Raw genomic sequence first — 115,343 nt, forward strand, 5'->3', positions numbered from 1 at the left:
GCGGCGTGCACAAGATGTGCGCCTGACGCGGTACTCATTGTGGGAGTGGGCTTGCCCACGAAGAGGCCCTTGAGCCCTGCACCGCCCGCCCGGACGCCTTCGCTGGCAAGCCAGCTCCCACAAGGATCGCGGCGTGCACAAGATGTGCGCCTGACGCGGTACTCATTGTGGGAGTGGGCTTGCCCACGAAGAGGCCCTTGAGCCCGGCACCGTCTGCGCGGACGCCTTCGCTGGCAAGCCAGCTCCCACAAGGATCGCGGCGTGCACAAGATGTGCGCCTGACGCGATGGTCATTGTGGGAGTGGGCTTGCCCACGAAGAGGCCCTTGAGCCCGGCACCGTCTGCGCGGACGCCTTCGCTGGCAAGCCAGCTCCCACAAGGATTGCGGCGTGCACAAGATGTGCGCCTGACGCGGTACTCATTGTGGGAGTGGGCTTGCCCACGAAGGGGCCCTTGAGCCCTGCACCGCCTGCACGCACGCCTTCGCTGGCAAGCCAGCTCCCACAAGGATTGCCCCGTGCACAAGATATGAGCCTGACGCGGTACTCATTGTGGGAGTGGGCTTGCCCACGAAGGGGCCCTTGAGCCCGGCACCGCCCGCCCGGACGCCTTCGCTGGCAAGCCAGCTCCCACAAGGATTGCGGCGTGCACAAGATGTGCGCCTGACGCGGTACTCATTGTGGGAGTGGGCTTGCCCACGAAGGGGCCCTTGAGCCCGGCACCGCCTGCCCGGACGCCTTCGCTGGCAAGCCAGCTCCACATGGCCTGCACAAGCGGCCACATTGACCGAGTCAGAACCTAGTGGTCGATTACGTCACCGCGCATCGGTGCCAGCCGCGCAATCAGGCGGTTTTGCACAGGCACCGGAATGCCTTGATCATCCATCGCCGCGATCAGGTCTTCCACCAGGGCATTGAAATCGCTGCGACTGACATTCTGGCCCTTGTGGCTCTCGGCCATGGTATCCCCGGTGTACACACAAGGCCCGCCCGCCTCGACGCAGAACTGTTCCACCAGCTTGTCGCGCAGACGCTGGATATCGATCTTGCGGAAGCGCTCGGCGATTCTTCGATCCCGGGCAATGTGGATCAGCGTGCCTTCGACGATGCGGGTAATCCCGGCGCGCTCGCCGAGGTCGCGATAGAGGCTGTCATCCTTGGGCGGCTGCTGGGCACAACCGGCCAGCAGGACAATCATCGCCAGCAGTTTCAAGGCACGCATCAGAAACTCCCCTGCACGGACAGGTAAGGGCCGTTCTGGTTGTCCAGGGTGGCGATTTCACCCAGCCGGGCATAGGCCAGCACCAATGACACATGCTTGCTGGGAAAGTAGCCGACAAACAGGTCGGCCCAGTCGCTTTCCCCCGCGAACGACAGGTTGTCCGGTTTCTGCCGGTATTCCACGCCCATGGCCCAGCGCGGATTGAACAGCACCGCCACCGAACCTTCCTTGAGCACGCTGCGGGTGTCGCGACGGTCGCCGCCAAAGCCCATCAACCCCAGTTCGTTGGCCCGGCTGTAGCGCACACCGCCGTTGACCAGCACGTTGTAGCCAAAGGCCGCGCCCATGAACAGGCGGCTGGCGGTCAGGTAGCCTTCGACATCCTGGTCGCGCTTGGCGCCCACCAGTTCGGGAATGTCGAAGTTGGTCTGGTGCTTGTACTCCAGGCCCAGGGATACCTGGGGCAACTGGTCGTAGATCAGGTCACCGAACAGGCGCACCTTGAGGCCGATGATGTCCTGTCCCAGATGATCCTCGGGCAGGTCGAGCTTGTGCACCAGCGACCCCAGGTCGAAACGCTGGCGGGCGAAGGATACTTCCACGCGGTTGTCATAGGATGCCGCGACCCCGGCCACATCCAGCCGATAGTCCGGGACATTGACCGTGGTGGCGAACGCCGTGGCGCTCCATTCGTTCTGCTCGCCGTAGCCGGTCAGGACCGCCCACGGCGTGATGCCACCGCCCGCCGCGCCTTCCAGGCTGCTGGCGCCGCCGGTGGCGATCAGACGGCCGTTATCGGCCAGGGCGGCGCCCGAGCCGAGACAGGCAAGACTCAACAGGCACAATGCAGGAAAACGACGTTTCATATCACTCAATGAACCATGACGGACGGTGAACTCAAAGGTAGGGCAACCCAGGCCTCGAAGGCCGTCGCGGTCAGCGGACGGCTGATCAGGTAACCCTGGGCGGTGTCGCACTGCCAACGCTCCAGCAGGCGCAGGCTGTGGGCGTACTCGACGCCTTCGGCGACCACCTTCAGCCCGAGGTTGTGGCTCATCTCGATGGTCGAGCGGACGATCACCGCGTCCTCGCTGGTTTCATCCAGGTTGCGCACGAAGGACTGGTCGATCTTCAGCTCCTGCACCGGCAGGCGTTTCAAGTGCGCCAGCGACGAGTAACCGGTGCCGAAGTCATCCACCGACAGGCTGATGCCGCACTCGCGCAAGCGGTGCAGGACCTTGAGCGCCTGCTCCGGCTCGCGCATCACCGCGCTTTCGGTGATCTCGAAGATCAGTTGTTCGGCCGGCAGGCGGTAGATCTTGAGCAGCGCCGATACACGGTCGGCCAGGTCGCCGCTGAGCAGGTCGTCCGCGGAAATATTCAACGACAGCTGCAAGCGCAGGCCACGCAGGTTCCACTCGGCGAGTTGGCGCATGCCCTCTTCGATCACCCAGCGGGTCAGCACCTGGATGCTGCCGGTGCGTTCGGCCAGCACGATGAATTCCGCCGGCGAGACCATGCCGAACTGCGGATGCTGCCAGCGCAACAAGGCTTCGGCCTGGCGCACGCGGCCCTGGCGAATATCCAGCTTGGGCTGGTAGTGCAGCAGCAGTTCGCCGTTGGCCGCGGCATGGCGCAGGTCGCGGATCAGGGTGATCTGGCGGCGGTGGGCCAGGTCGCGCCCGTGTTGGTAGATCTGCAGGCGTCCGGGCATCTGCTCGGCGTCTTTCATGGCGATGGCGGCGCGCCCGAGCAGTTCTTCCGGAGCCTGGCCGTCGGCAGGAAACGCGGCGATGCCCATCCGGCAATCCAGGGCCATATCGTGACCAGCTACCCGCTGGGGCTTGAGCAGCAGTTGCTGGATCTGGTCGGCGGTGGCCACCGCGCCGTCGCTGCCGATATTCTGCAGCAGCAACAGGAACTCACCGGCGATCAGGTGGGCAACGGTATCGCCGGGGCGCAAGGCCGCTTGCAGGCGCTGGCTGACGTTCTGCAGCATCAGGTCGACGGCACCGGGTCCGCCGCTATCGTCGACCGAGCGCAGGTTGTCGATCTCCAGGTAGACCAAGGCCACGGGACGACCGGCAGCTATCGCACTGCCCAGGCGTTCCATCGCCAGCGCCCGGTTGGGCAGGCCGGTCAGGCGGTCATGCAGGGCGTTGTGCGCCAACTCCTGCTCGCGCTCGGCAATCTCGCTCTGCATGGAATTGAAGGCCGTCGCCAGCAGGCCCAGTTCGTCACTGCGTTGCAACGCCAGCGGCGTCTGGTAGTCGCCCTGGCCGATCCGCTCGGCTGCCTGCGCCAGCGAGCGCACCGGCTGCGACACACTGCGGGCGAGCAACAGCGCCCCGGCCAGCGAGGCCAGCAGCGAGATCAACGCGATCAGGAGGATTTTCTGATCCAGCGGGGCGAAGGCCTGCATGGCCGCATCCAGCGGACTTTGCAGCAGCGCGATGACCTGGCTGTCGCTGCTCGCGGTACTGCTGGCGAGCATCAGCGACTGGCTCAGGAAGCTCTGGTTGAGATGCTCGGTCATCTGCAACTGGCGCCCCTGGGAGGCCTCGAGCATCAACCGGACAATGCTCGACGCCAGGGAGCCCGGCTGGGTGCTGACCAGTTCCCCGGGCTGCTGGTGATCGACGGTGAGGAACGACACTTCGAGGTTGGTCAGCGAGCGCAGTTCCGAGGCGAAGGCGTTGTCCATGGAGAAGCCCATCACCACCCGGGCGATCGGCAACGGCGCCAGCACGGGGGCTTCCACCAGCAGGTGCGGCTTGCCCTGCAACGGCACGATCAAGGTCGCCTGCTTGTTGCGGCGCGCCTCGCGCAGGGCCTGCTCATAACGGAACGGCGTGCCGTCGGGCTGGTCCGCCAGGGTACTGGCGAGGACCTTGCCGTCCATGCTCAGCAGGATCATGTCGCTGGCGTTGATGCGCTTGCCGTGGTTGATCAGCACCGAGCGGATGGTCGCCGAATCGCCGCTGGACACCGCGTCGCGAAAGCCGAAGTCGGCCGCCAGCAGTTGCACGCCGTCGCCCAGGCGCCGGCTCTGCACATCCAGCAGGCGTTCGAAGACCCGCGCGCCCACGTCCAGTTGCTCGCGTGCCTGGCTGCGCACCGCGTCGTTGGTGGCCACCTTGACGCTGAAGTACAGCGCGCCGACGACCACCAGCAACAGCAGGATCAGGACACAGGCGACCCGTGCCTGGAAACTACTGCGCAGTTTCACTGAGAGCTTTATTGAAGGCATCGCCAAAGGCACTCGGAGCTGGCGCCGACGGAGCATCTGGCGACAGTGGTTGGATCGTCAGGCTCAAGCGCTGCTTCAGGCCCGTGGCCGGCACTTCGATTTCGCCTCCCGGTTGCGGCTGCATATCCGTCACCTGAGGGTGCCAGAGCGTCACGCGGTAATGGCCGGCCGGCAGCTTGTCGAAGGCGATCCGGCCCTTCTCATCGCTGACCGCGAACCAGGGCTCATCGGTGACATAGACATAACCAAGCATCCAGTCATGGATGTTGCAACCCAGCACGACGATCCCCGGTTTGTCGAACAGCACCGGGTCCGACGGCGTGCCTTCATAGAGGCGCAGCTCGAAGCGCTTGGGCTGCGAGAACGAATAGACCTGGTGGCGGATGTTGTCGCTGTTGGGAAACCTGATCTGGGTGCCGGTGTGCACCGCCAGGACATGGGGCGCGAACTGCTTGTCGCGCTGGTCCATGTCGGCCTTGAGGGGATAGGTGGCGGCGGTGGCGTTGCCCTGCAAGGTCACCACGGCGCCCACCAGGGGCTTGCCCTGCTGATCGACCATCTCGGCCTGGAAGCCGGCGGCCTGGCTCAGGCCGCTCGACAGCAAACCGGCAACACATAGAAACAATCCAAGCAACGAGGTCGGGCGGGCCATGCAGCAACTACTCATGAGTTCGTAGGGTTAAGGATGGCCTGCCTTGGCAAAGGGTTCTGCGGTGCAGATTACCGGGCGCCGCGCAGAAGATCACGTAACAAATGCGGCCTTTAGCCACTATTTGAACCGACCCGACGAACGACCGTTACCCGGGAAAAAGTTCTACATTAAAAACAGACATGTACAAGTCTCTCCCTCGACTATCGGCCGGATTGAACAAAGCTATAGCCCCAGGCCATTGAAACCACCGTGGGCTCGCCCCATCTAACTTGCATACTCAACTGTGCAGGTGCCCCATGAGCAACCAGCAAGAATTCCCCGATCATCCGACCCAACAGGCCGACGCCGAGCGCCCCGAAGGCAGCTCCGACACCCATGCGAGCGTCGGTACCGGCCTGGCCCTGCCGGGACAGAACCTGCCGGACAAGGTCTATATCATCCCGATCCACAACCGTCCGTTCTTCCCGGCGCAGGTCCTGCCGGTCATCGTCAACGAAGAACCCTGGGCCGAAACCCTGGAACTGGTGAGCAAGTCCGAGCATCACTCCCTGGCCCTGTTCTTCGTCGATACGCCGACCGAAGACACCCGCCATTTCGACACCAAGAGCCTGCCGGAGTACGGCACCCTGGTGAAGGTTCACCATGCCAGCCGCGATGGCGGCAAATTGCAGTTCGTCGCCCAGGGCCTGACCCGCGTGCGTATCCGCACCTGGCTCAAGCACCACCGCCCGCCGTACCTGGTGGAAGTCGAATACCCGCACCAGCCGAGCGAGCCGACCGACGAGGTCAAGGCCTACGGCATGGCGCTGATCAATGCGATCAAGGAACTGCTGCCGCTCAATCCGCTGTACAGCGAAGAACTGAAGAACTACCTCAACCGCTTCAGCCCCAACGACCCGTCGCCGCTGACCGACTTCGCCGCCGCCCTGACTTCCGCTACCGGTAACGAGTTGCAGGAAGTGCTCGATTGCGTGCCGATGCTCAAGCGCATGGAAAAAGTCCTGCCGATGCTGCGCAAGGAAGTCGAGGTCGCGCGCCTGCAGAAGGAAATCTCCGCCGAGGTGAACCGCAAGATCGGCGAGCACCAGCGTGAGTTCTTCCTCAAGGAACAGCTCAAGGTCATCCAGCAGGAGCTGGGCCTGACCAAGGACGACCGCAGCGCCGATATCGAACAGTTCGAGCAGCGCTTGCAGGGCAAGGTCCTGCCGTCCCAGGCGCAGAAGCGCATCACCGAGGAAATGGCCAAGCTATCGATCCTCGAGACCGGCTCGCCGGAATACGCCGTCACCCGCAACTACCTGGAATGGGCGACGTCCGTGCCCTGGGGCGTGTACGGCGAAGACAAGCTCGACCTCAAGCATGCGCGCAAGATCCTCGATCAGCACCATGCCGGCCTGGATGACATCAAGTCGCGGATTCTCGAATTCCTCGCGGTCGGCGCCTACAAGGGCGAGATCAGCGGTTCCATCGTGTTGCTGGTGGGGCCGCCGGGCGTGGGCAAGACCAGCGTCGGCAAATCCATCGCCGAATCCCTCGGCCGACCGTTCTACCGTTTCAGCGTCGGCGGCATGCGCGACGAGGCCGAGATCAAGGGCCATCGCCGCACCTATATCGGTGCCCAGCCGGGCAAGCTGGTGCAGGCGCTGAAGGACGTCGAAGTGATGAACCCGGTGATCATGCTCGACGAGATCGACAAGATGGGCCAGAGCTTCCAGGGCGACCCGGCCTCGGCGCTGCTGGAAACCCTCGATCCGGAACAGAACGTCGACTTCCTCGACCATTACCTGGACCTGCGCCTGGACCTGTCGAAAGTGCTGTTCGTCTGCACCGCCAACACCCTGGACTCGATTCCCGGCCCGTTGCTGGACCGCATGGAAGTGATTCGCCTGTCGGGCTATATCACCGAGGAAAAACTGGCGATCGCCAAGCGCCACCTGTGGCCCAAGCAGCTGGAGAAGGCCGGCGTGGCGAAAAGCAGCCTGTCCATCAGCGACAGCGCCCTGCGCGCGGTGATCGACGGTTATGCCCGCGAAGCCGGCGTGCGCCAGCTGGAAAAACAGCTGGGCAAGCTGGTGCGCAAGTCGGTGGTCAAGCTGCTGGATGCGCCGGACAGCACGATCAAGATCGGCAACAAGGACCTCGAAGCGTCCCTCGGCATGCCGGTGTTCCGCAACGAGCAGGTGCTGAGCGGCACCGGTGTGATCACCGGCCTGGCCTGGACCAGCATGGGCGGCGCGACCCTGCCGATCGAAGCGACGCGGATCCATACCCTCAATCGCGGCTTCAAGCTGACCGGGCAGTTGGGCGAGGTGATGAAGGAGTCGGCGGAGATCGCCTACAGCTACGTCAGTTCCAACCTCAAGCAGTTCGGGGGTGATCCGCGGTTCTTCGACGAGGCCTTTGTCCACCTGCACGTGCCGGAAGGCGCCACGCCGAAGGATGGCCCGAGTGCCGGGGTGACCATGGCCAGCGCCCTGCTCTCCCTGGCCCGCAACCAGCCGCCGAAGAAAGGCGTGGCCATGACCGGCGAACTGACCCTGACCGGGCACGTACTGCCGATTGGCGGCGTGCGCGAGAAAGTGATCGCGGCGCGGCGGCAGAAGATTCACGAACTGATCCTGCCGGAACCGAACCGGGGCAACTTCGAGGAATTGCCGGACTACCTGAAGGAAGGCATCACCGTGCACTTCGCCAAGCGTTTCGCCGATGTGGCGAAGGTATTGTTCTGAGGGCGGCAAAGCGGACGCAGAGCGTCCAGTGAGGCATTCCCACGCAGAGCGTGGGAACGATCAGGTATCGGTGCGAAACTTGGAGCCGATGATCGCTCCCATGCTCCGCGTGGGCACGCAGCCCGTGACGCTCCGCGTCACAAACCGGGAGCGGACGCAGAGCGTCCAGTGAGACATTCCCACGCAGAGCGTGGGAACGATCAGGTATCGGTGCGAAACTTGGAGCCGATGATCGCTCCCACGCTCCGCGTGGGCGCGCAGCCCGTGACGCTCCGCGTCACAAACCGGGAGCGGACGCAGAGCGTCCAGTGAGACGTTCCCACGCAGAGCGTGGGAACGATCAGATGCCCGAGGCAATGGCAGCGGGCGAATCTTGGGTTATGCTCCGTCATCGCTGTAATGATTGGAGACACTATGACCCCGATTCGCCTGATGCTTGCGTCAAGCCTTGTGCTACTGACCGCCTGCGCGCAGCAACCCCGCCAGAACGTCACGGTGGAAAACCAGCGTGAATGCCCGATGCAGCTCAAGACCGGGCAGAACATGATCCTCAGCCTGCCGAGCAATCCCACCACCGGTTATCGCTGGGCCATCCAGGACTCCGCCGGTGGCGTGCTGAAAAGCCTGGGACCGGAGGTCTATCGCAATCCGCAGAACAGTGATGTGATCGGCGCCGCCGGGCAATCGACCTGGCGCTTCCAGGCCTTCGCCGCCGGCACCGGGCGTCTGCGCCTGACCTATCAGCAGCCCTGGGAACCGGAAGTCCCGCCCGTGCAAAGCTTCGACTGCCCGATCGTGGTGAACTGACATGCCCTGGCTGATTCTCGCCCTGATGGGCGCGGGAACCTTTCTCTACGGCCTGAGCACCCACGCAACCCTGCTGTGCCTGTTGGTCAAACCCCTTCCGGTACTGGCACTGCTGGGCTGGCTGCATGATGCCCAGCCAACCGATTACCGGCGCTGGATCAGCCTGGGACTGATTTTTTCCCTGGTGGGGGATGTGCTGCTGGCGTGGCCCGGCGATCTCTTCATTTTCGGCCTCGGCGCTTTCCTGTGCGCTCACCTGAGCTACCTGAAAGCCTATTTCAGCGATTGCCGCCGCCCGGCGCTTGTCGCCCTGGTGCTGGCCCTGATAGCCGGTGCAAGCTTGTTGAGCATCCTGATCGCCCATGGCCTGGGCCCATTGCTGGTGCCGGTGGTGATCTATGCCCTGGTGATCAGTGCCATGCTGTGGCGGGCCCTGGCCCGCTTGGGCAGCGAGGTGCCCAGACGCTCGGCGCTGCTGGCGGCGGCGGGCGCAGTATCGTTTGTGTTTTCCGATACGCTGATCGGGATCAACCGGTTCGTGGTGGCATTCGAAGCCGCGCCCTACTTGCTGATCATCACTTACTGGCTGGGCCAGTGGGGAATCACGGCCTCGGCTTTCTCAGTCACGTCCCGACGTGCGACAGTACATTTGCCATGAACGCCGAAACTAGCCGCGTCTTAAAGTAGCCGCGTCTTATAGTCGATACCGCGAGCCCTATATCGAGAAAACGTCTAGGAACCTGTCATTTCTGACAGTAGATCGCCCTTGTCCACGGCTCATATGCTTGAGCTCATCCTGCAGACGATTGGGTATGCAGGCGACAGAGGGACTGGATCATGAACACCTACAAGGCAACCACTGGCACCTTCACCGCGACGGTTAACGGTGTTGCAAACTTCAACGCAGACCTGCTCTATCTGACACTGCACCACACCATCGAGATAAGCGGCATACAGGAAAGCGAGAACAGCCCCGTACGAACCATTCTGATCGGCTTGCTGCCTGACGTCCAAAACGGCACCTATACCTTTAATGTCGACCCTGAACTCACGCGGCTGGGCGCCATCGCCTCGGCATCGGGCTGGTATGTCACCGATAGCGGCACGGTGACCGTCAATTTTGATCGTGATGCCGATCACTACAGGGGCCAGGTCGAGATTCTGGCATACGAACTGGTGAGCGGCGACGAACTCCGGGTCAAGGGTGATTTCGACCTTCACGGTATCACCCTGGTACGCAGGCATCGGCACTAGTCAGGCAGGGCATCGACCACTTGTGGTTTGACGTGGAAGTGGTCGATTCAAGGTGACGACGTCCACGGCAGCGCTTTATCCGACAAACCGCGCATCCCGGCGCCAACTTGGCTAAAATGCCGACCCTTTTTCCCGATCGTCGCCGGAACCGCCGTGAGCAAAGAACCCGACCGCCTTTTCGCCCAGCCCCTGGCCCAGGTGCCGGACTTCGCCTTCAACGAAGACGTGGTACGGGTGTTCCCGGACATGATCAAGCGTTCGGTGCCCGGCTACCCGACCATTGTCGAAAACCTCGGCGTGCTCGCCGCGCAGTTCGCCCAGCCGGGCAGCGTGCTCTATGACCTGGGCAGTTCCCTCGGCGCGGTGACCCAGGCCCTGCGCCGGCACGTGCGCACCGACGGCTGCCGGGTGATCGCCGTGGACAACTCCAGCGCCATGGTCGAACGCTGCCGCGAGTACCTCAACGGCCAGGATTCGATGTTCCAGGAGCTGCTGCCGGTGGACGTGGTCGAAGGCGATATCCTCGCCCTGGACTTCAAGCCCGCCTCGGTGGTGGCGCTGAATTTCACCCTGCAATTCATCGCCCCCGAGCAACGTCTTGCCCTGCTCGGCCGGATCCGCCAGGCCCTGCTGCCCGGCGGTGCGCTGATCCTGTCGGAAAAACTGCGCTTCAATGATGCTCAGGAGCATGCGCTGCTCACCGACCTGCATATCGCCTTCAAGCGCGCCAACGGCTACAGCGAACTGGAAATCGCCCAGAAACGCAGTGCCATCGAAAACGTCATGAAGCCCGACAGCCTCGAAGAACACCGCGAACGCCTGCTGGCGGCGGGTTTCTCGAAAGTCGTGCCGTGGTTCCAGTGTCTTAACTTTGCCTCGTTGATTGCCCTGCCATGATTGATCTGTCGCCCCTCGCCCGCCGCCTGGCGCATACCCCGCTGGCCGACTGGGCCAACGGCCTGCAGGCCCGACTCGATACCCGGATGGAGAAAGGCCATGGCGACCTGGAGCGCTGGCAGAGTGCGCTCGACGCCTTGCCGAAGATCCAGCCGAGCCACGTCGACCTGCTCAACGGGCTGACCCTCGACAGCGACTGCGACGACGCCACGCGCGTGCAGATGCGCACCGCCCTGATGGGCCTGAGTCCATGGCGCAAGGGCCCGTTCGACCTGTTCGGCGTGCATGTCGACACCGAATGGCGTTCGGACTGGAAATGGTCGCGGGTCGCCCCGCACCTGGACCTCAAGGGCAAGCGCATCCTCGATGTCGGCTGCGGCAACGGCTACTACATGTGGCGCATGCTCGGCGCCGGTGCCGACACGGTGATCGGGGTCGACCCGAACTGGCTGTTCTTCTGTCAGTTCCAGGCGGTCCAGCGCTACCTGTCGCAGCCCGCGGCGTGGCACCTGCCATTCCCCTTCGAGGACTTGCCGGCCAACCTGGAAGGTTTCGACACGGTGTTTTCCATGGGCGTGTTCTACCATCGGCGCTCGCCCATCGAACACCTGCTGGCGCTCAAGGACTGCCTGGTCAAGGGCGGCGAACTGGTGCTGGAAACCCTGGTGGTGGAAGGCGATGCGAACCAGGTACTGGTGCCGGAGGATCGTTATGCACAGATGCGCAATGTCTGGTTCCTGCCCTCGGTGCCGGCGCTGGAGCGCTGGTTGCGGCGTGCCGGATTCAGCGATGTGCGTTGCGTGGATGTGAGCGTGACCACGGTGCAGGAGCAGCGCGGTACCGAGTGGATGAAGTACCAGTCACTGAGCGACTTCCTCGACCCCGAGGATCACGGCAAGACCATCGAAGGGCTGCCGGCGCCGATGCGCGCGGTGATCGTCGCTCGTAAATAGACGAAACTGCACAGCGTCTGGCAAACCCGGCTCCAGCAAGGAACCTTGCATGGTCAGGGTTTGCCGCGGCGGGCCTTGAAGAACTCGCTGAGGATCGCCCCGCACTCCTGCGCCAATACCCCGCCTTCGAACAGCACCCGGTGATTGAGAAAATCCTGGGTGAAGAACTGCCCCTGGCTCTGCACGATTCCCGCCTTGGGCTCCAGCGCGCCATAGACCACCCGGGCGATGCGCGAATGCACGATCAGCCCGGCGCACATGCTGCACGGCTCCAGGGTCACGTAGAGGGTGCTGCCCGGCAGCCGGTAGTTGCTCGCCGCCTGGGCCGCCGCCCGGATGGCGACCATCTCGGCATGGGCGCTGGGATCGCTGCCACTGATCGGGCAGTTGAAGCCGCGCCCGATGATCTCGCCGTCCTGGACCAGCACCGCGCCCACCGGCACCTCGCCCAGCGCCGCGCCCTCGGCCGCCAGCAGCAGGGCCTCGCGCATGAAATCCTGGTCACGGCTGCGATCGATGATCGCGGCGGGGCGAATCTGGCGCATCACGCCACCTCGATGGCGGCCATCAGGCCGGTTTCCATGTGGTCGATCACATGGCAATGGAACATCCACACCCCCGGATTATCCGCCACCAGGGCCACCCGCGCGCGCTCGTTCTTGCCCAGCAGGTAGGTATCGGTGAAGTACGGGGTGATCGTCTTGCGATTAGAGGCAATGACCTTGAAGCTCATGCCGTGCAAGTGGATCGGATGCTGATACTGGGTCATGTTCTTCAATTCGAAAATGTAGCTCTTGCCCTTCTCCAGCTTGGCGATGGGCCGGTCGGCGCAGGTCTTGTCCGTGATGTCCCAGGCCTTGCCGTTGATCTGCCAGAGGCTTGGCGGGCGGCCATTATCGACATTCACCGAGACCGAGCCAACCCATTCGAAATTGAAGTTGAGCTTCTCGGCATTCGCCAGGTCCGGTTCGGCGATCGGGTTGGCCGGCAGCGCCGCCGGCCACTCGGTCGGGGCGTCGGCGTTGGCCACCGAACGGAAGGTGCCGAGCCGCACCGGGCCATTGCGCAGGGACAGTTCCTCGCCCGCCGCCGGGGCCTTGATCGCCAGGCAGATGCGCATGCCCGGCCCAAGCCAGTATTCCTTGCCCAGGGGGCGTGGGGCCACGGGGTTGCCGTCCAGGGCATAGATCTGCGCTTCGGCGCCCGGGATATTGATGCGGTAGGTCAGGGTGTTATCGAGGTTGAGCAGGCGCACGCGGGTGATCTGCCCGGCCGGCAGGTCGACCACGGCCTGCGGCGTGCCATTGATGGTCGCCAGTCGTCCGGCCGTGCCGCCCCGCGCCGCTTCCCGGGGGATGCTGAAGGGCACGAACGCGCCTTCTTCATCGACATGCCAGCTTTTCAGGCTGAGGGTGCGCTCGTAGCGAAAACCGGTGGGCTCGCGCTCCTCGACGATCAACGGACCGACCAGCCCGCGACCCAGTTCCTCGCTGCTGTTGACGTGGGGGTGGTACCAGTAGCTGCCGGCATCCGGCACGCGGAACTTGTAGTCGAAATACTCGCCCGGCAATACCGGCAGTTGCGACACGTAGGGCACCCCGTCCATTTCCAGCGGCAGGCGGATGCCGTGCCAGTGAATGGTGGTGGCGACCGGCAGGTGGTTGATGAACCGCACCCGCAGCCACTCGCCCTGACGGACCCGCAGCTCGGTGCCCGGTGCCGAGGGACCGAAGGCCCAGGCCGGGGTCTGGTGCCCGGCCACCAGCTCGACATCCAGCGGCGCGGCGATCAATTCGTAGTCATGACCGGCCTCGGCGTCGGCCCTCTTCCCCAGCCAGTACCGCGATGCACCGCCGGCGCCCACACCTACCACTGCCAGACCGACCAGGCCACCGAGTATTTGCCGACGGGAAAAAGACATGAACCCAACCACCTCACCGAATCAACCGCGGGCCCGGAGCCCACAAAAGGCGAATACGATACACCCGCAGTTGAGAAACAGTAAGGGCGGGGTGGCGATGGGCCGCAGCCGTGTTGGGTCAGTGAGGCCCTGTTCGCTGGCAAGCCAGCCCCCACAGGTATCCAGTCATCAACAAACCTGGAGTACCACGCGAACCTTGTGGGAGCCGGCTTGCCGGCGAAGACGTCAGTCCAGCCCCACCAGTAAATGCACCACGCCACCGGGCAATGTCATCACTCCAGGCACGCCGGCCGCCCGCAGGGCCTGTTGATCGAGGCGGGTCGCATCCTGCAACTCGACCCGCAACCGTGTCAGCGCCACCCGCTGCCGGGACTTGAGATTGGCTGCTCCACCCAGGGCCGCCAGGATCGGCGCGGCCAGTTCCTCCAGCGGAGCCGCCGCACTGGCGAGCGTCGACCGGTCTTCCACCAGATCCGGGGTCAGGGCCTTCCAGAACGCCCGCTTCAATGTATCGAACATGCTCAGTTCTCCAGGACCGGCGCGGCCGCCGTTGCTTGTTGATGAAGGCGCAGCAGCTCGCGGACCTGTTCCGCGCTTTCCTGGCCGAGAATCCGTTGTGCCAGGACCTGGCACTCATCCAGGTTGACCTCGCGTATCGCCGCCTTGATCGACGGGATCAACGGCACGCTGACCGACAACTCATCCACCCCCAGCCCCAGCAGGGCCGGCACCGCCAGCGCCTCGGAGGCCAGCGCGCCGCAAACCCCGACCCACTTGCCATGGGCATGGGCGGCTTTGACGGTGGTGGCGATCAGGCGCAGCACCGCCGGATGCAGGCTGTCGGCCTGGCTCGCCAGCTGCGGATGATCACGGTCCATCGCCAGGGTGTACTGCGTCAGGTCGTTGGTGCCGACGGAGAAGAAATCCACTTCCGGGGCAAACAGGTCTGCCATCAGGGCCGCCGAGGGCACCTCGATCATGATCCCCAGTTTCGGCAGTTCGCCCAGCCCCAACGCACGCGCTTCCTCGACCAGGAACTGCCGGGCCTGACGCAATTCGGACAACTGGGTGATCATCGGCAGCATGATGTGCAGCCGGGTCTGCCCGGCGCAGGCGAGGATCGCCCGCAATTGCTGGCGCAGCAGTTCAGGACGCTGCAGACACAGGCGAATGCCGCGCATGCCGAGGAACGGGTTGGCCTCGCTGTCCATCGGCACATAGGCCAGCGGTTTGTCACCGCCGACATCGAGGGTGCGCACCACCAGGTTGCGTTCCGGCCCCAGCGCCCGGGCGATCGCCGAATAGGTCGCGCCCTGTTCCTCGATACTCGGCGCACTGCTGCGATCGAGATAGAGAAACTCCGAGCGCAGCAAACCGACGCCTTCACCGCCCAGGGTCAGCGACTGCTCCACTTCTTCCAGGGAAGCGACGTTGGCCGTCACCTCGACATGATGGCCATCGCGGGTACGCGCGGCCTGGTGCGATTGCTCGGTTTCGCGCTGGCGACGCTGGCGCTGTTGCTGGCGCTTGACCAGCAACTGCTGGACGTCCGCCTCCTCGGGCTTGAGGTGCAGTTGCCCAAGGTCGGCATCCAGCAGCACCTGGGTACCGCTGGCAATGTTCAGCACCTGCGCCGGCAACCCGCACAACGCCGGCAGGCCAAAGGCCCGGGCGAGGATCGCGACATGGCTGGTGGCCCCACCGCCGACCGTGGCGAAACCCAGCACCTTGCGGGTATCGAGCCCGGCGGTCTGCGAGGGCGTCAGCTGGTCGGCGATCAGGATCGCATCGTCCGGCAACTCCGCCGCCTGTTCCTGGACACCCAGGATCAAGCGAAGCACACGCTGGCCGACATCCATCAGGTCCAGGGCCCGCTCGGCGAGCAGTTCGCTGCCGAGGCGCTTGAACAGGGCCGCGGTCTCTTCGGTGGCCGCACGCCAGGCGAAGGCCGCGCTCTTGCCCTGGACCACCAGCAACTGGGCCTGTTCCAGCAGGCTCGGGTCTTCCAGCAACTCCTGATGGGCCCGGAAAATCTGCGCCTGGGCGCTGCCGACCGCATTGTCCTGCAAGGTCTGCAGAGCCAGGGTCGCCTCCGTCAAGGCGCGTTCGAGGGTGGCCCGCTCGTGAGCCTCGCCGGCACCGGCTTCCTGGATATTCAGGACCTGCTCGGAGACCTGCACCACCTTGCCGAAGGCCGAGCCCGGTGAAGCGCAGACGCCCCGCAGCAGGGTCGCGGACGACGCCTCGGGAGCCTCGAAGGTTTCCCCGGTGGTTTCGGCCGCGGTGGTTTCGCCACAGCCTTCGGTGATCAGCGCAGTCAGTGCATCGAGGGCAGCCTGGGCATCCTCACCGACGGCACTGACCTGCAGTACATCGCCCTGGACAGTCTGCAAGGCCATGATCGCCACCAGCGACTTGGCATTGGCGCTGTCCTGGCGTTTGTGCAGATGGATGCTGGCGGCAAAACCTTTCGCCGCCTGGGCCAGTACCGCCGCCGGCCGGGCATGCAGGCCGTTGGCATTGGGCAGGCTCAGGGGGCGGGAGAACAACGCCTCGCCCTCTTCTTCCACGGCCTCGACGCTGCTCGTCTGCGCCGGGCTCAAGCTCAGCAGCGGCTGGCCACTTTCGACCAGGCCGTCGTCGGGCACCAGCAGGGTAAAGGGCTCGCCGCTGACCACCAGCACCAGGGTCAGCAGGCTGCGGGCATGCAGCGCCAGATAGTCCGCATCAAACTCGATCAGTACCTGCCCGGCTTGCACCTGCTCGCCTTCACGAACCTGCGCGGTGAAGCCCTTGCCCGCCAGGTTCACGGTATCCAGGCCGATATGCATCAGCACCTGCACGCCACGCTCATCGGTGATGCTGATGGCATGCCCGCTGTCCTGGACATTGCTGATCACCCCGGCCAGCGGTGCACAGAGCACGCTGGAGGTCGGATCGATGCACAGGCCATCACCGATCAGGCGACTGGAAAACACCGGATCGGGGACCCGGTCCAGCGGCATCAGCAGCCCTGACAGCGGCGCCAGCAGTTCCAGGGAAGGGGTTGCGGTCATGACATCACCTTTTATCGTTGTTCTTTGAAACGCCGGCAGAGCAACTGCCCCGCCAGCATGGACTTATTTCCACCAGTACTCGACCTGCACGCCGAAGTTGGCGCCATTGAGCGCGTTGCCGAAAGCGCCGGTATCCGACAGCGCGGAGCCCGCCGCCAACTCGTTGGCCGCCCGCTGCGCCGCCTTGTTCCAGCTGGCGTAGGTGTAGTACAGACGGACCTCGGGACGCGCCCAGAAATCCGGGCCCTTGGGCGACCAGGTCGGCGCGAAGGTAAACTTGCTGAGCTTGCGGGTACCGCCCGGTGCCTCGACCTGATCGTGGCCCAGTTCGGTGACCAGCTTGAATTGTTCGGTGATGGCGTAGGAAGGACGCACGCCGAGGGACATCCAGGTCTGATCCTGGCCATCGGGACGAATATCCTTCTGATAGACCGCCTCGACCTGCCCGCCAAAACGCGGCGTCACCTGCCAGTCGAAGAACTCCACGGCACGGTAGCTCTTGTTGCTGGTATCCAGGCGCGTATCGCCGGTGTAGCCCAGGCCGGTGCCCGGCCCCTCGCCGTATTGCAGGGCGAACTTGTTCTTGCCGCCGAGGAAGTTCTTCTGCACATGCTGCGCGGTGATCGCCCAGCCCTGGTGGGTATCGCGACGCTGGGGCGCATCGATGTAGCTGAAGCCGAATTCCAGCTCGCCATCGGTATTGGTCTTGAAGCCGGCGACGTTGAAGTCATGGCGATTGATATAGTTCTTCTGGTACAGGTTGTCCTTGCGTGAAAAGGCATAGCTGTACTTCAGGTCGCCGATCAGCACATCCTCGATACCACCGCCGGTGGCGCTCTGGTTCCAGTAGTAGAAGTCGGAGATGTGGATATCGTTTCGCTTGTAGTAACGACGCCCCGCCCACAGGGAGCCGCCATTGAGCGAGGGCATGTTCGACCATTGCGCATACATCTGCGGCATGCGCGCCGAACCGTGGTCATCGCCCTGGAAACGCAGGTCGCGATCGTACTTGTTATAGAGCGATGCCATGGCATCGACACTGAATACCGAGCCATCGTCGAGGGTCAGCAGGTCCTGGCGCAGCTCCAGCTCCGCGTATTGCTCACACTCGTTGCCGAGGCGGTACTTGTTATCTATCCCCGGTAACTTGAAACAGCTTTGCGAACTGCTGTTGACCGAGCTCCCCAACCCGCTGCGCAAGTACCCGGCGAACTCCAGGGCCTGGGCCGAGAACGGCAGGCCCAGGCAGACGCAGGACACCACAAGGTTTCGATTTATTATTGTTTTCATGAACCACCCCATTATTTTTATTGTGATCAATGCTCGATTGTCGGGCGCAGCCTCCCCGCGCACGATGTGATGCGAACTGCGTTGTACGAACGATATTTCCTATTTTTCTGACAGATGCAGCGCAAAAGACTCATAGGGCCGCAGGAACAATTCGCGACCGCGCGCGGGACAATCCTGATAGTTGCTGATCACCAGGCGCTGCTCCTGCCCCTGGCTGAAGACCCCTTCCGGCAGTTGAACCTCACAGCTGTCGGCATAGAAGTTGTTGACGATCAGCAGGCGCTCGCCCTGCCCTTCGCGCACATAGGCCCAGACCCGCGGGTGCTCGGGCAGCAACTGGCGATAGACCCCTTCGACCATCAGCGCTTCGGTACGGCGCAAGGCCACCAGGCTGCGGTAGTGGTGCAGGACCGAATCCGGGTCGTCGAGTTGTTGTTCGACGTTGATCTGCGCCGCATTCGCAGGCACGCCGATCCATGGCTGCACCGAACTGAAACCGGCGTTCGGGCCGGCGCTCCACTGCATCGGCGTACGGCCGTTGTCGCGGGACTTCTGCATGATCGCCGCCATGCTCTGCGCTTCGGACTCGCCGGCTTCACGCTTGATGCGGTAGATATTCAGGGTCTCGACATCGCGGTACTGATCGATGTGGTCGAACCCGGGATCGGTCATGCCCAGTTCTTCACCCTGGTAGATGTAGGGCGTGCCCTGGAGAAAGTGCAGCGCGGTGGCGAGCATCTTCGCCGAGACCGTGCGGTACTCGCCGTCATCGCCAAAGCGCGAGACCACCCGCGGCTGATCGTGGTTACACCAGAACAGGGCATTCCAGCCGCCTCCGGCCTGCATGCCGACCTGCCAGTCGGACAGGATGCGCTTGAGCTGGAGGAAATCGAAGTCGGCGTGCACCCACTTTTCCATGTTCGGGTAATCGACCTTCAGGTGATGGAAGTTGAAGGTCATCGACAACTCGTCCGACTCCGGACGCGAATAACGGATGCAATGCTCCAGGCTGGTGGAGGACATTTCGCCGACATTGATCAGGTCATGGCCGGCAAACACTTCCCGGTGCATTTCCTGCAGGTATTCATGGACGTTCGGGCCATCGGTGTAGAAACGCCGACCGTCCGTGGCGTCCTCGGGAAAGTCCGCCGGCTTGGAGATCAGGTTGATCACGTCGAGGCGGAAACCGCCGACGCCCTTGTCGCGCCAGAAGCGCATCATCTTGAAGACTTCCTGGCGCACCTTGGGGTTGTCCCAGTTGAGGTCGGCCTGGGTGTGGTCGAACAGATGCAGGAAATACTGGCCGGTTTGCGCCTCGTACTCCCAGGCATTGCCGCCGAACTTGGACTGCCAGTTGTTCGGCTGGTCGCGCCAGATGTAGAAATCGCGGTACGGGTTGTCCAGGCTGCTGCGGGCCTGCTGGAACCAGGCGTGCTCGATGGATGTGTGGTTGACCACGATATCGAGCATCAGCTTGATGCCGCGCTTGCCGGCCTCGGCGATCAGCAACTCGCAATCGGCCATGGTCCCGTAGCTCGGGTCGATGGCGTAGTAGTCGCTGATGTCGTAGCCGTTGTCACGCTGTGGCGAACGCAGGAACGGGGTGATCCACAGGCAGTCGACGCCCAGCCACTTCAGGTAGTCGAGCTTGTCGACCACCCCCAGCAGATCGCCGGTGGCCTGGCCTGCATGGCTATGAAAGCTCTTCGGGTAGATCTGGTAGATCACCGAACGTTGCCAGTCTTGCATGGGGAATTCCCTTATCTTCAGAGCGTGTAATCAGTAGGGTTCGGAGCGGGCCGGCACGATCAGGCGACGCGATAGCCAGGGCGGACGATCTTCATGCTCAACCCGCAGGTGAGGACGAAGGGCACGACAATCGCGACCACCATGCCGACGACGAACATCGGGATGAACTGCGGAATGATCGAGATGAAACCCGGCAGGCCGCCGACGCCGATGGCCGAGGCCAGCACCTTGTTCAGCGAAAGGAACACGCTGGCGAGCGCCGAACCGATCAGCGCGGCGTAGAACGGGAACTTGTAGCGCAGGTTGACGCCGAACATCGCCGGTTCCGTGATGCCGAAGTAGGCGGAGATCGCCGAGGTCGAGGCCATGCTGCGGTCGCGGGCATTGCGGCTCATGTAGAACACCGCGAGGGCGGCGCTGCCCTGGGCCAGGTTGGACATGACGATCATCGGCCAGATGAAGGTGCCGCCGTGGCCCGAGATCAGTTGCAGGTCCACCGCGAGGAACATGTGGTGCATGCCGGTGATCACCAGCGGCGCATAGAGCAGGCCGAAGATCGCGCCGCCGAGTGCCGGGGCCACATCGAACAGCCAGACCACGCCTTCGGTGATCAGGATGCCCAGGTGACGGGTGACCGGGCCGATGATCGCCAGGGCCAGGACACCGGTGACGACGATGGTGGTGATCGGTACCACGAGCAGTTGAATGGCATTCGGCACCCGCGCCCGCAGCCATTTCTCGATCACGCTCATGACATAGGCGGCCATCAGGATCGGCAGGATCTGCCCCTGGTAACCGACTTTCTCGATGCGGAACCAACCGAAGATATCGAAGTACGGCAGGCTCTGGCCGTCCAGGCCGGCGACCGCCTTGCCGTAGTTCCAGGCGTTGAGCAGGTCCGGGTGGACCAGCATCAGGCCGAGGACGATACCGAGGATCTCGCTACCGCCAAAGCGCTTGGCCGCCGACCAGCCGACCAGGGCCGGCAGGAACACGAAGGAGGTGTTGGCCATCAGGTTGATCAGGCTCCACAGGCCGTCCAGCGACGGGTAGGCCTCGAGCAGCGTCTTGCCGTCGATGAACATGCCCTTGGCGCCCATGAGGTTGTTCACCCCCATCAGCAGGCCGGCAATGATCAGCGCCGGCAGGATCGGCATGAACACATCGGAGAACACCCGCACCAGGCGTTGCATGACGTTGGTCTTGTCCGCGCCCTTCTGCTTGACGTCGGCGATGGTCGATACCGCCAGGCCCGTGAGCTCGCGCAAGGCGGCATAGACCTTTTCCACTTCGCCCGGACCGATGACGACCTGGAACAGGCCACCGGTAAAGAACGAACCCTTGACCAGGTCGATGCCGGACAAGGTGGCCTTGTCGACTTTACTCGGGTCCTTGAGCGCCAGCCGCAGGCGGGTGACACAGTGAGCGGCCTGCTCGAGGTTTTCAGCACCACCGAGGCTCTGCAGCAGCTCGCGGGCGATATTCGGATAGTCGTGGCTCATGCTTTTTCTTCCGCTGTTTCTTGTTATTGGAAATGGTTGGCAGCACACAGAAACAAAAAATACTCGTCTGTACGAGTTAAAGCAACAACTCGTCTGTACGAGTTGAGCGTTTCTTGGTAAATGATCCGACAAATGGACAAACCCTCGACCTGCCCTTAAGGTTCCATGCCTTGGGACACCACGCCCGCTACGCTATTAGTCGGCGACTTCCGATCCAGAGCGAACACCATGAGCAAATACAACCAGATCTACAGCGATCTGCTTGCCAGCATCACCACCGAGCAGTTGGAGAAAGGCGCCCGGCTGCCTTCGGAAACCGAACTGATGGACAGCTACCAGGCCAGTCGCGGTACGGTGCGCAAGGCCATCGAGCAATTGCAGGAACGCGGGTTTGCCCAGAAGATCCATGGCAAGGGCACCTTCGTGCTGTCACGCAGCCCGATCGAATTCCAGCTCGGCGGCATCGTCAGCTTCCAGGAAGCCCATTCGAGCATGGGCAGCAATATCGGCACCGAAGTGGTGGAGTTCAGCGAAATCCCGCTGGCCGGCGCCCTCCAGGAGCGCCTGCAGGCCGAGCCCGGCAGCCTGGTGATCCGCATCAAGCGGGTGCGACGCATTGATGGCAAGCGGATCATCCTCGACATCAACCATTTCGTCGCCGACCTGATTCCCGGCCTGACCCGGGACATTGCCGAGCACTCGATCTACGCCTATATCGAGCAGACCCTGCAACTGAGCATCAGTTTCGCCCAGCGCACCATCGAAGCAGCGCGCTGCAGCAAGGACGACCAGCAGCACCTGGACCTGGACGGCGCCAGCCACGTGATCGTGGTGAAGAACCAGACCTTCCTCCAGGACGGCCGGCAATTCGAATACACCGAGTCGCGGCATACCCTGGACAAGTTCTACTTCTCCGACGTCGCCCGACGCTGATACGAACCGGGCAGCCAGGTCCTGACGGTGTGGTGGCCCTGTTGGGCCCTTCAGGGCAGCGGACAGAGAACTCACACCTTGGAAAGATCGCTCGTCCACTGCGCCAGGAAGTCCGTGATCTTTTCCTCGACGCGACTCGCGATGGTTGGCAATCGCAGCAACGGTATACCGCTCTTGCTCAAAATGCTGTTTTTCAACTCGTCCCGTGCAGCCTGGAGTACCGTGTCGTGGTAACCGCCATCGACCTCGATGACACCTAACGGTGTTTTTCCCACTTTGAAATAGAGCACAAAGTCGCAGCTGGCACGATTCGCCATGAAAAGCCGCTCTGCGGGCGTCAGTGCCTGGTTATCCAATGAAACCAGCTGATTCAGGCGAATCTGGGAGTGGAATGTCATTGCCCGACAGGACTCCCGAGATAAAGCTTCACGCAGTAGTTGCGCCACGATCTGCTCGGATTTGTATCGTGAATCGTTTGGCCGCAGCCGGGAGTTGAGCTTCTCAAGCGATTGATCGTATTCCTTGTAGAGCAGATCAAAAGCCGAAATGAGAAGGGATCGGTGAATCTGTTGCTCCCCGGCGTAATACTCCATGTAGCGCACCAGGGCAGCGATATGACCGTTACCTCCGAATACATCGTCACCGGTCACCAGGGTGAAACGGTTCCTGGCTCTCGATACCGCCACATTGACCAGATGAGGATCATCCACGAAAGCAAGGCTTCTCTGGCTGAACTGTTTCTTGTCCAGCACGGTGGAGAAGACGATTTCATCGCACTCACGCCCCTGAAACTTGTGCACGGTGTTTTTTACGAAATCCGCCGGCAGATGCGTCTCTGAAAGAGAAACCTGTGCCCTGTAAGGTGCAATGAATCCCCTGCTGCTTTCAGCGTCCCACTCACTTTCGCCATCCCACTTCAGCATCTCGAGCACTGACTCCATCTCTCTGAAATTGGCATTTCTTCGCGTGTGATTGCCCTTACCAGTGACGAGCAACTGCAATGGTTTCTCACCCGAGTCGCGGGTCATTGGAATCAGTTGGTTGTCGTAGAACTGCTGGTTGCAGAACTGGATGATCCTGGGATGGCAGCGATAATGTTCCTTGAGCAGTGTCATTGGAACCGTGTCGCTGAAAACACTGACGCACGAATCAAGCAGGCTGTATTTTTCGCAATCATAGGCATCGACGGGCGCGGCGATGCCCAGTTTCGCCGGGATGTGCGGCAGTTGCTTGCGGTCCCCAACGACGATGAGATTTCTGGCGCAACCCAACGCCAGTATTCCCGGCACGATATCCTGCTGTGAGGCCTCGTCGATGATGACATAGTCGAGAAGCGCCCCACGACCGATCGAGTTGATGATGGAATGCGTACTGCTACCCAGGATCGGGTAGCGTTTCAGGAATTTATCGAATTTTTTCCGATAGTTTTCCATGTCAAATGCTTCGTGGGCAGTGGCATGCTGCTGGAGATGTTGTTTCAGATGTGCCATCGAAGCGCAGGTCAACTCGTCCAGCAACGCCTTGAACTTACCGCGCTCCAATACTTCCCGGCAGCTCGCCAATTCAGACTTTTTATCCTGTAGTGCCTTCTCGTAGAAATGCAGTTGCAAGGAATAGATCAGGGACTGGCGCTTGTCCCAATTGTCAAAAGGCTTCATGCGCAGGATTCTGAAGTTGAGCAGCAGCTCGACCCTATCCCTGAGCCTGATACGACTCTCGGCAAGGTGGGCCATGTAAACCATCAGCTCCACGCTCTGTTGCGCGGACAGCCTGTACTTTCCCAAGGGAACAGGGGCTGTCGTCATGTTCTCGCGTTGCCATTGCAACAGATACTGCTGCTCTATGGCCAACTCATCGACCTCACCCTGCAGCCGCGCCAGTTCGTTCTGAGCACGAAGAAACTGCTTCAAACCCTGCAAAGTGGCTTGAATATGCGGCATATCAGGGGCGGGGGCGCTGACTGCGGATGGTATAGCAGGGATATCACTGAAAAAAATCTTTCGATTCTCGGTACTCCCCAACTTGGCAACCAGGTACCCCAGTCCGACCTTGCCTAGTTTTTCATAAACGTTTTCCACCGCCGCATTGTTATTCGACAGAATCGCGACCGTTTTTCCGCGTAATAAAATATTGGCGATGATGTTCAATATCGTTTGGGTTTTCCCGGTGCCTGGAGGTCCTTCGACCAGACTGACTTGCGAACTGAAAGCTCGCTCCACCGCATCGAGTTGGCTCTCATTGACTCCGAAGGGGTAGATAAAATTGCCCTCAGATTGCTGCGGGCTGCTTTGTCCCGTGCAATAGGCATGCAGTACGGTGTCGCCATGAGGGAGCACCTGATTCAGCTGGCGTAACACGTTTTCGGCGATGGGTCTGTCCTGGGGCTTCGCCTGCCCCATGCGAATGTTGGCCACAGACACGAAATAGCGAAAAATAGCGTCGTCCTTGAGCGCAGTCTCCGGGACGAACGCAACATCATGTAGCTTGTTGACGTAGCTCTTCTGACTCCCCGGGTATTTAACGACGGCATACTTTTCTCCGTAGATATGCACGCTATCCACAGGGTTGAACTCCGTCTGCTTTTTCTGCATGAGGAGTTTTCCCTGTATGGCCCTGGTAGGGAGAACACGACAATTGCTCAAGGGAAGACTGCGTTTCTCACCCGTGTGGAGATCGCAAGTCAGTATCAACTCTCCACCTTGATCACCCGGCCGTATCTTCCAGTCGCGGAACTTCCCAGTTTGATCTTCACCATCCATGTAGATAGAAATCATATAGCCTTATGCAGAATTGCTCCGAGGAAAGGGATATCACCATGGCGTCAGGATACACCCTGATAATTCCATTTTGATATCACTCAGATATCACGAGCAGCAATACCTTGCAAAGACTCACAGCACCAACGCCAACCACTCCGGGTTCACGGCAGCCAGCTTGCTGGTCGCTTTCGTGAGATTGATAACCTGGGCCGCCTGCGCGGTTTCGATGATCAGTGGATCAAGGTCATAACCGCGGCCGTCGAGCCAACCCAGTACTTCCGCCAGGTGCCAGACAGAGGCACTGCCTTCGTGGACGGCCAGCGGAAAGGACGCCGAATGATTGAGCATGAGTTTGCGCATGTTCTGCCGCGAAACGCCGACGATATCGGCGATATCTGAAAGGCCGACCATATCCGGCAGTACCTCGATGAGCCGAGCGTCAGGAATGGCGCGTTTGACGTCCTGCAAGGCGCTGAGCAGTGCCTGCCTGGCGCTCTCGGCATCCCTGCAGAATTTCAGCGCCAGCTTTCCAGGGATTCCCGAGCCAACGAGCGAGTCATCGCAACCGTTCTCCAGCAGAAGTTCGATCAAGACGTCAGGATCATTGTTTTGCTCCGAGAGCTGGTATCTCAGAGTGAATTCATATTCCTCCATACTTCTACTCCTTAAATATTTCGATCGGAGGCTCATCATCGATACGGTTCAGATCACAGTTATCAATAACCAACCGCAGCTCACGAACATGTCTGTAAACGTTACGCGGAGTGCTATACACGCTCGTCATGCAGAACTCGCCACATCGACACAACCCGCTGTTGAGCGGGCAGTACATTCTGCCCCAAGCATGCGAACCACCCACCTTGATTCGCCAGCCACACTCCTCGGCATGACGCAGTACATTTTCGATCTCCTTGATCGGGTGTCTTGCCCTGGCCATCCATTGCCCCCAGTCTCTCGCCACAGAAAAAAGTTGTCAATTGACAACCAAGCCCGTTTATCGAAAAAAAATGACTCGAGCGACGCTTCAACCCGGCGCTCATTTCTTGAGTGTAGGGAGACAGAAAACCCAGTTGGATCAATGTGTTTGCGGGATATTGCGCGGGTAGAAACGCCGAATTTCCTTACCGCCTGAAACGAAAAAGGCGGTCATACCGAGGTATGACCGCCCTTGCTTTCAACGCTTGAGGCCTATATCACGCGGGGATCATTCCCACTCGATGGTTGCCGGCGGCTTGCTCGACACGTCGTAGGTGACGCGGGAGATGCCTTCGATCTCGTTGATGATCCGGCCGCTGACGGTTTCCAGCAGTTCGTACGGCAGGTGTGCCCAACGGGCGGTCATGAAGTCGATGGTTTCCACCGCGCGCAGGGCCACGACCCAGGCGTAACGACGACCGTCACCGACCACACCCACCGATTTCACCGGCTGGAACACCACGAAAGCCTGGCTGACCTTGTGGTACCAGTCGGCCTTGCGCAGTTCTTCGATGAAGATATGGTCGGCGCGACGCAGCAGGTCAGCGTATTCCTTCTTCACTTCACCCAGGATCCGCACGCCCAGGCCCGGGCCCGGGAATGGGTGGCGATAGACCATGTCGTACGGCAGGCCGAGTTCCAGGCCGAGGCGACGGACCTCGTCCTTGAACAGCTCGCGCAGCGGCTCGACCAGCTTGAGGTTCATCTCTTCCGGCAGGCCACCGACGTTGTGGTGGGACTTGATCACGTGGGCCTTGCCGCTTTTTGCGCCAGCCGACTCGATCACGTCCGGGTAGATGGTGCCCTGGGCCAGGTACTTGATGTTGTCCAGCTTGCAGGATTCGGCATCGAACACGTCGATAAAGGTCCGGCCGATGATCTTGCGCTTCTTCTCCGGGTCGGACTCGCCGGCCAGGTTGTTCAGGAACTGTTCTTCGGCGTTGGCGCGGATCACCTTGACGCCCATGTTCTCGGCGAACATGGCCATCACTTGCTCGCCTTCGTGCAGGCGCAGCAGGCCGTTGTCGACGAAGACGCAGGTCAGCTGGTCGCCGATGGCCTTGTGCAGCAGGGCCGCAACCACCGAGGAGTCGACACCGCCAGACAGGCCCAGCAGGACGTTGTCGGTCCCCACCTGGGCACGCACCTGGGCGATGGCGTCTTCGGCGATCTTCGACGGGGTCCACAGCGCTTCACAGCCACAGATATCGAGGATGAAGCGCGACAGGATACGACCGCCCTGCTTGGTGTGGGTCACTTCCGGGTGGAACTGCACGCCGTAGTAACGCAGGTCGTCGTTGAACATGCCGGCAATCGGGCAGCTCGGGGTGCTGGCCAGGATGTGAAAGTCTTCCGGCATGCGGGTGACCTTGTCACCGTGGCTCATCCAGACGTCGAGACCGAACAGGCCGTCGGCGTCGACGTGGTCTTCGATGCCGTCCAGCAGGCGGCTCTTGCCGACCACATCGACACGGGCATAACCGAATTCACGCAGCTCGGAACCTTCGACCTTGCCGCCCATCTGCTCGGCCATGGTCTGCATGCCGTAGCAGATACCGAAGACCGGCACGCCCAGGTCGAACACCGCCTGCGGGCAACGCGGGCTGTTGGCTTCGTGCACGGACTCGGGACCGCCGGCGAGGATGACGCCTTTGGGAGCGAATTCGCGAATCGCTTCGTCGTCCATGTCGAACGGATGCAGTTCGCAGTACACGCCGATTTCACGCACGCGGCGGGCGATCAGTTGGGTGTATTGGGAACCGAAGTCGAGGATCAGGATGCGGTGGGCGTGAATGTCGAGGGCCATGGGTCATTCTCGTCTGTGAAATCAGAAACAACACGGGGCTGTCATCAACAGCCCCGGTTCAAATTCATCAATCGCCTCCAGGTCAGCACCAGGAGGCGATCACTATCAACCTACGCGATAGTTTGGAGCTTCCTTGGTGATCTGCACGTCGTGGACGTGAGATTCGGCCATGCCGGCACCGGTGATGCGCACAAATTCAGGCTTGGTGCGCATTTCCTCGATGTTGGCGCTGCCGGTGTAGCCCATCGAGGAACGCAGGCCGCCCATCAGTTGATGGACGATGGCGGTCAGGGTGCCCTTGTACGGGACGCGACCTTCGATACCTTCCGGCACCAGCTTCTCGGCACCCGCGGAGGAGTCCTGGAAGTAACGGTCGGAGGAACCCTGGGACTGCGACATCGCACCCAGCGAACCCATGCCGCGATAGGCCTTGTAGGAACGCCCCTGGAACAGCTCGATCTCGCCCGGAGCCTCTTCGGTACCGGCGAACATCGAACCCATCATCACGCAGGAGGCACCGGCAACGATGGCCTTGGACAGGTCACCGGAGAAACGGATGCCGCCGTCGGCGATCAACGGGACGCCGGTGCCTTCAAGGGCGGCGGCGACGTTGGCGATGGCGCTGATCTGCGGGACGCCGACACCAGCGACGATACGGGTGGTGCAGATCGAGCCAGGGCCGATACCGACCTTGACCGCATCCGCGCCTGCCTCGGCCAGGGCCTTGGCGGCAGCGCCGGTGGCGATGTTGCCGCCGATCACCTGTACTTCCGGGAAGTTCTGCTTGACCCAGCGAACGCGGTCGATCACACCCTTGGAGTGACCGTGGGCGGTGTCGACCACCACCACGTCGACACCGGCATTGACCAGCGCAGCAACGCGATCAGCTGTGTCCTTGCCGGTACCGACCGCGGCACCGACACGCAGGCGACCCTGGTCGTCCTTGCTCGCCAGTGGCCAGGCCTTGGATTTCTCGATGTCCTTGACGGTCATCATGCCCTTGAGGGCGAACTTGTCGTCGACGATCAGCACTTTTTCCAGGCGGTGCTTGTGCAGCAGCTCGCGGACTTCGTGCTTGTTGGCGCCTTCGCGGACAGTGACCAGGCGCTCTTTGGGCGTCATCACTTCGCGAACCGGGACATCCATGCGGGTTTCGAAACGCACGTCGCGCGAGGTGACGATGCCGACCAGGTCGCCGTCGTGCAGTACCGGCACACCGGAGATGTTGTGCATGCGGGTCAGTTCGAGCAGGTCACGTACCGAGGCATCGGCCTCGATGGTGATCGGGTCCTTGACGACACCGGCTTCGAACTTCTTGACCTTGCGCACTTCGGCAGCCTGCTGCTCGATGGTCATGTTCTTGTGGATGATGCCGATACCGCCTTCCTGGGCCATGGCAATGGCCAGACGGGCTTCGGTCACGGTGTCCATGGCGGCGGAAACCAGCGGAATATTCAGCTCGATGCCACGGGTGAGACGGGTCTTGAGACTGACTTCGTTGGGAAGCACCTCGGAATAACCGGGCACTAGGAGAATGTCGTCGAAGGTCAGAGCTTCTTGGCTGATACGCAGCATCGCGGGGGCTCCCGAGCGGGAAAATGGAAGCGCGCCATTATACTCATACAAGGCCCTGGGCTCAATGTAAACCTTGGCCTATTTACAGCTCGACTTTCACCCAGGCCACCGGCTGGTCCAGCCAGTCGGCGAACTCATCGAGAAAAGCCTGCTTGAAGCCGGCTTCCGCCCAGTTGTTGAAGATGAAACCCAGGTTGGAAAAGCCGCACTCCTGCAGGAACAGGAAACCGTTGATATCGTCTTCGTGCCCGCACAACGGACAGATGAAGTTTTCGGTGCGCCCCGGCATCCAGTCTTCCAGGCTGTCGAACAGGGCCTCGCCGACTTCCTTGCGACACTCGGCACATCCCGCCTCCTCGAGAAAGCCCTTGGCCGGGGTATAGATGCAGCGCTTGGTGATGATCTCCAGGCCGTTGATCGGCTCGCCGAACGGCAACGCCTGGGGATGCAGGACCACCTCGGCGGCACCGGGCGCGATGGCATGGCCCATGCGATTGCCGGTGCGACCGCAGGTGGTGAGTTCTTCCTCGATGATGTTCTTGCGCACCAGCCAGCGCACGATGGCCCGGGCCCTTGGCTCATGGACCGGCAAGGTGGAGATTTTCGGGACAATGATGCTTTGGGAGTTCATGGGGACGGCCTGGAGCGTTTGCGACCCGGCAGCTTAATCCCTGCCACCATCAGGTCAAGTACTGAAATAACGGGTGATCAGGGCGATGCCGCTGGCCAGTACCAGCCAGGTCACCAGGCGCACGAAGGCTTCCCGTGACAGCCGTCGGGTCAGACGTCGGCCGATCCACAACCCCAGCGCCATCGCCGGCAACAAGCACACCGCCAACAGCAACAAGGGTAGCTCGGCATAGACCCCGGCGATCACGAATAGCGACAGACGCACCACCGTGCTGCAACTGATCAGCGCACTTTGCGTGGCCCGCGCCGCATCCTTGGGCAAACGACTGTTGAGATAGATGGCATAGAGAAAACCGCCACTGCCGAACAGCGCCCCGAACATCCCGCCCACGGTGCCCATGGGCACCGCCCAGGCCGCCGCCAACTGCCCGGGGCGGACCTTGATCAGCAGGCTATGGATCGCATAGGCGCTGATGAACAGGCCCATCAACAGTAGCAATACATCGGAATGCAGATTCAGCAGAAAGACCACGCCAAGCGTGCAGCCCACGGCCATGCACGGCAGCAAACGCAGTAACTCGGACCTGGCGACATCCTTGCGTGACGGCAGCAGGTTGCCGAACGCCGCGACAAAATCCAGCAGCACCAGCAACGGCACGATCTTCGACAACGGCATGAACAGGATCAGGATCGGTCCCGCCACCAGCGCCGTACCAAACCCGGCCACGCCAAAGACGATATAGGCCAGGGCAATGCCCAGTTCCACCACCAGCCAGTCGGTGGCACTGAATGGCCATTGGTTCAACAGCGCGACAAGACTCATGAAGAACACTTCCACAATGGGTTCGATTGACTTTAGCCAGTGGCGAGCCTTGCGACTAATATATTCAAAGCCCGCTACTCATCTCGAAAAGGCATGACTTGTGATTTCCACCCGCCAACTGCGCTACTTCGTCGAGATCGCCGAATCCGGCAGCTTCAGTGCGGCCGCCGAACGCTTGTTTATCGCGCAGTCCGCCTTGAGCCGACAGATCAAGGAACTGGAAAACCATTTGCAGACGCCGTTGTTCGAACGCACGGCGCGCCTGCCGCGACTGACCGCTGCGGGCGAAGCCTTCTATCCGCGGGCGAGAAACCTGCTGGGCGAACTGAGCAAGGCCAGCGAGCTGGCTACCCAGGTCGGCAAGGGCCAGCTCGGCACCCTGCGCCTCAGTCATTCGAGTACTGTCCCGATGAGCGGCAGACTGTTGCGGGCAATCAGTCATTTCCTCGAACAGAGTCCGGGGGCATCGATGGATATCGTCAAGCTGTCCTCCGAGGCCCAGTTGGAAGAACTGGCCGAGGGGAGACTGGATATCGGCCTGCTGCGCCTGCCGGTACTGCGCCAGCGCGAGGGGGTGCAGATCGTGCCGTTGTTCAGCGAGCGGTTGCTCCTGGCGGTGCCGCCGAATCATCCGCTGGCAGACTCGACCGAGGGCATCGACCTGGCGTTGCTGAAGGACGAGGCGTTTATTTCCATTCCTCACCCCCAGCGCGGCGGCTTGAGCTACCTGTCGGCGGAGTTGTGCATGCGCCAGGGCTTCTTTCCCCGAGCTGCCCGGGTGGTATCGCGCAAGACCACCCAGTTGCAGTTGATCCAGGCGGGATTCGGCATCGCCCTGCTGCCCGAGTCGATGCGCGACATTGCGCCGGGCAATATCCATTTCCTGCCCCTCAAGGATCCGGATTGCCAGAGCACCCTGGCCCTCGCCTGTCGACAGGAGCCGACGCCGCTGGTGGCGCAATTTGTCGAGCGCTTCAGCGAAGACCTGCAACGCCCTTGAAAACACCGATAAACCTGTAGGAGCTGGCTTGCCAGCGATGAGGCCCGCAAGCCCTGCTGCGAGTACTCGGGCGCCATCGCCAGCAAGCCGGCTCCCACAGGTCGAGGCCTCGCCGCGGAACATCAGCGTCTCCAGGACTTTGTAGGAGCTGGCTTGCCAGCGATGAGGCCCGCAAGCCCTACTGCGAGCACTCGAACGCCATCGCCAGCAAGCCGGCTCCCACACGGGGAGTGCTCATAGCCATGGAGATTGCCAACCGAATGCCTTTATCATGCGGCCCATGATTAAAGATCCCTTTTCACGCCTGGGCCTCGACCGCGAAGTCCTCACTGTCAGCCAGCTCAACGGCCGCGCGCGGGTGTTGCTGGAAGACGTGTTCAGCAATATCTGGGTCGAAGGCGAAATCTCCAACCTCGCCCGCCCGGCCTCCGGCCACATCTATTTCACCCTCAAGGACAGCGGCGCCCAGGTGCGTTGCGCGCTGTTCCGGCAGAACGCCGCACGCGTGCGCCAGGCGTTGAAGGATGGCCTGGCAGTCAAGGTGCGAGGCAAGGTCTCGCTGTTCGAGGGCCGGGGCGACTACCAGTTGATCCTCGATACCGTTGAACCGGCCGGCGATGGCGCGCTACGCCTGGCGTTCGACGCGCTCAAGGAAAAGCTCGACGCCGAAGGCCTGTTCAGTGCCGAACGCAAGGTTGCCCTGCCCGCTCACCCGCAGCGGATCGGCATCATCAGCTCACCGACCGGCGCGGTGATCCGCGACATCATCAGCGTCTTCCGCCGCCGCGCGCCGCAAGTCGAACTGACCCTGATTCCCACGGCGGTCCAGGGCCGCGAAGCCACGGCGCAGATCGTGCGCGCCTTGAGAATCGCCGATACCAAGGGCTTCGATGCGCTGATCCTGGCCCGTGGCGGCGGCTCGCTGGAAGACCTCTGGTGCTTCAACGAAGAGGCCGTGGCCCGCGCCGTGGATGCCTGCGTAACGCCGATTGTCAGCGCCGTCGGTCATGAAACCGATGTGTCCATCAGCGACTTCGTGGCCGACGTCCGGGCCCCGACGCCTTCGGCGGCCGCGGAACTGCTGGCCCCCGATTCCAGCGACCTGCAACGCCGGGTCGAGAGCCTGCACCGCCGGCTGGTGATGCGTATCCGCGACCGGCTGATGCGCGACCGCCTGCGCCTCGATGGCCTCGCCCGACGCCTGCGCCACCCCGGCGAGCGCCTGCGCCAGCAGGCCCAGCGCCTGGATGACCTGGACATGCGCATGCGCCGGGCGTTCGAACGCCAGCTCAATACCCGCCGGGAAAAACTGCTGCGCCTGGAAACCCGTCTCGCCGGGCAGCATCCGGGACGTCAGCTGGCCCTGCTGCGTCAGCGCCTGGAGAGCCTGTCCGAACGCCTGCCCCGGGCCATGCGCGAAGGTCTCAAGGCCCGGCGCCTGCAACTGCAAAGCCAGGTGCAGACACTTCATGTAGTAAGTCCGTTGGCAACCCTGGGGCGTGGCTACAGTATCCTGCTGGACGAGCGTGGGCAGGCGATCCGCAGTGCCGGGCAGACTCGCCCCGGCCAGCGCCTGAAGGCGAAACTGGCGGAAGGCGAACTGCAGGTGCGAGTCGAAGACAACCACCTGACGCCTGTCACCCTTTCTCTACTGGACTGAATCTCAAGGGACCCGAGCATGCCCCGTTTTCTTGCCGCCCTGCTGGTGCTGGGCCTGGCCTTCAACGCCCACGCGGACAGCTATATCACCCGCCTGCTGAACAAACCCGTGCCCGGTGGCGTGGCCGTGGTCGATCTCGGACCCGCGGCCCAGGCGCCCAAGGCCAGCTACCAGGGCAAACCGGTGCTGGTGGTCAAGGAGCAGAACAACTGGCTGGCGATCGTCGGTATCCCGCTGACCGTCAAACCCGGCAGCCAGCAGATCAGTTCGGGCGATCGCAACCTCGACTTCAGGGTCGGCCCCAAGAAGTATCAGGAACAGCACATCACCCTGAAAAACAAACGCCAGGTCAATCCGAATCCCGAAGACGTCAAACGCATCGATGCCGAAGTGGTCGCACAACTGGCGGCCTATCGCACCTTCAGTCCCGTGTTCCCGAGCAACCTGCTGCTGGACAAACCCGTGAACGGCCCGCTGTCGAGCAAGTTCGGCGTGCGGCGTTTCTTCAATGGCGAAGAACGCAACCCACACGCGGGACTGGATTTCGCCGTGCCCACCGGCACGCCGATCAAGGCACCGGCCGCCGGCAAGGTGATCCTGACCGGCAACTACTTCTTCAATGGCAACACCGTGTTCGTCGATCATGGCCAGGGTTTTATCAGCATGTTCTGTCATCTTTCCAGGATCGATGTCAAAGCAGGCCAGTCACTGGCACGCGGCGCGGTGGTCGGCCTGGTCGGTGCGACCGGGCGGGCGACAGGGCCGCATCTGCACTGGAATATCAGCCTCAATGAAACACGGGTCGATCCGGCGATCTTTATCGGCGCGTTCCAGCCCTGATCCCAAGGACACCACGCCCCCTTGTAGGAGCTGGCTTGCCAGCGATGAGGCCCGCAAGCCCTGCTGCGACTATTCGGACGCCATCGCCAGCAAGCCGGCTCCCACAGATCGGGGCCTCACCGCAGAATATCAGCGTCTCCAGGACTTTGTAGGAGCTGGCTTGCCGGCTCCCACAAGGAGCGCACTCGCCGCGCAGACCGGCATCGCGACCAGCAGCACCGCCAGGAAAGATTGCGCAGCGCCAAAATAGTGCGCAATTGTTCTAGACTTTCCGCCACTCACGCAAAATAAAATCTCGTATAAGCCAATTTTACGGGTATTCCTCTCAATTTTTCCCACAGGCTTGCCATCTTTCACCCCAGTGGTTAGGGTTGAAAGCATGAAAACTTCCCACACCCTCATTCAGCGCCGTCAACACCGCAGCCTCTGCCTCGTCAGTGCACGACTGCCGGGCTGAATCGCGGTGCCTCATCCCCAGGTTTCTCCCTGACAACGTTTTACCGGCTGGCCGCCTCTTTTCGGCCCTGACCACAAGGAATTTCTCCATGAGCATGCTCAAAGACCCGTCTTCGAAGTACCGCGCATTTCCGACCATCGATCTGCCCGATCGCACCTGGCCATCGAAAACCATCACCAGCGTGCCGATCTGGTGCAGCTCCGACCTGCGCGACGGCAACCAGTCGCTGATCGAACCGATGGACGCGGTGAAAAAGCTGCGTTTCTGGAAAACCCTGGTCAGTGTCGGCGTCAAGGAAATCGAAGCGTCCTTCCCGGCCGCTTCGCAAACCGACTTCGACTTCGTCCGGACGCTGATCGAAGAAGGCCATATCCCCGACGACACCACCATCCAGGTGCTGACCCAGGCCCGTGAAGACCTCATCGCCCGCACCTTCGAATCCCTGCGCGGCGCGAAGAAAGCCATCGTGCACCTCTACAACGCCACCAGCCCGTCGTTCCGCCGCATCGTCTTCAACCAGGACAAGCAGGGCGTGAAGGACATCGCGGTGAACGCAGCCAAGCTGTTCGTCAAATATGCCGCCCAGCAGCCGGAAACCCAGTGGCAGTTCGAGTACTCGCCGGAAACTTTCAGCGCCACCGAGCTGGAGTTCGCCAAGGAAGTCTGTGACGCGGTGATCGAAGTCTGGAACCCGACGCCCGAGCACAAGGTGATCCTCAACCTGCCCGCGACCGTCGAATGCGCCACACCGAACATCTATGCCGACCAGATCGAGTGGTTCGGTCGTCATATCAACCGCCGTGACAGCGTGATCATCAGCCTGCACACCCACAACGACCGTGGCACCGGCGTGGCCGCCACCGAGCTGGGCCTGATGGCCGGCGCCGACCGTGTCGAAGGCTGCCTGTTCGGCAACGGCGAGCGTACCGGTAACGTCGACCTGGTGACCGTGGCCCTGAACATGTACACCCAGGGTCTCGACCCCAAGCTGGACTTCTCCGATATCGATGGCGTGCGCAAGGTGGTCGAGGAGTGCAACCAGATCCAGGTGCACCCGCGTCATCCGTATGTCGGCGACCTGGTTCACACCGCTTTCTCCGGCTCCCACCAGGACGCGATCCGCAAGGGCTTCGCCCAGCAGAAATCCGACGGACTGTGGGAAGTGCCCTACCTGCCGATCGACCCGGCCGACATCGGTCGCAGCTACGAGGCGGTGATCCGCGTCAACAGTCAGTCGGGCAAGGGCGGTATCGCCTATCTGCTGGAACAGGAATACGGCATCAGCCTGCCACGTCGCATGCAGATCGAGTTCAGCCAGGTGGTCCAGCGCGAAACCGACCGTCTCGGCCTGGAGATGACCGCACAGCAGATCCATGCCCTGCTCCACAGCGAGTACCTGCAGGCCAACACCCCGTACGCGCTGGTCAGCCATCGCCTGCAGGAAGAGAACGGTCACAGCGCAGTTGAAGTGGAAGTCTCCGGCAAGGGCCAGGGCGAAACCAACCTGCACTGGCGCGGCAAGGGCAACGGCGCCTTGGAAGCCCTGGTGGCCGGCCTGCCGGTTCCGGTGGAAATCATGGACTACAACGAGCACGCCATCGGGGCCGGGACCAATGCCAAGGCAGCGGCCTATATCGAGCTGCGAGTGAACGGCGAACGTGCGGTGCACGGCGTGGGTATCGATGAAAACATCACCACCGCCAGCTTCAAGGCCCTGTTCAGCGCGCTGAACCGCTCGCTGAGCCAGGTGGATGCCACCAAGGCGGCATAAGCGTCGACTGCAATGAAAAGGCCCCGGTGGTGAAAACCCCGGGGCTTTTTTGTGCGTTCGAGTATGCCATCGCCAGCAAGCCGGCTCCCACAGGTCGGGGCCTCGACGCAGAATATCAGCGTCTCCAGGACTTTGTAGGAGCTGGCTTGCCGGCGATGAGGCCCGCAAGCCTTGCTGCGACTATTCGGACGCCATCGCCGGCAAGCCGGCTCCCACAGGAGAGCATGCCAAACCGCAGATCAGCGTGCGCCACAAATGCCTTGTGGGAGCCGGCTTGCCGGCGATGAACGATAACGCGGCGTTACTGATTCAACACAAAGGTATCAGCATCCAGGTTGGCCGGAAAACGCTCGCGATAGGCAGCCAGCTCCGCCGCGCTCAGGGTCACCTGGAAGACCCCGTCGGCCTCCCCGGTCCCCAGCAACGACTCACCCTGGAAGTCCAGCACCTGGCTGTCGCCGGTGTAGGCGAAACCCTTGCCATCGGTGCCGATGCGATTCACGGCCGCCACGTAGCACAGGTTCTCGATCGCCCGGGCCGGCAGCAGGCGGTTCCAGTGCAAACGCCGCGCCCCCGGCCAGTTCGCGGTGTAGAGCAGCAGGTCGGTGTCCTGGGCGTCGCGGCTCCAGACTGGGAAACGCAGGTCATAGCAGATCAGCGGGCGTACCCGCCATCCCTTGAGCTCGAACTGCACCTGGCGCTCGCCCGGAGTGTAATGATTGTGCTCGCCCGCCATGCGGAACAGGTGGCGCTTGTCATAGTGCAGCACCTCACCATCCGGCCGCGCCCACAGCAGACGATTGCGGTGGCTGCCATCGGCGGCGCGGATAATCACGCTGCCGGTGATCACCGCACCGAGCTTTTGCGCCTGCTCGCGCAGCCAGTGGCTGGTCGGACCGTTTTCGGCTTCGGCCAGGGTCTGCGATTCCATGGAAAAGCCGGTGGTGAACATCTCCGGCAGGATCACCAGGTCAGCCCCCGCCGCCTGCTCCAGCAGCAGCTCAAAATGTTCGAGGTTGGCCTGGCGGTCGTGCCAGGCCAGGGTGGTCTGCACCAGCGCCACGTTCAGATCAGGCAATCGGCTCAAATCACGCATAACTTCTCCGCGGCTTCACGCAACGTCTCCTCGCGCTTGGCAAAACACAGACGGACCAGGCGCTGGCCTTCCGGCGGGTTCTGGTAGAACACCGAGACCGGAATCGCCGCCACGCCATGCTCGCGGGTCATCCACACCGCCATGTCGACATCGTTCAGGTCCGGGCGAATCCGTGAGTAGTCGACCAGTTGGAAGTAGGTCCCCGCCACCCGCTTGAAGCTGAACCGCGACTGACTGAGCAGATCGCAGAACAGGTCGCGCTTGCCCTGATAGAACGCCGGCAATTGCTCGACATGCTCGGGATGCGCCTCCATGTAGTCGGCCAGGGCATATTGCAGCGGGGTCACGCCACAGAAGCTGACGTACTGGTGCACCTTGCGCAGTTCGGCGGTCAGCGCCGGCGGTGCGATCACGTAGCCGGTCTTCCAGCCGGTGACATGGTAGGTCTTGCCGAACGAACTGACGACAAAGGCGCGCTGATACAACGCCTCATGGGCCAGCACGCTGGCGTGGGGCACGCCGTCATAGACCAGGTGCTCGTAGACCTCGTCGCTGACCACGTAGATATCCCGGTCGGCGATCAGCGCCGCCAGTTGATCCAGTTCGCCATGGCTGATCAGCGCCCCGCTCGGGTTGTGCGGGGTGTTGAGGATGATCATCCGGGTCCGCGGGCTGAGGGCATCGCGGAGTTTCTGCCAGTCGATGGCGAAGTCGTCGAGGCCCAGTTGCACGTGGATGCAACGACCTCCGGCCAACTCCACCGAAGGTTCATAGCTGTCATAGCTGGGGTCGAAGACGATGACTTCATCGCCCGGATGAATCACCGCCTGGATCGCACAGAAAATGCCCTGGGTCGCGCCGGGGGTGATGGTCACTTCCGCGTCGGCGTTCACATGGACGCCATAGCTGTTGAAGACCTTCGCCGCCACCTGCTGACGCAGGGCCGGCAGGCCGGTCATCGGCGCATACTGGTTGTGGCCACTGGCGATATGCCGGCCAACCGCATCGCGCAGGGCTTGCGGTCCATCAAAGTCAGGGAAGCCCTGGGACAGGTTCAGCGCGCCGGTTTCCACCGCGAGCTGGGACATCCGGGTAAAGATAGTGGTGCCGACATTCGGCAGCTTGCTGGTGATCATGGGGCCGTTTTCCCTGCTGAACACCCGGCTCTACGACGGCACGGGAGGCTTCGAGGATAACGTATCCGCCAGGCATGAAAAAGGGCGCCATGGGCGCCCTTTCGCAGGTCCGCAATCAGCGCTTGTCGCGGCGCTTCTTGTCGGCTTTCTTGTGGTGCGACATCAAACGACGCTTCTTGTTGACCTGGCGGTCGGTCAGCGTGTTCTTGTTGCCTTCGTACGGGTTCTCGCCACCTTTGAACTCGATGCGGATCGGCGTACCGACCAGCTTCAGGACACGGCGGTAAGTGTTTTCCAGATAACGCACATAGGACTTCGGTACTTTCTCGACCTGGTTGCCGTGGATCACGATCAGCGGCGGGTTGGCACCCCCCAGGTGAGCGTAGCGCAGCTTGATCCGGCGGTTGTTGACCATCGGCGGGGCGTGCTCGACCACCGCATCCTCGAGGATCTGGGTCAGGCGGCTGGTCGGCCAGCGGGTGACGGCCGACTTGAACGAGTTCTGCACCGACTGGTACAGGTTGCCCACACCCGTGCCGTGCAGGGCCGAGATGAAGTGGATGTCGGCGAAGTCAACGAAGAACAGCCGGCGCTCCAGCTCGATCTTCACGAAATCGCGTTCGCCCGGGGTCATGCCGTCCCACTTGTTCAGGGCGATGACCAGCGCGCGACCGGACTCCAGGGCGAAGCCGAGCAGGTTGAGGTCATGGTCGACCACGCCTTCGCGGGCGTCCATGACGAAGATCACGACGTTGGCGTCCTTGATCGCCTGCAGGGTTTTCACCACGGAGAACTTTTCGACTTCCTCGTGGATCTTGCCGCGCTTGCGCACACCGGCGGTGTCGATCAGCGTGTACTTTTCCTCGTTGCGTTCGAACGGGATGTAGATGCTGTCGCGGGTGGTGCCGGGCTGGTCGTAGACGATGACCCGGTCTTCACCGAGCATGCGGTTGACCAGGGTCGACTTGCCCACGTTCGGCCGACCGATAATGGCGATCTTGATGCCATCCTTCTCGCTCGGACCGGGAATGCGCTTGGCTTCTTCACCTTCGGCGACTTCCTCGGCTTCGCCGTCTTCCGGCTCTTCCTCGTCGTCTTTGGGGAAGTCGCGCAGGGCGATTTCCAGCATCTGGGTGATGCCGCGACCATGGGCGCCGGCGATCGGGATCGCGTCGCCCAGGCCCATCGGGCTGAACTCGGCGCGAGCCATGTCCGGGTCGATGTTGTCGACCTTGTTGGCAACCACGTAGGAACGCTTGTTACGCTTGCGCAGGTGCTCGCCGATCATCTGGTCGGCGGCGGTGAAGCCGGCCTTGGCATCCACCAGGAACAGCACGACATCGGCTTCTTCAATGGCCAGCAGCGATTGCTCGGCCATCTTTTCGTCCATGCCATGCTCGTCGCCGGAGATACCGCCGGTGTCGATCAGAATATAGGAGCGCCCTTGCCACTTTGCCTCACCGTACTGGCGATCACGGGTCAGACCGGACAAGTCGCCGACGATGGCGTCGCGAGTCCTGGTCAGGCGGTTGAACAAGGTGGACTTGCCGACGTTCGGTCGGCCCACCAGGGCGATTACGGGAACCATGCGGCTCTCCACTTCGTTATTTCAGAAAATACAAAAGCCGCTGCGAGGCAGCGGCTGGTGCTCGGGGCAGCACCGCGAGGTGCCGCGAACCTTGCAGAGCAAGGCCGCTTGGGGGTACCCCCAAGCATAGTCAAACCTGTTTTTTGCACCTGAAGCGACTGAACTCGATCATGCTGCGTTGAAGATCAGTTCGCAATGCTCATTGACGAACACGTCAACCCCGCTTGCTCACTGCTCTTCGCCTTGCCTGATCTTCGCTCGGCAACTTCAGGTGCTAAACACTACTTGATGGTCAGGGCTTCCAGTTTGCCGCTGTTGCCATACACGTAAATCATGTCACCCACCACCAGCGGACGGGCACGCAGACCGTCGCTGTCGATACGCTCGCGACCGACGAAACGACCATCCACCTGACTCAGCAGGTGCAGGTAGCCTTCGAAGTCGCCGACCGCCACGTAGCTGGAAAACACTTCCGGAGCCGACAGCTGGCGGCGAGCCAGGGAGTCGTTGCTCCAGATAGCGGTGGTCGAACGCTCGTCGACACCTTCCACGGTACCGGACGCCAGGGCAACGTAGACGCTGCCGAAGCCCTGGGCGACACCCGCGTAGCTGGAAGCATCACGCTGCCAGAGTACACGACCGCTTTCCAGGTCCAGTGCGGCCATGCGGCCCTGGTAGCTGGCGACATACAGGGTGCCGCCGGACAACAGCAGGCCACCGTCGATATCGACCACGCGCTCCAGTTCCGAACGACCTTGTGGAATCGCCACGCGGGTTTCCCAGGCCGGCACGCCGTTCTGGGTATCCAGGGCGACCACCTTGCCGGTCGACAGGCCCGCCACCGCGAGGTGGTTGGTCACGATCGGCGCGCCGGTACCGCGCAGGGTCAGGACCGCCGGAGTACTGTCGTACAACCAGCGCTGGTTGCCGGTGGCGGCATCGAGGCCGATCACGCGGTCATCCTGGGTCTGTACCACCACCACGTCACCATTGGTGGCCGGTGGCGCGAGGACTTCGCTGGTCACGCGGGCGCGCCATTTTTCTTCGCCGCTGCTGGAGTCCAGGGCAATGATCTCGCCCTTGAGGGTCCCCATCAGCACCAGGCCGTAGCCGACGCCGATCGCACCGGAAACCGGCAGTTCCAGGTCCTTCTTCCACTTCACGTCGCCGTTCATGCGGTCCATCGAGACCACCACGCCGGTCGCATCGGCCGCGTAGATGGTATCGCCGTCGACCGCCGGCACCAGCATGTTGTAGATTTTGCCCTGGCCATCACCGATGGAGCGGCTCCACTGCTTCTGCAGAACCACTTCTTCCTTGAAGGAAGTCAGTTCGGCCGGTGGCAGTTCTTTCTTGCTGTTGCTGCTGCAACCCGCGGCCAGAATGGCCAGAGCCAGCAATGCTGCATGTTTCCAACGGATCACGTCACGCATCCCCTTTGGCCAAGTCGTCGAGCTTGATTTGTAAGCCACCGACCGCTGCTTCATCAGACAGCGCCGCCTTGGCCTTTTGGTACGCAGCATGGGCTTCATCGGTACGCCCCAGTTGAACCAGCAGGTCCCCCTTGAGCTCTTCGCGACTGGCCAGGAACGCCTTGTCAGCATCGCCGTCGAGCAGTTTCAGTGCGTCGTCGACCTTGTTCTGTGCCGCCATGACCTGGGCCAGGCGCTGACGCGCGACTTCGCCCAGGGTGGCATTGACCGGTTTGTCGACCACGGCCTTGAGCTCGGTGGCGGCATCGTCCAGCTTGCCGGTGTCGACCGCGACCTTCGCGACGAACAGGCTGCCGTACTGCGCGTAGGCGCTGCCACCGAACTGGGTGTTGAGCTTGCCGGCCAGGTCCGCGACGCGCGCGGGATCAGGCTTGCCGTCAGGCGTCAGCGTGGACTCCAGCAACTCCTGATAGAGCACCGAGGCGCCTTGCGACTGGTTGCTCTGATATTTGTGCCATGCCTGCCAGCCGAACACCACCACCAGCGCCAACAGGCCGCCAGTGACCAGGGGTTTGCCGTTGCGCTGCCACCAGTCCTTCAACTCCGCCAGCTGATCATCTTCGGAACTCGACACCCCAATACTCCTTATTCTCTAAATCGGCTGTTTTTACAGCTTCAACCCTGCACGACGCAGGTGGACAAGTGCTCGGAAAGAGCATCCCAGGCAATGCTTTGTTGCTCGCCCTGGCCACGCAGGGGTTTGAAACCTACCACTTGCTGAGCCAATTCGTCGTCTCCGAGAATCAAGGCGTACAGCGCACCACTCTTGTCAGCTTTCTTGAACTGGCTCTTGAAGCTACCGGCGCCGGCGTTGACCTGCAAACGCAGGTTCGGCAGTTGGTCACGGACTTTCTCGCTCAGGGCCAGGGCCGCCAGCTCGGCAGCCTCGCCGAACGCGCACAGGTAGACATCGACCTGGCGGGAAATCTCTTCCGGCACCTGCTCCAGGGTTTCCAGCAGCAGGATCAGGCGCTCGATGCCCATGGCAAACCCCACGCCCGGGGTCGGCTTGCCGCCCATCTGTTCCACCAGGCCGTCATAACGACCACCGGCACACACGGTGCCCTGGGCGCCCAACTGGTCGGTGACCCATTCGAAAACGGTCTTGCTGTAGTAATCCAGGCCGCGCACCAGCTTCGGATTGATCACGTACGGAATACCCGCGGCATCCAGGCGGGCCTTGAGGCCTTCGAAATGCAGGCGGGATTCTTCGTCGAGGTAGTCGGCGAGCTTCGGCGCATCCACCAGGACCGCCTGGGTATCGGCGTTCTTGGTATCGAGCACGCGCAACGGGTTGGTCTTCAACCGGCGCTGGCTGTCTTCATCCAGCTGGTCGAGGCGGGCCGAAAGGAACTCCACCAGGGCTTCGCGATAACGACCACGGGACTCGCTGGTGCCCAGGCTGTTGAGTTCGAGCTTGACCGCGTTGCGGATGCCCAGCAGGCCCCACAGGCGCCAGGTCAGCACGATCAGTTCGGCGTCGATGTCCGGACCGTCGATATTGAAGACTTCGCAACCGATCTGGTGGAACTGGCGGTAACGGCCCTTCTGCGGGCGCTCGTGACGGAACATCGGGCCGATGTACCAGAGTTTCTGCGGCTGGCCACCACCGGTGATGCCGTGCTCCAGCACCGCCCGCACACAGGCCGCGGTGCCTTCCGGACGCAGGGTCAGGGAGTCGCCGTTGCGGTCCTCGAAGGTGTACATCTCTTTTTCGACGATGTCGGTCACTTCACCGATGGAGCGCTTGAACAGCTCGGTGAACTCGACGATCGGCATACGGATCTGCTTGTAACCGTAGTTATCCAGCAAACGCGCGACAGTGCCCTCGAAATAACGCCACAGCGGCGTCTGCTCGGGCAGGATGTCGTTCATGCCACGAATGGCTTGCAAAGACTTGCTCACAGATTTTCCTTAAATTCTTCGTTTCAGCCGCGGGCGATCAGCGCCGCGTCGGCCTCGACCTTTTCGGCCGCCTTCTGCCGGATCAGCCTTTCCAGCTCATCCACCAGGTTGTCATTCGTCAGTTTCTGCGCCGGCTTGCCGTCGATGTAGATCAGGTTCGGTGTACCGCCGGTCAGGCCGATATGGGCCTCCTTCGCTTCACCGGGACCGTTCACCACACAGCCGATCACCGCGACATCCAGCGGCACCAGCAGGTCTTCCAGGCGCCCTTCCAGCTCGTTCATGGTCTTCACCACATCGAAGTTCTGCCGCGAGCAGCTCGGGCAGGCGATGAAGTTGATCCCACGGGACCGCAGGTGCAGGGACTTGAGGATGTCGTAGCCGACTTTCACTTCCTCGACCGGGTCGGCCGCCAACGAGATGCGGATAGTATCGCCAATCCCTTCGGCCAGCAGCATACCGAGGCCGACCGCCGATTTCACCGTGCCCGAACGCAAACCACCGGCTTCGGTGATGCCCAGGTGCAACGGCTGGACGATTTCCTTGGCCAGCAGGCGGTAGGCTTCTACCGCCATGAACACATCGGAGGCCTTAACGCTGACCTTGAAGTCCTGGAAGTTCAGGCGCTCCAGGTGCTCGACGTGACGCAGGGCCGACTCCACCAGCGCAGCCGGGGTCGGTTCGCCGTACTTCTTCTGCAGGTCCTTTTCCAGGGAACCGGCGTTGACGCCGATACGGATCGGGATCCCGCGGTCACGGGCGGCATCGACCACCGCGCGCACGCGGTCTTCGCGACCGATGTTGCCCGGGTTGATCCGCAGGCAATCCACGCCCAGCTCAGCCACGCGCAGGGCGATCCGGTAGTCGAAATGGATGTCGGCGACCAATGGCACCTTGACCAGTTGCTTGATCCGGCCGAAGGCCTCGGCAGCGTCCATGTCCGGCACGGAAACCCGGACGATATCGACGCCCGCGGCTTCCAGGCGGTTGATCTGGGCCACGGTCGCGGCCACATCATTGGTGTCGCTGTTGGTCATGCTCTGCACCGCGATAGGCGCATCGCCGCCCACCGGCACCGAGCCGACCCAGATTTTACGCGATTCGCGACGCTTGATTGGAGATTCGCCGTGCATGACTTATTGACCTAGCTTCAGGCGAGCGGTCTCGCCACTGGTGAACGGTGCGACATCGACCGCCTGACCGTTGTACGTGATCTGTGCACCCTTGGCGTAGCCCAGGCGCACCGCGAACGGCGGCTTGCCGCTGACTTCGAGGATATCGCCCTTGCGCTTGAGGCCGCTGAACAGGACCTTGCCGCCACCGTCGGTGACCTGGGTCCAGCAATCGGCGACGAAGGTCACATGCACCTGCCCGGCACCGGCGACCGGTGCGGCTGCGGCAGCGGCCGGCGCACCATTGACCGGAGCGCTCGGCGACACGGGCGAAACCGGAGCTGGCGCCGGTTGTGGTGGCACCACCAGCGACTGCGCGGCATGCGGGACCGGCACCACGGCCGGCGTGGCCGGGGCCGCTGGAGCGGATGGGGCCGAGGCTTCAGCCTGGGTTTCGGTCGAAGGCTCGCCGGGAGTCGCTTCAGGATTGGACTGGTTTTCCGCGACGGCCTGGTCTTCCGGCTCGTCGATCGGATGAATCTGGGTGGTGCCGTCGGCGCTTTCGACTTCGACGTGCTCCATGCTGATGGCTGCCTGGTCCTTGGAGCGCAGGCTGGCCTGGTCCTGCCACCAGACAAAACCGCCACCGATCACCGCAATCAGCAGCAACAGGCTGACAATCCGCAAAATGGTATGGGAAACCCGCACCGGCTCTTCGATCCGCCCCAGCGCATGCACGTTGCTGCCCTGGGAGTCGGTCCCGGTGCACTGGTCGAACTGCTGCACCAGCACGGTCTGGTCCATGCCCAGCAGCTTGGCGTAGGCCCGGATATAACCACGGGCGAAGGTATGCCCCGGCAGCTTGTCGAAGGCGCCGGCCTCCAGGTTACTCAACGACGTCGTGGTCAGATTGAGCTTCAGGGCCACCTCGGCCAACGTCCAACCATTGCTTTCGCGGGCCTGACGCAGGGTCTCACCGGGGTTTACGCGAGTCGCTGCTACAACTTCTGGATGCGCCGCTTTCATCATTGCTCCGACAGGTATTGCTGATATTCCGGCGTACCGGGATAGAGTCGTTTTAATTGCAGGCCGTAACTGGCGACCTTGTCGCGATCTTCGTAAATCTTCGCCAGTCGAATACCGAGCAACAGACTACGTGCATTCTGCTCGCTCAGCAGGCTAAAGCGATCGTAATAATCGCGTGCGGGCACATAATGCCTGTCTTCGTAAGACAACTCAGCCATTTCCAGCAAGGCGCGTGGCTGTTGTCGGTTCAGGCGCAGGGATTTTTCCAGGTTCTGCCGTGCGTCGTCGCGATTGCCGAGGGCCAGGGCGGTCAGGCCAAGGTTCTCGTAGACCCGCGAACGCTCGGGATACAGGCTGTCGGCCGCCGCCTGCTCGAAACGCTGGTAAGCGTCCTTGTACTGCTTGCGCTCGTACAGGAAGCCACCGTAGTTGTTGAGGATCCGCGCATCGCCCGGACGGGACGACAGTGCCTTGCGGAAATGCTGGTCCGCCAGGTCCCACTCCATCTCGGCCTGGAACACCAGCGCCAGGGCCGCGTTGGCGTCGGGATCAGAGCTGTTCAGCTCCAGGGCTTTCTTGAGCGGAACCTTGGCCTGCTCGGTCTGGCCCTGCTGCAGGTAACCGATGCCCAGTTGCACATAGGCCGTACGTGCCTCGTCACGCCCCTTGCTGGTACTCATCGGGTCGATATTGCCCGAGGAAACGCAGCCGGCCAGGAGGCCGGCAAAAAGTACAAGGAGCGCAGTGCGCACGGTCATGGAGATCCTCTCTCGGGTTCAGTTCGAAGCGCTTTTCGACATATCGGCATCGGCGCTCAGTTCACGCACCGCGATATAACGTTCGCTACGGCGGGTGCGATCCAGCACCTGCCCGACCAACTGCCCGCAGGCAGCGTCAATGTCTTCACCGCGGGTGGTACGTACCGTGACGTTGTAGCCGGCCTGGTGCAACAGATCCTGGAAACGCCGGATCGCATTGTTGCTCGGGCGCTCGTAGCCCGAATGCGGGAACGGGTTGAACGGGATCAGGTTGATCTTGCACGGCGTATCCTTGAGCAGCTCGATCATCTCGACCGCGTGCTCGACCTGGTCGTTGACATCCTTGAGCAGGGTGTACTCGACGGTCAGGACACGCTTCTCGCCGAGGGTCGCCATATAGCGACGGCACGATTCGAGCAGCATCTTAAGCGGATACTTCTTGTTGATCGGCACCAATTGGTTACGCAATGCGTCATTCGGTGCGTGCAGCGACAACGCCAGGGAGACGTCGATATGCTCGGCCAGCACATCGATCATCGGCACCACGCCGGAAGTCGACAGGGTCACGCGGCGCTTGGAGATGCCGTAGCCCAGGTCGTCCATCATCAGGCGCATGGCGGCGATGACGTTGTCGAAGTTGAGCAGCGGCTCGCCCATGCCCATCATCACCACGTTGGTGATGGCACGGTCGATGGTGGCCGGGACGCTGCCAAAGGATTTGTTGGCAATCCACACCTGGCCGATGACTTCGGCGGCAGTGAGGTTGCTGTTGAAGCCTTGCTTGCCGGTGGAGCAGAAACTGCAATCCAGGGCACAGCCTGCCTGGGACGAAACGCACAAGGTGCCGCGTTTGCCCTGGGGAATGTAGACGGTCTCGACGCAGCTGCCGGACGCCACGCGCACCACCCACTTGCGGGTGCCGTCGGTGGAAATGTCCTCGCTGACGATTTCAGGACCGCGAACCTCGGCTACGGTCTTGAGCTTTTCGCGCAAGGCCTTGCTGACGTTCGTCATGGCGTCGAAATCATCGACGCCAAAGTGGTGAATCCACTTCATGACCTGACCGGCACGGAAACGCTTCTCCCCGATTGAGTCGAAGAATTTTTCCATTTCCGGTTGAGTCAGACCCAACAGGTTTGTTTTGCCGATTGATACAGTCATGGATTCACCCTCACTCCCAAGCTTTTGCTTAGCGAGTGGTTACTTCGGTAGCTGCGAAGAAGTACGAGATTTCGCGAGCGGCAGCGGCTTCGGAGTCCGAACCGTGTACAGCGTTGGCGTCGATGGAATCGGCGAAGTCAGCACGGATGGTGCCGGCAGCCGCTTCCTTAGGGTTGGTGGCGCCCATCAGCTCACGGTTCAGAGCGATAGCGTTTTCGCCTTCCAGAACCTGGACAACGACAGGACCGGAGATCATGAAGGCAACCAGGTCGCCGAAGAAACCACGAGCGCTGTGCTCAGCGTAGAAGCCTTCGGCTTCGGCCTTGGACAGTTGCTTCAGTTTCGAAGCGACAACGCGCAGGCCGGCTTTTTCGAAACGGGTGGTGATCTCGCCGATAACGTTTTTTGCAACAGCGTCAGGCTTGATGATGGAGAAAGTGCGTTGAACAGCCATGGTGTAACTCCAGAAACGATAATTTGCGAAAAATTAAACCCGCGAATTATACGCGGGTTCTTGGGTATTGCCTAACTCAGGTATTGCCTGCAGCCAGGGATCAGTCGCGTTCTTCGATCCAGTGGGCCTGAATGGCCTCCAGGATCTTCTCGCCACAGTGTTCCGGTTTGTCGTCGAACTCCGGCAGTTCCATGACCCACTTGCGCAGATCGACGAAATTCACCGACATCGGATCGACATCCGGCTTGCTTTCAGCCAGCTGGATCGCGATTTCCAGCACATCAGTCCACTTCAGACTCATGATAGTTCCTCGAATCAGTGTGGCGCTTCCGCGGCATGGTTGAGCGAATACTTTGGAATCTCGACGGTCAGGTCTTCGGTGCCGACAATCGCCTGGCAACCCAGGCGTGACTGCGCTTCCAGGCCCCAGGCCCGATCCAGGAAATCTTCTTCCAGCTCATCGGCCTCTTCCAGCGAATCGAAGCCTTCGCGAATGATGCAATGACAGGTGGTGCAGGCGCAGACGCCGCCACAGGCGCTTTCCATCTCGATATGGTGCTCATGCGCCAGATCGAGGATCGAAGTGCCGGGCTCAGCCTCTACTACCATCCCTTCCGGGCAGAACTTCTCGTGGGGCAGAAAAATGACCTGCGGCATCGTTATTCCTCAATCTCATTCAGGTTGCGTCCCGCCAGGGCGGCTTTCACCGTCGAATCCAGGCGGCGGGCGGCAAAGGCATCGGTCACTTGCGACAGACGCTTGGTCTGTTGCTCGATGGCATAACCATCGGTGCCTTTCATCAATTCACTCAATTCCTGCATCTGCAATTCGATGACCATGCGCTCCTCGGCATCGAGCAGGCGTTCGCCGTCGGCCTCGAGGGCGCCCTGCACCGCTTCGATCAGGCGTTGCGCATCGACCTGCTGCTCGCGCAACACGCGGGCAACCTTGTCATCACCGGCATACTGGAACGAGTCCTTGAGCATGCGGGCGATTTCACCGTCGGTCAGGCCATAGGACGGCTTGACCTGGATACTCGACTCGACGCCCGAACCCAGCTCGCGGGCCGTGACATTGAGCAGGCCGTCGGCATCGACCTGGAAGGTCACGCGGATCTTCGCCGCGCCGGCAACCATCGCCGGAATGCCCCGCAGTTCGAAGCGCGCCAGGGAGCGGCAGTCGCTGATCAGTTCACGCTCGCCTTGCAGCACGTGAATCGCCATGGCCGACTGGCCGTCCTTGTAGGTGGTGAAATCCTGGGCGCGGGCGACGGGAATGGTGGTGTTGCGCGGAATCACCTTCTCCATCAGCCCACCCATGGTTTCGAGACCAAGGGACAGCGGAATCACATCGAGCAGCAGCAGTTCGCCACCGTCGCGCTTGTTGCCGGCCAGGGTATCGGCCTGGATGGCGGCACCGATGGCCACCACCTGATCCGGATCGATTTCGGTCAACGGCTGGCGACCGAACATCTCGGCGACGGCCTCGCGCACACGGGGCACACGGGTCGAACCGCCGACCATGACCACCGCGTGCACGTCTTCAAGCTCGACATTCGAGTCCCGCACCGCACGCCGGCAGGCCTTGAGGCTGCGGGCGATCATCGGCTCGATCAGGGCATCAAACGTTTCACGGGTCAGCTGGGCACGCCAGTCGCCATGGACCACCTCGACCGAGTCAGCGTCGGTCAACGCTTCCTTGGCCGCGCAGGCCGCCTGCAACAGGCTGCGCTGGGCACCCGGATCGAGGTCGGCGGACAAGCCGGCCTGCTCGATGATCCAGCCGGCAATCGCGTGATCGAAGTCATCGCCGCCCAGGGCGCTGTCGCCACCGGTGGCCAGGACCTCGAAGACCCCGCCGGTCAGGCGCAGGATAGAGATGTCGAAAGTACCGCCGCCCAGGTCGTAGATCGCGACCAGGCCTTCGGCGTGCTGGTCCAGGCCATAGGCCACGGCCGCGGCGGTCGGTTCGTTGAGCAGGCGCAGGACGTTCAGGCCGGCCAGCCGGGCCGCGTCCTTGGTCGCCTGGCGCTGGGCATCGTCGAAATAGGCCGGCACGGTGATCACCGCCCCGACCAGTTCACCCCCCAGGGCTGCCTCGGCGCGCTGACGCAGCACCTTGAGGATATCGGCGGAGACTTCGACCGGGCTTTTCGGACCCTGCACGGTATCGATGAACGGCATGTGCGACTCACCGCCGACAAAGCGGTAAGGCAGTTGCTCGCCCAGTTGCTTGACGTCCGCCAGGCCACGGCCCATCAGGCGCTTCACCGACAGCACGGTATTGAGCGGATCACTGGCGGCCGCCAGCTTGGCCGACTGGCCGACCTCGATACGGTCGGCGTGGTAGCGCACCGCGGACGGCAGGATCACCTGCCCGTCAGCATCGGCCAGGGGCTCGGAAAGACCACTGCGCAATGCAGCGACCAGCGAATTGGTAGTACCCAAGTCAATCCCGACCGCCAGGCGACGCTGGTGCGGTTGGGGACTTTGGCCGGGTTCGGCGATCTGCAGTAGGGCCATCGTTATCTGGACTTATCTGAATATCAGGCGTGCGACCGGAGCGGCACTGGGTTAATCGTCGAGGCGCTCTTCTAACTGGCGCACTTCGTAGGTGAGCTTGTCGAGGAACTGCATGCGCCGCATCAGGCGCTCGGCCTGTTCACGTTGCGCGGCATCGTTCCAGCAGGCTGCGAAGCTGTCGTTCAGTTCATCCTGGGCCGTTTTCAGGCGTCGCTTGAACGCGGCGATGCCCGGCAGGTCGGCATCGTCCTGCAGGTCTTCGAGCTCTTCGCGCCATTGCATCTGCTGCATCAGGAAGTCCGGATCATGCACCGTGACTTCCAATGGCAGCTCGCGACCGCCCATGGCGAGCAGATAGCGCGCACGCTTGGGAGGGCTCTTGAGCGTCTGGTAGGCCTCGTTGAGGCTCGCGGATTGCTCCAGGGCCAGCCGTTGCTCACGCTCGGAAGCGTCGGCAAAGCGGTCCGGATGAACGGCGCGCGCCAACTCTCGGTAGCGCGCGGCCAACTGTTCGAGGTCCAGCGTGAAGCTCGGCTGCAACTCGAATAAAGCGAAATGACAAGGAGTACCCACGAATAGCCTCAGATGTTGAAGCTTTCGCCGCAGCCACACTCACCGCGTACGTTGGGGTTGTTGAACTTGAAGCCTTCGTTCAACCCTTCCTTGACGAAATCCAGCTCGGTGCCGTCCAGGTAGGTGAGGCTTTTCGGGTCGATGATCACTTTCTCGCCGTGACTCTCGAACACCTGATCTTCCGCCACCACCTCGTCGACGAACTCCAGCACATAGGCAAGGCCGGAACAGCCTGTGGTGCGAACACCCAGACGAATCCCTTCACCTTTGCCGCGCCCGTCAAGGGAGCGTCGCACGTGTCGAGCAGCCGCTTCTGTCATGCTGATAGCCATCGTGACTCCTTACTAATCGCTTGAACGCCGGATCGTTTAGATCAGGCCTTTCTTCTGCTTGTAATCGCGAACGGCGGCCTTGATGGCGTCTTCGGCGAGTACCGAGCAGTGGATCTTCACTGGCGGCAGGGCCAGTTCTTCGGCCAGCTGAGTGTTCTTGATGGTCTCTGCTTCATCCAGAGTCTTGCCTTTCATCCACTCGGTCGCCAGGGAGCTGGAGGCGATGGCCGAACCGCAACCGTAGGTCTTGAACTTGGCGTCTTCGATGATGCCCTGTTCGTTGACCTTGATCTGCAGACGCATCACGTCGCCGCACGCCGGAGCCCCGACCATGCCGGTACCGACATCCGGGTCCTCGGCATTCATCTTGCCGACGTTACGCGGGTTTTCGTAGTGGTCGATGACCTTTTCGCTGTAAGCCATGGTACTTAATCCTCACTCATCAGGGCCGCTCTTGAGACCCTGCAGTTCCGCTTGCGTCAGTCGCCGCGTCGCTACAGGACCTGTATCCGGCGGCTTCTATAGTTAGTGTGCCGCCCACTCGATCTTCGAGATATCGACGCCATCTTTGAACATGTCCCACAGCGGCGACAGGGCGCGCAGCTTGGTCACGGCCTCGCAGACTTTCTGCGCGGCGTAATCGATTTCTTCTTCGGTGGTGAAGCGACCGAAGGTGAAGCGGATCGAGCTGTGTGCCAGTTCGTCGTTGCGGCCCAGGGCGCGCAGTACGTACGAAGGCTCCAGCGAAGCCGAGGTGCAGGCGGAACCGGAGGAAACCGCCAGGTCCTTGAGTGCCATGATCAGCGACTCGCCTTCGACGTAGTTGAAGCTCAGGTTCAGGTTGTGCGGTACGCGGGCGGTCATGCTGCCGTTGATGTACAGCTCTTCCAGGTGCTCGACCTGCTTGTAGAAGCGGTCGCTCAGGGCCTTGATGCGCACGTTCTCGGCAGCCATGTCTTCCTTGGCCACGCGGAAGGCTTCACCCATGCCGACGATCTGGTGGGTCGCCAGGGTACCGGAACGCATGCCGCGCTCGTGACCGCCGCCGTGCATGGTCGCCTCGAGGCGCACCCGCGGCTTGCGGCTGACGTACAGCGCGCCGATGCCTTTGGGACCGTAGGTCTTGTGGGCCGAGAAGGACATCAGGTCGACTTTCAGCTTCTGCAGGTCGATATCGACCTTGCCGGTCGACTGGGCTGCGTCAACATGGAACAGCACGCCGCGCGAGCGGGTCAGCTCACCGATGGCGGCGATGTCGTTGACGGTGCCGATCTCGTTGTTCACGTGCATGATCGAAACCAGGATGGTGTCGTCGCGCAGGGCGGCTTCGACCATGGCCGGGGTGATCAGGCCGTCTTCGCCAGGCTCGATATAGGTGACTTCGAAACCTTCACGCTCCAGTTGGCGCGTGGTGTCGAGGACCGCCTTGTGCTCGATCTTGCTGGTGATCAGGTGCTTGCCCTTGGTGTGGTAGAAATGCGCGACACCCTTGATCGCCAGGTTGTCGGACTCGGTGGCACCGGAGGTCCAGACGATTTCACGCGGGTCGGCATTGACCAGGTCGGCGACCTGGCGGCGGGCGTTCTCGACCGACTCCTCGGCCTTCCAGCCGAAGACGTGGGAACGCGAGGCCGGGTTACCGAAGTTTCCGTCGACCAGCAGGCATTCACTCATTTTCTGCGCGACACGCGGATCAACCGGGGTGGTCGCTGAGTAATCAAGGTAAATCGGCAATTTCATGGACTATCTCCTAAATCAGGCTGGCTGGCGCACCGCGGGCTCTTTGGCTGTCATTCGACGGCGGACGCTTCGATCTTATCCAGGCGTGGCGCCTTGCCATTACAGCGGCGCTGATCCTGACGCTGGGCGACTTCTTGTACCTCACGGCGAGTCACAAGGTCCGCCAAGCTGATACCACTGAGAAATTCGTGGATCTGCAGGCTGAGGTCGCACCACAGGTGGTGGGTCAGGCAAGTGTCGCCGGAATGGCAATCACCGAGCCCCTGGCACTTGGTGGCGTCGACCGATTCATTCACCGCGTCGATCACCTGGGCGACCTGGATCCCCTGCATGTCGCGCGACAGCTGATAGCCGCCACCCGGACCACGGACACTCGACACCAGGTTGCTGCGACGCAATTTGGCGAAAAGCTGTTCGAGGTAGGACAGGGAGATGCCTTGGCGCTCGGAGATATCGGCCAGGGACACCGGCCCGTGTTGCGCGTGCAACGCCAGATCGAGCATGGCGGTCACCGCGTATCGGCCTTTTGTAGTCAGTCGCATGGACAATTACCACGGAGTTACGGAATGAGGACGAGTATGCTATTCCCGAGTATTTAAGTCAACTATAAGACCTAGTACTTTAGTCGGGATTACCCGTAAAAGAGCGCGCGCATTGTAGCAAAGTCACAAGCGTAATGGCATCGCGCTAGACCGATGGTTTTTGTCGTCCTTGAAATGCTTCGCGGGCAAGCCTGCTCCCACAGGGCTCGATGCAGCCCTGACCTTGTGGGAGCGGGCTTGCCCGCGAAGAGGCCGGCAAACCCGACGCAGATCAGCCTGCCTTGACCTCGCCCTCGTCCTTCACTTCGACAAAGCCTTCACAGTGCAACTCCGGCAGATCCTTGGCGCAGTAGTTGCTGCCCAGGTCCTTCAGCGCACCGCACATGCCTTCCAGGCGCCCATCGACCGCCTGCAGGTGATCGAGCATCTGGCCGATGGCCCGCGCCACCGGATCCGGCATGTCTTCGCTGACGCCATAGGCATCGAAGCCCAGCTTCTCGGCCATCGCCTTGCGCTTGGCCTCCTGCTGATCGTCGGACTTCATGATGATCCGCCCCGGAATCCCCACCACCGTCGCCCCTGGCGGAACCGCCTTGGTCACCACCGCATTGGAACCGACCTTGGCCCCGGCACCGACCGTGAACGGCCCCAGCACCTTGGCGCCGGCGCCGACCACCACGCCGTCTTCCAGGGTCGGATGGCGCTTGCCCTTGTTCCAGCTGGTACCGCCCAGGGTCACCCCCTGGTAGAGGGTCACATCATTGCCGATCTCGGCGGTTTCACCGATCACGATACCCATGCCGTGATCGATGAAGAAACGCCGCCCGACCTTGGCGCCCGGATGGATCTCGATACCGGTCAACCAGCGGCCGAAGTTCGACACCACCCGCGCCAGCCACTTCCAGCCCATTCCCCACAGCGAATGACTCAGGCGATGCAGCCAGATGGCGTGCATGCCGGGGTAGCAGGTCAGGACTTCAAAGGCATTGCGCGCCGCCGGGTCACGATGGAATACGCTCTGGATATCTTCACGCAAACGCTCGAACATCATTAATCCTTCCGCTTAAGAAGCTCGCCACGGGCCGCTTTCTGGGTTTCCGTGAGGATGCCACGCAATATATTCATTTCCGCCCGGCTGACCGAGCTGCGTCCGTAAAGGCGGCGCAGGCGCGCCATGAGGTGCCGCGGCTTTTCCGGATCGAGGAACTCGATGGCCACCAGCGTCTGCTCCAGGTGCTCATAAAATCGTTCCAGTTCATCCATGGTCGCCAATTCACCACTGCGGGTGGACGCCACTTCATCCTTCTCGACCTTGTGCGGCTGGCCTTCAGCCGCCAACCAGGCCATGCGTACCTCATAACTCAACACCTGCACCGCCGCCCCGAGGTTCAGCGAACTGAATCCGGGGTCAGATGGGATATGCACGTGATAATGACATCGCTGCAGCTCGTCATTGGTCAGGCCGGAATCTTCGCGACCGAACACCAGGGCGATCTGCGCATCCTGCGCCGCCTCCTCGACCACTTTCACGCCGGACTCGCGCGGGTCCAGCAACGGCCAGGGAATCCGCCGATCCCGCGCACTGGTGCCGAACACCAGGTTGCAGCCGACCAGCGCCTCTTCCAAAGTGGCGACGACCTGGGCGTTTTCAAGGATGTCGGTGGCGCCGGAGGCACGCGCATCGGCCTCATGGGACGGAAAGATGCGCGGCTCGACCAGTATCAGGCGCGACAATCCCATGTTCTTCATGGCTCGCGCAGCCCCGCCGATATTGCCCGGATGACTGGTATTGACCAGGACGATACGAATATTTTGCAGCACGGGCAGGCGCTCTCGGACAGGGCAAAGGGGAGCAAATCTTACAGAAGCACTCGGGTTTACGCCACGAAACTGAATGTCGTCCTTCACCGATAACACTTTTCTGTTAGAATGTTCGGCTTTCTTTAACACTCTAGGTGAAACGTCCATGCAGCCCATGCTGAATATCGCGCTGCGCGCCGCCCGCAGCGCCAGTGAATTGATTTTCCGCTCCATCGAGCGCCTGGATACCATCAAGGTCGACGAAAAAGACGCCAAGGACTACGTGTCCGAGGTTGATCGTGCTGCCGAGCAGAAAATCATCGACGCTCTGCGCAAAGCGTATCCGACCCACGCCATCCGCGGTGAAGAAACCGGTTTCCACGCCGGTAGCGGCGAAGGCGAAGAATACCTGTGGATCATCGACCCACTTGATGGCACCACCAACTTCCTGCGCGGCATCCCGCACTTCGCGGTCAGCATCGCCTGCAAATACCGCGGCCGCCTTGAGCACGCCGTGGTTCTGGACCCGGTTCGCCAGGAAGAATTCACCGCCAGCCGTGGCCGTGGCGCCCAGCTGAACGGTCGCCGCCTGCGCGTCAGCGGTCGCACCAGTCTCGACGGCGCCCTGCTGGGCACCGGCTTCCCGTTCCGCGACGACCAGATGGACAACATCGACAACTACCTGGGCATGTTCCGCGCCCTGGTCGGCCAGACCGCCGGCATCCGCCGCGCCGGTGCCGCGAGCCTCGACCTGGCCTATGTGGCCGCCGGTCGTTTCGACGCCTTCTGGGAGTCGGGCCTGTCCGAGTGGGACATGGCTGCGGGCGCACTGCTGATCCAGGAAGCGGGCGGCCTTGTGAGCGACTTCACCGGCGGTCACGACTTCCTTGAGAAAGGCCATATCGTCGCCGGCAACACCAAGTGCTTCAAGGCCGTGCTGACCGCAATCCAGCCGCACCTGCCGGCTTCGCTGAAGCGCTAAGCGCCCGGCCATGAAAAAAGCACCCCGAGGGGTGCTTTTTTTGTGCCTGCGATCCGGGGTCAAACCCCGGTGCGATTACTGGGCAGGCTGGTTCTGGCTGAGAATCAGGCGACCTTCCTTGTCAACCGGAATCTGGTTGCCCGGATCACGATCCATGCGCACCTTGCCTTCCTTGCCGTCGAGCTGGTAACGCACGTCATAACCCACGACCTTGTCGCTGATGTCATTGACCGTGTTACAGCGGGTCTGGGTCGTGGTGTAGGTGTCACGCTCCTGCATGCCCTCCTGCACCTTGTTACCGGCATAACCGCCACCGACCGCACCCACGACCGTCGCCAGGGTCTTGCCCTTGCCACCGCCCACCAGACTGCCCAGCAGGCCACCGCCCACCGCACCCAGCGCCGTACCGGCCAGGCGATGCTCGTCCTGCACCGGCTTCTGCCGGGTCACGGCAACGTCCTTGCACACTTCGCGCGGTGTCTTGACCTGCGTCTTCACAGGTTCGACCGCCAATACTTGAGCATACTCAGGGCCGCTCTTCACCATGCTGTAGGTCGCAACAGCACCTCCGGCGGTGACACCGACAGCACCCAATACCGCACCCACCAGCAACGACTTGTTCACGTGAACCTCCTGACCATCACCGCGGGAAATATCCGCATCTCTCCTAGCCTTGGAGCATGAAAAAAGGCGCGAGTTCAATACTCGCGCCTTCTCGGGTGACAGCCGGAGGAAAAACGAACGTCAAGGACGGTCGTCGATTTCCTTCTGGGTGTTGGCCGGAGGAATCAGGTCCTCGCTGTTCAGGTTCAGCCAGATCAACACCACGTTGGCGATGTAGATCGACGAGTAGGTACCCGCCAGCACACCGACGAACAGTGCGATGGAGAAACCGAACAGGTTGTCGCCACCGAAGAACAGCAGGGCCGCGATCGCCAGCAGGGTGGAGATCGACGTCGCCATGGTCCGCAGCAGGGTCTGGGTGGTCGAGATGTTGATGTTCTCGATCAGGCTGGCCTTGCGCAGTACCCGGAAGTTCTCGCGAACCCGGTCGAATACCACGATGGTGTCGTTGAGCGAGTAACCGATGATCGCCAGTACCGCCGCCAGCACCGTCAGGTCGAAGGTGATCTGGAAGAACGACAGGATACCCACGGTCACGACCACGTCGTGGATCAGCGACACGATGGCGCCGACCGCGAACTTCCACTGGAAGCGGAAAGCCAGGTAGATCAGGACGCCGCCCAGCGCCATCAGCATGCCGAGGCCGCCCTGGTCGCGCAGCTCTTCACCCACCTGCGGGCCGACGAATTCGACGCGCTTGACCTGCGCCGGATTGTCGCCGCCGGTCTTCTGCAGCGCGTCCGCCACCTGGTGACCCAGTTGCGGGTCTTCACCCGGCATCCGCACCAGCAGGTCAGTGGTCGCGCCGAAGCTCTGCACGATCGCTTCGTGATAACCGGCCGTGACCAGTTGCTCACGGACCTTGGTGACATCGGCCGGACGCTCGTAGGTCAGCTCGATCAGCGTACCGCCGGTGAAATCCAGACCGTAGTTCAGGCCCTTATGGAACCAGCTGAACAACGCCAGAACGGTAAGGAGCACGGTGACGCCGAACGCAATGTTGCGAACGCCCATGAAGTTGATAGTACGTAACATGGCAGCCCCTTAAATCCACAACTTCTTGAAGTCACGACCGCCGAAGATCAGGTTGACCATCGCGCGGGTCACCATGATGGCCGTGAACATCGAGGTAAAGATCCCGAGGGACATGGTCACCGCAAAGCCCTTGACCGGACCGGTACCCATGGCGAACAGGATGCCGCCCACCAGCAAGGTGGTCAGGTTGGCGTCGACAATCGCCGTATAGGCACGACTGAAGCCCTCGTTGATCGCCCGCTGAACCGTCATGCCCGCCGCGATCTCTTCACGTATCCGCGAGAAGATCAGTACGTTGGCGTCGACCGCCATACCCATGGTCAGGACGATACCGGCGATACCCGGCAGGGTCAGTGTCGCTCCCAGCAAGGACATCAGGGCCAGCAGCGCGACCATGTTGAAGGCCAGCGCCACGGTGGCGATGATGCCGAAGAAGCGGTAGATGGCGATGATGAACAGCGAGACGAACAGCATGCCCCACAACGACGCATCGATACCCTTGGTGATGTTGTCGGCACCCAGGCTCGGGCCAATGGTACGTTCTTCAGCGAAGTACATCGGCGCGGCCAGACCACCGGCACGCAGCAACAGGGCCAGTTCCGAGGATTCGCCCTGGCCGTTCAGGCCGGTGATGCGGAACTGCGCGCCCAGCGGCGACTGGATGGTCGCCAGACTGATGATCTTCTTCTCTTCCTTGAAGGTCTGTACCGGCACGTCTTTCTCGACACCGTTGACCACTTGCTTGGTGTAGGTGGTGATCGGACGCTGTTCGATGAAGATCACCGCCATCTGGCGACCGACGTTGCTGCGCGTGGCGCGGCTCATCAGTTCGCCACCATGACCATCCAGGCGGATGTTCACTTCCGGGGTACCGTGCTCGCCGAAACCGGCCTTGGCATCGGTCACCTGGTCACCGGTGATGATCAGGCCACGCTCGATCAGCGCCGGAGGACGGTTGCCTTCACGGAACTCGAACTCTTCGGAAGTCGCCTTCGACGCACCCGGCTCGGCGGCCAGGCGGAATTCGAGGTTGGCGGTCTTGCCGAGGATACGCTTGGCTTCAGCCGTGTCCTGCACGCCCGGCAGCTCGACCACGATGCGGTTGGCACCCTGGCGCTGAACCAGCGGCTCGGCCACACCCAGCTCGTTGACGCGGTTACGTACCGTGGTCAGGTTCTGCTTGATGGAGTATTCACGGATTTCCGCCAGCTTGGCCGGGGTCATCGCCAGACGCAGTACCGCCTGGCCATTCAGATCAGCCGGAACAATGTCGAAATCGTTGAAGCTCTTGCGAATCAGGGCACGGGCCTGCTCGCGGGAATCATTGTCGGAGAAGCCCAGTTGAATGGCGCCATTGAGCTGCGGCAGGCTGCGATAACGCACACGCTCCTTGCGCAACAGGCTCTTGACGTCGCCTTCGTAGACTTTCAGGCGGGCATCGAGGGCCTTGTCCATATCCACTTCCAGCAGGAAGTGCACACCACCGGACAAGTCCAGACCCAGCTTCATCGGGTGCGCGCCGAGGCTGCGCAACCATTGCGGGGTGGTCTGTGCCAGGTTGAGGGCCACCACGTAGTCGTCGCCGAGGGCTTTACGCACCACGTCCTTGGCCGGCAGTTGGTCTTCCTGCTTGGTCAGGCGCAGCAGGCCGTCCTTGCCGTTGGCGGCGAGGGTGGCACCCTTGACGGCGATGCCGGCTTCGGTGAGCGCCTTGCTCACCCGGTCCAGATCGGACTGGTTGACCTGCAACGCCGTGCTGGCGCCGCTGACCTGGATGGCCGGATCGTCAGGGTAGAGATTGGGAGCGGAATAAATAAAACCGACCGCCAGCACCGCCAGGATCAGTACGTATTTCCACAGAGGGTATTTGTTCAGCATCACGCCGCCCGCTTATGACGCGGGGCGCCTTGCGCGCCCCGTCGATTGTTGAATGTTGAAACTTAGATCGCTTTCAGCGTGCCTTTAGGCAGAGTGGCCGCGATGGCACCCTTCTGGAACTTCATTTCGACGGTGTCGGAAACTTCCAGCACGACGAAATCGTCGGTCACTTTCAGGATCTTGCCGGCGATACCACCGGTGGTCACCACTTCGTCACCCTTGGCCAGGTTGCCCAGCAGGTTTTTCTGCTCCTTGGCGCGCTTGGCCTGTGGACGCCAGATCATCAGGTAGAAGATGACCAGGAAGCCGACCAGGAAAATCCATTCGAAACCACCGCCCATCGGACCTGCAGCGGCAGGTGCAGCGGTGTCCGCCAGGGCGGAAGAGATGAAAAAGCTCATGTGACACTCCAGTTGCAAATATGTAGTTCTAAGGTCTGAAAAGATCAGTCCAAAGGCGGCACGGGAAGCCCGCGCTTGGCGTAGAAGGCATCGACAAAGGCGGCCAATGTACCCTGTTGAATAGCCTCGCGCAAACCAGCCATAAGCAGTTGGTAATGGCGCAAATTGTGGATGGTATTCAACATACTCCCCAGCATTTCGCCGCACTTGTCCAGATGATGCAGATAAGCACGGGAGAAGTTCTGGCAGGTGTAGCAATCGCAGGTCGGATCCAGCGGCGAATCATCATGGCGATGGAACGCGTTACGGATCTTCAGCACGCCGGTATCGACGAACAGATGCCCGTTGCGGGCATTACGGGTCGGCATCACGCAATCGAACATGTCCACCCCGCGGCGAACACCCTCCACGAGATCCTCCGGCTTGCCAACGCCCATAAGGTAACGAGGTTTGTCAGCGGGCATCTGGCCTGGCAGGTAATCCAGCACCTTGATCATCTCGTGCTTGGGCTCGCCCACCGACAGGCCGCCGATGGCCAGTCCGTCGAAACCGATCTTGTCGAGGCCTTCGAGGGAACGCATGCGCAGGTTCTGGTGCATGCCGCCCTGGACGATACCGAACAGCGCCGCGGTGTTGTCGCCATGGGCATTCTTCGAGCGCTGGGCCCAGCGCAGCGACAGTTCCATGGACACCCGGGCGACATCTTCATCCGCCGGATACGGCGTGCACTCGTCGAAAATCATCACGATGTCCGAGCCCAGGTCGCGCTGGACCTGCATCGACTCTTCCGGCCCCATGAACACCTTGGCACCGTCGACCGGCGAAGCGAAGGTCACGCCCTCCTCCTTGATCTTGCGCATGGCGCCCAGGCTGAACACCTGGAAACCGCCGGAGTCGGTGAGGATCGGCCCCTTCCACTGCATGAAGTCGTGCAGGTCGCCGTGTTTCTTGATCACTTCGGTGCCCGGACGCAGCCACAGGTGGAAGGTGTTGCCCAGGATGATCTCGGCACCGGTGGCGACGATATCCCGTGGCAGCATGCCCTTGACCGTGCCGTAGGTGCCCACCGGCATGAACGCCGGGGTCTCGACGGTGCCGCGCGGGAAGGTCAGGCGACCGCGACGGGCCTTGCCATCGGTGGCGAGCAACTCGAACGACATACGACTGGTGCGACTCATGCTTGATCCTCGGGTGCCGATTCCTGGGGTCCGGTCGGCGCGGGGTTGCGGGTGATGAACATCGCATCACCGTAACTGAAGAAGCGGTAGCCGTTGTCCACGGCGGCCTTGTAGGCGGCCATGGCTTCGGGGTAACCGGCGAAGGCCGAAACCAGCATCAGCAGCGTGGATTCGGGCAGGTGGAAGTTGGTGACCAGGGCGTCGACCACATGGAACGGCCGGCCCGGGTAGATAAAGATGTCGGTATCGCCACTGAACGGCTTGAGCACGCCATCGCGGGCAGCGCTTTCCAGCGAGCGTACGCTGGTGGTGCCCACCGCGATCACCCGGCCACCGCGCGCGCGGCAGGCGGCGACGGCATCCACGACAGCCTGGCTGACTTCCAGCCATTCGTTATGCATATGGTGGTCTTCGATGCGCTCCACGCGCACCGGCTGGAAGGTGCCGGCGCCGACATGCAGGGTCACGAACGCGGTTTCGACGCCCTTGGCGGCAATGGCCTCCAGCAGCGGCTGATCGAAATGCAGGCCGGCAGTCGGCGCGGCCACGGCGCCCAGGCGCTCGGCATAGACCGTCTGGTAACGCTCGCGGTCCGAGCCCTCGTCGGGACGGTCTATATAAGGAGGCAACGGCATGTGGCCGACGCGCTCCAGCAGGGGCAGTACTTCCTCGGCGAAACCCAGTTCGAACAGGGTGTCGTGACGGGCGAGCATCTCGGCTTCGCCCCCCCCTTCGATAAGGATCTTCGAGCCGGGTTTGGGCGACTTGCTGGAGCGCACATGAGCCAGCACACGGTGGCTGTCGAGCACTCGCTCGATGAGAATTTCCAGCTTGCCGCCGGAGGCTTTCTGGCCGAAAAGACGGGCCGGAATGACCCGGGTATTGTTGAACACCATCAAGTCGCCTGGGCGTAAATGCTCAAGCAAATCAGTGAATTGACGATGTGCCAGCGCGCCGCTGGGCCCATCCAGGGTCAGCAGGCGACTGTTGCGACGCTCGGCCAGCGGATGGCGAGCGATCAGGGAATCGGGGAGCTCGAAAGTAAAGTCAGCGACGCGCATGATGGGGTTCGTCTAGCAGGGCCGGAAAGTTTAGCGGAATTCACCCATATTGACCATGAAAGGCGATTGACCAACGGTAATGGCGTCTCTATACTTCGCCGCCATTGAGCCCTGATGGCGGAATTGGTAGACGCGGCGGATTCAAAATCCGTTTTCGAAAGGAGTGGGAGTTCGAGTCTCCCTCGGGGCACCACATAGCAGTATCTGAGAGTCTCTACCAGCCTCTCAGCCCCAGAGAAACCGGCCACTTGGCCGGTTTTTTTGTGTCTGACTATCTATCCCTGTCTCGCCTTATCCGTTGTATCCCTGTATCCCCATCTGTATCCTGAGAAAAATACCGAACTTTGGGATACAAGGATGAAGCGCGCAGATATCAAGCGCCGCCCTCTCGCAGACACCACGCTTACAGGGCTGGAACCTGAAGCAAAGGAGTACCGTGAACTGGACGGAAGCGGCCTGTACTTCAGGGTCAAACCTGATGGTGGCAAATCCTGGCAGCTCCGTTACAAACGCCCTGCGGGCAATTGGGCCTGGATGGGGCTAGGGGGTTACCCCGAGGTGAGCGGCGCATTGGCCCGGGAAAAAGCTGCCGACCTGCGCAAAACCATAAGCAGCGGATCTGATCCCCTTGAGCAAAAGCGGTCTGCCAAGGCCGCTATAGATGCAGCAAAGACACGAACCTTCAGAGCAGCTGCTGACGCCTGGCTAAAGGCAAAAGAAGAAAAGGGACTGGCTCCCTCAACACTCAACAAAATCCGCACCTACCTGGACAAGGATATTCTCCCAGCACTGGGGAACAAATCGCTCGACGAAATCACCCGTACCGATTGCGCCGAACTCCAAGCATCCATCGAAGGCCGAGATGCACACAACGTAGCGGAAAAGTGTCGCACCTGGATCAACCAGATATTTGGGCGGGCTATCGGCTTAGGGCTCACTGAAAACGACCCAGGAAGCCGACTTCGGGATATAGCTGCTCAAGCTCCAAAAACTCAACAGCACCCGCACCTGCTCGAGCCCGAGCTAGGTGGATTCCTCAACGCACTTAAAAACACCCCCAGCAGGCTGACGGCACGAACAGCTGCATGGCTTTGCATCTGGACAGCCTCACGACCGGGCATGGTTCGATTGGCCGAGTGGAGGGAGTTCGACCTAAATAAAGCCACTTGGACTACACCAGCGGCAAAGATGAAGATGCGCCGAGACTTCGTCTGCCCTCTCCCCCACCAAGCGATTGCCGCATTAAAGGAACTCCAGTGCCTGACTGGCCGCAGTCGTTGGCTGTTCCCCGGGGTGGGTGCCAAGAACCCGACGATCAGTGAAAACACGATCAACAAAGTCTTCGCTACCATCGGATATAAAGGCCGCTTGGTGGGGCACGGTACTCGACATACAGCCAGCACATTGCTTCGAGAACATGGCTGGCCCAAGGAGCACGTTGAGGCACAACTGGCTCATAAAGAGGAGGGAATTGCAGGGGTCTACAACAAAGCCCAGTACCTTGAGCAACGGACGCAGATGATGCAGTGGTACGCCGATCACCTGGACGCCCTGGAGCGAGGGAACGTGGTTCAAGGTCAGTTCAATAAAGCACTATGAACAGGTCTTCCCCACCCCCTCTCAAAATAGGTGTTACGCGTGTAACTGGTGTTTCTACTTACATCAAACCATTGAAAATAAAGAGAATTTTAATGGTTACACGCGCATTCCGCCTTGAGCAGCACCAGTGTAACGGGGCTAAACCGTGTAACAACGATTACACCACCGCCCCTCTGCTGGCCGCCGCGATACGCGACGCTGGCACAGCACACCGGATCTGGGGCGACGGGGCAATCTAATTGGACATTGAAAAAGGCATTGAACCAGAGAAACTGGAAATTGCAGGCGCCGACGTAACGTGCCTGATTTGGGATCAGGACGACATAGAAGTGGCCGTTCGCAATCTAGTGCTGTTTCCACAATTCAGTGACCACCTCACGACGGCCTTTGACCTGATCAATACAGCGACCTCGTTCTGGCTTGAGGACGGGGACTACGCACCGTGCGCAGAGTCGGTCACAAGAACCCTTTATCGCCTACGCGACGTCATCTTCGACCATGCTGACGCTGCTGAATCAGGCTCATTGCCCAGCGTGATTCGACGAGTACTTGGGGTCGATCAAAGCGCAGCAGACTCGCAGTTGGCTGCGGCCTTCGCCCTGGTACTGGGGACCCAAGCTGTAGAGGTCCTCGCAAACTGGCTGTTCGACCTTGAGCTTGCGGCCTACGAGATCGATGCAGACTTGATAGAGCAGTTGAGACTGAACTCACCAGAACGATACCGAGCCCTGGTTGAAAAAGAGCGGGACCGCCGTAGCGGAAACGAAATCAGAGCACGAGAAGATTTCGCCACCTTAAGGGGAGAAGCGGACCGGGCGCTGTTGATGGCAAATCTCTATCGCCAAGTTGAGCGGATGGATGTGCGGAAAAAAGGCTTCAAGACCTCAAGCCTGATGCATCGAATGCTAGACGACGCCTTTGCAGCAAAGGCAACAAGTCGGGGCCGTGAGGCCGGCCAGGGGAACCGGAATCCCGACTCAAAAGTACAATCAGATGCCATGGATAGACGGGCAAAGATCAAGGCTGCCGCCGATAAAATCATCAATGGGCGACGGCTTGAGAAGCGCGAACTGACCGACTCTGAATTGACCAGACTGCTTTTCGAGCAGGGAATTCATGGAACGAAGAAGACCATTAGAGAACACCTCACGACCCTGGGCTTAAGACCTCTGAAACAAAAAGGGGAGTAGACACAGTCCGCTCCCCCTCGCCTACGTAGCGTATGACCCGTTGTCTCAATTAACAAAGGGTTAGATCGCTATGACTACCGTTTCAAAAGCAACTCCTTCGCACGACCCCTCCACGACCCTCATTCGGATGTCCGAGGTCATTTCAATCGTTGGGCTAGCACGTCCGACCATCTACAAGCTGATGCGTGAAAACGCATTTCCATTGCCGGTAAAGCTGAGTAACAGCAATGCCCGAAGTGCCCCTGTTGCCTGGGTACTGGGAGAGGTTCAGTCATGGACGAAAGCGCGCATCGCAGCACGCGATCAGGTGGCTGCATGAAAAAACACGTCGCTCACCAAGCCATCCTCCAGCCCTTCTCGGTGCTGCGAAACATCGGCTTTTCATCGCGATGCATGCAACGCCTGGAGCGCTACCGAACAGAGCAGGCCAGACGAGATCACGCAGTGGCCGTGATGAGCTGGGCAGACGGTACCTGGTGCGCACTCGCGTTACCCAGCACTGCTCCTCACGCCGTCATCGTCGACGAGGGCCAGCAGATCGAGGCCTACGAAGGCGCCCGCTCCATGCTCAGCGACGGACTCCTGCCCCTCCTCTCCCTGCGCTGGGAAGCCCATGCCTGAAATGAAAACGCCCCCGGCGGCAACCGGAGGCGTTGAGGTAAATCTACATGCACCGACAACTTATTCCGCACCTGCAAAAAACGCAAGCCATCGACACAGTTGCACTTTCAAAAAACGGGCGTTACTCTCTGGCCGTCGCTGCAAAATCAGCGACCGGGTTTGGCGACCCGGACAGAAAAGGCGCACAGGCGCCCCTATTACGATTGCAGGCGCTTTTTTTGTGCCCGCATATCCGTTTTATGGTGGCTGTGCGCGGGAGGCCTTCGGGTCTGCCGGGTTCCTTTTCCCCGGTTCGCCAACCTGCGCACAGCTGCCACCCTAATTCGTTTGGCGACGATCAGTGGCAGCTCCTACTCAGAAAAGGAGCTACACCTAATGCACGCCCTCAATCCGTCCAAAATCCGCGCCGCAGCCCACAGGGCCATGGCTCTCGCCGCTCTACACGCCAACTCCAGCCTTCGCACCCGCCTCACTCGCTACAACGACCACATGACCAAAGCTCGCGCCCTGGAAAACACCGGGGGTGCACAATGAGTACCTCCCTGCGCGTGGCCCTTCCCGAAGACCTGTTGGGCGTCAACAGCGGCGTTGAAGCCGGCATCCCTATCGATGCCATCACCTGCGCGATTGAACGCGCTGACTCGGTACTGACGCTGCTTGAGGACCACTTTGAAAGTGACTCCTCGCGCCTCGCCAACCACGTCATTGCCGCCGTTCTCTGGGATGTACGTGGCACCCTCGGCCTGATCAAAACACTTGCCCTTCACGGCGACACCACCTCTATGCCGCTGGCAAAGAACGGCGGTGCGCTATGAGCAATCAAACCACACTGGGGCGGGCCTCTTTCTTCGGCAGTACCGGCGGCCAATGCCTGTTTCGAGTCAACGAGGGGGTGGCGATCGAGGACGCACTCGAAACGATTTCACTCCTGCAGCACTACAGCAACCAGCTCACCCTCGACGCGGCCATGAGCGATAAAGGCGAGCGCTACAGTTGGTGTGCTCTTTACCTCGGCGAGATGGCCAAGGCGCTCCTTGATGACGTGAACGATGCCCTCTTTGTGTCGAGGGCCAAGCCATGACCCAGCGCAACGGTTCAAAACGTCCCAGCTTTGCCGATGTGAAAAACGCCGCTCTCAAGGACATTGACCGCGTGCTCGCGCATTGGCTGCCCAACGGCAAGCGCGTAGACGGGGGCAAGGAATACACCGCACCGAATCCAACACGCACCGACAAACGCGCCGGCTCACTCAAGGTCAACTTGAGTAAGGGCACCTGGGCGGACTTTGCCACCGGAGACAAGGGCGGCGATCTGATCGACCTGGTGCGTTACCTCGACGGTGGAACAGACGTAGAGGCCTGCAGCAAGCTGGCGGATCTGCTCAGTGTTGCTGCTGGAGCCGCTGTAATTAAACCCACACCCGCGAAAAGTAAGTCGCCCGAGTGGATCGCCATTCAGCCGATCCCTGCGGAGGCCATGAGCAAGTGCCCGGCCAAGCACCGACAACACGGCGCTCCGTCCAAGGTCTGGATCTATCGCGATGCTCAAGGCGAGCCGGTCATGGCGCTCTATCGCTTCGACCTGGGCCCGGACGAAGACGGCAAACCAAGAAAGGTCTTTGCACCGCTGACCTGGTGCAAGCGCTCTGATGGTCAGGCCACTCAATGGCGCTGGCAGGGCCTGCCTGAGCCACGGCCCTTGCTGCGCCTGGATGAATTGGCACAGCGTGTCGAGGCTCGGGTGGTGCTGTGCGAAGGCGAGAAAGCTGCAGACGCCGCGGCTGAACTGATGCCCGAGTACGTGGCCACCTGCTGGCCGAACGGTTCGAACTCCTGGCACAAGGCCGACCTGTCGCCACTCAAGGGCCGCTCGGTGCTGCTCTGGCCGGACAACGATGCCAGCGGTAAAGCGTGCATGGACGCCATCGAGGCGAAGCTGCTCGAGCTGGGTGCAGAGTCAGTCCAGCGCGTGTCGCTTGAGGCATTCAAACACAAGCCCAGCAGCCGGGACGGACAGCCCTCGTTTGCCAAAGGTGGCAAATGGGCAGAGGGTGACGATGCCGCTGATGCGCTGGCCAAAGGCTGGACCGCTGCTCATGTTGCCGAGCTGGTGCATAGCGGCGAATTCTTCATGAGCCAAGCGGACGAAGAGACAGAAGCACCCGCCAAGCCCAAAACGCCAGCCAAGCGTCCAGCGAAATCAAAAAACGACCTGATGCCCGGTGGCTTTCGCCTGACGCCTGAAGGTGTGTTTTACGCCGGCGATGATGGTGAAGCGCGTCCAGTGTGCTCGCCCCTAGAGATCATCGCTCGCACCCGCGACGAGAAGGGCCACAACTGGGGCTTGCTGGTTGAGTTCGATGACCCAGACGGCGCCAAAAAGCGCTGGAACATTCCGGCCCGAACCATGACCGGTGACTTCGGTAAGGACGTGCTCGGCCCGCTGGTCGACATGGGGCTGCGCCTGGCCGGAAGTCGGTCAGGGCGCAACGCACGCAACGACCTGCAGAGTTATCTCGGCGGCTTCGACAGTGCCCAGCGTGCACGCCTGGTAACGCGCCTGGGCTGGCACAACAACGCGTTTCTGCTTCCGGATCGGCAGATCGGCCAACACAGCGAGCACCTGCATTTTTATGACGCTGGAGCCCAGCTTCCACCGATCAACGAAGAGGGCACCCTGGAGCAGTGGCAGAGCCAGATCGGCAGATTGTGCATCGGCAACCATCGTCTGGCGTTTGTCGTCAGCACAGCCTTTGCGGGTCCGCTGCTAAGTTTGCTGGGCCATGAGTCGGGCGGTTTCCACTTCTATGGCGATAGTTCAGGCGGCAAGACCACGCACCTGCAGGTAGCCGCCTCGGTGTACGGTGGCCCGCGCCTGGTCAGGTCCTGGCGATCAACAGATAACGCCCTGGAGTCGATTGCGGCAGCGCACTCCGATGGCTTGCTGATCCTCGATGAGATCGGCATGTGTGACCCCCGCATCATTGGCGAAACGGTCTACATGCTCGGCAACGGCACAGGCAAGGCCCGGGCGAATGATCGCGGGCAAGCCAGTCGGTCCGTACAGGAGTGGCGCCTGCTGTTCCTGTCGACCGGTGAAAAGACACTGGCACAGCACATGGCGGAGGCCAACAAGGAGCTCAAGGCCGGTATGGAGGTGCGCATGCTGGCCGTGCCGGCGAACGCCAGCAAGGGACTGGGCATGTTCGATACGTTGTGCGGATTCGAGGATGCAGCGGCTCTCTCTGATGCGCTGAAACTGCGGGTGAGCAAGTTCTACGGTGCACCACTCATAGCGTTTTTGGAGGCGCTGTGTTCTCCCGGCAAGCTGGGCGGTTTGGTAAGCATCTTGCGTGGCACCGTCGAACAGTTCATTACACAGAACCTACCGGCCTCGGCCAGCGGCCAGGCACAACGCGCCGCCTTGCGCTTTGCCCTGGTGGGCGCTGCCGGCGAGCTGGCGACGGGACTGGGCGTAACCGGCTGGCCGGATGGTGTGGCGCTCACCGCAGCACGGGTGTGTCTGCATGCCTGGCTGGCAGAGCGTGGCGGTGCTGGAAACATGGAGGGTGAAGCCATCATGGCGCGCCTGCGCCAGGTCATCGAGCGTTTTGGGGAAAGCCGGTTCACGCGATGGGAATCTATCGCCGCGAAGATCGATGAACACGGTCCTCGAACGATCGACCGTTTGGGCTTCCGTAAAACCATGGAACACGGCATGGGCGACACCATGCATACAACCATCACCTATTACGTGCTCCCGGAGGCATGGCGGTCAGAGGTGTTCCGTGGAATGAACATCACCGCCGTGAACCGCGAGTTGATAGAGCGAGGCGTTCTACAGAGTGGCAAGGACGGAAAAGCCTCCTGCACCGTGCGCCTGCCAGGTATGGGCATGCAGCGCTGTTATGTGGTGCTGAGCGAGCCCAACGCCGAGGCTTCGCTGACCGAGGCTGTGGCGGCCTGATAGCTGCCCGTGCACATGAGGCATGCACCGGCGCGTCCGGCCTCGCCAGCCGCTCAACTCAAACCTCACTTCTATGGATGACAAAGAAATGCAAAGCCTTGAAGAACTGAACACAGAACGCAGTCAGCACCAAACAGAGCTTCAGGAGTTCGAAGGGCAAATCGCCCAATGGGAAATGCACCTGAGTGACTCAAACTATGCTGGAACGCCGGCAGGCAACGAGCTTCAGATCCGCCTGCAGGAAGTAAAATCGAAGGTCGGAACCATCAAGCACAAAGTCTCCGTGATTGATCGGGACATGGCATGGTGGGACCGAAAAGCCAACAGCTCCAAGCTGATGGCAGAGTACAAAGAAACCATGAACAACTGGGCAACTGACAAGGTGGACCTGGAGGGCAAGCGCCAGGTGCTGAGCTCTCGGTTGGCGGAAACCAAGAGCCAATCCGAGAAGATGATAGCTGATGCTCGTCGGGTCGAGGAGGAAGCCGCGCGGGCTTATGCCCAGGCAGTTGCCTGGGGCGACGTAGAGGGTGAGAAAAAAGCTGCCGATGACGCACAGAAAGCAGCCAAAGCTCTGAGCACGGCGATGGAGAACCAGCGTCGGCAAGGGTTGATCATCACCGCCCTGCAGCAGGAAATCGAAACTGTCGACGCCCATATCGAAGAAGCGAACCAGGAGATCCTCAAGGCCGAAAACCTTGCCGTGCTGGTGGCCCTGGAACGACTGGAGGAGCAGTGGGACGCCTCCGTGAAACAACTTCTGGATGTCGGGGCCAAACTGTATGCTGCGAAACGCTACATGGGGCGTGAGCAGATGGCATTTTACGACTTCAAGGTCGGCAGTCAAACGGAGAGCTTCACTTACTGGGATGTAGGCGATATACATAGGGAAAGCAGCAAGTATTCCCCGGCTCAGCTCATCACGACCGATTTGCCCGCCTCCGGCCCGCTCAACGAAGCAGCTTGAATAGGCCTCAAGGGCATCATGTGTAATTCGTGATGCCCTACTTCTGATCCCTTACAAGCATCCAAACTCATCAAGCTTGAGCCGCCCACACACCAAACCAAGCGTAACGCGGCTCCTCTTGATGTCGGTGTGCAGCAGCTTCGGGGCCAAACATTTTATCTCGCAATCACCTACTTCCCTCCAGAGCAGACGGTCGTGAGAGGTAGCTTTCGGCCAGCAGCGGACACTCTCCTTGGTCGAGTACCAGGCTGATTTAACTGCATTCCTGCCTAGGATGCGATCTGACCATCTCGGCGAGGACGCGTACACGGTGGGTTCTCTTGCGTTCGCCGGTGTATTCGAGGCCGGAATATCTCATCTCGCTCGTGGGCGGATATAACTAGGTGGTCAGGCGTTTGTCAGCAGATTTCCGAACTTGATCGGCAAATCGCTAGCTAGCCAGAGGCGATCCAGGTTGATGGGCGTGACTGGAATCGAGAATCATGTCTTGCATGAAGTTGAATTTTTCTGCGACTCTCTCAAATAGTCGACTGACGCGACACTCCACCACAACCCAACATCCATATCACGGACGCTAACGATGGACATCGTAGAAGACATTGACCAGAGCATTGGTGAGGTCAGAACTGAATCTCTCGACCTAAGCTTCGGCGAAATTGTGAACCTTCACGCCAACAAAGAGCTCATTATTCACCCCGACTACCAAAGACTATTTAGGTGGACTGATGATCAAAAGTCTCGACTAATTGAGTCAATCATACTTGAACTTCCCGTTCCACAGATTTTCGTGATTGAAAACGAAGATGGCGTGTTGGAGCTCATTGATGGCCTGCAACGAGTCAGTAGCGTAATTCAATTCATTGAACCCGAAAAGCTTGGGCTTGAACCTTTAAGGCTTGATGGGTGCGACCTTATTACTAGTCTAAACGGAAAACTATTCTCCGAGCTGCCGCTGACCATACGCCTAAGAATCAAGCGTTCGTCAGTGCGCACGATTATGATAAAACGTCAGAGCAAGCCATTTTTAAAGTACGAAATGTTCAAGCGTTTGAATACCGGCGGTGCAATACTAGCCCCTCAAGAGATTCGGAATTGCTCCGCTCGCATGATTGGTCAATCTGGCGACAATTTCTACGCATTTCTCAAAGAGTGCGCAAACCTGCCGGAGTTCAAAGTATGCACCGAGACTTTGTCTCAATCGGACTATGATAAAAAAGGTGACGAAGAATTGGTCCTTCGATTTTTTGCCGCTAAGAACTTCTCTGCACAGTTTAAAGGCAGCGTTCGAGATTGGCTTGATAGTTACATGGAAAGTATCTTGCTCGAAAATGTAGCTTTCGACTATGAGACGGAGAAAAATCAGTTCACCGAAGTCTTCAGCTTCTTGGCGGCGTCGATCGGAGATGGTGCATTTGTAAAATACCGCGGCAACAATCCGATTGGAGCTCTAGCTCCCGCATATTATGAAGCTGTTACAATTGGTGCTTGGCGGAGCTTAGATCAGAAATTCGCTCCAACCCACGAAATGGCTAAGCAATGCATAATTAACACGGTTCAAACTGAAGCATTCCGAAACAACACGGGCCCTGGAGCAAATTCGAAGGAGAAACTGGAGGGTCGGATCAGTGCCATTTTGCGCTCATTTAAAGAGGCCCATGATGCCTGATCTCTCTGAAGTTTTGGAAGCAGATCTGAATTGGCGCGAGGCGGAACTAGCATCTTTTACGGCAGTAATAATGGCAACACCAAAGAGTACAGTCCGTGAAAAAACCTTGCTCCGAGGGGCGTGGGCGATTTTGTATTCTCATTATGAAGGTTTTTGCAAGTTTGCTTGGGATGCATATCTTGACGAACTGGAAAAGAAAAGCGTAAAGAGATCTGAATTAACATCCGAGATGGCGGCGCTGTCGCTTAGAAAAAGCTTCAAATCCTTGAGAGGCGCTTTAAGTGATAAAGATCTCTGGGAATTTGGCAGCACTAAGTTTCTTGAGATGCAGAATTCGATTGCAACATTCGAGGAAAAGCTAGAAACAGACTCAAATTTGTGGCCGAACTTATACAGAGACAATGCCCGCGCTCTTGGGGTTAGTCCAACATTAATCGACCAGCATGCGACTGAAATCAAAACGTTGGTTTCTCGCCGAAACGACATCGCGCACGGCCAAAAAATGATCATCAAAGACATTCAAGAATACAAGAAATATGAAAGCGCAGCTCTGCTTGTTATGCACGACCTAGCGGTCTGCTTGATCGAGTCTTTCGATACGGAGTCTTTCAAACTTAAGGCTTAACGAAAGGATACTTTTTTGAATTAGAAGTTGTCCATTTGAAAGCCAAAGTCGACTGGCATGACGTTGTCCCACTGCTACGGTCGGCAGCTGTGGCCAATTAATGTAGACAGCGAAAGGCCGCTATGGGTCAATTGCAGCCGCTCACGACAGGCCGCTATCGACCCCAAGCGGCCTCTTGCGAAGGGCAGCAATCGGCCAGAAGCGGTCACACATCCCTCACTGCTGCTCACCTATCAGGACACCTTGAGACTTTAAAGCTTTTATTTGGAATGAGGATCAACGCTGGAATGTCAAGGGAGCGTGCTTTGGAGAAGTGAACGAGGCCGCGCTTCGACCTCACTAGTTCTATGCGGACCTCGGATTGTCGCGGCCAAGATGCCAAGCGAAATGGCTTTGTCTGGACACCTAATCTAGATTTTCCCTAAATCTGGCCAAGTATGACCGACGATTTCGTAGGATGCAGGCACGCCTGTAGGACTGATCGACTTCGCCGACAGATTATGGAAAAATGGCCGCACTGATAGCTAACAGCCATCACAATATGGGCAGGTAACGGTTTGAGGGCATAAACACAACGCCCATAAAAGTTCAAAATTTTTACTGAGCGTTAGCAATATTACTCGATTAAAGCTTTTCTATTTTCAGGAGTATATATGGATATTGAAGCAATTTTGCATGACCAAGTCGAGACTGTACTAGCTGAAAACCGCCCCCCCTTCGAATCTACCTTTGATTTTAGTCAGTACAAAATTAGCTTGGAAAGTGCAACTGAGGAATGGAGGCTTTTAGGGAAAGAAGGACAGCAGGCATTCAATGGTAAACTTAGGTCATTTTACGCGAGCAAAGACTTGCTTCCCGCCGAGGACCAAAACTTTAACAATGCAAAGAATCTATTTCTTCTTAAAAGCGAAATTCAGGCTAGAATCGGAGCACGCAGTAATTTAGACTTTATAGCGCTGGATGATTTAAATTTTCCATCTCCCGCTCTTGAACTTCTGGAGAACTTGGAGAACTCTGATCATATACGAGACCTATATAGAATACGAAAGCGCACGACTGGCGAGGAACGAAACTCTGGAATATCAGCCGACGAAGCAAGAAGACTTAAAAACTGTTTAAAGCAGGGGAGGGAGTTATATCTCAGCAGCAGAAGTGGCCCGGTTATGGTTAAACCTCTCACATTGTTTTATTCGCTCACCGCGTATGCGTACTCTATAATCATTCTCAATAATCCAATAAGATTCAAGCTCGACAATCTTCCTGGCTCTCACGGCATGAATTATCTGCCTGACCCCATTCGAGTTCAATTCGGTGGCGATATGCCTCACGGCACCTTTAGTGATTTGGTTTCATCATTCCCCACTAACTTGGTCCGAACTCGTGATAGTGATTATGCTCAAAGTAATTTAGACTCCATTCTGGAATTCTATAAAAACAGATTTACAGTCAGTGCAGGCACTCTTCTAAGTATGGTTCCGGAAATTAGAGATTACTATAAAATTACAACTGGCCGTGATTCTCGGACACACCCTCTTGAAGTAAAAATGGTTACCGATCGACGCTCTACCTCATGGGAGCTACAAATAGGTGATGGCATTAGGCGCCCACCTATGGGCGATGTCACACAATCCTTCCCAAATTTTGACGTAACTGAGCGGTATGGTAAAACAATCGTCAACGTACCGGCAGTTGATGAGCATAGAGCACGAGCTGCAATTTATGCAGACATCAGAGGCAACCTATGGTATGTCGAGAATCCATTCTTTCCGGTTGTGCTACCTGAAATTGCGGTGCATTTTTTGCTAACCAGCATGTTTAGCAACTTGATGCGTTATTCCCCAGATCATTGGGGCGAAGTTTTACTTAATCAGGTAAACACTAACGTATCCCTCATAATAAATAAATACCTCTCTTCATTTGAGCTGAAAATGCCTATACTTCTCTTGCGATCAATCTCCAAATTTCATCCGGTTGTTTCGTCAGGGATTTAACGCATCAATCCTATATGTTAAATTCGCAAGACATAAGTGATGAGTAAGCAGACCATATTGTCTGCTTACGTTTGTAACCATCCGCAATGGCCGTTTTTTAGGTGGTGGTCTCCAAACTAGGTATCACCTCCTACAGGTCTGCGTTGGTGCCTCTGTACTCCGTTCTCGGGTGCCTATCGTAGGGGGCTGCTTTGGGTCGATAGCTGTCATTGGCGCTTCCTGATGTCTAGATGGAAAGCGCTGGGACATGTGCCCACGTGGCCACTGATTTGACCAACCCTATCAGTGGGGCCTTCGAGAATGGCAACCCAGGGCTCTCAGCTGATACTCGTTAACAGCTTGGAGCTGTGATTCTGCGATTTGACGCAGACGCTCGACTTCTTCGGAGGGACAGCCAGAAACCTGCGCCTCGTGGTACTGCTTCATCGCGTCCACAGCGTCGGTATACATGGGGTGATCGGGGTAAAGGGCTGGAGTTTTTTGCGTCATTTAGTGATAGCACCTCAGTGAATGGTCGACGGTGGCTTGCCGGCTTTGACAAGCTGAAAGTCAATGACTGCCTGGTAAAGCGAATCCGTCAACAAGTGAAGACGCTTCACCTCATACTCTGGCAAACCCGAAACCTCCGCTTCGTGGGCCTGCCGAATAGCATCAAGCGCTTGCCGCATCAGCGGCTCGCCAGCCTCGACTATTCCAATGAACGTGCGCTTCACAACCTTGATGCTCCAATCAGTTGAAGACACATTGTAGGACACTGGGGTTAAGTCATGAGCAGGCCGAGGACCTGCAACTGCTGCTATCGGCCCAGGCCAGCCATTTGCGATAAACGCGGAGCGGCAATGGACAGACTGATACGCATACCAGCAAAGCAACTGAATACGATAGAGGGCACTCAGTGCTCACACACGATGAGTAACACCGTTACACCGCTCATTTTGCCGTTACACCTACAACTAGAAAGATGATTTAATTAAAATACCCTTACAAATCAATTACTTGAAACAAATGCAACACCTGAAACACTTGAAACTTTTCTCTACAGCCTTCCCTGTTTCGCCCCACGCCCTGACACTGGCATGTTCCTCCAGCGAAAGCCACCTGCGTAGCTTAGGACCGTTCTACCACAGAAAGGGACCCTGGGAAGAAAGGCTCGATACGGGACAGGTGGTGATTTTGCTGTCCTTGGTCGGCGGGGTTTCCGGGGAGGCATGGCGGGCCGACAAGGCCGGCGTGCGTGGGTGGCCACTGGTGCGGCGCCTCGCGCTCCGCTCCGGTGCCTGCGTTGTTTGCGGGTTGTCGACGATGATGCTGTTGAACGCCGCCGGGGTTTCGATCCTGGCGGCGGGCAGCATCGGCTGCATCACCGCGATGGCCGGCGCCGACGTGGCGATCGGGCTGTACGAGCGCTGGGCGGCGAAACGCCTGGGCGTCAGTGAACTGCCGCCGGCTGGTGGTGGGCAGGTCTGATGGGCTGGAGGCCACGTATTCCGTGGCTTTCAGCGATCAGCACCAAAAAAGGGCGCCGGGGACCCTGCCAAAGTGACCTGGACACGGGACCGGGAACCCGCGCCTTCGCCTTAGCTGGTGTCCCACCAAGTTACTGAAATTTCAATCGTTGAAATTGAAAGGGGCTTGAAGAAAAAGGGGCATCGTTGCGGCCTTGGTAAAACTGGTCAGAGATAATGCATTTCGTAGTGCAAATGCACTGGTGAACCGGCAGTTAACCTGGTTCACCAGTTCACTAAGCTGGGGGCTCTCCCGCTAAGAAGAGCTCGCGGGTTCCCGGTCCCGTGTACTTCAAATGCTCCCAGGGTCCCTGGACGATTCCGACTGATTGCTTTCTGCCATCGTCAAGCTAACCTCAACCGTGTTTGGCGATCGCACAACTCAGCAAGCTCTCCACACAATCCCAAATGTTAAGTCACTACCAATCCGACACACGGAAGCGAGGACTAGCGAATGCAATCATTTATCGTGAATAGGAACATTCAAGCGAACGGCGACTACGAAGTGCACAACACTACGACTGGCTGCCTACACATGCCACTGCCGGCCAATCAGGTACCACTCGGAAATCACCTGACGTGCACCGGTGCCGTGAGCGCCGCTCGAGTGGCAAACCCCAGCCTGCGGATCAATGGTTGTTACTATTGCTGCAATGCTTGCCACACCAGTTAGGTTCGGGGGATTTACGCTTAGATTTGGGATTGTGTAATCATAGGCGCAATCAGGTTGTATCCCTACGTGTATCCCGAACCATCTAATCTGGCTGTAGGCCACAGATTATATGGAAGACTACAGTCTCCCTCGGGCACCAAAATTGAAAAAGACCTTGATTATCAAGGTCTTTTTTTTCGTCTGCAGAAAAGCGGCCATCGTCCGCCACACACGACGACAGAGGACCCGGCACCATGGAATCGTCACTGGAAACAGTCGCCCTTTTTGCCCTCAAGCTGGCTTATGAAACCGAAGGCCAGAGCCCGATTTTGCGCGACGATCCGGTCATGAGTGACTATCAACGGGACGTGTTCGACTTGCTGGTGCGCAACCGCGATGTCGGCGCTATCCAGCGGAAGATGAATGCGTGCATAACGGTGGCGCTGGACGCCGTGGGCGGAACGGACAAGCCCCTGGGGCGCGAACTGCACAGACTGGCAACGGACTTCAGCCAGGCGCGGACCACCGAAGAAATGAATGCTCCGCTCGTCTTGCTCAAGGACTACCTGAAAGACATTCAGTGATGACTTCCCACATAAGGACTGACGAATGATCGACTTCAACAACAAGGGCTTCTTCAAGCTCAAGCAAAACAACGAATACGCCGAACGGGTCGCCTCACTGCTGCTGGAGGGCGAGGAAGTCATCGACGCCTACAAGGCCATGCGCGATGGCGTGGTCTTCACCACCAAGCGGATCATCGCCGTGAACGTGCAGGGCATCACGGGCAGCAAAAAGGACTTCACCTCCTTGCCCTACAAGAACATCGTCGCGTATTCCGTGGAAACCTCCGGCACATTCGACCTGGATTCGGAACTGGAGATCTACTTTTCGGCACTGGGGAAAGTGAAGTTCGAGTTCACGGGCAAGACGTCGATTGTCGAGATATCGAGGCTTATATCCAAGCATGTGCTCTGAGCCAGGCCGCAGCCACTTGCTCAGTGCATGAATTAAGATCATGCAGATGATAACGCCATGCCAAACCCACCCCGACCGAAGCCGGGGCGGGCCACCTCAACATCCCCTACCGCTGATTGTCGAAGTGATCCCGTAGAAACTCATACAGGCGATAAGCTCTGAATGCGTTGATTACGAGGCTCCAGCTCCTTCGCAGAATCTTTGACATACTTTGGCCCTCCAAGGTGGGCCAAACCTCCAGCGTACTTACCGGAACACGTACGCCTTCAAGATCCACGTTGATGGTCTCTGTGAGATATGCAAGCTGGCTTTATGCTAGGTTTTTTCGCCTCGATTTCTCCCGCCATCCACCTTGCCCCATGCCCCGGGCAACACCCTTCTATACTCAACGGTAGTCGCGGAAAGAACCGTGCACGTCGCTTTGGTGCCGATAAACCAAAGACAGCGTGGCAAGCTGCCCCTTATGCCCTGAAGAGGTGCGGCAAAGACCGCACCGGGCCCAACAAGATGCCCGCTCAGGGTGCCTGGCCAACGGCCGAAAATGCCACGATACCGTGACGTGGTGTGAATGCCGCAGCCGACACTTTCGGACAACCGACGACCTTGTGGTTTGTCCGTGACCGTGAGGAATGCTGTATGCCTGATGAGATGCTGCACCTGCCTATGGTCAACAGCCTGCTGGAGCGCCACAAAGGCTCCCCCGGCGCACTGTTGCCCATCCTTCATGAGATTCAGGCGGGCATCGGCTACATCCCCGATGCCGCCATCCCCGAGATTGCCCACGCCCTCAACCTGAGCCAGGCCGAAGTTCGCGGGGTGATCAGTTTCTACCACGACTTCCGCACCGCCCCCCCGGCCCGACATATCCTGCGCCTGTGCCGGGCCGAGTCCTGCCAGAGTCGCGGCGCCGAGCAGCTCGCCGCGCAACTGCGCGAGCGCCTGCAACTGGACGACCACGGCAGCAGCGCCGACGGCAGCATCAGCCTGCGTCCGGTCTATTGCCTCGGTGCCTGCGCCTGCTCGCCCGCCCTGGAGCTGGATGGCCAGGTGCATGCACGGCTCAGCGCCGAACGCCTGGATGCCCTGCTCGACGCCTGCCGGGAGGACGCATGATGCCCAGCCTCTATCTGCCCGCTGACTCCCTGGCCCGCGCCGTCGGTGCCGATGAAGTCGCCGCGGCCCTTGCCGCCCAGGCCCGGGAGCGCCATCTGCCGCAGGAGTTGCACCGCACCAGTTCCCGTGGCCTGTACTGGCTCGAACCGCTGCTGGAAATCGACAGCCCGCAAGGCCGTATCGGCTTCGGTCCGCTGACCGCCGCCGACGTGCCGTCGCTGCTCGACGCCCTGCAAGGTGATCCCGCCACCCATCCACTGGCCCTCGGCCCCGTGGAAGAATTGCCCTACCTGAAGAGCCAGCAACGCCTGCTGTTCGCTCACGCAGGCATTACCCGACCGCTGTCCCTGGAGGATTACCGTGCCCACGGCGGCTTCGAGGGCCTGGCCCGGGCCATCGCCCTCGGTGGCGAACAGACCGCCACCGCCGTATTCGATTCCGGCCTGCGCGGACGCGGCGGCGCGGCGTTCCCCGCCGGGATCAAATGGCGCACGGTGCGTGGTACCCAGGCTGCGCAGAAGTACATCGTCTGCAACGCCGACGAAGGCGACTCCGGCACCTTCGCCGACCGCATGCTGATGGAAGGCGACCCCTTCCTGCTGATCGAGGGCATGGCCATTGCCGGCCTCACCGTCGGGGCCAGCTACGGCTACATCTATGTACGCTCGGAATATCCCCAGGCCGTGGCGACCTTGCGCGAAGCCCTGGACATCGCCCGCGCCGCCGGCTATCTCGGCACCAATGTCAGCGGCAGCGGCCAGGCTTTCGACATGGAAGTCCGCGTCGGTGCCGGCGCCTATATCTGTGGAGAGGAAACCGCGCTGCTGGACTCCCTCGAAGGCAAGCGCGGGATCGTCCGCGCCAAGCCGCCGATCCCCGCCCTGCAAGGCCTGTTCGGCCAGCCGACCCTGGTGCACAACGTGCTGACCCTGGCCTCGGTGCCGCTGATCCTGGCGAAAGGCGCGCAGTTCTATCGCGACTACGGCATGGGCCGTTCCCTGGGCACCATGCCCTTCCAGCTGGCGGGCAATATCCGTCACGGCGGCCTGGTCGAAAGGGCCTTTGGCCTGACCCTGCGCGAGCTGGTGGAAGACTATGGCGGCGGCACCGCCAGTGGCCGGCCGCTGAAGGCAGCCCAGGTCGGTGGCCCTCTCGGTGCCTGGGTGCCACCCGGGCAATTCGACACGCCGCTGGATTACGAAGCTTTCGCCGCCATCGGTGCCATGCTCGGCCACGGTGGCGTGGTGGTGGCGGACGACAGCCTCGACATGGCCCGCATGGCGCGCTTCGCCCTGCAGTTCTGCGCCGAGGAATCCTGTGGCAAATGCACCCCGTGCCGCATCGGCTCCACCCGCGGCGTGGAGGTGATCGATCGCCTGCTGGCCGCACCCGACCAGGGCGGTCGCGATGAACAGGCGATCATCCTCAAGGACCTGTGCGACACCCTGCAATACGGTTCGCTGTGTGCGTTGGGCGGCATGACCTCCTATCCGCTGGCCAGCGCCCTCAAGCATTTCCCCGCCGACTTCGGTCTGCAGCCCTCGGAGGCCGACCAATGATCACTCTCTTCGACCCGAAAACCGATATCGACCTGGGCACCCCTGCCCGCGACAGCCAGGTGCAGGTCACCCTGACCATCGACGGCCGCAGCATCAGCGTGCCCGAAGGCACCTCGGTCATGCGCGCCGCCGCGTTGCTGGGCACCAGCATTCCGAAACTGTGCGCCACCGACAGCCTGGAAGCCTTCGGCTCCTGCCGCATGTGCCTGGTGGAGATCGACGGCATGCGCGGCTACCCGGCGTCCTGCACCACGCCGGTCAGCGAAGGCATGACCGTGCACACCCAGACGCCGAAGCTCGCCACCCTGCGGCGCAACGTCATGGAACTGTACATCTCCGATCACCCGCTGGACTGCCTGACCTGCTCGGCCAACGGCAACTGCGAGTTGCAGACCGTCGCCGGCCAGGTCGGCCTGCGGGAGGTGCGCTACGGCTACGAAGGTGAAAACCACCTCGCCGACAAGAAAGACACCTCCAATCCCTACTTCGACTACGACCCGAGCAAGTGCATCGTCTGCAACCGCTGCGTTCGCGCCTGTGAAGAAACCCAGGGCACCTTTGCCCTGACCATCACCGGACGCGGTTTCGAGTCCCGGGTCGCGGCCGCCGGTGGCGAGGACTTCCTCGACTCGGAATGCGTGTCCTGCGGCGCCTGCGTGCAAGCCTGCCCCACCGCGACGCTGATGGAAAAAAGCGTGGTCGAACTGGGCCAGCCCGAACACGCCGTGATCACCACCTGCGCCTACTGCGGCGTGGGTTGCTCGTTCCGCGCCGAGATGAAAGGTGACCAACTGGTGCGCATGGTTCCCGACAAGAACGGCCAGGCCAACCACGGCCACTCCTGCGTCAAGGGCCGCTTTGCCTGGGGTTACGCCACCCACCCGGATCGCATCACCAAACCGATGATCCGCAAGCACATCAGCGATCCCTGGCAGGAAGTCAGCTGGGATGAAGCGGTGACCTACGCCGCCGGCGAATTCCGTCGCCTGCAGCAGAAATACGGCCGCGACTCCATCGGTGGCATCACCTCCAGCCGCTGCACCAACGAAGAAACCTACCTGGTACAGAAGCTGGTGCGCGCCGCCTTCGGCAACAACAACGTCGACACCTGCGCGCGGGTCTGCCACTCGCCCACCGGCTACGGCCTGAAACAGACCCTGGGCGAATCCGCCGGCACCCAGAGTTTCGACTCGGTGATGCAGGCCGACGTGATCCTGGTCATGGGCGCCAACCCCAGCGACGCCCACCCGGTGTTCGCCTCCCAACTCAAGCGCCGCCTGCGCGAGGGCGCCCGGTTGATCGTCATCGACCCGCGGCGCATCGACCTGGTGGACTCGGTGCATGCCCGCGCCGACCTGCACCTGGCCCTGCGCCCCGGCACCAACGTCGCCATGCTCAACGCCCTGGCCCACGTTATCGTCAGCGAGAACCTGCTCGACCAGGCCTTTATCGACGCCCGTTGCGAAGGCAGCGATTTCGCCCGCTGGAGCGAATTCGTCAGCCGCGCGGAAAACTCGCCGGAAGTCCTTGGCCTGATCTGTGGCGTCGACGCGGCCGACATCCGTGCCGCCGCCCGCCTCTACGCCGGCGCCGGCAACGCGGCGATCTACTACGGCCTGGGCATCACCGAACACAGCCAGGGCAGTACCGCGGTCATGGGCATCGCCAACCTGGCCATGGCCACCGGCAACATCGGCCGCGAAGGCGTCGGCGTCAACCCGCTGCGGGGGCAGAACAACGTCCAGGGTTCCTGCGACATGGGCTCCTTCCCCCACGAACTGCCCGGCTACCGGCATATCTCCAACGAAGTGGTACGGGCGCAGTTCGAACAGGCCTGGAACGTCACCCTGCAACCCGATCCGGGCCTGCGCATTCCCAACATGTTCGAGTCGGCCCTGGCCGGCAGCTTCAAGGGCCTGTACTGCCAGGGCGAAGACATCGCCCAGAGCGATCCGAATACCCAGCACGTCACCGCGGCGCTGTCGGCCATGGAATGCGTGGTGGTGCAGGACATCTTCCTCAACGAAACCGCCAAGTTCGCCCACGTGTTCCTGCCGGGCAGCTCGTTCCTGGAAAAGGACGGCACCTTCACCAACGCCGAGCGGCGTATCTCGCGGGTACGCAAGGTCATGGAGCCGCTGGGCGGCAAGGCCGACTGGGAAGGGACCGTGGCCCTGGCCAACGCCCTGGGCTATCCGATGAACTACAAGCACCCGTCGGAAATCATGGATGAAATCGCCAGCCTGACGCCGACCTTCACCAACGTCAGCTACGCCGCCCTGGACAGCCATGGCAGCCTGCAATGGCCGTGCAACGCCGCGGCGCCGGACGGCACGCCGACCATGCACATCGAGCAGTTCGTGCGCGGCAAGGGGCGCTTCATGCTCACCGGCTACGTGCCCACCGAGGAAAAGGTCAACAACCGCTATCCGCTGCTGCTGACCACCGGACGCATCCTCAGCCAGTACAACGTCGGCGCCCAGACCCGGCGCACCGACAACGTCGCCTGGCATGACGAAGACCGCCTGGAAATCCACCCGACCGATGCCGAGAGCCGGGGTATCAACGAGGGCGACTGGGTCGGCATCGGCAGCCGCGCGGGCCAGACCGTGCTGCGCGCACGGGTGACCGAACGGGTCGCTCCGGGCGTGGTGTACACCACCTTCCACTTCCCGGAATCGGGCGCCAACGTCATCACCACCGACAACTCCGACTGGGCCACCAACTGTCCGGAGTACAAGGTCACCGCCGTGGAAGTCAGCCGTGTGTATCACCCTTCCGAGTGGCAGAAACGCTTCCAGGCCTTCAGTGACGAACAACAACGCCTGCTCGACGAACGCCGCCATGCGCGCGGTGCCGGAGCAAAAGCGGAGGTACGCCGATGAGCACTGAAAACCTGATCAAGATGGCCAACCAGATCGCCCAGTACTTCGCCAGCGAACCGGACCAGCACCAGGCTGTGCTGGGCGTACGCAACCATCTGCAGATGTTCTGGACGCCGGGGATGCGCAAGGAACTGCTGGCCTGGCAAACCACGCATCAAGGCGCGGACCTGCATCCACTGGCACGGGAAGCGGTCAGTGGGGCGGGGTGGGAGGCCTAGGTTCGCGCTGTCCGCTGGGATTGCTCCTTGGCTGGCTGAAAACAGGCCAAGGGGCTTTCCTGCCGTATTCAACGTTGACCACCCGCGCCATGCGTCTGCGGCGCAAAAGGAATGTCGGCAGCTTTTTGAAACCTTACGGCTGAGACTGTGAGTCCCGTTCGTATTTACTATCGGGGACAAGGAGATCGTTCGTCCGGCAGTTCAGCCAGCGGTTGAAATACACGCCTCCAAGGGTATACATTCAAAATATCTGTATACGATGTATACATCAGCTGACGAGGGCTCAACCATGGCTTCCCCTGTGCTGTCATTTCGTGTCGACGAGGTGTTGGTCGAACAGCTCGATCAGTTGTCAGCGGCAACTGATCGAGATCGCCAGTACCACCTCAAGCGCGCCTTGGCCCGTTACATCGAAGCCGAATCCTGGCACATCCATGCCATTGCCGAGGGCGTCGCCGACGCAGACGCGGGTCACCTGACCGATCTGAAAACCATCAAGGCCAAGTGGGTGAACCGTGCCAAACATCGCGTTGACGGACAAAGCGGACAGTGATTTAGAGGCGATTCATGAGTACTACGCATCACGCTTGGGCGCAGCATTCGCCGATGGCGTGATCGCTCAGATTTTTGAGGCATTGGAACAACTGGAAACCTTTACAGGATTGGGCAGAGCCTCCCAACAGCCGGGTGTCAGAGAGTTGGTTCTATCCAGATTCCCCTTCATCGCCCCGTACCGCGTGATTCATGGCGAAGTCCAGATATTGCGCGCCCTCCACCAACGCACGGAGCGTGCGGAAGACTGGTGATTTCGGCCATTGCCGCACACACCGGTACTAGCCGAGCTTGCTCGCGAAGAACGATGACGCGGTGAGCCTGCCGACACTCACCGCCAATCTGCATCTCAAACGGACATCACCCGCCTACACCGACGCCTCACGCAACATCCCCTGCGTCAGATCATCAATTACCGCCTTACCCATTTCCCCCAGGTAATGCGAGGCCCAGGCATAACGCTCGCCGTCGGTTTCCAGAGCAGCATCCAGGGACAGTACCTTGGCGCAATACAACAGGATGGAAGCGTGCTCCATGGCCTCCAGAATCGGCACATCGGCATTCACGCGAAACAGCTCACGGCCTTGGGAACCGCAGGAAGAAAAGGTGACGGCACCGAGGGTTTTGATGGGGGGTTGCGTGGTCATTGGGCACCTCCGGCGAATGCCTGGGTGCTGGGGGTTACAACCTGAAAACTCGACTGACAAGAAACACTCATACGCTTGGCTCCTAATGTGAGAGAGCTACCACGTTCGTTTCCAGGCGAGTGGGTGGCAGCTGTACGCAGGCTGGAAACCGGGCCAATAGGAAAACCCGGCAGACCCAAAGGCCTCCCGCGCACAGCCGCCATAACACGGAGATACTGGCACAAAAAAACACCAGCAGTCGTGATGAATGGTGGCGCCTATGCGCCTATTGTTCCACAGGTTTCCAGGCCTGGTCGCTGGATTGGCAGCGACAATTCAAGGGTAGCGTGACACCAAGAGCATTCAAGGGAGCGTTTGAGGCGAGATATTTCCGAGATAATCAATACTCACGACCTACTCACTTTTACCAGTGACATCACCACGTACTTTAAGCATTGCCTTCTTCACCGCCAACTTACCACCCATGTATATTAATTTTCCATGCATAGCAATAGCAGAACTCGCAGAAGCACAACTTTCAAACTCAATAAAGCAATACCCCTTACCCTTATTAAACCTTCTAGGAATTTTAAGATCAACAATCACACCAAACTGTGAAAACAAATCAAAAATATCATCATCTTTTACTTTCAATGGCAAATTAGAAACAAATAGCTTTTTCGTTTCTAAGGATTCAGAGCTTTCAGAGCTTAAAAAGTCATCTGACATAGCAAAACCAACTAAAGAAACGGGCACCTCTTGCCCCTTCCCTTTGTCCGCCACAGAATCTATATCCGGAGTTCTCCCTAACGACCCGTGCAACTCACCTTGCGCACTTTTTTCCGTAACAATTCTGTAGCGCGGAAAAGCCCTAAAAGGAATTTTCTTTCTTTGGGCAAGCCTTCTAGCCGCATCTCTTTCTATTTCGTTCCCCAGCACGCCATTCTTAAACAGCGACTCCACCAATTTCCTATAGTCTTCAGTATCTACTATACCAACTGCCTCCCAAATTTGGGCAGCAGAAAAAATACGTCCCTCTTGCCCCAAGAGAACTACAGACTTCATCTCCCTATCCAGTTCCAGATGATCAAACTGGCTCAACCACAACAAGTCCTTAGGAGAGTACATCGCCCTATTAGTCAAAGTAATGCTAAAGCCATCTGTGCGACTAGTTAAAACAGGAGGAGCCAGCTCATTTCTATTCATCAACTCATAAATTCGGCGCATACCCTCCCCGAGCTCCCGCATATACCCAAGCTCTCTAAGAACCCTAGCCACATAGGTATTACGCGACTGATGAACACCTTTTTGCCCAATTATATCCTCTAAACGCATAGAGCTTAATAACGCGCCAGGATTCCTAACTTCCAAATGATCATCAAATATGTAAACCTCTATACCTCGCCCCTCATCAGAGTAGTCCCTATGCGCAATAGAGTTTAGTAATGCTTCCCTACAGGCCAATTCGGGATAAATAGATCGCTGCTCAAATCGAGCATGACTATCAATTTTTGTTTGAATCAAAAACGGCCGCATCGCCTCCCAAGCACTATCTATCAAAGTTAAGATATTACCTTGAATCGTCTGATCAGAAATTACATTATAGTCCTCTCCAGTTCTTACCTCATTTCCATCTATTTTCAGAATTCTAATTTGCAACCTAGGGTGCCACTTATGAGGTTCTTTACCAAAAAGCAATAATGCTGCACGCCTTAGTTTAAGCTGAGAAAGCCCATACTCACCCAACTCCAGGTACTGAAGACACTTCTCAGCAGACATCCCCTTAAGTACCTGATCAGCAACAGCTTTAACCAAATCAAGATTTAACTCATCAGCAGAGACGCCATCAATAAAACCTCTATCATACTCGCGAGATTTTATCTCCCGACGATCAAACTGAATAGTCTCAGCTGCGACGGGGGCGGACTCAAGATCCCTTCGCTGCAAACACCTACCATCCGTAGTAACGTGAACATACTGAACGCTTTTCGGTACAGAAAAATATATTACACTTTTCCCGTCAATCAACAGCCTATGTTTTCTCACTCCTGGCAAAGGCGTATCCTTGTGAATCCTACTATTTGGAGCAGCTTCAAGAACTTCATACTCACTTTCCGTGAAGCCCAACAACCCAGTAACCTCTCCATTATCTTCAACCCCTACTAAAAGCTCACCACCATCAGCATTAGCGAAAGCCACCAACGTTTGGGCGATATTGGTAGCAATATCTTTAGCTGGACGTTTCTTTTTAGATCCCGGAGCACCTTCCAAAGCACTCTTAAACTCTCGAAAATGACTTTCACCTAACTCTATAGCTGTCCTAGCCCTATCAAGTATAGCAATAGCACTCATTATAAAACCTCACATATTATAAAGACCAAAGACAAAAAAATCAAAAACCACAACACAAACAACACAAACTCTTTTAGGCAAGCTTTTCGCCACACACAAAACAAACACCCCCCCTACCAAACCCAGCGCCAAGAGTTGTCAGCGCTATAATTAAAAATTAGATCAATAGGTCTCACTACTCTTTTGATTTTTGATCGAGACAAGAATTGTGACGTTCTCATCCACTGTCCACCCTGCTCAACCGCCACCTCAGCCCGCAAAATCTCGGTATAGATGAACTTGTCGCAAGCCGACACAAACGGATTAGGTGTTTTCTCTTCACCGAAGCCATAGACCGTCATCCCTTCCTCACGCAAGCGCGCGGCCAGCCGGGTGAAGTCGCTGTCACTGGATACCAGGCAAAAGCCGTCGAACCGACGCGTATAGAGCAGGTCCATCGCATCGATGATCAGCGAACTGTCGGTGGCGTTCTTGCCCTTGGTGTAGGCGAATTGCTGGATAGGCTGGATGGAGTGATCCAGCATCAGCTTTTTCCAACTGCCCAGTTGCGGTGAGGTCCAGTCGCCGTACATGCGTTTCACGCTGGCGATGCCGTATTTGGCGATTTCCTCGAACAGGCCTTCGACAATCGCCGCCTGGGCGTTGTCGGCATCGATCAGCACGGCCAGGTGCTTCTGCTGGTGGTTGTGGGGCGATTTGGCAGCCATCACTCATCCTTGAAAAGTGACTGCCAGGGGGCGGGCTGAAGGTGATCAGTACCCGACAGGCAGTTCACTACGTCTTCCTTAACGAACATGAAGGCCTGGGGCATTGGCGCGTTGGCACGCCAGTAGCGGGGGCTTTGAGGGCGACGCTACTATTTTGGCATTACCGCGTCCACTGGCCGGGCTGGGGTTTACGACTAAAGGAGGATGGGTACGGTGGGGATTTTTCGGTGTTCACTTCAGGTCCGCGCCGTCTGGGCCGGCGCTTTCGCGGGCAAGCCCGGCTCCTACAGGTCCGAGTGTTACAAAGTATTTGCAGGAGTGTTCCGCGAACTTTGTACGAATTAAAACCCGCCCCGACCGGAGCCGGGGCGGGCCACCTCAACAACCCTTACCGCTGGTTATCGAAATGATCCCGTAGAAACTCATACAGGCGATAAGCCCGCAATGCGTTCACTACGAGGCTCCAGGTACGTCGCAGGATCTTTGACATACTTTGGCCCCCAAGGTGGGCCAAACCTCCAGCGTACTTACCGGAACACGTACGCCTTCAAGTCTCGCGCTAACGATGCTCTATGAGGCGGCCAGGCTGGTGGCCCCCTGAGTAGATCCGGCACGGGTTACTAAGCCGTGTCAGGGGGTCCGAAAATGCGCGCGCAGGCTTGGCCGTCTTTGAAAGTACCGCAGTGAGGGAGCGCAGACATAATATCCAAGCTTCTGCCGCTGAATAGACCGGTTTGGCAGCAAACCTGAATCAAGACATTTCGAGGTTGCGCGTGCCTCAACGATTGCCAAGGCAGCAATATCGCAAGGTATTGCGAGATGCACGTGGTCCCCGTAAAATCGACCGCGCGCTAACGATCTCTATGAGACAAGCAAACTGACTTCAAGAAGCCGGCTTTGCGGAAAAAACCGCCCTACTAAGGCGGTTTTTTTTCGCCCCCGACTTTTCGGCGACGAACAGAGCGAGACACCGGCGGCGGCTCAGTGAACGATGCAATTGGGGATGGCGGTTGGTAGCCAGCGATAATTCTAAACCCGTCCCGACCGAAGTCGGGGCAGGCCACCTCAACAACCCTTACCGCTGGTTATCGAAATGATCCCGTAGAAACTCATACAGGCGATAAGCCCGGAATGCGTTCACTACGAGGCTCCAGGTACGTCGCAGGATCTTTGACATACTTTGGCCCCCAAGGTGGGCCAAACCTCCAGCGTACTTACCGGAACACGTACGCCTTCAAGTCCACGTGAAGGACTCCATGAGGCGGCCAGGCTGATGGCCCCCTGAGCGAATCCGGCACGGGTTACTAAGCCGTGTCAGGAGGTCCGAAATTGCGCGCGCAGGCCTGGCTGCCTCATAGCACTCCTTTAACGTGAGAGCGCCGACATCGTATCCGAGCGCCAGTCGTCAGATGTTTCCATCAGGCTTTTTTTTCGGCGAAGTTCAATCAAGACATTTCAGACTGAGCCAGTCTTTGTTCCAGCCAACCCTCCCGGTGGATGAGCGTTGCACAACACCAAGAGTCTCAGTAACATTGAACCGTCCACGTGAAGGTCTCGATGAGATCAGCAAATCAGTTTCATACTGGATTTGCGCAAAAAACCGCCCTACTAAGGCGGTTTTTTTTCGTCCCGACTCAGGCCTGCTCGCCCGCCTCAGCACGACACTCAACGCCACGCCGCGATTCGCGCAGCTGGCGCTTCAGCGTGCGCAACGGCGGCGCATACAGGAAGCCGAACGACACACTGTTCGTGCGCCCTTTCACCGCGTGGTGCAGCAGGTGCGCCTGGTACAGGCGTTTCAGGTAGCGATTGCGCGGCCGTGGGCGGAACGGCCAGTAGCGGTGCACGATGCCGTCATGCACCACCACGTAGATGATCCCGAAGGCCGCGACGCCGGCGCCGATCCACTGCAAGGGATCGTGCCCGGTATTGCCCAGCACGATCAGGGTGATCGCCACCGCTGCCAGCACCAGCAGGTAGAGGTCGTTGCTCTCGAACGCCCCCAGGTGTTCCTCGTGGTGCGAACGGTGCAGGAACCAGCCCCAGCCATGCATGACGTACCTGTGCGCCAGGTAGCCGACTCCCTCCATGGCGACCAGGGTGCAGAGGAACAGGGCAAGGTGGCTGATCATGGAACGCTGTCGGCTCGCGGGAACGTCAGGGAATCAAGCGGAAGAAGGTGTCCAAGCATACCTTGCCGGGCGCGAAAATCGAGCCCTGCCGCGACAGGCGTCGCTGGGGGAAAAGCCCCATATTGGCTATCATCACGCGAACTGCCGGCCAGCACGCCCGTGCCGCGCCGCCCCGTGACGATCACCGACAAGGACGTTCCATGCCCCGCCTCTTCCTGCCCGGCCAGCTCTGCCTGCTCGCATTCACCTTCGCTTGCCTGAGTCTTCCGGCCCATGCCGCGGCCAAGGTTGAACGCCGCTGCGGCTGGTTCGAGAACCCGACACCGGCCAACGCCACCCTCAGCGACCGCGACGGCACCTGGGAAATCGCCAGCCAGGGCGGCTACCAGGCCGAGGGCGACTGGCCGCAGTTCAGCGATGCGCAGTGGGTGCGCACCAACGGCCACTACGGCTATGGCTGCGGCTGCATGACCGCCAGCGCCGATCCCGAAACCCATCGGCTGGACAACCTGACCAAGGCCACCGCCCGGCCGCTGGCCGCCTGTCGCAACGATGCGACCCTGCGCGAGCCGGAAAACCCGCTCGCTCCGGCTGCGGACCCCACGTCAGGCCCGGTCAGGGAAATGAAGTCCTATCAGGCCGAAGGCTTCAGTTTCAGCTACCCGAAAGGCTGGAAGGTCAGCAAGGTCAAGGAGTGCCTGAACCTCAACCAGCCCAAGACCAGGACCAACGAGGAGTACACCCTCAACCTGTGTGTCCAGCACGGCACACTGGAACAGGCCGCCGACAGCATGATCTTTTCCCTCGAAGACGGCGTCTGGATGCGCAGCGCCGGCATGGACTCACCCAGCCCCGTCGACCTGATCGAAGGCCCGGGCTGGAAAGGCATGCAGACGACCCAGACCTGTGGCGTCGGCGATGAAGAGACCGGCTTCCACGCCGCCGGCGGCACCTGCCTGATGGCAATTGTCTACAACGCCAGGACGCAGCTGCTGTTCGACACCGTGGGTTACTACCAGGATTTCGACACCCTCAGCGCGATCATCCGTTCGGTGCGGTTCGACGAGAAGTAACCGTCAAACCTCCGCTTGCACCACCTCGATCCCCATGCGTCGATAGGTCTCGATATCGTCGCTCACCTGGTGCTCGGTAATCATCGTGTGCAATCGCGAGCAAGGTGCCACCACGAATGGTTCCACCGCGCCGAGCTTGTCGGCGGTGGTGACCGCCACCACATGGGAGGCGCTGTCCAGCAGTGCCTGTTTCACCGCGAGTTCTTCGTAGCGCAGGCAACTGATGCCGACTTCCGGATGAATCGCGCAGACGCCGGTAAACAGCAGGTCGGCCTTGATGCCCTGGATCAGCCGTACCGCTTCATGCCCACCCACCGCCATGGTCAGCGGGTTCAGCGTGCCCCCGGCGAGGATCACCGTGACGCCTTTGTGTTCGGCCAGGGTCATGGCGATCATCGGTGAGCAGGTGACAGCGGTGATGGACATGCCCGTGGGCAGTGACTGGGCGATCTGCAAGGTGGTGCTGCCGGAGTCGAACAGGACGATCTGGCCCTCTTCGATGCGGCGCACCGCCAGTTGCGCCAGGTAGCGTTTCACTTCGTTGGTTTCGGCGATGCGGGTGAAGTAGTCCTTGCCCGTATCCTTGGGCCGCGGCAAGGCGCCGCCGTGGACCCGTTGCAGCAGCCCGGCCTGGGCGAGTTCCGCCAGGTCGCGGCGGATGGTGTCCTCCGACACCGCGAAATGCTGGCCGAGGTCCGAGGCCATGACTTTGCCGTCGCGCTCCAGCAGCAACAGGATCTTCTGCCGCCGCAGGTGCGGCAGCTCGGAGGCGTGATGAAGGTTTTGCATGTTTATGCCCGATTACGCACGTTTGTGCCGACTCAGGCATGACTATATACCAGCCAACCGCCCCCGCACCACTCGCCCGCCGACCCGCGGTCAGCCCTCAGGCTTCTTCGCCGGCCAGTTGCTGCCACTCCTGTACCAGCGGCTGTTCCAGCACCTGTGCCACGTAGTCCTGCAAGGCGTCAGGCACCGCGATGCCATAGCGGCGGAAGCGGAACACCACCGGCACGAACATCGCGTCGACGATGCCGAACTCGCCGCAGAGGAAACGGCTGGAAGCGCTCCGCGTGCGCAGGTCGCTCCAGAGGCTGAAGATGCGCTGGATCTCCTCCTTCGTCTCGACCGTCAGCGCTTGCGCCATATCCCCTGTGGATAAGCCGAACGACAGCTGCGTGCGCAGATGGCTGAAGCCCGAATGCATCTCCGCCACGGCAGCCCGGGCCAGGGCCTTGGGGATCGGGTATTGCGGCCACAGCTGGGCCTCGGGATGCAGGTTCGCGATGTACTCGGCAATCGCCAGGCTATCGTTGATGACCACGCCCTCGGTCAGCAATGCCGGAACTTTGCCCGAGGGCGAATACTGGAGAATCGCCGCGCGGGTGTTTTCCTGGCCCAGTTTGACCTGGACGACCTCGAAGGAAACACCGGCGGCCTTGAGGACCAGCCATGCACGAAAAGACCACGAAGAGCTGTTGTAGTCCCCGATAACGAGCGTTGTCGACATTGTTTTTACCTGGCTTGCGCAATGGAGTGGGTGCTAAATTTATCGGCCCACCTTTCCCCCGTATTGCACAAAACTGGACAGGGTCATGAGCGAGCATCAGCTTCCAGGGACACCTGACACCACCGGGCGGGACTTCTCGCGCTTCTGGCGAATCAGCGAGGGCGACTGCGAACTGCTGTCGGCGCGCTACAGCAGCCAGTCATTCGGCCGTCACTCCCACGAGCGCTATGCCGTCGGCGTGATCAGCGCCGGCGTGGAAAAGCTCTATTACCGTGGCGGCTACTACCTGGGTGGGCAGTCCAGCGTGGTGACCATCAGTCCGGGGGAAATCCATGACGGCCTGGCCGGCTGCGACACGGGCTGGATGTACCGGATGCTGTATATCGATCCGACCTGGTTGAACGAAACCGTGCTGGGCCAGCGCGTTGCCGCGGACCATATCCACCTGTTTCACCACGCGATCAGCCACGATCCGCACTTTGCCCAGGTGTTTCTCCGCGCCCATCGACTGATCGAACAGGCCGGCCAGACGCTGGAGCGCGAGACCACCCTGCTGGAACTGGTCAGTTGCTTGTTCCAGCGCGACGGCGTCGGCATCGTCCCATCGCCGGCCCTCGAGCGGCACGCGGTCACCCGGATCAAGCAGAAGCTCGACGACGAGTTCGAGCGCAGTATTCCCCTGGAAGAACTGGCCAGGCTGGTGGACATGGAGCCGCTGTACCTGATCCGGGTGTTCCGCGCCAATGTCGGCGTGTCCCCGCACCAGTACCAGATCCAGCGCAGAATCGCCCGGGTGCAGCAGTTGCTGCGCCTGGGTACCGGGATTGCCGAAGCGTCCTTCGCCTGCGGCTTCTTTGACCAGAGTCATATGGCCCGGGCCTTCAAGAAGGTGGTCGGGGTGACACCCGGCAGTTTTCGCCGGACGCGTTGAGCCGCCCGCGCAATCGGTGTAACCGACCCCGAGGTTCCAGGCACGCTCCTGTCGGAAACCTCCGATTCCACCGCTAATTTGCCCTCGAGCCCGCGTAATACTTGAGCCCCCCACCTTCGGGATTTAATATCCACGCCGCTTATGTCGAGCACTCAGTCCCGGTTGCACACCTGACCCGCTCAGGGCCCCGCTGAGAAGAAAAACTAGAGAAGGTGAAGCAATGACAGGTGACAACCTGACACCGGGTCTGCTCAAGCGCGGCCTGAAGAACCGCCATATCCAGCTGATTTCCCTGGGCGGGGCGATCGGCACCGGGCTGTTCCTCGGTTCCGCCGGGGTGCTCAAGTCGGCCGGCCCGGCGATGATCCTCGGCTACGCGATCTGCGGTTTTATCGCGTTCCTGATCATGCGCCAGCTCGGCGAGATGATCGTCGAGGAGCCCGTGGCCGGCTCCTTCAGCCACTTCGCCCACAAGTACTGGGGCGGCTACGCGGGCTTCCTCTGCGGCTGGAACTACTGGGTGCTCTATGTGCTGGTGGGCATGGCCGAGCTCACGGCCGTGGGCAAGTACGTGCAGTTCTGGTGGCCCGAGGTGCCGTCCTGGGTCAGCGCGGCGGTGTTCTTCGTGCTGGTCAACCTGATCAACCTGACCAATGTGAAGACCTTCGGTGAGGCCGAGTTCTGGTTCGCGATCATCAAGGTGGTGGCGATTGTCGGCATGATCGCCCTCGGCTGTTACCTGCTGATCAGCGGCGCCGGCGGCCCGCAGGCCACGGTCAGCAACCTGTGGAGCCACGGCGGGTTCTTCCCCAATGGCATCAGCGGCCTGCTGATGGCGCTGTGTTTCATCATGTTCTCCTTCGGTGGCCTGGAGCTGGTGGGCATCACCGCCGCCGAGGCCAGCGAACCGCGCAAGGTGATCCCCAAGGCGATCAACCAGGTGGTGTTGCGGATCCTGATCTTCTACGTCGGCGCGCTGACCGTGCTGCTGTCGCTGTACCCATGGGACCAGTTGCTGACCACCCTCGGCGCCTCCGGCGATGCCTACAGCGGCAGCCCGTTCGTGCAGATCTTCGCCCTGATCGGCAGCGACACCGCGGCACAGATCCTCAACGTGGTGGTCCTCACCGCCGCTCTGTCGGTGTACAACAGCGGCGTGTACTGCAACAGCCGCATGCTGTTCGGCCTCGCCGAGCAGGGCGACGCGCCGAAGTCGCTGATGAAGCTGAACAGGCAAGGCGTACCGGTACGGGCCATCGGCGTCTCGGCGCTGGTGACGCTGCTGTGCGTGGTGGTCAACTACGTGGCCCCCCATGAGGCCCTGGAGTTGCTGATGGCGCTGGTGGTGGCTTCATTGATCATCAACTGGATCGTGATCAGCCTGACCCACCTGAAATTCCGCAAGGCCATGGAGCAGCAAGGCGTGGTGCCTGGCTTCAAGGCGTTCTGGACGCCGTTCAGCAATTACCTGTGCCTGGCCTTTGTCGCCCTGATCCTCGGCGTGATGCTGATGATCCCGGGCATCAGCGTGTCGGTGTACGTGATGCCGGTGTGGGTGCTGTTCATCTACGGCCTGTACCGCCTGCGCCTGGCGAAGGGTTCGGCCCGCCCGACCTGACCGCCTGATCGTTCCCACGCGCAGCAAAACGCTGCGCGTCACCTCGCCGGCACTGGACGCGGAGCGTCCGGTCAGGCATTCCCACGCCGGAGCGTGGGAACGATCGCCGTCGGTCCCGTATTATCAGGGCTTGCCCGGATGGGGTTGCGGGTAGTCGCGGACGATATCCACCGGCCACGCATAGGGGCCATCCCACAGTTGCTCATGCAACGCTTCGATCCGCTCGGCCATGGCACTGTCGCGCATCACCACTTCCAGATTGCGCGAGTTGTCGAGGTAGCCGCCCAGCCAGTTGCTGGTGCCGACCCAGGCCACCTGCCCGTCGATTTCCATCGTCTTGCTGTGGATAACTCGCGCATAGGGAATAAAGCCCTGCGGGTCCTGGGGCAAGGTGACGATCTTGACCTGCACATTGGGCAGCACCGCCAGGCTTTTCAGATAGGCGACTTCCGGCATGCCGGTGTTCCAGTCGGAGACCATCAGCTTGATCGACACGCCACGCGCCGCAGCGGCTCGCAGGGCATTGTCGATCACGGCGTAGTACGCACGGGTGTTGTCCGGAGCGGACGACAGTGGTGCATAATCGAGCAATTGCACCCGCACCTCGCGTTTCGCCTCGGCCAGCAAGCGCGGCAATTCCTGCTGCGAATCGCCGACGCCGGGCGGGTTGTAGCGTTGCGGGCTGGCGACCAGGTAGTTGCCGGTGCGCGCCGGCTCCTTGCCGGCCCTGGGCAACGGCACCGCCTTGTTGTCGGCCAGCGCGGCCTGGGCTTTCCAGTCCTGATCGAAGATCGCCTGCACCTGGCCGACCATGGTCTCGTCGCTGATGCGCAGACCGGTCTCATGGATATGTTCGAGCGAGCGCCAGTCGAAATTCTGGCTGCCCATAAAGGCCAGGCGACCATCCACCACCAGATACTTGGCGTGGATGATGCCGCCCCCCACGCGTGCGTAGGGCAGGGCACGGAACGTCAGGTTGGGAATCCTGCGCAGCCGCTCCAGGGTCGCCTCATCGGAAAGCGCCAGGCCCTTTTCCTCCAGCAGGAAACGGATCTTGACCCCACGCTGGCCGGCGGCCTCGAGGCTTTCGAGCACCTTGTCCATCAGCGAGCCGGGATGATCGGCGGTATAGAACTGGCCGATATCGATACGGCTTTGCGCGCCGTCGAACAGTTCGATCCAGACCTCGCCGGGCTGGCGCAGGTCCGGGGTCGCGAGATCCGTCGCCAGCGGCACGCTGTGCACCAGCTCGAAGCCCGCAATGGAAAAGTCCGCCTGGGCCAGCGGACTGAGCAACAGGCCGATCAGGCCCGCCATGGCGACGCTTGAGCGTGCCGGTTGAAACTTCAGGTGGATCGGCATAGATGTCTCGTCGGGAAAGGTAGGACGGCCCTCACCCCGGGCGTGCACCACGCGGCTGGCCGGTCGTTCCCGCGCAACGCGCAAGGAACGCTCCATCAACCCTCAGGGTAGCCGTATATCGTTACCATACGGCGTCTGCAAATCCCGCTCGGGAATCTCCCAGACCACCAGTTTGGGTGGCGTCTGCCTGAACGCCGGGCTGTCGAAGTAGGCCTTGGCCGCTCCGGAAAATTCGCCGCCATCCTTGGCGAAGTTACCCACAGGGGCGCCCAGCGCGGCCTCGAGGAAACCGAGGAAATTCGAGTTGCGCGAAAACGAGGTGCCGATCAGCGCCGTGTTGGGCAGGTTGTCGTCGCCAAACAGATCGTCCAGGTTGTCGGCACCGGCGGTCTCTTCAGACTGCTCCTTCACCTGAGTCGCGGCCACGCTTTCGGTTCGAGGCTGCAACATCGGCGGCAACCAGTCGATCCCCGCCAGGCGCACCAGATCACCTGGGCGCACCGCGCTCGCCTGCGTCACCAGATCGAAGCGCTTGTGCGGCGTCGCAGTGAATTTCAGCCCTGCGACCGCCCGGGCAACCTGCCCCGCCGCCGCCTTGGCACCGGCTTCGCTCCAGTGCGTATCGGTGCGCAGATAGGCCCCCATCCCCACCGCCTGCAACGTCGGGGTCAGGTCCAGGACCGGCACGCCGGCGCCCTGCAACAGGGTCAGCCATTCGCCGATGCGTGGAGCCAGCAGCGCCGGGCGAGCCAGCGTGCACCGTTGCGACGCGACGATCCGACTCTTGTCCGGCACCACCGCCACCATCAGTTGGATACCGCGCCTGGCCAGCCCTTGCTGCAACTCGATCACCGCCCCGGCCTTGGCCCGGGCATTGAGCGCGGCGTTGTGGTTCACCCGCAATTCATCGGTGAGGAACAACCAGCCGGGACAGCCCTCACGCACCCGTGGCCCAAGGTCGCCGAACACCAGCCAGCTGGCGCCACGCTCCAGGTCGGCGGCCTGTTTCGGCGCCGGCGCGTCGGACAGGGTCTTGGCGAAACGATGGGTGATATCGCCATGCAGCAACATGTCCCGGGTGACCACCTTGGGCACGAACTCGATCGAGCCCTTGAGCATCAGCCAGACACAGGACAGGAAGCCCAGGGACAGGAACAGCGTGAAGATCACCCCGGCCAGCGGGCTGGCGCGCAACGCCAGTTCGGTAGGTGGCGTGGGCGCGGTCGACGGGGATTGCGTTGGCTTGGTCATCAGAATTGAAAGTACAGAAAGGGCACGGCTTCACGACTGGCGATCAGAGCGAACGACAGGATGAACCCGAGCACGGGCCAGAGGGCCGCTGCCAGCACGAACCACGCACTGTCGGCGAATCGTCTTTCACATCGAGCCTGCAACAGCGGCGCGAGGATGCACACCAGCCCCAGCAGGGCCGCCAGGCCGTGCACCGGGCGCAAGGTCACCGCCAGCGCATCGCCAAGGGCGAAGCCATGCTGGCCGAACTGCCCGCCATACATGCTCAGGGCCGTGGCGAAATCCGGGGAGCGGAACAGCGTCCAGGCCAGGCACACGAACAACAGCGTCGCGGTATGCGAAGCCCACAGCGGCAGGCCCGGCAGGCTGGAGCGCGACCAGGCACGATCGATGCACAGGGCCACGCCGTGGGCCGAGCCCCACAACAGGTAGTTCCAACTGTCGCCGCCATGCCACAGGCCGGCGATGGCCATGGTCAGGAACAGGTTGCGATAGGTTTTCCAGGTGCCCTTGCGATTGCCGCCGAGGGCGATGTACAGGTAGTCGCGCAGCCAGCTGGACAACGACAGGTGCCAGCGCCGCCAGAAGTCCTGGATGCTGTAGGCCAGGTACGGCCGGTTGAAGTTCTCCGGAAAGTGAAAGCCCAGCATCAACCCCAGGCCGATGGCCATGGCGCTGTAGCCGGCGAAGTCGAAGAACAGTTGCAACGAGTACGCCAGGCAGCCGATCCAGGCATCGACGAAGGATGGCTGGTCCAGGTGGAAGGCCACGTCCACCAGCGGCGACAGGGTGTCCGCCACCAGCACCTTCATGCACATGCCGATCATGAAGCGGCGCGCACCGAGGGAGAAGTTCACCCAGTTGAAGTAACGCTGGTTGAGCTCCCTCCGCACCCAGTCATAACGGATGATCGGCCCGGCAATCGAGTGGCCGAACATGGAAATGTAGGTCGCGTAATTGACGAAGCTGCGCTCCACCGGCACCACATGCCGGTGTACGTCGACCAGATAGGAAATCGCCTGCAGGACAATGAACGACAGCCCCGCCGGCAGTGCCACCCGCTGCCAGGCCATGGGCATGGCACCGTAGCAGGTGATCAGGTCGTTCCAGGTAGCGGCGAGGATATTCGCGTACTTGTACCAGCAGAGCACCGCGGTGTTGATCACGATCAGCGCAATCAGCAGCCGCATCCGCCCGCTCCCGTCTTCCCGGGAACGATCCACCAGCAGGCCGCCGACCCACGCCAGCACGGTCAGGACCATGTGCAGGAACAGGAACAACGGGCTCAACCAGCCGTAGAACAACCAACTGCCGATCAACAGGATCACATTGCGCCAGCCCGGTCTTGCCAGGGCATAGACCAGCAGGAACGCAGGCAGGAACAGCGTCAGAAACTCGAGCGAGGCGAAAACCATGGCGACGGGTGCTTCCGATTCAGTTGGACACGCTATCCGTGGCAGTGACAAGGCGTGGCCCCGTCGGCGAAGGCAATACCAGCAAGCTGTAGCGCTTGTTCGGTTCCAGCGCCCCCAGCTCGACCGGCGCACCTACCGGCTTGTCGGCGCAGAGCAGTTGGACCGCCAGCGAAGCACGTGGATTGAGTTCCTGGCGGCGCGGGTTGCCCGCCGGCGCCTTCTGGAACAGGTCGACGTCGCGCCCGGCGAGGTTGATCCGCGCATCGGCGCAAGCGGCGTCGGCATTGAACAAGGCCAGCGAGGCCTTGAGCTGGTTGGGGATATCGAAGGCTTCGTTGACCACCAGTTGCCGGATGCCCTGGTGGCCATCGTCCAGGGCAAATACCGTGGTGAAGTCCCCCGCCGCGACCGTCACCTGCACCGGCACGCTCTGCCCGTCACGCTGGAGCGTGCCCTTGACCGGGCGGCCACCGGGCACCGGAATAAAACCGCTGACCGCCTTGTCGCCTTCCAGCTTGAGGCTGGTCTTCGCCCCTTCCGGGGTCAGTTCCAGGGCACTGCCGGAGACATTGACGAAGCGCAGGTAGGCCGAGTCCTGGGACGGGCCGGTGGGGTACAGGGCAATCTGCGCACTGAAGGCGGTGCCGCCCAAGGCAACGCCGAGCAGGCCGCCAACGAGGCTGAAGGTCCGTTTCACTGTTTCGCTCCCTTGACCGCGCTCGCGGGCAGTTCACTGATGGATTTGCCGATGGCCGCCGCCCAGGACTTGTACCCGGCGATGGTGAAGTGCTGCCCGTCGGAGGTGATCCACTCCCCTGGTTTGGAGAACTTCGTGGAGTCGATATAGGTGCAGGGCGCGACCATGTTCGCCAGGGTGCCGGCCACCAGTTGGGTGCGCACCTGGTTCTTGCCGTAGGTGTTTTCATTGGTATTGCTGCCATTCGCCTTGCCCCAGGCAGGCCCGACCCACACGCACTTGGCGCCGCTGTCGGCGATCTGCCGGGTCAGCGCGGTGACGCTCTGGTAAGCCCAGACCTTGGGAAACGGCGTGGTCTTATAGGAAGCCATGGTGTCCCCCATGATCAGCACCACCAGGTCCGGCTTGTCCTTGGCGATCACCTCCTTGATCGGCTGGGTGTCCAGGGTGCCGCGGCTCATCACCTTGATCTTCTCGCCTGGATCGCGGGTGGCGCCGCAGTCGAGCTTCAGTTTCGGCGTGACCCAGTCCGCCGGGTTGGCCCCGCAGGCACCGATCGCATGGACCTGCGCGCCCTGCTGGGTGAGGTTGTCATACAGCGGGTTCATCAGTGAGTCGGGAAAACTCATGTGGCTTTCGCCAATCACGAGCAACGTCAAACCAGCGAGCACAGAAGAAGCCATTAACCATTCCTCGTTGAATCAATTCGAATAGGGGGAACCGAAGGGGCTGACCGGCAAGTCCATCGGGCCGGTCATGTCCTCGAAGGTGTAACGCAGGTACAGGCCACCGGCGACCTGGCGGTAGTCGCTGGCGTTGTCCACGCCCAGCGAGCCCCCGAGGAAGAAGTTCGAACCGAACTTGTATTCACCGGCGGCGTTGAAGCTGTAGCCGATTCCTGTCTTGTTTTCGCCGTCATAACGCGTCAGGCCGACTGCCGTGGCGTTCGGCTGCAGCTCGCTGTGACCGGGGAAGATCGCGGCGCTGTCCTGGCCGATATGCTGGACGCCCACCGAACTCTTGATCCGGTAGGTGAATCGCTCGGTACGTTGCGACCAACTGACCGGCACGCCGAGGGCGAAGAAGGTCTGCGGGCTGAAGTAACCGCCGTGGCCGTAGGTGTAGAAGTCCTGGTTATCCGAGTAGCTCAGGGCCGAACCGCTGAGGCCGAGGGTCAGGATGCTGCCGGGGGTATTGCGCAGGTACCAGTAGACGCCGCTGCCCAGCTCGAAGCGGTCGTTGTCGTCGACGTTGTGACCCACCAGCCGGTGTGCCGAACCGTAGCCGTAGGCGCCGAACTTCTGGTTGTCGTAACCCAGCTCGCCACGTACGCCGTTGGCGGTGACGCCCCCCCACTTCTCGCCAGTACGCGGGTCGCGGGAGCCGGCGAACGAGGTCAGGCTGTCGGTAACCGCCCGCCGTGAGGCGCTGACGCCGTAGCTGAAATTGGAGTTGGCCGCGAATGGCCGGTTGAGGCTGACCCCGCCAATCGGCGTGCTATAGGTGAAACCCAGCGGGCTGACCCCGATATCGGCCTTGAGGCCCTGCTCCTTGTCGCGATAGGTCAAGGCGAACCCCACGCCGCTGTCTTTCTGCGACCCCACCGGATCCAGGCCGCTGGTGCCGAAACGGGCCTGGGCGAAATTGCCCGGACTGCCCGAGGACAGCCAGACCGGAGTAACCTGCAGGGCGATGCTCGTCATTTCCGTACCCACGGGGATACTGAGTTCAAACGGTGTCTCGATATCCGTCAGCTTGCCCAGGCCTTTCTCACTGTTGTTGCTGCGCACGCTGAGGCCCTGGACCACATAGCCGGTGCGGTCCTGGAGGATATCGTCCAGGGCCAGTTGCGCCGGGCTGCGTCCCGCCTGCGCAGCCGTGTCGCGGGCATAGCTCTGGTCGAACGGATTGACGCCGCCATTGGTCGCGGCAACGACCTGGGCCTTGCGCCCGACCGGTGCCGGCACCTGCTCCGGATCCCCAGCGCCAAGCCCCGTCGCCGGGCCATCCACCGGCGGCGGAATCAGTGACGCCTGGGCCAGCGCGGTGGTCTGGCGCCGCTGCCCGGCCAGCCCGACAAAGGGGTTGGCCGAGACGGCCGAGCCGGCGGAAGTCACCACGTAGGTGTCGCTGCGCTGACTGTTCTCGATCTCGATGGCCTTGCGCAGCAACTGGCTGGCCTCGCCGGTACGACCCATGCCGCGATAGATCCGCGCGGACGCAGTCAGCGTCTGCGGCACGCCCGGTTCCAGTTCGAGGGCTTTTTTCACCGCGCTTTCGGCCAGGGCATAGTCCCGGCCTTGCAGGGCGATATCGGCCAGGCCCAGTTGCAGCCTGGCGTTGCCCGGATCGGCCTTGATCAGCGGCTCATAGAGTTGCCGGGCCTTGGCGACATTGCCGCTGGCCGCATACATGCGCGCCAGCGAAGACACCGCCAGGCTGTCGTTCGGACGTTGCTGGAGGGCCGGCGACAACATGTCGTAGGCAGCCACTAGGTCATTCTTTTCGCGCAGTTCGTCAGCCTGTTTGACCCGGTAGAGAAACACCAGGTCCTCATAGCGCTTGCTCGCGGTTTCGCTCATCGGCTTGCCTTGCAACTGGCGCAGGATGTCGCTGGCTTCGGCGTCCTGGTCGGCCTTGAGCAACACGCCCGCATAGAGCAATTGCAGGTCCGGCGTCGATGCGGACTTATCCAGCAAACCACGCATCAGGCTCACCGCCTGGTCCGGATTGCCGGCTTCGGCGTAGGCACTGGCCAGCACCGCCAGCCGCTCGGGCTTGCCCTGGGCCAGCGGCTCGCAACGCGATAGCAGCGCCCAGGCTTCCTGGCGCTGGCCGCGACGGGCGACATCCACCGCCAGTTCGGTCTGGATATGCAGGCGGATATCCAGCTCCATCTCGTTCATGTCGGCACTGCGCCTGGCCGCCGGAATCCGCGCCAGGGTGCGTTGGGCCTTGCTCCACTCACCCAGTTCGGCAGACAGCAGGGTGCTGGTGTACAGCGCGTCCGGCTGGTCGGGTTGCTGCTTGAGCAGTTCGTCGATCAGGTCGCGGGCGACCTGGGTCTGGCCGTTACGCAGGTAGACCCGGGCCAGGGCGAAACGTGTCCAGGGATTCTTCGGGTCGTCGGCCAGGGCTTCCTTGTAGGCTTTCTGCGCGGCAGCCAGATCGCCACGGCGCTCGGCCAGCTTGGCCACCTGGGTGGCCCGCAGCGCGCGGATATGCACGCTGGGCGCCAGGCGCGCCTGTTGCGCCGGTGGCAGGCCGTCGATCAGTTGCAACGCTTCATCGGACTTGCCCGCCCGCGACAGCACGGCGATCAGTCCGCTCAAGGCATCCGGGTAGTTCGCGGTGCGTGCCAGTACCTGGCGATAACCGGCTTCGGCGGCGTCCAGTTGCCCGGCCTGGGCCTGCAACCCGGCCAGCGCGGTCGGGCCGGCCGGCTCCACCGGGTTCTTGGCAATGGCCTGTTCGATCAATTCCCGCGCCTGGGCTTGCCGTCCGCTGCGCTGGGCCTCGGCGGCCTTGTCGAGGAGGATCCAGTAGCGCACATCCTCGAGGGCGTCTTTCCATTGCCCGCCGCCGGCAGTGCGGGTCGCCTGCAACAGATAGTTCTCGGCTTCGCCCAGGCGTTTCTGCTGCTGGCGCAGGATGCCCATGCCACCGAGGGCGTCGTAGTCGCCGGGCTTGTCGTTGAGGCGCGCCTGCAATTGCTGCTCGGCAGTGGCCAGGTCACCGGCCTCGAGGGCCTTGAGGCCACGGGCGACATGGGGATCGCGCTGCCAGCCGGCGCCGCCGCGGCCCTGGGCGATGCCCTTGTCCATCAACGCGCGGATTTCCGTGTCGTTCGGATGCGCCTGCAGATACTGCTCGAACAATGACACCTGGTCCCGCGACGGCGGGCCGAGCCAGACCAGGGCGAAGCGCCAGGTCTCGTCGGCGTTGCCACCGATATCCGGGTTATGCGACAGCCGCGCCAGGGCACGGATACCTTCCGCGCGACTGTCGGGATTGCGCGCCAGGTGCAATGCCAGCCACAGGTCGAGGATCGCGTCATCCGGACGTTCCCGGCGCAACCGTTCCAGCCCGGTCCGCGCCTCGGGCCAGCCCCCCGTGGCGAAGCCCAGGGTGTTGTAGTACTCGCGGGCGATCAGGCCTTGCGGCTGATGACCGTCCAGTAACTGCCGATAGGCCTCGACGGCCTTGTCGCGCTCGCCGGCATCGCTCAGTTCACGGGCTTTTTCCAGCAGTTGCTGTTTGTCCGGCGGGCTCAGGGCAATGTCCTGCTCGAGCTGCAACGCCAGGCGCGGCAACGGCTTGATCGCCTGCAACCGGGCCAGGTAATTCTGCGCGCCGGCCAGGCGCTGTTGTTGCAGGTCGATCAGGCCCAGGCCATACAAGGCGTCGGGTTGCTCGGGCTGCAGGTTCAACAGCCGCGTCCAGGCTTCCGCCGCGCGGTCCGGCTTTTCCTTGGCCTGCCAGTAGTAACCCTGCTGGATCAGCAGCGACTGCGGGGCAGCGCTGTCGGCGGCGAAGCTGGCGCCGGATGCCAGGGCGGCACACACCGCCAGGGCTAGGGTTTGCTGGCGCATGCGGCCTCCCAGGACACTTTCACGGTGCCGTCTTTGTTGAACTGATAGCGATTCTCGCTCCAGCCGAGGGAAAACAGGCTCAGCATCACGTGGTAATACTGGTGCTGTTGATAAGCCGGATCGGCCGGGTTGCTGAAGTGCGCGATCGCCTGGTCGACCAGGCGTTGCTGCTGGTCCGCCAGCAACGGCAGGCCCTTGGCCCGCAGATATGGCACCAGCGCGGCGGAGAACCCGTAGGGGCCGATCCCCTCGGTGGCGCCGGTCAGGACCTGGACCTTTTCCGGCGGTACGCCGGTGGATGCCGTGGCCTGTGCCATGCCGTCGAGATTGTCGAGAATCGGCCTGGCCAGCGGATCGCCCGGTGAGGTCAGGCCGGCCCAGAGATAGGCACGAATGGCGTCATAGCTGCCCTGGGCATTGGTGAACTTGTCCACCACGAACAGGCCCTTGTTGACGTCCGTGCCCCGATAACCGACCCAGTCCGGGACGAATCCGAAGCGGTTCATGTTCTTGTCGGCGATCATCTTCGCGGTGCTCTCGGCGACCTCTTTCCAGGGGCTCGACGGCGCCTCCCTGCTGAAGCGGCGCAGCAGCGGGATCGGCGTGTAGCTGGCATTGAAACGCCACAGTTGATCCGGGTGCTCATAACCCACCGGCCCGGGCAGGAGCATCTTGCCCAGGCCAGGGATATCGCGGATCAGGGTCTTTTCGACGTTGTTCAGAATGCGTTGCGCATCGCTGCGGTACGCCGGCTTTTTCCACAGGCGATCGGCCTCCAGCAGCGCGTAGGCGAACCACAGGTCGGCATCGCTGGCGGAGTTCCTGTCGAGCACGCCCCAGGTGCCGGCGGGAGTCGGCCCCCACAGCCAGCCGGGCAGGTTCCCGGCGATATCGGCTCCGGCCATGTTGTCCCGGGTCCAGCGCCACAACGCATCGAAGGTCACCGGGTCATTGGCCACCAGCGCAAAGAACATCCCGTAGGACTGGCCTTCGGAACTGCTCTGGTTGGGGTCCATGCTCGATCCGAGCATGCGCCCGTCCTTCTGCACGAACCGCTCGGCGTAGCTTTTCCACAACGGCCAGTTCTGCACGCTGCAGCCCTCGGCCCGCACCGTGCCCGAGACCAGCAGCACCAGCGACAGCAGGCCGCCCAGGCAGCGCGGCTTGAGACATCGAGCGACACTCATGACAGTCGCTTCCGAGCCCGTGAGCGCAGGAACAGGTACAGCAGCACGCTCACCAGCGCCAGGCCCGCCACCGTCACCAGCAGCATCCACAACAGGTTCTGCGACAGGGTCCACTGCACCCGCTTGAACAGGCTCAGGTCGCCGACGTAGTACTGCTCGTCGGCCACCAGCGAGGTGATCCGCTTGTCCTGCACCACCGCCAGGCTGCCCTGGATGCTGTCCTTGTACGAGTCGCCACCGATCAACGCGGCGGTGGCATCGGCCAGGCCTTCCGGCTTGCCGCTGGCAATCACCACCACACTGCGCTCAGGCTTGAGCGGCGATTCGAAACCGGCCAGGTAGGTGCTGCTGTTGGCGCCGGTGTAGGTCACCTGCAGACGCGGCTTGCGCTGGTTGGCCTGGGCATCCGGGCTGATCCAGTCGCGCAGGCGCAAGGTCAGGTCGGACAGGTTGAAGCGGTGGCTGCTGCCGGCGGTACTGGCGGGCAGGCGATCGGCCCACTGTTCCAGCAAGGGCTGGTTGGCTCCCGAGGCGAATACCAGCAGGTCCTTGTCGCTGACCGTCTGCACATCCTTGGCCTGGACCACGGTCACCGCCGTCGCCGGGTAACCGGTGGACTCGCCGAACCGGCCGAGCACGGTCAGGTAGGCGCCCCACTCTTGCGGGCCGCTGCCGTCGGGCAGGACCACGGCACTCTGCGACAGGTCCGCCAGGCGGGTGAACGGGAAGCCGCTGTCGTTGAACACGCCCAGGTTGGGCAAGGCGATGTAATGGTTGAAACCGCGCAGGTCGAGGCTCGAGTCCGGATCGATCAGGCCGCGCATGTTATCGATGATGATGTCCCGGCATTCGCCCTGCTTGACGTAGTCGAACATGAAGCGCAGTTGCAACTGCGAGCGCGGCGACGCCACGCCCAGGGGCAACAGCACATTCGCCTCGCGGGGCAGGCTTTCATCCTTCTTCAGCAACGTCAGCAGGTTCTCGCCGCCGTCCAGGCTCTTGAGCGACGGCAACGGCATGGATTTCATGAAGGTGTTGTTCAGGCTCACCAGCAGTGACGAGTTGGCCGACTCCTGCTGCGGGGTGTAGCGGTATTTCAGGTCCAGCGGTACACCCGCTTCGCGCCAGTTGAACAGGTCCGGTGGCAGCCGCACGGGGATATTGATACTGCCGGGGTTGTAGCCGGACACACTGAGTTGGCGGGTATCGAGCAGTTCGCCCAGGCGCACCGGCCGATCGGACGGCAGCCAGTTCGGTGCGTCATAGGGTTTGCGCGGGCTCAGCGGATCGAGATGCTCGATCACCACGCTGCTGCCCACCAGCGCCTTGCTGCCCACCGCCACGGCGGCGGCAGCCAGCTTGAGCTCGGCCGCATTGCGTCCGGCGACGAGCAGCAGCTTGCCATGGGGATCGCCGGGGTTGGTCAGCAGCGTGACGGTCGCGCCTTTCGGTGCCGGCACCTGCAGGCCGCCCAGTTGCACCGCCTCCTGGCTTTCGATCAGGACAATCGCATTGCCCTGCTCGGGAAGCTGGCCCAGGCTGCTGGTGAAACTCGCGCCTCGATAGGCCGCCAGGCCACCGATCCAGGATGACAACGCCCCCGCTGCTTCCAGGGCGGCGTTATCCGGTTGCCGGGCGAACACGACCGGCAGGTTGACCTGGCGCGAGTCGCGGCGATCGAAGAACGGCAGCGGCAGGATCGACAGGTCATCCTTGAGCTGGATCGGCGAAACGCTGAGCTTGAGTTCCGAGCTGTTGTTGATCTTGGCCCACAGGCTGCTGTGCTGCGGGTCCTCGCACTGCATCGTGTAGTGCCCGATAAATTGCAGGCGCAGGCGGTTGAACTCGGTGATCAGGTGCGCAGGGATCTGCACCACCTGCTGTTGCGGCTGGCCGGCGCCCTCCTTGGGCAACGCCAGGCTGGCAGCGACTTCGTCGTTGACCAGCACGTTGATCTGCGACAGGTCGGCGAGCAGCGCCGGCGAGTAGCTGTAGTGCAGCACCAGTTGCGCACCGTTGACCACTTCGTCGGCGCGGATATCGAAATTGACCCCGTCGGCCGCTTCGACACCCTGCAGGTTCATGGTGTCCAGCCGGCCCAGTTGCTTGAGGGTCAGGTCGCGATTGTAGCTGCCCGCGCTCGGCTGGACCACGGGGCCGGCCTGAGCCGGTGCCAACGCAGGCGTCGCTGTCGTATCGGCATGGGCCAGGGGAATCATGCCGCCCAGGCCCAGTAGCGGCAAAGCCAGCCCCGATAAAAGCTGCACCGATGAAAGCAGTACCCATGAAGGCAGGCGCATGAACGGATGACGTGGGCCACGGGTGGCGCTGCGTGCTGAGGATTTGATGATCATGACTTGTCCATAAGAGGTTCGAGCGGTTGCGAAGGAGCGGATCGGGCGACCAGGCGGTCGCGGGCCTGCAGGGCCACGGCCTTGAGCAGGGCGCCCATGCCGACGAGGCCGATGGCACTGACTTCCCGCAGGGCCGACAGCGGCGTATCGAGCTTGCCGCTGCCCCAGCTGGAGGCCCAGGTATCGGCGCGGGAGAAGGTCATGCGCACCAGCTCGCTTTGCTGGCGCAGGCTCAGCGGGTCGAACAGCGCGCCCAGGTACTGGCCCTTGCTGAACACCACCGTGGTATCGAACTGGCTGGTGCGCGAGTTGCGGAACAACGACACCCGGACCCGTTCCCCGGCCGCCACCGTGGTTCCCGCTGGCAATTTGAGGCCCAGGCCGCGCTGGGAAAAGTCCTGGGTCGTACCGTAGACCTCGGTGCCATCGGCCAGCTCGATCCTCACCGGCAGCTCGGCCCGGACCCGGGGTTCCGCGCGCACCTGGCGGGTCTCACTGGCCACCGCGACCGCGGCGCTGGTGATGATCAGGTTGTAGAGCGTCCACACACAGTTGATCAGCACCGTGATCGCCGTGTCCGGCGCCCCCCAGATCAACTGGTGGATACCGAAGCCGAGACCGGTCACGTTCAGCACCAGCAGGACGATGTAGGGCCGGGCCAGCTTCCAGTCGAAATACTCCTTGTCGATGATCCCGCCCTTGTCGGTGACGTTGAAGCCGCCGAACTTCGGGTTGACCAGCGCCATCAGCACCGGCGGCATGATGTACCAGGCCAGGACCGTCTCGTAGACCTCGTTCCAGAACGAATGCCGGAAACGCCCCTGGATGCAGGAGTTGGTCAGGTTGGAATGGAACAGGTGCGGCAAGGCGTAGGCGGTGATCATCAGGGCCGAGGCGTGGAAGATCTGCGCGCCGAAGATCAGGTAGGCCAGCGGCGCGGTGAGAAACACCAGCCGTGGCAGGCCATAGAAAAAGTGCAGCATGGCGTTGGCGTAGCAGATGCGCTGGCCGAGGTTCAGGCCCTTGCCCACCAGCGGGTTGTCGAGCCGGAAGATCTGCGCCATGCCGCGCGCCCAGCGGATCCGCTGGCTGATATGTCGCGACAGGCTTTCGGTGGCCAGGCCCGCCGCCTGGGGGATCGCCAGGTAGGCGGTGTTGTAGCCGGCACGGTTGAGCTTGAGGGCGGTGTGGGCGTCCTCGGTCACGGTTTCGACCGCCACCCCGCCGATTTCCTCCAGTGGCTTGCGGCGCAGAATGGCGCATGAGCCGCAGAAGAACGTTGCGTTCCACAGATCGTTGCCGTCCTGCACCAGGCCATAGAACAGCTCGCCTTCGTTGGGCACGGCGCGGAAGGTGTTGAGGTTCTTCTCGAACGGGTCCGGGGAAAAGAAGAAGTGCGGCGTCTGCAACATCGCAAGCTTCGGATCCTTGAGGAACCAGCCCATGCCGATCTGCAGGAAGGATCGGGTCGGCACGTGGTCGGCGTCGAACATGGCGATGTATTCGCCGTCGGTGACCTTGAGGGCTTCGTTGAGGTTGCCGGCCTTGGCGTGAAAGTTGTTGTCGCGGGTGATGTAGTTGACGCCGATGCTCTGACAGAAGCGGCGGAACTCATCGCGCCGGCCGTCATCGAGGACATGCACGCGCAGCTTGTCTTTGGGCCAATCCATCGCCTGGGCGGCGAAGATGCTCAGCTTCACGATGCTCAGGGTTTCGTTGTAGGTGGGGATGAACACATCCACCGTCGGCCAGTCGCCCGGATCGCCCGCCAGCATCACCGGACGGCGGCGCAGCGGCCAGGCGGTCTGCACATAACCGAAGACCAGCACCACCAGCGCATAGATCTCCGCCAGCACCAGGCCGTAGCCGAAGAGGATGTCCAACCAGCCGTCAAAACCGAGGGTGTCGGTCAGGCGCCAGTACAGGTAGCGCAACGAGGCCACCAGCGACAGCACGATCAGCGCCAGGATCGGCAGGCGCCCCGGCAGGCGCTTGATCAGCAACGCCGAACCGAAGCACAGCGCGGCGAACAGGCACTGGGTGTAGAGGTCCAGCGGGGCGCTGATGATGCTGACCAGCAACAGGCCGGCGACCAGCGCGCCACCGAAAATCAACGCCCGGCGCAGTGCGCCCGGCCATTGCTTGAAGCGGGTCGACCAATCGTTGAGACGCAGTTCGCTGCGCCCCGGGAGATGGGACGTGGGATTGGGATCGCGGATCATGACAAATGGGACTCTTGCGTACCTTGCATGAGCAGTTCGCACAGCGAGCCTGCGATATCGAGGGTGTCCTGGCAGCCTCGGGTGCTTGGGGTGTGCGCCAGCGGGTTACGGTCGTACGCCAATGCTTCGCTGAAGAAATGATCCTGATGGATCACTCCGAGCAGCTGGTTGCCTGTTCTTTTTTTCAGCACTTCGCACACGTCGAGGCTGAACTGGCGGGACGTATCCAACTGGTTGATGACGTATTTGCACTGCAACGGCTTGTCCCGCTGCAGATAGGGCGCGAGCAGCCGCTCCATCTGGTTGAGACTGGAGTAGGACGCCGCATCGGCGAGGGTTACCACCAGGGCGATGTCGGCGATGGCCAGGGCCTGGGCGAGATAGGCCGTAGCTCCGGGCGGCGTGTCGATGATCAGAGTGTCCCGCTCGCCCAGCCCCATGTCGGCCAGATGACGAGCCAGCCAGGTGGGATCGGCGCGCAGGCTGTTTTCGAAATCCAGGCGTTCCGCTTCGCTGACCACCCCGTAGGCCAGGCAGCGGCTGGCGGCAAAACCCTCGCGAATCAGCTGGCGCCAGTCCTGCTGCTCCGGGTCGTCCTGGGCGATGCCCGGCCATTGTTCATTGCCGCCCAGATGCAGGCACAATGCGTTTTGCGGGTCGAGGTCGATCGCCAGGGTACGCCCGCCGGAGCGCTTGATCGCACTCGCCAGGGCACCGGCCAGGGTGCTCTTGCCGACACCGCCCTTGGCCGAGACCACCGCGATGACCTTGGCTTTCAGGATCGGACGGGAAGCGCCCGGGACAGGGGCATCGACGGCCACCGCTTCACGCTGTTGCTCGATTTCCGCCAGCAGGCGACTCAGCGGTGTGGAACTGGCCGGGGCTGCCGGCAGGACGAACGGCGATGGCTCGACGACCGCAGGCGGGGTCTGCGCCTGAGGTACAGGCGGTGTCGCGACAGGAGACACCGGGACCTCGACCGCGGACACCCCGTCCGGCGGTTGCCCGGTACTCAAGGCGGCGGCATCAGGAGGCGTGGCAGTCTCTTCGATGTAGTCGTAGGACGGTTCTATTTCCCGATAGCTGTCCGCGCTTGCGCCGAATCTCTGGAACAGATTCGCGATATCGTCTGGCCGATGCATCCTGGTATCCCTTTGTACAAAAAGGTTCAAAACGAGCATCCAAAGGGACTAGCACCAACCCTGGTCATACACTCCGTTGTTCCCCGATGACTCCCCCCCACAAGTGATATCAATATGATTGTGTCATTATTTTGGAGTCTAATTGATTTTACGCAGCGAACAGGCCGTGCTCGCCAATATTTTGGCGAACAAACTGTAATCCATTGAATGTAAAGGAGCTCTTGTCCCCTGCGCGGGCCACTCGCCTGTTGATCCGTGACAACGGCGCGTCGGTCCAATAGATTAGGCGCCCGGAAATGCCCAAGGCATTTCGCGCCTCACAACCTGTCAAATGAAATAGCGAAATTTCGATGCCTGATTCCCATACCGATGAAGCCGTAACCTCCTTGTCCGCCAAGCACGAGTACGAAAACGCGATCAATCTTTCCCAGCACGTGGCCCAGGCCAAGACCATCAGTGAAATGGTGCTCGACGCTTTCCACACCTCCAAGGAAAGCGATGAGATTCGCCAGTTGCGCGCGGCAATCCGCCAGGCGCACGACCGTTTTGACGACGACAAAGCCTACGAACTCATGGGCCAGCTCAAGCAACTCAAGGACGCCGAGGCCGCGGATATCGCCGCGCTGGAAGACTTGAGCACGAAATTCCCGATCACCCGGATCCTCTCCAGCTACAAGGACGACCCGGCGTTCCAGGAACTGGTCTACGGCCTGGCGCTCAAGGTGCTGAACCAGACCCACCAGGCGGTGAGCAACCCGAATGCCGGCAAGGGCAAGGCCGCGCGCCCGAAGAAAGAAGCCGAGGTCTTCGTGATCAGCAAGGACGGCAACAGCGTCAACTTCCCGCTGCGCACGCCACGCTCCAAGGCCAACGCCGATCGCGAAGCCTACGAGTTCCTGGGCTTCGCCTTTGCTGGTCATGGCGACCTGGCCGAACTGCTGAGCGAAACCTTTGTGGACAACGAAGGCAACGAACAACCGGCGACACGCAAGAACATCGTCACCGCGATCCAGCAACAGACCGCGTTTGCCGGCTACAGCATCGTTCAGCAGTAAAACCGCGATGGCTTGATCGAAGCCGTGGTGGGAAAGGGTGGATGTGTTACGAGGTGCGACGTGCCGGGGAACAGATCCGCCCTTTTTGCTTCATGAGCGTTGCAAACGACGCGACTTTTCCTCAAGCCCTGCCATGCCGATCCCATTCGAAAACGGACCTCGTATGCTTCAGCCCCTGTTGACCAGCGTTTACCCCGGCTTCGACCCGGAACAGACCAAGATCCATTTCGCCCAGCACAATGGTTCCGACGATCCACTGGATGTGTACTTCGCCGGTAAGTTCGACGACTGGCAGGCCTGGCAACGCCAGAAGAATTTCGAACGACCGCTGTTGCTGTCGCTGGTGCAGATGCCGCGCTGGAACAAGTGGCTGTTTGTCGGCGCCTACGATTCGCTGGAAGCGATTCCCAACGATGAGTATCCGCCCCTGCAGTATCACTACCGCTACCGCAAGGTCGAAGCCTTCAGGCCACTGGAGGGGCGACTGGTCATTCACCATGAGAAGACGGCCCGGGCCAACTATCGAAACCTGGAAACCTGCCTCCACGAACTGCAACTGTCGGAAATTCGCGAAGAACGGCTCACCATCGGCCCGTTCCCCGGCTTCAAGGACGTCAATGTCAGCTACCCGGAACTGCGGTTGATCGTCAATCAGGAGCTGGAGTCCTGGCGCACGGCGCTGTCCAGCGTCGCCGGGGTCTACCTGATCTCCGACCGGGAACAGAACCAGCTCTACGTGGGCAGTGCCACCGGCATGGATGGCATCTGGGGACGCTGGGTGACCTACGCACATTCGGGTCATGGCGGCAACGTGCGGCTGGTGGATCTCGAAGCCGTGCGCGGGGGCAGTTTCTCGGAGAAGTTCCACTTTTCCATCCTGGAAATCGCCGACAAACACACCGGCGCCGACGAAATGCGCGACAAGGAAAATCACTGGAAAGTCCGCCTGCTGACACGCGACAGCGGCCTGAACGGCAACTGAGTCGTGGCAGCTAAAGCCCCGTGCAGTCCCGGGCCGGCACGGCGCTGAATCGACTTTTGCGCGCGAGGAAATCCGGGCTTCCCGGCTTCAGCGCCAGCGCCCGCTCTTCAGCCGCCAGCGCGCCGACAAAGTCCCCCGACCGCGCCTTGACGCAAGCCAGGGTATCCAGGGCATTGGCTCCGGGTTCCAGCGCCACGTCCCGTTGCGCCGCGAGCTGGGCTTCGGCCAGCAGGGCCGGGGTCTTGAAGGCGGCCGTGCTGGCGATGATCCAGGCCAGGTTGTTCTGCCCCTTCGGCGACTGGGGATAGAGCCGCACACCCGTGCGGTAATCCGCCAGGGCCTCGTCGAGCTTGCCCTGTTTGTGCCAGGACTCGCCACGCAACAAGGTCGCGTACCCCAGCACTTCGTCGCGCGACAGGCTTCGCCCCTGCCAGGCCGGCAGACCCGCCGGCGTGCGGCATTGGGCGCGGCCATTGGTGTCCCAGTCCATCGCCGGACCGTGGCGGGGCGTCCAGCGCAGGTAGTTGTGGCTCTCGCCATCGGGCAGGCGCATTTCCACCAGGCTCATGGGCAGCGACAGGGACTCGGCCACCGACAGATACAGGAACGCGCTGGTGTCACAGTCGGCGATATGCCGCCCGCCTCCGGGCAGTGTGCGCGAGGCCAGGGCATCGCCCAGGGTTTCGGTCGGGACGTACAGCTGGAAACCGTTGTCGACGAGCGTGGCCCCCGCCACCGTAAACGTGGCCCGGGCCTGCGCTTGCCAGTCGGCCTTTGCGCCGGGCCGGGCAGCCAGCGAATCCCGCGCCTGATCGATCAGCGAGTCCAGCAGGCGAAAACTCTCGTCCGGCACGAAGCAGGCCTCAGACTCCAGCATAAGGATCTCGTAGCCCAGGCCGCGATGGCGGGGTTGGTAAGTCCTGGGTGAAGGCTTCGAGCATTGCCGGGAGGCAAGCGCAGTGCCGGGCTGGGCGATAGGGCCTGCATACAGGCTCGAGTCCCCACACAGGGGTAAATCGGTCGGAGAACGGATGGCTTGATCAAACAGCGGCTGATTCGCACCGGCGTACAGAGACGCCAATATCAAAGCCAGAGTCGACAAACCTTGGAACAACTCTCTGATCACTCCGTGCACTCTTC

General features: G+C 61.0%; 100 protein-coding genes, 1 tRNA gene and 1 pseudogene. 38 read left to right on the plus strand and 64 right to left on the minus strand.

Annotated features, from left to right (window positions below; all coding sequences use genetic code 11):
• Positions 1-798: 798 nt before the first annotated feature.
• The 4 genes from ACL9RJ_RS10715 to ACL9RJ_RS10730 are packed head-to-tail and all read right to left on the minus strand — an operon-like array spanning position 799 to position 5,123.
• Positions 799-1,221, minus strand: a complete 423-nt coding sequence (locus ACL9RJ_RS10715) for a group I truncated hemoglobin (RefSeq protein ID WP_177117794.1) — start codon at positions 1,219-1,221, stop codon at positions 799-801.
• The gene (locus tag ACL9RJ_RS10720) at positions 1,221-2,087 is read right to left on the minus strand and encodes a DUF3034 family protein (RefSeq protein WP_177117795.1); all 867 of its coding nucleotides are present in this window, start codon (positions 2,085-2,087) and stop codon (positions 1,221-1,223) included. Before ACL9RJ_RS10720 ends, ACL9RJ_RS10715 begins: the two co-directional genes overlap by 1 nt.
• 5 nt (positions 2,088-2,092) lie before the next feature.
• Positions 2,093-4,450, minus strand: coding sequence for an EAL domain-containing protein (locus tag ACL9RJ_RS10725; RefSeq protein ID WP_422765226.1), 2,358 nt, complete (start codon positions 4,448-4,450; stop codon positions 2,093-2,095).
• A complete protein-coding gene (locus ACL9RJ_RS10730) occupies positions 4,434-5,123 on the minus strand; it encodes a methylamine utilization protein (protein ID WP_017123902.1) in 690 nt (229 codons plus the stop codon). The genes ACL9RJ_RS10725 and ACL9RJ_RS10730 overlap by 17 nt, the downstream gene beginning before the upstream one ends.
• A gap of 296 nt (positions 5,124-5,419) precedes the next feature.
• Between ACL9RJ_RS10730 and lon the strand changes: the two genes are divergently transcribed.
• The 6 genes from lon (at position 5,420) to cmoB (ending at position 11,763) form a co-directional block, all read left to right on the plus strand.
• A complete protein-coding gene (gene lon, locus ACL9RJ_RS10735; protein WP_017123903.1) occupies positions 5,420-7,852 on the plus strand; it encodes an endopeptidase La in 2,433 nt (810 codons plus the stop codon).
• A 414-nt stretch (positions 7,853-8,266) separates the two neighbouring features.
• Positions 8,267-8,659 carry a protease inhibitor I42 family protein gene (locus ACL9RJ_RS10740; protein WP_017123735.1) on the plus strand — a complete coding sequence of 131 codons (393 nt, stop codon included), beginning with the start codon at positions 8,267-8,269 and terminating at the stop codon, positions 8,657-8,659.
• Position 8,660: 1 nt separating this feature from the next.
• Positions 8,661-9,317: a lysoplasmalogenase gene (locus ACL9RJ_RS10745; RefSeq protein WP_422765227.1), complete on the plus strand. Its 657-nt coding sequence runs from the start codon at positions 8,661-8,663 to the stop codon at positions 9,315-9,317.
• Between the two features lie 179 nt (positions 9,318-9,496).
• Positions 9,497-9,913 (plus strand): hypothetical protein, encoded by a 417-nt coding sequence (locus ACL9RJ_RS10750; RefSeq protein WP_177084313.1) that lies wholly within the window; start codon positions 9,497-9,499, stop codon positions 9,911-9,913.
• A 153-nt stretch (positions 9,914-10,066) separates the two neighbouring features.
• Positions 10,067-10,810, plus strand: a complete 744-nt coding sequence (gene cmoA, locus ACL9RJ_RS10755; RefSeq protein ID WP_017123732.1) for a carboxy-S-adenosyl-L-methionine synthase CmoA — start codon at positions 10,067-10,069, stop codon at positions 10,808-10,810.
• Positions 10,807-11,763, plus strand: coding sequence for a tRNA 5-methoxyuridine(34)/uridine 5-oxyacetic acid(34) synthase CmoB (gene cmoB / locus ACL9RJ_RS10760; protein ID WP_017123731.1), 957 nt, complete (start codon positions 10,807-10,809; stop codon positions 11,761-11,763). Before cmoA ends, cmoB begins: the two co-directional genes overlap by 4 nt.
• Positions 11,764-11,816: 53 nt before the next feature.
• Here cmoB and tadA read toward each other — a convergent pair whose 3' ends face one another.
• The 7 genes from tadA to treP form a co-directional block, all read right to left on the minus strand.
• Positions 11,817-12,308, minus strand: coding sequence for a tRNA adenosine(34) deaminase TadA (tadA, locus tag ACL9RJ_RS10765; protein WP_017123730.1), 492 nt, complete (start codon positions 12,306-12,308; stop codon positions 11,817-11,819).
• Positions 12,308-13,684 (minus strand): multicopper oxidase family protein, encoded by a 1,377-nt coding sequence (locus tag ACL9RJ_RS10770; RefSeq protein WP_042934358.1) that lies wholly within the window; start codon positions 13,682-13,684, stop codon positions 12,308-12,310. Before ACL9RJ_RS10770 ends, tadA begins: the two co-directional genes overlap by 1 nt.
• Positions 13,685-13,909: 225 nt before the next feature.
• The gene (locus tag ACL9RJ_RS10775) at positions 13,910-14,203 is read right to left on the minus strand and encodes a PTS transporter subunit EIIB (protein WP_017123728.1); all 294 of its coding nucleotides are present in this window, start codon (positions 14,201-14,203) and stop codon (positions 13,910-13,912) included.
• A 2-nt stretch (positions 14,204-14,205) separates the two neighbouring features.
• Positions 14,206-16,740 carry a phosphoenolpyruvate--protein phosphotransferase gene (gene ptsP, locus ACL9RJ_RS10780; RefSeq protein ID WP_017123727.1) on the minus strand — a complete coding sequence of 845 codons (2,535 nt, stop codon included), beginning with the start codon at positions 16,738-16,740 and terminating at the stop codon, positions 14,206-14,208.
• Positions 16,741-16,803: 63 nt separating this feature from the next.
• On the minus strand, positions 16,804-18,030 hold the full coding sequence (locus ACL9RJ_RS10785; RefSeq protein WP_042934356.1) for a maltoporin: 1,227 nt from the start codon (positions 18,028-18,030) through the stop codon (positions 16,804-16,806).
• Positions 18,031-18,129: 99 nt separating this feature from the next.
• The gene (gene treC / locus ACL9RJ_RS10790; RefSeq protein WP_017123725.1) at positions 18,130-19,779 is read right to left on the minus strand and encodes an alpha,alpha-phosphotrehalase; all 1,650 of its coding nucleotides are present in this window, start codon (positions 19,777-19,779) and stop codon (positions 18,130-18,132) included.
• Positions 19,780-19,838: 59 nt separating this feature from the next.
• Positions 19,839-21,281 (minus strand): PTS system trehalose-specific EIIBC component, encoded by a 1,443-nt coding sequence (gene treP, locus ACL9RJ_RS10795; RefSeq protein ID WP_017123724.1) that lies wholly within the window; start codon positions 21,279-21,281, stop codon positions 19,839-19,841.
• 228 nt (positions 21,282-21,509) lie between these two features.
• On the opposite strand from treP, the gene treR reads away from it, so the two are divergent.
• A complete protein-coding gene (gene treR / locus ACL9RJ_RS10800; protein WP_178991488.1) occupies positions 21,510-22,214 on the plus strand; it encodes a trehalose operon repressor in 705 nt (234 codons plus the stop codon).
• 71 nt (positions 22,215-22,285) lie between these two features.
• On the opposite strand, the gene ACL9RJ_RS10805 is transcribed toward treR, so the two are convergent.
• The 7 genes from ACL9RJ_RS10805 to ACL9RJ_RS10835 form a co-directional block, all read right to left on the minus strand.
• The gene (locus tag ACL9RJ_RS10805; protein ID WP_212810079.1) at positions 22,286-24,988 is read right to left on the minus strand and encodes an AAA domain-containing protein; all 2,703 of its coding nucleotides are present in this window, start codon (positions 24,986-24,988) and stop codon (positions 22,286-22,288) included.
• A 117-nt stretch (positions 24,989-25,105) separates the two neighbouring features.
• Positions 25,106-25,627, minus strand: a complete 522-nt coding sequence (locus ACL9RJ_RS10810; protein WP_177084295.1) for a helix-turn-helix transcriptional regulator — start codon at positions 25,625-25,627, stop codon at positions 25,106-25,108.
• Between the two features lie 4 nt (positions 25,628-25,631).
• On the minus strand, positions 25,632-25,910 hold the full coding sequence (locus ACL9RJ_RS10815; protein WP_244861779.1) for a hypothetical protein: 279 nt from the start codon (positions 25,908-25,910) through the stop codon (positions 25,632-25,634).
• Positions 25,911-26,177: 267 nt separating this feature from the next.
• Entirely contained in the window at positions 26,178-27,755 is a 1,578-nt protein-coding gene (gene guaA, locus ACL9RJ_RS10820; RefSeq protein WP_017123721.1) for a glutamine-hydrolyzing GMP synthase, read from the minus strand.
• Positions 27,756-27,860: 105 nt separating this feature from the next.
• Positions 27,861-29,330, minus strand: a complete 1,470-nt coding sequence (guaB, locus tag ACL9RJ_RS10825) for an IMP dehydrogenase (RefSeq protein WP_017123720.1) — start codon at positions 29,328-29,330, stop codon at positions 27,861-27,863.
• Positions 29,331-29,412: 82 nt separating this feature from the next.
• The gene (locus tag ACL9RJ_RS10830; RefSeq protein WP_017123719.1) at positions 29,413-29,961 is read right to left on the minus strand and encodes a hypothetical protein; all 549 of its coding nucleotides are present in this window, start codon (positions 29,959-29,961) and stop codon (positions 29,413-29,415) included.
• A 54-nt stretch (positions 29,962-30,015) separates the two neighbouring features.
• Entirely contained in the window at positions 30,016-30,783 is a 768-nt protein-coding gene (locus tag ACL9RJ_RS10835) for a sulfite exporter TauE/SafE family protein (RefSeq protein WP_177084293.1), read from the minus strand.
• Positions 30,784-30,883: 100 nt separating this feature from the next.
• Here ACL9RJ_RS10835 and ACL9RJ_RS10840 point away from each other — a divergent pair, with 100 nt between their 5' ends.
• From ACL9RJ_RS10840 to leuA, 4 genes are all read left to right on the plus strand, one after another.
• Positions 30,884-31,783, plus strand: coding sequence for a LysR family transcriptional regulator (locus ACL9RJ_RS10840; protein WP_177117718.1), 900 nt, complete (start codon positions 30,884-30,886; stop codon positions 31,781-31,783).
• Between the two features lie 280 nt (positions 31,784-32,063).
• Positions 32,064-33,443 (plus strand): exodeoxyribonuclease VII large subunit, encoded by a 1,380-nt coding sequence (gene xseA / locus ACL9RJ_RS10845; RefSeq protein ID WP_177116428.1) that lies wholly within the window; start codon positions 32,064-32,066, stop codon positions 33,441-33,443.
• An 18-nt stretch (positions 33,444-33,461) separates the two neighbouring features.
• Positions 33,462-34,283 (plus strand): peptidoglycan DD-metalloendopeptidase family protein, encoded by an 822-nt coding sequence (locus tag ACL9RJ_RS10850; RefSeq protein ID WP_017123714.1) that lies wholly within the window; start codon positions 33,462-33,464, stop codon positions 34,281-34,283.
• 545 nt (positions 34,284-34,828) lie between these two features.
• A complete protein-coding gene (leuA, locus tag ACL9RJ_RS10855; RefSeq protein ID WP_177117721.1) occupies positions 34,829-36,511 on the plus strand; it encodes a 2-isopropylmalate synthase in 1,683 nt (560 codons plus the stop codon).
• 301 nt (positions 36,512-36,812) lie between these two features.
• Here the strand turns inward: leuA and ACL9RJ_RS10860 are convergent, their stop codons facing one another.
• From ACL9RJ_RS10860 to trmJ, 21 genes are all read right to left on the minus strand, one after another.
• Positions 36,813-37,607 (minus strand): amidohydrolase, encoded by a 795-nt coding sequence (locus ACL9RJ_RS10860; protein WP_042934419.1) that lies wholly within the window; start codon positions 37,605-37,607, stop codon positions 36,813-36,815.
• Positions 37,595-38,743, minus strand: coding sequence for a pyridoxal phosphate-dependent aminotransferase (locus ACL9RJ_RS10865; RefSeq protein ID WP_017123711.1), 1,149 nt, complete (start codon positions 38,741-38,743; stop codon positions 37,595-37,597). Before ACL9RJ_RS10865 ends, ACL9RJ_RS10860 begins: the two co-directional genes overlap by 13 nt.
• A 115-nt stretch (positions 38,744-38,858) precedes the next feature.
• Entirely contained in the window at positions 38,859-40,331 is a 1,473-nt protein-coding gene (gene der / locus ACL9RJ_RS10870; protein ID WP_017123710.1) for a ribosome biogenesis GTPase Der, read from the minus strand.
• Positions 40,332-40,612: 281 nt separating this feature from the next.
• Positions 40,613-41,764, minus strand: a complete 1,152-nt coding sequence (bamB, locus tag ACL9RJ_RS10875; RefSeq protein ID WP_042934352.1) for an outer membrane protein assembly factor BamB — start codon at positions 41,762-41,764, stop codon at positions 40,613-40,615.
• Positions 41,757-42,398, minus strand: coding sequence for a tetratricopeptide repeat protein (locus ACL9RJ_RS10880; protein ID WP_017123708.1), 642 nt, complete (start codon positions 42,396-42,398; stop codon positions 41,757-41,759). Before ACL9RJ_RS10880 ends, bamB begins: the two co-directional genes overlap by 8 nt.
• A 41-nt stretch (positions 42,399-42,439) precedes the next feature.
• Positions 42,440-43,729: a histidine--tRNA ligase gene (hisS, locus tag ACL9RJ_RS10885; protein ID WP_017123707.1), complete on the minus strand. Its 1,290-nt coding sequence runs from the start codon at positions 43,727-43,729 to the stop codon at positions 42,440-42,442.
• Positions 43,730-43,752: 23 nt separating this feature from the next.
• Entirely contained in the window at positions 43,753-44,862 is a 1,110-nt protein-coding gene (gene ispG, locus ACL9RJ_RS10890; protein ID WP_103032810.1) for a flavodoxin-dependent (E)-4-hydroxy-3-methylbut-2-enyl-diphosphate synthase, read from the minus strand.
• A gap of 3 nt (positions 44,863-44,865) precedes the next feature.
• Positions 44,866-45,867: a RodZ domain-containing protein gene (locus ACL9RJ_RS10895; protein ID WP_177117723.1), complete on the minus strand. Its 1,002-nt coding sequence runs from the start codon at positions 45,865-45,867 to the stop codon at positions 44,866-44,868.
• The gene (pilW, locus tag ACL9RJ_RS10900; RefSeq protein WP_017123705.1) at positions 45,867-46,625 is read right to left on the minus strand and encodes a type IV pilus biogenesis/stability protein PilW; all 759 of its coding nucleotides are present in this window, start codon (positions 46,623-46,625) and stop codon (positions 45,867-45,869) included. The genes ACL9RJ_RS10895 and pilW overlap by 1 nt, the downstream gene beginning before the upstream one ends.
• Before the next feature lie 18 nt (positions 46,626-46,643).
• Complete coding sequence (gene rlmN, locus ACL9RJ_RS10905) at positions 46,644-47,786, minus strand: 23S rRNA (adenine(2503)-C(2))-methyltransferase RlmN (RefSeq protein WP_177084276.1); 1,143 nt, start codon at positions 47,784-47,786, stop codon at positions 46,644-46,646.
• Between the two features lie 28 nt (positions 47,787-47,814).
• Positions 47,815-48,240 (minus strand): nucleoside-diphosphate kinase, encoded by a 426-nt coding sequence (ndk, locus tag ACL9RJ_RS10910; RefSeq protein WP_007916882.1) that lies wholly within the window; start codon positions 48,238-48,240, stop codon positions 47,815-47,817.
• Between the two features lie 100 nt (positions 48,241-48,340).
• Positions 48,341-48,541, minus strand: a complete 201-nt coding sequence (iscX, locus tag ACL9RJ_RS10915; RefSeq protein ID WP_017123703.1) for a Fe-S cluster assembly protein IscX — start codon at positions 48,539-48,541, stop codon at positions 48,341-48,343.
• Positions 48,542-48,555: 14 nt separating this feature from the next.
• Positions 48,556-48,897, minus strand: coding sequence for an ISC system 2Fe-2S type ferredoxin (gene fdx, locus ACL9RJ_RS10920; protein ID WP_017123702.1), 342 nt, complete (start codon positions 48,895-48,897; stop codon positions 48,556-48,558).
• 2 nt (positions 48,898-48,899) lie between these two features.
• Positions 48,900-50,762, minus strand: coding sequence for a Fe-S protein assembly chaperone HscA (gene hscA, locus ACL9RJ_RS10925; RefSeq protein ID WP_422765229.1), 1,863 nt, complete (start codon positions 50,760-50,762; stop codon positions 48,900-48,902).
• Positions 50,763-50,813: 51 nt separating this feature from the next.
• On the minus strand, positions 50,814-51,335 hold the full coding sequence (gene hscB / locus ACL9RJ_RS10930; RefSeq protein ID WP_177084272.1) for a co-chaperone HscB: 522 nt from the start codon (positions 51,333-51,335) through the stop codon (positions 50,814-50,816).
• A gap of 8 nt (positions 51,336-51,343) precedes the next feature.
• Entirely contained in the window at positions 51,344-51,667 is a 324-nt protein-coding gene (gene iscA, locus ACL9RJ_RS10935; protein WP_010565230.1) for an iron-sulfur cluster assembly protein IscA, read from the minus strand.
• A 36-nt stretch (positions 51,668-51,703) separates the two neighbouring features.
• Complete coding sequence (gene iscU / locus ACL9RJ_RS10940) at positions 51,704-52,090, minus strand: Fe-S cluster assembly scaffold IscU (protein WP_007929523.1); 387 nt, start codon at positions 52,088-52,090, stop codon at positions 51,704-51,706.
• Between the two features lie 102 nt (positions 52,091-52,192).
• On the minus strand, positions 52,193-53,407 hold the full coding sequence (locus ACL9RJ_RS10945; protein WP_017123699.1) for an IscS subfamily cysteine desulfurase: 1,215 nt from the start codon (positions 53,405-53,407) through the stop codon (positions 52,193-52,195).
• A gap of 50 nt (positions 53,408-53,457) precedes the next feature.
• Positions 53,458-53,949, minus strand: a complete 492-nt coding sequence (gene iscR, locus ACL9RJ_RS10950) for a Fe-S cluster assembly transcriptional regulator IscR (protein WP_026013140.1) — start codon at positions 53,947-53,949, stop codon at positions 53,458-53,460.
• Positions 53,950-54,220: 271 nt separating this feature from the next.
• The gene (cysE, locus tag ACL9RJ_RS10955; protein ID WP_042934339.1) at positions 54,221-54,997 is read right to left on the minus strand and encodes a serine O-acetyltransferase; all 777 of its coding nucleotides are present in this window, start codon (positions 54,995-54,997) and stop codon (positions 54,221-54,223) included.
• A 2-nt stretch (positions 54,998-54,999) separates the two neighbouring features.
• Positions 55,000-55,770 (minus strand): tRNA (cytosine(32)/uridine(32)-2'-O)-methyltransferase TrmJ, encoded by a 771-nt coding sequence (trmJ, locus tag ACL9RJ_RS10960; protein WP_177107924.1) that lies wholly within the window; start codon positions 55,768-55,770, stop codon positions 55,000-55,002.
• A gap of 145 nt (positions 55,771-55,915) precedes the next feature.
• Here trmJ and suhB point away from each other — a divergent pair, with 145 nt between their 5' ends.
• A complete protein-coding gene (suhB, locus tag ACL9RJ_RS10965; RefSeq protein WP_017123694.1) occupies positions 55,916-56,731 on the plus strand; it encodes an inositol-phosphate phosphatase in 816 nt (271 codons plus the stop codon).
• 75 nt (positions 56,732-56,806) lie between these two features.
• On the opposite strand, the gene ACL9RJ_RS10970 is transcribed toward suhB, so the two are convergent.
• From ACL9RJ_RS10970 to queA, 6 genes are all read right to left on the minus strand, one after another.
• Complete coding sequence (locus ACL9RJ_RS10970; protein ID WP_017123693.1) at positions 56,807-57,355, minus strand: glycine zipper 2TM domain-containing protein; 549 nt, start codon at positions 57,353-57,355, stop codon at positions 56,807-56,809.
• A 120-nt stretch (positions 57,356-57,475) separates the two neighbouring features.
• The gene (gene secF / locus ACL9RJ_RS10975) at positions 57,476-58,390 is read right to left on the minus strand and encodes a protein translocase subunit SecF (RefSeq protein ID WP_017123692.1); all 915 of its coding nucleotides are present in this window, start codon (positions 58,388-58,390) and stop codon (positions 57,476-57,478) included.
• A gap of 9 nt (positions 58,391-58,399) precedes the next feature.
• Positions 58,400-60,268, minus strand: a complete 1,869-nt coding sequence (gene secD, locus ACL9RJ_RS10980; protein ID WP_422765230.1) for a protein translocase subunit SecD — start codon at positions 60,266-60,268, stop codon at positions 58,400-58,402.
• Positions 60,269-60,330: 62 nt separating this feature from the next.
• Entirely contained in the window at positions 60,331-60,669 is a 339-nt protein-coding gene (gene yajC, locus ACL9RJ_RS10985; RefSeq protein WP_017123690.1) for a preprotein translocase subunit YajC, read from the minus strand.
• A gap of 44 nt (positions 60,670-60,713) precedes the next feature.
• The gene (tgt, locus tag ACL9RJ_RS10990; RefSeq protein WP_167331613.1) at positions 60,714-61,829 is read right to left on the minus strand and encodes a tRNA guanosine(34) transglycosylase Tgt; all 1,116 of its coding nucleotides are present in this window, start codon (positions 61,827-61,829) and stop codon (positions 60,714-60,716) included.
• Positions 61,830-61,843: 14 nt separating this feature from the next.
• Positions 61,844-62,908, minus strand: coding sequence for a tRNA preQ1(34) S-adenosylmethionine ribosyltransferase-isomerase QueA (queA, locus tag ACL9RJ_RS10995; RefSeq protein ID WP_177107974.1), 1,065 nt, complete (start codon positions 62,906-62,908; stop codon positions 61,844-61,846).
• A gap of 108 nt (positions 62,909-63,016) precedes the next feature.
• On the opposite strand from queA, the gene ACL9RJ_RS11000 reads away from it, so the two are divergent.
• The 12 genes from ACL9RJ_RS11000 (at position 63,017) to ACL9RJ_RS11055 (ending at position 75,533) form a co-directional block, all read left to right on the plus strand.
• Positions 63,017-63,101: transfer RNA gene (locus ACL9RJ_RS11000), tRNA-Leu, on the plus strand.
• A gap of 164 nt (positions 63,102-63,265) precedes the next feature.
• Entirely contained in the window at positions 63,266-64,507 is a 1,242-nt protein-coding gene (locus ACL9RJ_RS11005; protein ID WP_422765231.1) for a tyrosine-type recombinase/integrase, read from the plus strand.
• Between the two features lie 239 nt (positions 64,508-64,746).
• Positions 64,747-65,697 carry a hypothetical protein gene (locus ACL9RJ_RS11010; RefSeq protein WP_422765232.1) on the plus strand — a complete coding sequence of 317 codons (951 nt, stop codon included), beginning with the start codon at positions 64,747-64,749 and terminating at the stop codon, positions 65,695-65,697.
• Between the two features lie 70 nt (positions 65,698-65,767).
• Complete coding sequence (locus ACL9RJ_RS11015) at positions 65,768-66,016, plus strand: helix-turn-helix transcriptional regulator (RefSeq protein ID WP_422765233.1); 249 nt, start codon at positions 65,768-65,770, stop codon at positions 66,014-66,016.
• On the plus strand, positions 66,013-66,318 hold the full coding sequence (locus ACL9RJ_RS11020; RefSeq protein WP_422765234.1) for a hypothetical protein: 306 nt from the start codon (positions 66,013-66,015) through the stop codon (positions 66,316-66,318). The genes ACL9RJ_RS11015 and ACL9RJ_RS11020 overlap by 4 nt, the downstream gene beginning before the upstream one ends.
• Before the next feature lie 530 nt (positions 66,319-66,848).
• On the plus strand, positions 66,849-67,133 hold the full coding sequence (locus ACL9RJ_RS11025) for a hypothetical protein (protein ID WP_422765235.1): 285 nt from the start codon (positions 66,849-66,851) through the stop codon (positions 67,131-67,133).
• Positions 67,130-67,399 (plus strand): DUF3077 domain-containing protein, encoded by a 270-nt coding sequence (locus tag ACL9RJ_RS11030; protein WP_422765236.1) that lies wholly within the window; start codon positions 67,130-67,132, stop codon positions 67,397-67,399. Before ACL9RJ_RS11025 ends, ACL9RJ_RS11030 begins: the two co-directional genes overlap by 4 nt.
• The gene (locus ACL9RJ_RS11035; RefSeq protein ID WP_422765237.1) at positions 67,396-70,284 is read left to right on the plus strand and encodes a DUF927 domain-containing protein; all 2,889 of its coding nucleotides are present in this window, start codon (positions 67,396-67,398) and stop codon (positions 70,282-70,284) included. Before ACL9RJ_RS11030 ends, ACL9RJ_RS11035 begins: the two co-directional genes overlap by 4 nt.
• 88 nt (positions 70,285-70,372) lie before the next feature.
• On the plus strand, positions 70,373-71,251 hold the full coding sequence (locus ACL9RJ_RS11040; protein ID WP_422765238.1) for a hypothetical protein: 879 nt from the start codon (positions 70,373-70,375) through the stop codon (positions 71,249-71,251).
• Positions 71,252-71,831: 580 nt separating this feature from the next.
• Entirely contained in the window at positions 71,832-72,917 is a 1,086-nt protein-coding gene (locus ACL9RJ_RS11045; protein ID WP_422765239.1) for a DUF262 domain-containing protein, read from the plus strand.
• A complete protein-coding gene (locus tag ACL9RJ_RS11050) occupies positions 72,910-73,542 on the plus strand; it encodes an MAE_28990/MAE_18760 family HEPN-like nuclease (RefSeq protein WP_422765241.1) in 633 nt (210 codons plus the stop codon). The genes ACL9RJ_RS11045 and ACL9RJ_RS11050 overlap by 8 nt, the downstream gene beginning before the upstream one ends.
• Before the next feature lie 653 nt (positions 73,543-74,195).
• Positions 74,196-75,533 carry a YaaC family protein gene (locus ACL9RJ_RS11055; protein ID WP_422765242.1) on the plus strand — a complete coding sequence of 446 codons (1,338 nt, stop codon included), beginning with the start codon at positions 74,196-74,198 and terminating at the stop codon, positions 75,531-75,533.
• 282 nt (positions 75,534-75,815) lie between these two features.
• Here ACL9RJ_RS11055 and ACL9RJ_RS11060 read toward each other — a convergent pair whose 3' ends face one another.
• Positions 75,816-76,022 carry a hypothetical protein gene (locus ACL9RJ_RS11060; RefSeq protein ID WP_422765243.1) on the minus strand — a complete coding sequence of 69 codons (207 nt, stop codon included), beginning with the start codon at positions 76,020-76,022 and terminating at the stop codon, positions 75,816-75,818.
• Positions 76,023-76,036: 14 nt separating this feature from the next.
• Positions 76,037-76,246 (minus strand): hypothetical protein, encoded by a 210-nt coding sequence (locus tag ACL9RJ_RS11065; protein WP_422765314.1) that lies wholly within the window; start codon positions 76,244-76,246, stop codon positions 76,037-76,039.
• A 451-nt stretch (positions 76,247-76,697) separates the two neighbouring features.
• On the opposite strand from ACL9RJ_RS11065, the gene ACL9RJ_RS11070 reads away from it, so the two are divergent.
• The 9 genes from ACL9RJ_RS11070 to ACL9RJ_RS11110 all read left to right on the plus strand — a co-directional run bounded on the left by ACL9RJ_RS11070 (position 76,698) and on the right by ACL9RJ_RS11110 (position 85,249).
• Positions 76,698-77,000 (plus strand): phage holin family protein, encoded by a 303-nt coding sequence (locus tag ACL9RJ_RS11070; RefSeq protein ID WP_422765315.1) that lies wholly within the window; start codon positions 76,698-76,700, stop codon positions 76,998-77,000.
• A gap of 944 nt (positions 77,001-77,944) precedes the next feature.
• A complete protein-coding gene (locus tag ACL9RJ_RS11075) occupies positions 77,945-78,274 on the plus strand; it encodes a hypothetical protein (protein ID WP_177107975.1) in 330 nt (109 codons plus the stop codon).
• Positions 78,275-78,299: 25 nt separating this feature from the next.
• Positions 78,300-78,668, plus strand: a complete 369-nt coding sequence (locus ACL9RJ_RS11080; protein WP_017123686.1) for a PH domain-containing protein — start codon at positions 78,300-78,302, stop codon at positions 78,666-78,668.
• A 636-nt stretch (positions 78,669-79,304) separates the two neighbouring features.
• Positions 79,305-79,781, plus strand: coding sequence for a formate dehydrogenase subunit gamma (locus tag ACL9RJ_RS11085; protein ID WP_017123685.1), 477 nt, complete (start codon positions 79,305-79,307; stop codon positions 79,779-79,781).
• Entirely contained in the window at positions 79,778-81,340 is a 1,563-nt protein-coding gene (locus ACL9RJ_RS11090) for a formate dehydrogenase beta subunit (protein ID WP_422765244.1), read from the plus strand. The genes ACL9RJ_RS11085 and ACL9RJ_RS11090 overlap by 4 nt, the downstream gene beginning before the upstream one ends.
• On the plus strand, positions 81,337-84,225 hold the full coding sequence (fdhF, locus tag ACL9RJ_RS11095; RefSeq protein ID WP_422765245.1) for a formate dehydrogenase subunit alpha: 2,889 nt from the start codon (positions 81,337-81,339) through the stop codon (positions 84,223-84,225). The genes ACL9RJ_RS11090 and fdhF overlap by 4 nt, the downstream gene beginning before the upstream one ends.
• On the plus strand, positions 84,222-84,443 hold the full coding sequence (locus ACL9RJ_RS11100) for a formate dehydrogenase subunit delta (protein WP_422765246.1): 222 nt from the start codon (positions 84,222-84,224) through the stop codon (positions 84,441-84,443). Before fdhF ends, ACL9RJ_RS11100 begins: the two co-directional genes overlap by 4 nt.
• 289 nt (positions 84,444-84,732) lie before the next feature.
• Positions 84,733-84,996, plus strand: coding sequence for a CopG family ribbon-helix-helix protein (locus tag ACL9RJ_RS11105; RefSeq protein WP_177065195.1), 264 nt, complete (start codon positions 84,733-84,735; stop codon positions 84,994-84,996).
• Complete coding sequence (locus ACL9RJ_RS11110; RefSeq protein ID WP_178964374.1) at positions 84,959-85,249, plus strand: type II toxin-antitoxin system RelE/ParE family toxin; 291 nt, start codon at positions 84,959-84,961, stop codon at positions 85,247-85,249. The genes ACL9RJ_RS11105 and ACL9RJ_RS11110 overlap by 38 nt, the downstream gene beginning before the upstream one ends.
• 114 nt (positions 85,250-85,363) lie before the next feature.
• Here the strand turns inward: ACL9RJ_RS11110 and ACL9RJ_RS11115 are convergent, their stop codons facing one another.
• The 4 genes and pseudogenes from ACL9RJ_RS11115 to ACL9RJ_RS11130 form a co-directional block, all read right to left on the minus strand.
• Positions 85,364-85,642 carry a DUF3077 domain-containing protein gene (locus ACL9RJ_RS11115; protein ID WP_177062221.1) on the minus strand — a complete coding sequence of 93 codons (279 nt, stop codon included), beginning with the start codon at positions 85,640-85,642 and terminating at the stop codon, positions 85,364-85,366.
• Positions 85,643-86,035: 393 nt separating this feature from the next.
• The gene (locus ACL9RJ_RS11120) at positions 86,036-87,973 is read right to left on the minus strand and encodes an ATP-binding protein (protein WP_422765247.1); all 1,938 of its coding nucleotides are present in this window, start codon (positions 87,971-87,973) and stop codon (positions 86,036-86,038) included.
• Between the two features lie 242 nt (positions 87,974-88,215).
• Positions 88,216-88,680 (minus strand): annotated as a pseudogene (locus ACL9RJ_RS11125) (NYN domain-containing protein); the annotation flags it as partial.
• 1,634 nt (positions 88,681-90,314) lie between these two features.
• Positions 90,315-90,812, minus strand: coding sequence for a sterol desaturase family protein (locus tag ACL9RJ_RS11130; RefSeq protein WP_422765248.1), 498 nt, complete (start codon positions 90,810-90,812; stop codon positions 90,315-90,317).
• Positions 90,813-91,012: 200 nt separating this feature from the next.
• Between ACL9RJ_RS11130 and ACL9RJ_RS11135 the strand changes: the two genes are divergently transcribed.
• The gene (locus ACL9RJ_RS11135) at positions 91,013-91,885 is read left to right on the plus strand and encodes a DUF4087 domain-containing protein (RefSeq protein ID WP_422765249.1); all 873 of its coding nucleotides are present in this window, start codon (positions 91,013-91,015) and stop codon (positions 91,883-91,885) included.
• Positions 91,886-91,888: 3 nt separating this feature from the next.
• On the opposite strand, the gene ACL9RJ_RS11140 is transcribed toward ACL9RJ_RS11135, so the two are convergent.
• Together ACL9RJ_RS11140 and ACL9RJ_RS11145 are read right to left on the minus strand one after the other, a co-directional pair.
• The gene (locus tag ACL9RJ_RS11140) at positions 91,889-92,674 is read right to left on the minus strand and encodes a DeoR/GlpR family DNA-binding transcription regulator (protein ID WP_177117732.1); all 786 of its coding nucleotides are present in this window, start codon (positions 92,672-92,674) and stop codon (positions 91,889-91,891) included.
• Positions 92,675-92,771: 97 nt separating this feature from the next.
• Entirely contained in the window at positions 92,772-93,395 is a 624-nt protein-coding gene (locus ACL9RJ_RS11145; protein WP_422765250.1) for a glutathione S-transferase family protein, read from the minus strand.
• 85 nt (positions 93,396-93,480) lie between these two features.
• Here ACL9RJ_RS11145 and ACL9RJ_RS11150 point away from each other — a divergent pair, with 85 nt between their 5' ends.
• On the plus strand, positions 93,481-94,326 hold the full coding sequence (locus ACL9RJ_RS11150) for a helix-turn-helix transcriptional regulator (RefSeq protein WP_178990697.1): 846 nt from the start codon (positions 93,481-93,483) through the stop codon (positions 94,324-94,326).
• Positions 94,327-94,546: 220 nt separating this feature from the next.
• Positions 94,547-95,944: an amino acid permease gene (locus ACL9RJ_RS11155; RefSeq protein ID WP_103032743.1), complete on the plus strand. Its 1,398-nt coding sequence runs from the start codon at positions 94,547-94,549 to the stop codon at positions 95,942-95,944.
• Between the two features lie 123 nt (positions 95,945-96,067).
• Here the strand turns inward: ACL9RJ_RS11155 and ACL9RJ_RS11160 are convergent, their stop codons facing one another.
• From ACL9RJ_RS11160 to bcsQ, 10 genes are all read right to left on the minus strand, one after another.
• Positions 96,068-97,306: a phospholipase D-like domain-containing protein gene (locus ACL9RJ_RS11160; protein ID WP_017123671.1), complete on the minus strand. Its 1,239-nt coding sequence runs from the start codon at positions 97,304-97,306 to the stop codon at positions 96,068-96,070.
• A 102-nt stretch (positions 97,307-97,408) separates the two neighbouring features.
• Positions 97,409-98,557, minus strand: coding sequence for an alginate O-acetyltransferase AlgX-related protein (locus tag ACL9RJ_RS11165; RefSeq protein WP_422765251.1), 1,149 nt, complete (start codon positions 98,555-98,557; stop codon positions 97,409-97,411).
• Positions 98,557-99,972 carry an MBOAT family O-acyltransferase gene (locus ACL9RJ_RS11170; protein WP_422765252.1) on the minus strand — a complete coding sequence of 472 codons (1,416 nt, stop codon included), beginning with the start codon at positions 99,970-99,972 and terminating at the stop codon, positions 98,557-98,559. Before ACL9RJ_RS11170 ends, ACL9RJ_RS11165 begins: the two co-directional genes overlap by 1 nt.
• Positions 99,973-99,991: 19 nt before the next feature.
• Complete coding sequence (locus ACL9RJ_RS11175) at positions 99,992-100,669, minus strand: cell division protein FtsQ (RefSeq protein WP_017123668.1); 678 nt, start codon at positions 100,667-100,669, stop codon at positions 99,992-99,994.
• Complete coding sequence (locus ACL9RJ_RS11180; protein ID WP_177084214.1) at positions 100,666-101,352, minus strand: SGNH/GDSL hydrolase family protein; 687 nt, start codon at positions 101,350-101,352, stop codon at positions 100,666-100,668. The genes ACL9RJ_RS11175 and ACL9RJ_RS11180 overlap by 4 nt, the downstream gene beginning before the upstream one ends.
• An 18-nt stretch (positions 101,353-101,370) precedes the next feature.
• The gene (locus tag ACL9RJ_RS11185; RefSeq protein ID WP_017123666.1) at positions 101,371-105,261 is read right to left on the minus strand and encodes a cellulose biosynthesis protein BcsC; all 3,891 of its coding nucleotides are present in this window, start codon (positions 105,259-105,261) and stop codon (positions 101,371-101,373) included.
• On the minus strand, positions 105,243-106,448 hold the full coding sequence (gene bcsZ, locus ACL9RJ_RS11190) for a cellulose synthase complex periplasmic endoglucanase BcsZ (protein ID WP_178991858.1): 1,206 nt from the start codon (positions 106,446-106,448) through the stop codon (positions 105,243-105,245). The genes ACL9RJ_RS11185 and bcsZ overlap by 19 nt, the downstream gene beginning before the upstream one ends.
• Complete coding sequence (gene bcsB, locus ACL9RJ_RS11195) at positions 106,445-108,802, minus strand: cellulose biosynthesis cyclic di-GMP-binding regulatory protein BcsB (RefSeq protein WP_017123664.1); 2,358 nt, start codon at positions 108,800-108,802, stop codon at positions 106,445-106,447. Before bcsB ends, bcsZ begins: the two co-directional genes overlap by 4 nt.
• A complete protein-coding gene (gene bcsA / locus ACL9RJ_RS11200) occupies positions 108,799-111,024 on the minus strand; it encodes a UDP-forming cellulose synthase catalytic subunit (protein WP_422765253.1) in 2,226 nt (741 codons plus the stop codon). Before bcsA ends, bcsB begins: the two co-directional genes overlap by 4 nt.
• On the minus strand, positions 111,021-112,166 hold the full coding sequence (gene bcsQ, locus ACL9RJ_RS11205; RefSeq protein WP_422765254.1) for a cellulose biosynthesis protein BcsQ: 1,146 nt from the start codon (positions 112,164-112,166) through the stop codon (positions 111,021-111,023). Before bcsQ ends, bcsA begins: the two co-directional genes overlap by 4 nt.
• Positions 112,167-112,516: 350 nt before the next feature.
• On the opposite strand from bcsQ, the gene ACL9RJ_RS11210 reads away from it, so the two are divergent.
• Together ACL9RJ_RS11210 and ACL9RJ_RS11215 are read left to right on the plus strand one after the other, a co-directional pair.
• On the plus strand, positions 112,517-113,221 hold the full coding sequence (locus ACL9RJ_RS11210; RefSeq protein WP_017123661.1) for a hypothetical protein: 705 nt from the start codon (positions 112,517-112,519) through the stop codon (positions 113,219-113,221).
• A 163-nt stretch (positions 113,222-113,384) separates the two neighbouring features.
• A complete protein-coding gene (locus tag ACL9RJ_RS11215) occupies positions 113,385-114,203 on the plus strand; it encodes a GIY-YIG nuclease family protein (RefSeq protein WP_177065166.1) in 819 nt (272 codons plus the stop codon).
• A gap of 10 nt (positions 114,204-114,213) precedes the next feature.
• Here ACL9RJ_RS11215 and ACL9RJ_RS11220 read toward each other — a convergent pair whose 3' ends face one another.
• Positions 114,214-115,080 (minus strand): hypothetical protein, encoded by an 867-nt coding sequence (locus tag ACL9RJ_RS11220; protein WP_017123659.1) that lies wholly within the window; start codon positions 115,078-115,080, stop codon positions 114,214-114,216.
• Between the last annotated feature and the right edge of the window lie 263 nt (positions 115,081-115,343).

Origin of the sequence: Pseudomonas sp. Mn2068 (assembly GCF_049319725.1) — a bacterium.
Taxonomy (GTDB): Bacteria; Pseudomonadota; Gammaproteobacteria; order Pseudomonadales; family Pseudomonadaceae; genus Aquipseudomonas; species Aquipseudomonas gingeri.

Excerpts from the sequence above, each read along its gene's own strand:
- ACL9RJ_RS11045 (WP_422765239.1), top strand. The coding sequence starts at position 71,832 with ATGGACATCGTAGAAGACATTGACCAGAGCATTGGTGAGGTCAGAACT.
- ACL9RJ_RS11040 (WP_422765238.1), top strand. The coding sequence starts at position 70,373 with ATGCAAAGCCTTGAAGAACTGAACACAGAACGCAGTCAGCACCAAACA.
- ptsP (WP_017123727.1), bottom strand. The coding sequence starts at position 16,740 with ATGACCGCAACCCCTTCCCTGGAACTGCTGGCGCCGCTGTCAGGGCTG.
- iscR (WP_026013140.1), bottom strand. The coding sequence starts at position 53,949 with ATGCGACTGACTACAAAAGGCCGATACGCGGTGACCGCCATGCTCGAT.
- ACL9RJ_RS11060 (WP_422765243.1), bottom strand. The coding sequence starts at position 76,022 with ATGACGCAAAAAACTCCAGCCCTTTACCCCGATCACCCCATGTATACC.
- ACL9RJ_RS11185 (WP_017123666.1), bottom strand. The coding sequence starts at position 105,261 with ATGCGCCAGCAAACCCTAGCCCTGGCGGTGTGTGCCGCCCTGGCATCC.
- ACL9RJ_RS11100 (WP_422765246.1), top strand. The coding sequence starts at position 84,222 with ATGAGCACTGAAAACCTGATCAAGATGGCCAACCAGATCGCCCAGTAC.
- ispG (WP_103032810.1), bottom strand. The coding sequence starts at position 44,862 with ATGCACGGCGAATCTCCAATCAAGCGTCGCGAATCGCGTAAAATCTGG.
- ACL9RJ_RS11150 (WP_178990697.1), top strand. The coding sequence starts at position 93,481 with ATGAGCGAGCATCAGCTTCCAGGGACACCTGACACCACCGGGCGGGAC.
- ACL9RJ_RS10895 (WP_177117723.1), bottom strand. The coding sequence starts at position 45,867 with ATGAAAGCGGCGCATCCAGAAGTTGTAGCAGCGACTCGCGTAAACCCC.
- cmoB (WP_017123731.1), top strand. The coding sequence starts at position 10,807 with ATGATTGATCTGTCGCCCCTCGCCCGCCGCCTGGCGCATACCCCGCTG.
- ACL9RJ_RS11115 (WP_177062221.1), bottom strand. The coding sequence starts at position 85,642 with ATGACCACGCAACCCCCCATCAAAACCCTCGGTGCCGTCACCTTTTCT.
- ACL9RJ_RS10945 (WP_017123699.1), bottom strand. The coding sequence starts at position 53,407 with ATGAAATTGCCGATTTACCTTGATTACTCAGCGACCACCCCGGTTGAT.
- ACL9RJ_RS11085 (WP_017123685.1), top strand. The coding sequence starts at position 79,305 with ATGCCTGATGAGATGCTGCACCTGCCTATGGTCAACAGCCTGCTGGAG.
- ACL9RJ_RS11120 (WP_422765247.1), bottom strand. The coding sequence starts at position 87,973 with ATGAGTGCTATTGCTATACTTGATAGGGCTAGGACAGCTATAGAGTTA.
- tadA (WP_017123730.1), bottom strand. The coding sequence starts at position 12,308 with ATGCGCCAGATTCGCCCCGCCGCGATCATCGATCGCAGCCGTGACCAG.
- ACL9RJ_RS10835 (WP_177084293.1), bottom strand. The coding sequence starts at position 30,783 with ATGAGTCTTGTCGCGCTGTTGAACCAATGGCCATTCAGTGCCACCGAC.
- ACL9RJ_RS11030 (WP_422765236.1), top strand. The coding sequence starts at position 67,130 with ATGAGCAATCAAACCACACTGGGGCGGGCCTCTTTCTTCGGCAGTACC.
- ACL9RJ_RS11135 (WP_422765249.1), top strand. The coding sequence starts at position 91,013 with ATGCCCCGCCTCTTCCTGCCCGGCCAGCTCTGCCTGCTCGCATTCACC.
- ndk (WP_007916882.1), bottom strand. The coding sequence starts at position 48,240 with ATGGCTGTTCAACGCACTTTCTCCATCATCAAGCCTGACGCTGTTGCA.
- yajC (WP_017123690.1), bottom strand. The coding sequence starts at position 60,669 with ATGAGCTTTTTCATCTCTTCCGCCCTGGCGGACACCGCTGCACCTGCC.
- ACL9RJ_RS10865 (WP_017123711.1), bottom strand. The coding sequence starts at position 38,743 with ATGATCACCAGCAAGCTGCCGAATGTCGGCACCACTATCTTTACCCGG.
- ACL9RJ_RS11075 (WP_177107975.1), top strand. The coding sequence starts at position 77,945 with ATGGAATCGTCACTGGAAACAGTCGCCCTTTTTGCCCTCAAGCTGGCT.
- ACL9RJ_RS11170 (WP_422765252.1), bottom strand. The coding sequence starts at position 99,972 with ATGGTTTTCGCCTCGCTCGAGTTTCTGACGCTGTTCCTGCCTGCGTTC.
- treR (WP_178991488.1), top strand. The coding sequence starts at position 21,510 with ATGAGCAAATACAACCAGATCTACAGCGATCTGCTTGCCAGCATCACC.
- bamB (WP_042934352.1), bottom strand. The coding sequence starts at position 41,764 with ATGCGTGACGTGATCCGTTGGAAACATGCAGCATTGCTGGCTCTGGCC.
- ACL9RJ_RS11220 (WP_017123659.1), bottom strand. The coding sequence starts at position 115,080 with ATGCTGGAGTCTGAGGCCTGCTTCGTGCCGGACGAGAGTTTTCGCCTG.
- secD (WP_422765230.1), bottom strand. The coding sequence starts at position 60,268 with ATGCTGAACAAATACCCTCTGTGGAAATACGTACTGATCCTGGCGGTG.
- treC (WP_017123725.1), bottom strand. The coding sequence starts at position 19,779 with ATGCAAGACTGGCAACGTTCGGTGATCTACCAGATCTACCCGAAGAGC.
- hscA (WP_422765229.1), bottom strand. The coding sequence starts at position 50,762 with ATGGCCCTACTGCAGATCGCCGAACCCGGCCAAAGTCCCCAACCGCAC.
- ACL9RJ_RS10860 (WP_042934419.1), bottom strand. The coding sequence starts at position 37,607 with ATGCGTGATTTGAGCCGATTGCCTGATCTGAACGTGGCGCTGGTGCAG.
- ACL9RJ_RS10785 (WP_042934356.1), bottom strand. The coding sequence starts at position 18,030 with ATGAAAACAATAATAAATCGAAACCTTGTGGTGTCCTGCGTCTGCCTG.
- iscU (WP_007929523.1), bottom strand. The coding sequence starts at position 52,090 with ATGGCTTACAGCGAAAAGGTCATCGACCACTACGAAAACCCGCGTAAC.
- ACL9RJ_RS10740 (WP_017123735.1), top strand. The coding sequence starts at position 8,267 with ATGACCCCGATTCGCCTGATGCTTGCGTCAAGCCTTGTGCTACTGACC.
- suhB (WP_017123694.1), top strand. The coding sequence starts at position 55,916 with ATGCAGCCCATGCTGAATATCGCGCTGCGCGCCGCCCGCAGCGCCAGT.
- ACL9RJ_RS11080 (WP_017123686.1), top strand. The coding sequence starts at position 78,300 with ATGATCGACTTCAACAACAAGGGCTTCTTCAAGCTCAAGCAAAACAAC.
- ACL9RJ_RS10730 (WP_017123902.1), bottom strand. The coding sequence starts at position 5,123 with ATGGCCCGCCCGACCTCGTTGCTTGGATTGTTTCTATGTGTTGCCGGT.
- ACL9RJ_RS11210 (WP_017123661.1), top strand. The coding sequence starts at position 112,517 with ATGCCTGATTCCCATACCGATGAAGCCGTAACCTCCTTGTCCGCCAAG.
- ACL9RJ_RS11035 (WP_422765237.1), top strand. The coding sequence starts at position 67,396 with ATGACCCAGCGCAACGGTTCAAAACGTCCCAGCTTTGCCGATGTGAAA.
- bcsA (WP_422765253.1), bottom strand. The coding sequence starts at position 111,024 with ATGATCCGCGATCCCAATCCCACGTCCCATCTCCCGGGGCGCAGCGAA.
- ACL9RJ_RS10815 (WP_244861779.1), bottom strand. The coding sequence starts at position 25,910 with ATGGCCAGGGCAAGACACCCGATCAAGGAGATCGAAAATGTACTGCGT.
- bcsZ (WP_178991858.1), bottom strand. The coding sequence starts at position 106,448 with ATGAGTGTCGCTCGATGTCTCAAGCCGCGCTGCCTGGGCGGCCTGCTG.
- bcsQ (WP_422765254.1), bottom strand. The coding sequence starts at position 112,166 with ATGCATCGGCCAGACGATATCGCGAATCTGTTCCAGAGATTCGGCGCA.
- iscX (WP_017123703.1), bottom strand. The coding sequence starts at position 48,541 with ATGAGTCTGAAGTGGACTGATGTGCTGGAAATCGCGATCCAGCTGGCT.
- ACL9RJ_RS11145 (WP_422765250.1), bottom strand. The coding sequence starts at position 93,395 with ATGTCGACAACGCTCGTTATCGGGGACTACAACAGCTCTTCGTGGTCT.
- cysE (WP_042934339.1), bottom strand. The coding sequence starts at position 54,997 with ATGTTCGAGCGTTTGCGTGAAGATATCCAGAGCGTATTCCATCGTGAC.
- ACL9RJ_RS11105 (WP_177065195.1), top strand. The coding sequence starts at position 84,733 with ATGGCTTCCCCTGTGCTGTCATTTCGTGTCGACGAGGTGTTGGTCGAA.
- pilW (WP_017123705.1), bottom strand. The coding sequence starts at position 46,625 with ATGACCGTGCGCACTGCGCTCCTTGTACTTTTTGCCGGCCTCCTGGCC.
- rlmN (WP_177084276.1), bottom strand. The coding sequence starts at position 47,786 with ATGACTGTATCAATCGGCAAAACAAACCTGTTGGGTCTGACTCAACCG.
- ACL9RJ_RS11140 (WP_177117732.1), bottom strand. The coding sequence starts at position 92,674 with ATGCAAAACCTTCATCACGCCTCCGAGCTGCCGCACCTGCGGCGGCAG.
- bcsB (WP_017123664.1), bottom strand. The coding sequence starts at position 108,802 with ATGATCATCAAATCCTCAGCACGCAGCGCCACCCGTGGCCCACGTCAT.
- queA (WP_177107974.1), bottom strand. The coding sequence starts at position 62,908 with ATGCGCGTCGCTGACTTTACTTTCGAGCTCCCCGATTCCCTGATCGCT.
- tgt (WP_167331613.1), bottom strand. The coding sequence starts at position 61,829 with ATGTCGTTCGAGTTGCTCGCCACCGATGGCAAGGCCCGTCGCGGTCGC.
- fdhF (WP_422765245.1), top strand. The coding sequence starts at position 81,337 with ATGATCACTCTCTTCGACCCGAAAACCGATATCGACCTGGGCACCCCT.
- ACL9RJ_RS11155 (WP_103032743.1), top strand. The coding sequence starts at position 94,547 with ATGACAGGTGACAACCTGACACCGGGTCTGCTCAAGCGCGGCCTGAAG.
- ACL9RJ_RS10830 (WP_017123719.1), bottom strand. The coding sequence starts at position 29,961 with ATGAACTCCCAAAGCATCATTGTCCCGAAAATCTCCACCTTGCCGGTC.
- ACL9RJ_RS11050 (WP_422765241.1), top strand. The coding sequence starts at position 72,910 with ATGCCTGATCTCTCTGAAGTTTTGGAAGCAGATCTGAATTGGCGCGAG.
- ACL9RJ_RS10850 (WP_017123714.1), top strand. The coding sequence starts at position 33,462 with ATGCCCCGTTTTCTTGCCGCCCTGCTGGTGCTGGGCCTGGCCTTCAAC.
- ACL9RJ_RS10770 (WP_042934358.1), bottom strand. The coding sequence starts at position 13,684 with ATGTCTTTTTCCCGTCGGCAAATACTCGGTGGCCTGGTCGGTCTGGCA.
- guaA (WP_017123721.1), bottom strand. The coding sequence starts at position 27,755 with ATGGCCCTCGACATTCACGCCCACCGCATCCTGATCCTCGACTTCGGT.
- xseA (WP_177116428.1), top strand. The coding sequence starts at position 32,064 with ATGATTAAAGATCCCTTTTCACGCCTGGGCCTCGACCGCGAAGTCCTC.
- ACL9RJ_RS10810 (WP_177084295.1), bottom strand. The coding sequence starts at position 25,627 with ATGGAGGAATATGAATTCACTCTGAGATACCAGCTCTCGGAGCAAAAC.
- ACL9RJ_RS11165 (WP_422765251.1), bottom strand. The coding sequence starts at position 98,557 with ATGACCAAGCCAACGCAATCCCCGTCGACCGCGCCCACGCCACCTACC.
- der (WP_017123710.1), bottom strand. The coding sequence starts at position 40,331 with ATGGTTCCCGTAATCGCCCTGGTGGGCCGACCGAACGTCGGCAAGTCC.
- guaB (WP_017123720.1), bottom strand. The coding sequence starts at position 29,330 with ATGCTGCGTATCAGCCAAGAAGCTCTGACCTTCGACGACATTCTCCTA.
- ACL9RJ_RS10720 (WP_177117795.1), bottom strand. The coding sequence starts at position 2,087 with ATGAAACGTCGTTTTCCTGCATTGTGCCTGTTGAGTCTTGCCTGTCTC.
- ACL9RJ_RS11020 (WP_422765234.1), top strand. The coding sequence starts at position 66,013 with ATGAAAAAACACGTCGCTCACCAAGCCATCCTCCAGCCCTTCTCGGTG.
- ACL9RJ_RS10715 (WP_177117794.1), bottom strand. The coding sequence starts at position 1,221 with ATGCGTGCCTTGAAACTGCTGGCGATGATTGTCCTGCTGGCCGGTTGT.
- iscA (WP_010565230.1), bottom strand. The coding sequence starts at position 51,667 with ATGGCTATCAGCATGACAGAAGCGGCTGCTCGACACGTGCGACGCTCC.
- ACL9RJ_RS10750 (WP_177084313.1), top strand. The coding sequence starts at position 9,497 with ATGAACACCTACAAGGCAACCACTGGCACCTTCACCGCGACGGTTAAC.
- lon (WP_017123903.1), top strand. The coding sequence starts at position 5,420 with ATGAGCAACCAGCAAGAATTCCCCGATCATCCGACCCAACAGGCCGAC.
- ACL9RJ_RS10745 (WP_422765227.1), top strand. The coding sequence starts at position 8,661 with ATGCCCTGGCTGATTCTCGCCCTGATGGGCGCGGGAACCTTTCTCTAC.
- ACL9RJ_RS11025 (WP_422765235.1), top strand. The coding sequence starts at position 66,849 with ATGAGTACCTCCCTGCGCGTGGCCCTTCCCGAAGACCTGTTGGGCGTC.
- leuA (WP_177117721.1), top strand. The coding sequence starts at position 34,829 with ATGAGCATGCTCAAAGACCCGTCTTCGAAGTACCGCGCATTTCCGACC.
- ACL9RJ_RS10805 (WP_212810079.1), bottom strand. The coding sequence starts at position 24,988 with ATGATTTCTATCTACATGGATGGTGAAGATCAAACTGGGAAGTTCCGC.
- ACL9RJ_RS11015 (WP_422765233.1), top strand. The coding sequence starts at position 65,768 with ATGACTACCGTTTCAAAAGCAACTCCTTCGCACGACCCCTCCACGACC.
- ACL9RJ_RS11160 (WP_017123671.1), bottom strand. The coding sequence starts at position 97,306 with ATGCCGATCCACCTGAAGTTTCAACCGGCACGCTCAAGCGTCGCCATG.
- secF (WP_017123692.1), bottom strand. The coding sequence starts at position 58,390 with ATGTTACGTACTATCAACTTCATGGGCGTTCGCAACATTGCGTTCGGC.
- ACL9RJ_RS10775 (WP_017123728.1), bottom strand. The coding sequence starts at position 14,203 with ATGTTCGATACATTGAAGCGGGCGTTCTGGAAGGCCCTGACCCCGGAT.
- ACL9RJ_RS11090 (WP_422765244.1), top strand. The coding sequence starts at position 79,778 with ATGATGCCCAGCCTCTATCTGCCCGCTGACTCCCTGGCCCGCGCCGTC.
- fdx (WP_017123702.1), bottom strand. The coding sequence starts at position 48,897 with ATGCCGCAGGTCATTTTTCTGCCCCACGAGAAGTTCTGCCCGGAAGGG.
- ACL9RJ_RS11055 (WP_422765242.1), top strand. The coding sequence starts at position 74,196 with ATGGATATTGAAGCAATTTTGCATGACCAAGTCGAGACTGTACTAGCT.
- ACL9RJ_RS11130 (WP_422765248.1), bottom strand. The coding sequence starts at position 90,812 with ATGATCAGCCACCTTGCCCTGTTCCTCTGCACCCTGGTCGCCATGGAG.
- treP (WP_017123724.1), bottom strand. The coding sequence starts at position 21,281 with ATGAGCCACGACTATCCGAATATCGCCCGCGAGCTGCTGCAGAGCCTC.
- ACL9RJ_RS11180 (WP_177084214.1), bottom strand. The coding sequence starts at position 101,352 with ATGGCTTCTTCTGTGCTCGCTGGTTTGACGTTGCTCGTGATTGGCGAA.
- ACL9RJ_RS11005 (WP_422765231.1), top strand. The coding sequence starts at position 63,266 with ATGAAGCGCGCAGATATCAAGCGCCGCCCTCTCGCAGACACCACGCTT.
- ACL9RJ_RS11215 (WP_177065166.1), top strand. The coding sequence starts at position 113,385 with ATGCTTCAGCCCCTGTTGACCAGCGTTTACCCCGGCTTCGACCCGGAA.